Source organism: Streptomyces sp. NPDC052052, from assembly GCF_040680455.1.
GTDB lineage: Bacteria > Actinomycetota > Actinomycetes > Streptomycetales > Streptomycetaceae > Streptomyces.
The window spans coordinates 1-114603 of the sequence record NZ_JBFAWU010000004.1 but is presented as its reverse complement, the minus strand read 5'-3'; the positions used below and the strand labels follow the sequence as shown (position 1 = coordinate 114603).

General features: G+C 69.4%; 97 protein-coding genes, 3 pseudogenes and 1 riboswitch (1 of these 101 only partly in view). Of the genes and pseudogenes, 60 read left to right on the top strand and 40 right to left on the bottom strand.

Translation table 11 applies throughout. The features are described 5' to 3' along the window. Window positions 1–417: the 5' end (the start) of a helix-turn-helix transcriptional regulator gene (locus tag AB0L71_RS06375; protein WP_365239101.1), read on the bottom strand. The gene continues 456 nt to the left of window position 1, outside the view; the window shows 417 of its 873 coding nt (coding positions 1–417); the start codon lies at window positions 415–417; its stop codon lies beyond the left edge, outside the window. Between the two features lie 564 nt (window positions 418–981). Here AB0L71_RS06375 and AB0L71_RS06370 point away from each other — a divergent pair. The 3 genes from AB0L71_RS06370 (at window position 982) to AB0L71_RS06360 (ending at window position 3299) form a co-directional block, all read left to right on the top strand. Then, the gene (locus AB0L71_RS06370; protein WP_365238618.1) at window positions 982–2025 is read left to right on the top strand and encodes a MarR family transcriptional regulator; all 1044 of its coding nucleotides are present in this window, start codon (window positions 982–984) and stop codon (window positions 2023–2025) included. A 137-nt stretch (window positions 2026–2162) separates the two neighbouring features. Further along, window positions 2163–2576, top strand: a complete 414-nt coding sequence (locus AB0L71_RS06365) for a hypothetical protein (RefSeq protein WP_365238615.1) — start codon at window positions 2163–2165, stop codon at window positions 2574–2576. 261 nt (window positions 2577–2837) lie between these two features. Next, window positions 2838–3299: an ATP-binding protein gene (locus AB0L71_RS06360; protein ID WP_365238613.1), complete on the top strand. Its 462-nt coding sequence runs from the start codon at window positions 2838–2840 to the stop codon at window positions 3297–3299. Between the two features lie 65 nt (window positions 3300–3364). On the opposite strand, the gene AB0L71_RS06355 is transcribed toward AB0L71_RS06360, so the two are convergent. Both AB0L71_RS06355 and glyA read right to left on the bottom strand, forming a co-directional pair. Further along, window positions 3365–3742, bottom strand: a complete 378-nt coding sequence (locus tag AB0L71_RS06355; protein ID WP_365238611.1) for a hypothetical protein — start codon at window positions 3740–3742, stop codon at window positions 3365–3367. Between the two features lie 148 nt (window positions 3743–3890). Next, window positions 3891–5198, bottom strand: a complete 1308-nt coding sequence (gene glyA, locus AB0L71_RS06350; protein ID WP_365239098.1) for a serine hydroxymethyltransferase — start codon at window positions 5196–5198, stop codon at window positions 3891–3893. Window positions 5199–5570: 372 nt separating this feature from the next. On the opposite strand from glyA, the gene AB0L71_RS06345 reads away from it, so the two are divergent. Further along, on the top strand, window positions 5571–7520 hold the full coding sequence (locus AB0L71_RS06345) for a S53 family peptidase (RefSeq protein ID WP_365238608.1): 1950 nt from the start codon (window positions 5571–5573) through the stop codon (window positions 7518–7520). Between the two features lie 192 nt (window positions 7521–7712). Here the strand turns inward: AB0L71_RS06345 and AB0L71_RS06340 are convergent, their stop codons facing one another. Further along, a complete protein-coding gene (locus AB0L71_RS06340; protein ID WP_365238605.1) occupies window positions 7713–8780 on the bottom strand; it encodes a Ku protein in 1068 nt (355 codons plus the stop codon). Between the two features lie 72 nt (window positions 8781–8852). Between AB0L71_RS06340 and ligD the strand changes: the two genes are divergently transcribed. From ligD to AB0L71_RS06310, 6 genes are all read left to right on the top strand, one after another. Continuing rightward, window positions 8853–9749: a non-homologous end-joining DNA ligase gene (gene ligD / locus AB0L71_RS06335; protein WP_365238602.1), complete on the top strand. Its 897-nt coding sequence runs from the start codon at window positions 8853–8855 to the stop codon at window positions 9747–9749. A 172-nt stretch (window positions 9750–9921) separates the two neighbouring features. Continuing rightward, a complete protein-coding gene (locus AB0L71_RS06330) occupies window positions 9922–12099 on the top strand; it encodes a PBS lyase (RefSeq protein ID WP_365238599.1) in 2178 nt (725 codons plus the stop codon). Next, complete coding sequence (locus AB0L71_RS06325; protein ID WP_365238596.1) at window positions 12096–12431, top strand: zinc-ribbon domain-containing protein; 336 nt, start codon at window positions 12096–12098, stop codon at window positions 12429–12431. Before AB0L71_RS06330 ends, AB0L71_RS06325 begins: the two co-directional genes overlap by 4 nt. Window positions 12432–12622: 191 nt before the next feature. Further along, window positions 12623–14002: an FtsW/RodA/SpoVE family cell cycle protein gene (locus AB0L71_RS06320; protein ID WP_365238593.1), complete on the top strand. Its 1380-nt coding sequence runs from the start codon at window positions 12623–12625 to the stop codon at window positions 14000–14002. A 40-nt stretch (window positions 14003–14042) separates the two neighbouring features. After that, window positions 14043–15500 (top strand): penicillin-binding transpeptidase domain-containing protein, encoded by a 1458-nt coding sequence (locus AB0L71_RS06315; RefSeq protein ID WP_365238590.1) that lies wholly within the window; start codon window positions 14043–14045, stop codon window positions 15498–15500. 22 nt (window positions 15501–15522) lie between these two features. After that, entirely contained in the window at window positions 15523–16596 is a 1074-nt protein-coding gene (locus tag AB0L71_RS06310; RefSeq protein WP_365239095.1) for an amidase, read from the top strand. A 53-nt stretch (window positions 16597–16649) separates the two neighbouring features. Here the strand turns inward: AB0L71_RS06310 and AB0L71_RS06305 are convergent, their stop codons facing one another. Both AB0L71_RS06305 and AB0L71_RS06300 read right to left on the bottom strand, forming a co-directional pair. Next, window positions 16650–17546, bottom strand: a complete 897-nt coding sequence (locus tag AB0L71_RS06305) for an ADP-ribosylglycohydrolase family protein (RefSeq protein WP_365238587.1) — start codon at window positions 17544–17546, stop codon at window positions 16650–16652. 250 nt (window positions 17547–17796) lie between these two features. Next, entirely contained in the window at window positions 17797–18915 is a 1119-nt protein-coding gene (locus AB0L71_RS06300; RefSeq protein WP_365238583.1) for a ferritin-like domain-containing protein, read from the bottom strand. Window positions 18916–19095: 180 nt separating this feature from the next. On the opposite strand from AB0L71_RS06300, the gene AB0L71_RS06295 reads away from it, so the two are divergent. The 6 genes from AB0L71_RS06295 (at window position 19096) to AB0L71_RS06270 (ending at window position 25975) form a co-directional block, all read left to right on the top strand. Then, the gene (locus AB0L71_RS06295; protein WP_365238581.1) at window positions 19096–20031 is read left to right on the top strand and encodes a diiron oxygenase; all 936 of its coding nucleotides are present in this window, start codon (window positions 19096–19098) and stop codon (window positions 20029–20031) included. A gap of 55 nt (window positions 20032–20086) precedes the next feature. After that, a complete protein-coding gene (locus tag AB0L71_RS06290; protein ID WP_365238579.1) occupies window positions 20087–20842 on the top strand; it encodes a TetR/AcrR family transcriptional regulator in 756 nt (251 codons plus the stop codon). A 17-nt stretch (window positions 20843–20859) separates the two neighbouring features. Continuing rightward, window positions 20860–21126 carry a hypothetical protein gene (locus AB0L71_RS06285; RefSeq protein WP_365238576.1) on the top strand — a complete coding sequence of 89 codons (267 nt, stop codon included), beginning with the start codon at window positions 20860–20862 and terminating at the stop codon, window positions 21124–21126. A 119-nt stretch (window positions 21127–21245) separates the two neighbouring features. Continuing rightward, window positions 21246–21794 (top strand): 2'-5' RNA ligase family protein, encoded by a 549-nt coding sequence (locus AB0L71_RS06280; protein WP_365238572.1) that lies wholly within the window; start codon window positions 21246–21248, stop codon window positions 21792–21794. A 160-nt stretch (window positions 21795–21954) separates the two neighbouring features. Then, entirely contained in the window at window positions 21955–24582 is a 2628-nt protein-coding gene (locus tag AB0L71_RS06275) for a PQQ-binding-like beta-propeller repeat protein (protein WP_365238569.1), read from the top strand. Window positions 24583–24802: 220 nt separating this feature from the next. Continuing rightward, window positions 24803–25975, top strand: a complete 1173-nt coding sequence (locus AB0L71_RS06270; protein ID WP_365238566.1) for an NlpC/P60 family protein — start codon at window positions 24803–24805, stop codon at window positions 25973–25975. Window positions 25976–26588: 613 nt separating this feature from the next. Here AB0L71_RS06270 and AB0L71_RS06265 read toward each other — a convergent pair. Then, window positions 26589–27446 carry a hypothetical protein gene (locus AB0L71_RS06265; protein WP_365238564.1) on the bottom strand — a complete coding sequence of 286 codons (858 nt, stop codon included), beginning with the start codon at window positions 27444–27446 and terminating at the stop codon, window positions 26589–26591. Further along, window positions 27446–29011 (bottom strand): AAA family ATPase, encoded by a 1566-nt coding sequence (locus AB0L71_RS06260; protein ID WP_365238561.1) that lies wholly within the window; start codon window positions 29009–29011, stop codon window positions 27446–27448. The genes AB0L71_RS06265 and AB0L71_RS06260 overlap by 1 nt, the downstream gene beginning before the upstream one ends. Window positions 29012–29311: 300 nt before the next feature. Between AB0L71_RS06260 and AB0L71_RS06255 the strand changes: the two genes are divergently transcribed. The 4 genes from AB0L71_RS06255 to AB0L71_RS06240 all read left to right on the top strand — a co-directional run bounded on the left by AB0L71_RS06255 (window position 29312) and on the right by AB0L71_RS06240 (window position 32120). After that, window positions 29312–29875 carry a hypothetical protein gene (locus tag AB0L71_RS06255; protein WP_365238559.1) on the top strand — a complete coding sequence of 188 codons (564 nt, stop codon included), beginning with the start codon at window positions 29312–29314 and terminating at the stop codon, window positions 29873–29875. Window positions 29876–30282: 407 nt separating this feature from the next. Continuing rightward, window positions 30283–30639, top strand: a complete 357-nt coding sequence (locus tag AB0L71_RS06250; protein WP_365238556.1) for a nucleotide pyrophosphohydrolase — start codon at window positions 30283–30285, stop codon at window positions 30637–30639. Window positions 30640–30658: 19 nt separating this feature from the next. Further along, the gene (locus tag AB0L71_RS06245; protein ID WP_365238554.1) at window positions 30659–31639 is read left to right on the top strand and encodes a hypothetical protein; all 981 of its coding nucleotides are present in this window, start codon (window positions 30659–30661) and stop codon (window positions 31637–31639) included. A gap of 229 nt (window positions 31640–31868) precedes the next feature. Beyond that, on the top strand, window positions 31869–32120 hold the full coding sequence (locus AB0L71_RS06240) for a hypothetical protein (protein WP_365238551.1): 252 nt from the start codon (window positions 31869–31871) through the stop codon (window positions 32118–32120). A gap of 775 nt (window positions 32121–32895) precedes the next feature. Here the strand turns inward: AB0L71_RS06240 and AB0L71_RS06235 are convergent. From AB0L71_RS06235 to AB0L71_RS06215, 5 genes are read right to left on the bottom strand one after another with little or no spacing between them, the layout of a single operon-like run. Then, window positions 32896–34143 carry a styrene monooxygenase/indole monooxygenase family protein gene (locus AB0L71_RS06235; RefSeq protein ID WP_365238548.1) on the bottom strand — a complete coding sequence of 416 codons (1248 nt, stop codon included), beginning with the start codon at window positions 34141–34143 and terminating at the stop codon, window positions 32896–32898. Window positions 34144–34189: 46 nt separating this feature from the next. Then, the gene (locus AB0L71_RS06230; RefSeq protein ID WP_365238546.1) at window positions 34190–34840 is read right to left on the bottom strand and encodes an ATP/GTP-binding protein; all 651 of its coding nucleotides are present in this window, start codon (window positions 34838–34840) and stop codon (window positions 34190–34192) included. Continuing rightward, complete coding sequence (locus tag AB0L71_RS06225; protein WP_365238544.1) at window positions 34821–35234, bottom strand: DUF742 domain-containing protein; 414 nt, start codon at window positions 35232–35234, stop codon at window positions 34821–34823. Before AB0L71_RS06225 ends, AB0L71_RS06230 begins: the two co-directional genes overlap by 20 nt. After that, the gene (locus AB0L71_RS06220; protein WP_365238542.1) at window positions 35231–35710 is read right to left on the bottom strand and encodes a roadblock/LC7 domain-containing protein; all 480 of its coding nucleotides are present in this window, start codon (window positions 35708–35710) and stop codon (window positions 35231–35233) included. Before AB0L71_RS06220 ends, AB0L71_RS06225 begins: the two co-directional genes overlap by 4 nt. Continuing rightward, complete coding sequence (locus AB0L71_RS06215; protein WP_365239092.1) at window positions 35707–38619, bottom strand: nitrate- and nitrite sensing domain-containing protein; 2913 nt, start codon at window positions 38617–38619, stop codon at window positions 35707–35709. Before AB0L71_RS06215 ends, AB0L71_RS06220 begins: the two co-directional genes overlap by 4 nt. Before the next feature lie 364 nt (window positions 38620–38983). Between AB0L71_RS06215 and AB0L71_RS06210 the strand changes: the two genes are divergently transcribed. Further along, entirely contained in the window at window positions 38984–39769 is a 786-nt protein-coding gene (locus AB0L71_RS06210) for a hypothetical protein (RefSeq protein WP_365238540.1), read from the top strand. A gap of 242 nt (window positions 39770–40011) precedes the next feature. Here AB0L71_RS06210 and AB0L71_RS06205 read toward each other — a convergent pair whose 3' ends face one another. Then, complete coding sequence (locus AB0L71_RS06205; RefSeq protein WP_365239090.1) at window positions 40012–40494, bottom strand: MarR family transcriptional regulator; 483 nt, start codon at window positions 40492–40494, stop codon at window positions 40012–40014. A 243-nt stretch (window positions 40495–40737) separates the two neighbouring features. Here AB0L71_RS06205 and AB0L71_RS06200 point away from each other — a divergent pair, with 243 nt between their 5' ends. Next, on the top strand, window positions 40738–41574 hold the full coding sequence (locus AB0L71_RS06200; protein WP_365238537.1) for a lysozyme: 837 nt from the start codon (window positions 40738–40740) through the stop codon (window positions 41572–41574). A 228-nt stretch (window positions 41575–41802) separates the two neighbouring features. Further along, on the top strand, window positions 41803–42567 hold the full coding sequence (locus AB0L71_RS06195) for a polysaccharide deacetylase family protein (protein ID WP_365238535.1): 765 nt from the start codon (window positions 41803–41805) through the stop codon (window positions 42565–42567). A 129-nt stretch (window positions 42568–42696) separates the two neighbouring features. Here the strand turns inward: AB0L71_RS06195 and lon are convergent, their stop codons facing one another. Then, on the bottom strand, window positions 42697–45129 hold the full coding sequence (lon, locus tag AB0L71_RS06190) for an endopeptidase La (RefSeq protein ID WP_365238532.1): 2433 nt from the start codon (window positions 45127–45129) through the stop codon (window positions 42697–42699). 221 nt (window positions 45130–45350) lie between these two features. Between lon and AB0L71_RS06185 the strand changes: the two genes are divergently transcribed. The 6 genes from AB0L71_RS06185 to AB0L71_RS06160 all read left to right on the top strand — a co-directional run bounded on the left by AB0L71_RS06185 (window position 45351) and on the right by AB0L71_RS06160 (window position 53173). Then, window positions 45351–45845, top strand: coding sequence for a DUF6328 family protein (locus AB0L71_RS06185; RefSeq protein WP_365238530.1), 495 nt, complete (start codon window positions 45351–45353; stop codon window positions 45843–45845). Between the two features lie 164 nt (window positions 45846–46009). Further along, window positions 46010–46705 (top strand): spermidine synthase, encoded by a 696-nt coding sequence (locus tag AB0L71_RS06180; RefSeq protein WP_365238527.1) that lies wholly within the window; start codon window positions 46010–46012, stop codon window positions 46703–46705. Window positions 46706–46922: 217 nt separating this feature from the next. Then, the gene (locus AB0L71_RS06175; protein ID WP_365238525.1) at window positions 46923–47660 is read left to right on the top strand and encodes a response regulator transcription factor; all 738 of its coding nucleotides are present in this window, start codon (window positions 46923–46925) and stop codon (window positions 47658–47660) included. Beyond that, on the top strand, window positions 47657–48733 hold the full coding sequence (locus AB0L71_RS06170) for a HAMP domain-containing sensor histidine kinase (protein WP_365238522.1): 1077 nt from the start codon (window positions 47657–47659) through the stop codon (window positions 48731–48733). The genes AB0L71_RS06175 and AB0L71_RS06170 overlap by 4 nt, the downstream gene beginning before the upstream one ends. Before the next feature lie 257 nt (window positions 48734–48990). Then, the gene (locus AB0L71_RS06165) at window positions 48991–52800 is read left to right on the top strand and encodes a multifunctional oxoglutarate decarboxylase/oxoglutarate dehydrogenase thiamine pyrophosphate-binding subunit/dihydrolipoyllysine-residue succinyltransferase subunit (protein WP_365238519.1); all 3810 of its coding nucleotides are present in this window, start codon (window positions 48991–48993) and stop codon (window positions 52798–52800) included. Window positions 52801–52990: 190 nt separating this feature from the next. After that, window positions 52991–53173, top strand: a complete 183-nt coding sequence (locus AB0L71_RS06160) for a DUF6104 family protein (RefSeq protein ID WP_003961784.1) — start codon at window positions 52991–52993, stop codon at window positions 53171–53173. Between the two features lie 156 nt (window positions 53174–53329). Here the strand turns inward: AB0L71_RS06160 and AB0L71_RS06155 are convergent, their stop codons facing one another. Continuing rightward, on the bottom strand, window positions 53330–54169 hold the full coding sequence (locus AB0L71_RS06155; protein WP_365238515.1) for a hypothetical protein: 840 nt from the start codon (window positions 54167–54169) through the stop codon (window positions 53330–53332). A gap of 172 nt (window positions 54170–54341) precedes the next feature. Between AB0L71_RS06155 and AB0L71_RS06150 the strand changes: the two genes are divergently transcribed. Further along, on the top strand, window positions 54342–55199 hold the full coding sequence (locus AB0L71_RS06150) for a DUF4097 family beta strand repeat-containing protein (RefSeq protein ID WP_365238512.1): 858 nt from the start codon (window positions 54342–54344) through the stop codon (window positions 55197–55199). Between the two features lies 1 nt (window position 55200). Continuing rightward, window positions 55201–56220 carry a helix-turn-helix transcriptional regulator gene (locus AB0L71_RS06145; protein ID WP_365238509.1) on the top strand — a complete coding sequence of 340 codons (1020 nt, stop codon included), beginning with the start codon at window positions 55201–55203 and terminating at the stop codon, window positions 56218–56220. Between the two features lie 40 nt (window positions 56221–56260). Here the strand turns inward: AB0L71_RS06145 and AB0L71_RS06140 are convergent, their stop codons facing one another. After that, a complete protein-coding gene (locus AB0L71_RS06140) occupies window positions 56261–57226 on the bottom strand; it encodes a zinc-binding dehydrogenase (protein WP_365238507.1) in 966 nt (321 codons plus the stop codon). Between the two features lie 205 nt (window positions 57227–57431). Next, window positions 57432–58643 (bottom strand): NADP-dependent malic enzyme, encoded by a 1212-nt coding sequence (locus AB0L71_RS06135; protein WP_365238504.1) that lies wholly within the window; start codon window positions 58641–58643, stop codon window positions 57432–57434. Between the two features lie 538 nt (window positions 58644–59181). Between AB0L71_RS06135 and AB0L71_RS06130 the strand changes: the two genes are divergently transcribed. Genes AB0L71_RS06130 through AB0L71_RS06120 form a run of 3 tightly spaced genes read left to right on the top strand, consistent with a single transcriptional unit; the run spans window position 59182 to window position 61882 of the window. Then, entirely contained in the window at window positions 59182–60144 is a 963-nt protein-coding gene (locus AB0L71_RS06130) for an ABC transporter substrate-binding protein (RefSeq protein ID WP_365238501.1), read from the top strand. A gap of 29 nt (window positions 60145–60173) precedes the next feature. Next, a complete protein-coding gene (locus AB0L71_RS06125; protein WP_365238499.1) occupies window positions 60174–61124 on the top strand; it encodes an amino acid ABC transporter permease in 951 nt (316 codons plus the stop codon). Next, window positions 61121–61882, top strand: coding sequence for an amino acid ABC transporter ATP-binding protein (locus tag AB0L71_RS06120; protein WP_365238497.1), 762 nt, complete (start codon window positions 61121–61123; stop codon window positions 61880–61882). The genes AB0L71_RS06125 and AB0L71_RS06120 overlap by 4 nt, the downstream gene beginning before the upstream one ends. A 74-nt stretch (window positions 61883–61956) precedes the next feature. Here the strand turns inward: AB0L71_RS06120 and AB0L71_RS06115 are convergent, their stop codons facing one another. Then, a complete protein-coding gene (locus tag AB0L71_RS06115) occupies window positions 61957–62760 on the bottom strand; it encodes a class I SAM-dependent methyltransferase (protein ID WP_365239087.1) in 804 nt (267 codons plus the stop codon). A gap of 48 nt (window positions 62761–62808) precedes the next feature. Between AB0L71_RS06115 and AB0L71_RS06110 the strand changes: the two genes are divergently transcribed. Beyond that, the gene (locus AB0L71_RS06110; protein WP_365238495.1) at window positions 62809–63438 is read left to right on the top strand and encodes a CGNR zinc finger domain-containing protein; all 630 of its coding nucleotides are present in this window, start codon (window positions 62809–62811) and stop codon (window positions 63436–63438) included. On the opposite strand, the gene sodX is transcribed toward AB0L71_RS06110, so the two are convergent. Then, a complete protein-coding gene (gene sodX / locus AB0L71_RS06105; protein WP_365238493.1) occupies window positions 63342–63800 on the bottom strand; it encodes a nickel-type superoxide dismutase maturation protease in 459 nt (152 codons plus the stop codon). The two genes, AB0L71_RS06110 and sodX, sit on opposite strands and share 97 nt — an antisense overlap. A 180-nt stretch (window positions 63801–63980) precedes the next feature. Here sodX and sodN point away from each other — a divergent pair, with 180 nt between their 5' ends. Next, complete coding sequence (gene sodN / locus AB0L71_RS06100) at window positions 63981–64376, top strand: superoxide dismutase, Ni (protein WP_327369805.1); 396 nt, start codon at window positions 63981–63983, stop codon at window positions 64374–64376. A 7-nt stretch (window positions 64377–64383) separates the two neighbouring features. Here sodN and AB0L71_RS06095 read toward each other — a convergent pair. After that, window positions 64384–65124, bottom strand: a pseudogene (locus tag AB0L71_RS06095) (site-specific integrase); the annotation flags it as partial. Between AB0L71_RS06095 and AB0L71_RS06090 the strand changes: the two are divergent. The 3 genes and pseudogenes from AB0L71_RS06090 to AB0L71_RS06080 form a co-directional block, all read left to right on the top strand. Then, window positions 65123–66302 (top strand): annotated as a pseudogene (locus tag AB0L71_RS06090) (mobilization protein); the annotation flags it as partial. The pseudogenes AB0L71_RS06095 and AB0L71_RS06090 sit on opposite strands and share 2 nt — an antisense overlap. A 166-nt stretch (window positions 66303–66468) precedes the next feature. Beyond that, window positions 66469–67715, top strand: a protein-coding gene (locus AB0L71_RS06085) for an IS3 family transposase (RefSeq protein ID WP_365238491.1) whose coding sequence is annotated in 2 segments (ribosomal slippage) — window positions 66469–66802 and window positions 66802–67715 — 1248 coding nt in all. Because the reading frame shifts where the segments join, the coding sequence is not laid out codon by codon here. A 288-nt stretch (window positions 67716–68003) separates the two neighbouring features. After that, the gene (locus tag AB0L71_RS06080; protein ID WP_365238488.1) at window positions 68004–69590 is read left to right on the top strand and encodes an endonuclease NucS domain-containing protein; all 1587 of its coding nucleotides are present in this window, start codon (window positions 68004–68006) and stop codon (window positions 69588–69590) included. A 347-nt stretch (window positions 69591–69937) separates the two neighbouring features. On the opposite strand, the gene AB0L71_RS06075 is transcribed toward AB0L71_RS06080, so the two are convergent. The 4 genes from AB0L71_RS06075 to AB0L71_RS06060 all read right to left on the bottom strand — a co-directional run bounded on the left by AB0L71_RS06075 (window position 69938) and on the right by AB0L71_RS06060 (window position 72949). Next, window positions 69938–70483 (bottom strand): HAD domain-containing protein, encoded by a 546-nt coding sequence (locus AB0L71_RS06075; RefSeq protein WP_365238486.1) that lies wholly within the window; start codon window positions 70481–70483, stop codon window positions 69938–69940. Between the two features lie 34 nt (window positions 70484–70517). Further along, window positions 70518–71210, bottom strand: coding sequence for a class I SAM-dependent methyltransferase (locus AB0L71_RS06070; RefSeq protein ID WP_365238484.1), 693 nt, complete (start codon window positions 71208–71210; stop codon window positions 70518–70520). Window position 71211: 1 nt separating this feature from the next. Further along, a complete protein-coding gene (locus AB0L71_RS06065) occupies window positions 71212–72123 on the bottom strand; it encodes an aminoglycoside phosphotransferase family protein (protein ID WP_365238482.1) in 912 nt (303 codons plus the stop codon). Between the two features lie 76 nt (window positions 72124–72199). After that, complete coding sequence (locus tag AB0L71_RS06060) at window positions 72200–72949, bottom strand: hypothetical protein (RefSeq protein ID WP_365238479.1); 750 nt, start codon at window positions 72947–72949, stop codon at window positions 72200–72202. Between the two features lie 223 nt (window positions 72950–73172). Between AB0L71_RS06060 and AB0L71_RS06055 the strand changes: the two genes are divergently transcribed. The 3 genes from AB0L71_RS06055 (at window position 73173) to AB0L71_RS06045 (ending at window position 79780) form a co-directional block, all read left to right on the top strand. Then, window positions 73173–74528 (top strand): tetratricopeptide repeat protein, encoded by a 1356-nt coding sequence (locus tag AB0L71_RS06055; RefSeq protein WP_365238476.1) that lies wholly within the window; start codon window positions 73173–73175, stop codon window positions 74526–74528. A 1-nt stretch (window position 74529) separates the two neighbouring features. After that, complete coding sequence (locus tag AB0L71_RS06050) at window positions 74530–75060, top strand: NUDIX domain-containing protein (protein ID WP_365238473.1); 531 nt, start codon at window positions 74530–74532, stop codon at window positions 75058–75060. Between the two features lie 112 nt (window positions 75061–75172). Beyond that, on the top strand, window positions 75173–79780 hold the full coding sequence (locus tag AB0L71_RS06045) for a tetratricopeptide repeat protein (protein WP_365238470.1): 4608 nt from the start codon (window positions 75173–75175) through the stop codon (window positions 79778–79780). A gap of 501 nt (window positions 79781–80281) precedes the next feature. Here AB0L71_RS06045 and AB0L71_RS06040 read toward each other — a convergent pair. Beyond that, window positions 80282–80416, bottom strand: a pseudogene (locus AB0L71_RS06040) (IS5/IS1182 family transposase); the annotation flags it as partial. A gap of 141 nt (window positions 80417–80557) precedes the next feature. Between AB0L71_RS06040 and AB0L71_RS06035 the strand changes: the two are divergent. The 3 genes from AB0L71_RS06035 to AB0L71_RS06025 all read left to right on the top strand — a co-directional run bounded on the left by AB0L71_RS06035 (window position 80558) and on the right by AB0L71_RS06025 (window position 83539). Beyond that, entirely contained in the window at window positions 80558–81097 is a 540-nt protein-coding gene (locus AB0L71_RS06035; RefSeq protein ID WP_365238467.1) for a hypothetical protein, read from the top strand. A gap of 446 nt (window positions 81098–81543) precedes the next feature. Then, window positions 81544–82491: a hypothetical protein gene (locus AB0L71_RS06030; RefSeq protein WP_365238465.1), complete on the top strand. Its 948-nt coding sequence runs from the start codon at window positions 81544–81546 to the stop codon at window positions 82489–82491. Window positions 82492–83062: 571 nt separating this feature from the next. Then, entirely contained in the window at window positions 83063–83539 is a 477-nt protein-coding gene (locus AB0L71_RS06025) for a VOC family protein (protein ID WP_365238462.1), read from the top strand. 73 nt (window positions 83540–83612) lie between these two features. On the opposite strand, the gene AB0L71_RS06020 is transcribed toward AB0L71_RS06025, so the two are convergent. From AB0L71_RS06020 to AB0L71_RS05990, 7 genes are all read right to left on the bottom strand, one after another. Continuing rightward, window positions 83613–84539 (bottom strand): NAD(P)H-binding protein, encoded by a 927-nt coding sequence (locus AB0L71_RS06020; RefSeq protein WP_365238460.1) that lies wholly within the window; start codon window positions 84537–84539, stop codon window positions 83613–83615. Continuing rightward, window positions 84536–84895, bottom strand: a complete 360-nt coding sequence (locus AB0L71_RS06015; RefSeq protein WP_365238457.1) for a DUF952 domain-containing protein — start codon at window positions 84893–84895, stop codon at window positions 84536–84538. Before AB0L71_RS06015 ends, AB0L71_RS06020 begins: the two co-directional genes overlap by 4 nt. A 239-nt stretch (window positions 84896–85134) precedes the next feature. Continuing rightward, window positions 85135–85494, bottom strand: a complete 360-nt coding sequence (locus AB0L71_RS06010) for a GntR family transcriptional regulator (protein ID WP_365238454.1) — start codon at window positions 85492–85494, stop codon at window positions 85135–85137. Between the two features lie 2 nt (window positions 85495–85496). Continuing rightward, on the bottom strand, window positions 85497–86480 hold the full coding sequence (locus AB0L71_RS06005) for a DUF1648 domain-containing protein (protein ID WP_365238451.1): 984 nt from the start codon (window positions 86478–86480) through the stop codon (window positions 85497–85499). Window positions 86481–86584: 104 nt separating this feature from the next. Beyond that, entirely contained in the window at window positions 86585–87253 is a 669-nt protein-coding gene (locus tag AB0L71_RS06000) for a DUF6304 family protein (RefSeq protein WP_365238449.1), read from the bottom strand. A gap of 199 nt (window positions 87254–87452) precedes the next feature. Continuing rightward, window positions 87453–88448 carry a family 2 encapsulin nanocompartment cargo protein polyprenyl transferase gene (locus AB0L71_RS05995; RefSeq protein WP_365239084.1) on the bottom strand — a complete coding sequence of 332 codons (996 nt, stop codon included), beginning with the start codon at window positions 88446–88448 and terminating at the stop codon, window positions 87453–87455. A 186-nt stretch (window positions 88449–88634) separates the two neighbouring features. Then, a complete protein-coding gene (locus AB0L71_RS05990) occupies window positions 88635–90041 on the bottom strand; it encodes a family 2B encapsulin nanocompartment shell protein (RefSeq protein ID WP_365238446.1) in 1407 nt (468 codons plus the stop codon). A 178-nt stretch (window positions 90042–90219) separates the two neighbouring features. Here AB0L71_RS05990 and AB0L71_RS05985 point away from each other — a divergent pair, with 178 nt between their 5' ends. The 4 genes from AB0L71_RS05985 (at window position 90220) to AB0L71_RS05970 (ending at window position 93767) form a co-directional block, all read left to right on the top strand. Further along, window positions 90220–90687 carry an Rrf2 family transcriptional regulator gene (locus AB0L71_RS05985; protein ID WP_365238442.1) on the top strand — a complete coding sequence of 156 codons (468 nt, stop codon included), beginning with the start codon at window positions 90220–90222 and terminating at the stop codon, window positions 90685–90687. Between the two features lie 98 nt (window positions 90688–90785). Then, a complete protein-coding gene (locus AB0L71_RS05980; protein WP_365238440.1) occupies window positions 90786–91982 on the top strand; it encodes a globin domain-containing protein in 1197 nt (398 codons plus the stop codon). Window positions 91983–92120: 138 nt separating this feature from the next. Continuing rightward, entirely contained in the window at window positions 92121–92711 is a 591-nt protein-coding gene (locus tag AB0L71_RS05975) for an N-acetylmuramoyl-L-alanine amidase (RefSeq protein ID WP_365238437.1), read from the top strand. Between the two features lie 75 nt (window positions 92712–92786). Continuing rightward, entirely contained in the window at window positions 92787–93767 is a 981-nt protein-coding gene (locus tag AB0L71_RS05970; RefSeq protein WP_365238434.1) for a pyridoxal-phosphate dependent enzyme, read from the top strand. On the opposite strand, the gene AB0L71_RS05965 is transcribed toward AB0L71_RS05970, so the two are convergent. Beyond that, window positions 93740–95344: a Na+/H+ antiporter gene (locus AB0L71_RS05965; protein ID WP_365238431.1), complete on the bottom strand. Its 1605-nt coding sequence runs from the start codon at window positions 95342–95344 to the stop codon at window positions 93740–93742. The two genes, AB0L71_RS05970 and AB0L71_RS05965, sit on opposite strands and share 28 nt — an antisense overlap. A gap of 35 nt (window positions 95345–95379) precedes the next feature. On the opposite strand from AB0L71_RS05965, the gene AB0L71_RS05960 reads away from it, so the two are divergent. The 3 genes from AB0L71_RS05960 to AB0L71_RS05950 all read left to right on the top strand — a co-directional run bounded on the left by AB0L71_RS05960 (window position 95380) and on the right by AB0L71_RS05950 (window position 97228). Next, on the top strand, window positions 95380–95640 hold the full coding sequence (locus AB0L71_RS05960) for a UBP-type zinc finger domain-containing protein (RefSeq protein ID WP_365238428.1): 261 nt from the start codon (window positions 95380–95382) through the stop codon (window positions 95638–95640). Window positions 95641–95870: 230 nt separating this feature from the next. After that, entirely contained in the window at window positions 95871–96284 is a 414-nt protein-coding gene (locus tag AB0L71_RS05955; protein ID WP_073781878.1) for an anti-sigma regulatory factor, read from the top strand. 23 nt (window positions 96285–96307) lie between these two features. Continuing rightward, window positions 96308–97228, top strand: coding sequence for an RNA polymerase sigma factor SigF (locus tag AB0L71_RS05950; protein WP_365239081.1), 921 nt, complete (start codon window positions 96308–96310; stop codon window positions 97226–97228). Between the two features lie 138 nt (window positions 97229–97366). On the opposite strand, the gene AB0L71_RS05945 is transcribed toward AB0L71_RS05950, so the two are convergent. After that, on the bottom strand, window positions 97367–97744 hold the full coding sequence (locus AB0L71_RS05945) for a hypothetical protein (RefSeq protein ID WP_365239079.1): 378 nt from the start codon (window positions 97742–97744) through the stop codon (window positions 97367–97369). A 272-nt stretch (window positions 97745–98016) separates the two neighbouring features. On the opposite strand from AB0L71_RS05945, the gene AB0L71_RS05940 reads away from it, so the two are divergent. Continuing rightward, the gene (locus tag AB0L71_RS05940; RefSeq protein WP_365238424.1) at window positions 98017–98985 is read left to right on the top strand and encodes a diacylglycerol kinase family protein; all 969 of its coding nucleotides are present in this window, start codon (window positions 98017–98019) and stop codon (window positions 98983–98985) included. Between the two features lie 320 nt (window positions 98986–99305). Continuing rightward, window positions 99306–99563, top strand: a complete 258-nt coding sequence (locus AB0L71_RS05935; RefSeq protein ID WP_003953983.1) for a WhiB family transcriptional regulator — start codon at window positions 99306–99308, stop codon at window positions 99561–99563. Window positions 99564–99747: 184 nt separating this feature from the next. Here the strand turns inward: AB0L71_RS05935 and AB0L71_RS05930 are convergent, their stop codons facing one another. Beyond that, window positions 99748–101214 (bottom strand): PAS domain-containing sensor histidine kinase, encoded by a 1467-nt coding sequence (locus AB0L71_RS05930; RefSeq protein WP_365239076.1) that lies wholly within the window; start codon window positions 101212–101214, stop codon window positions 99748–99750. Window positions 101215–101817: 603 nt separating this feature from the next. Between AB0L71_RS05930 and nagB the strand changes: the two genes are divergently transcribed. Further along, window positions 101818–102603, top strand: coding sequence for a glucosamine-6-phosphate deaminase (nagB, locus tag AB0L71_RS05925; protein ID WP_365238421.1), 786 nt, complete (start codon window positions 101818–101820; stop codon window positions 102601–102603). A 99-nt stretch (window positions 102604–102702) separates the two neighbouring features. Here nagB and AB0L71_RS05920 read toward each other — a convergent pair whose 3' ends face one another. The 4 genes from AB0L71_RS05920 to AB0L71_RS05905 form a co-directional block, all read right to left on the bottom strand. Beyond that, window positions 102703–104238 carry a glycoside hydrolase family 3 protein gene (locus AB0L71_RS05920; RefSeq protein WP_365238418.1) on the bottom strand — a complete coding sequence of 512 codons (1536 nt, stop codon included), beginning with the start codon at window positions 104236–104238 and terminating at the stop codon, window positions 102703–102705. An 8-nt stretch (window positions 104239–104246) separates the two neighbouring features. Next, the gene (locus AB0L71_RS05915; RefSeq protein WP_365238415.1) at window positions 104247–105077 is read right to left on the bottom strand and encodes a carbohydrate ABC transporter permease; all 831 of its coding nucleotides are present in this window, start codon (window positions 105075–105077) and stop codon (window positions 104247–104249) included. Further along, on the bottom strand, window positions 105074–106060 hold the full coding sequence (locus tag AB0L71_RS05910) for a sugar ABC transporter permease (protein ID WP_365238412.1): 987 nt from the start codon (window positions 106058–106060) through the stop codon (window positions 105074–105076). Before AB0L71_RS05910 ends, AB0L71_RS05915 begins: the two co-directional genes overlap by 4 nt. 88 nt (window positions 106061–106148) lie before the next feature. Continuing rightward, the gene (locus AB0L71_RS05905) at window positions 106149–107411 is read right to left on the bottom strand and encodes an extracellular solute-binding protein (protein WP_365238409.1); all 1263 of its coding nucleotides are present in this window, start codon (window positions 107409–107411) and stop codon (window positions 106149–106151) included. 279 nt (window positions 107412–107690) lie between these two features. Here AB0L71_RS05905 and AB0L71_RS05900 point away from each other — a divergent pair, with 279 nt between their 5' ends. The 5 genes from AB0L71_RS05900 to AB0L71_RS05880 all read left to right on the top strand — a co-directional run bounded on the left by AB0L71_RS05900 (window position 107691) and on the right by AB0L71_RS05880 (window position 114472). Then, the gene (locus AB0L71_RS05900; protein WP_365238406.1) at window positions 107691–108455 is read left to right on the top strand and encodes a GntR family transcriptional regulator; all 765 of its coding nucleotides are present in this window, start codon (window positions 107691–107693) and stop codon (window positions 108453–108455) included. 262 nt (window positions 108456–108717) lie between these two features. Beyond that, window positions 108718–108972 carry a DUF3311 domain-containing protein gene (locus tag AB0L71_RS05895; protein WP_365238403.1) on the top strand — a complete coding sequence of 85 codons (255 nt, stop codon included), beginning with the start codon at window positions 108718–108720 and terminating at the stop codon, window positions 108970–108972. Next, window positions 108969–110606, top strand: a complete 1638-nt coding sequence (mctP, locus tag AB0L71_RS05890) for a monocarboxylate uptake permease MctP (RefSeq protein ID WP_365238400.1) — start codon at window positions 108969–108971, stop codon at window positions 110604–110606. Before AB0L71_RS05895 ends, mctP begins: the two co-directional genes overlap by 4 nt. 141 nt (window positions 110607–110747) lie before the next feature. Further along, window positions 110748–110888: riboswitch (cobalamin riboswitch) on the top strand. 138 nt (window positions 110889–111026) lie between these two features. Further along, on the top strand, window positions 111027–113453 hold the full coding sequence (locus AB0L71_RS05885) for a ribonucleoside-diphosphate reductase subunit alpha (protein WP_365238397.1): 2427 nt from the start codon (window positions 111027–111029) through the stop codon (window positions 113451–113453). Then, window positions 113453–114472: a ribonucleotide-diphosphate reductase subunit beta gene (locus tag AB0L71_RS05880; protein WP_365238395.1), complete on the top strand. Its 1020-nt coding sequence runs from the start codon at window positions 113453–113455 to the stop codon at window positions 114470–114472. The genes AB0L71_RS05885 and AB0L71_RS05880 overlap by 1 nt, the downstream gene beginning before the upstream one ends. The last annotated feature ends 131 nt before the right edge of the window (window positions 114473–114603 follow it).

Sequence of the window (114603 nt, the reverse complement as noted above, 5' to 3'; positions counted from 1 at the left end):
CGACACCGCTCGCGCGTACGCCTCTGTCTGCAACAGGCCGGGCACGACCCGGCATTCGTACGTGTACAGGCTGATCGCAGTGGCCTCCAGCCGGGCCCACTGCCGGAACCAACTCGCAAGCCCCACCTGCCGCGTGAGATGTGGAGCTGCTTTTCGTAGCGCGCCGGTGTTCCCGAGCGCCGCCTCCGCACGTTCCACGAAGTCGCGGTCCGGCATCCGGCGGCCCTGCTCGATCGAGGCGACCGTGTGCTTGGAAAAACGCACGTGTTCGCCGAACTCCTCACGCGAGAAGCCCGCGTGCTCCCGCAATGCCTGGACAAACGCACCAAACGTGCGCAGGCTGTCCGACACCCCGGGCTCGGGGCCGCCTCCCGCGCCCGTTCCTCCCGCCACCGTTTCCGCAGTGTCGTCGTCCATGTTCTCGTAGGCCACAGTCGGCCACCTTTCGCGCGCACCCACCCCGCCGTACCGCTTCTGACCTTGCCGCGCCGACCTACCCCGCGGCCGCGAAGACACCACCGAGCGTGTGCGTACGCTTCCATAGCGTACGCACGGCGGGGAGCTGGAAGCGCGCGGCGACCCGCCTTGACCGAGGGCGCCGAGCTTTACGGGAGCCTGGGCGGCGGCCCCGGAACTCGGGTCCCGAGTCTCGGGATTCGAGCCGCGCACACCACCCCATCACTCTTTCGGAGGACCGCGAGAGGCGTGCGAGCCGACGCTTGAGCTTCGGGATTCGAGGGTCGAGAGCCAAGGTCCGGGATTCGAGCGGTGCAGTTCAACTGGCAGGTAGGTAAGGGGGGTTGGGTAAACCCTGCCTCCCTCCCCACCCCCGTCACGGCCAGCAAGTATGACTATTCGTGAGCGAGTTGTGGCGGAGGGTCGCGGCTGCTTACGGTGCCCTCAACGAATCGACCCCGACGCAGTGTTCACAGCACCGGCCGGGGTCTCACCCAAGATCGACACCCAAAGAAAGACGATCTCGTGGCTATTCAGCAGCCTAGCTCCACGCTCCCCACCCCCGCAGCCCCCCGCTCGCCCCGCATGGCCCCCGCGGGCTACGGCAAGCAGTCCGTACCCAGCCAAAGCCATCCCAGCGTGGACGACTTCGCCTTCCTGCCGGAGCGTGAGCGGTACGTCGCCGGGTACATCGACCGCCTCCCCGACGGTGCCGCCATGGACATCAAGTCCCTCGCCCAAGACCTCCCCCTGTACGGCCAGATGGGCATCGGCACGGCCCTGCGCGCTCTCGCCGTCGCCGGACACCTGCGCCGCGTACGCCGCCACGTGCAGCGAGACGACCAGTGCCGTTGGGTGACGGTCACCTACTGGTCACGCACCGCCCACGACAACGAGTGGTGGGCCGCCCACCTCGCGAGCAGATCCGCCACGTCGGAGCATGCAACCGAACCCGCAACCGAGACGGGGCCCGAACCGTTCGTCCCTCGGCAACGCACCGCCGAGTCACCTCTGGAAGCGGGCATTGCAGCGCCCACCGGCCCGAACCCGCCGGTACCCCAGACGCCTAAACGCAGGCCGGTCGCAGCCGCCTCTCCGGCCGCTACGGCCCCCTCCCCCGCCTATCTCGCCCTGGCCGAACTCGGTCGCCGCGAACCCCGCCTGGCACTCTCCGCCGCCGACTGCACCACCCTGGAACCACTCGCCGCCGCCTGGCTCGCACGTGGCGTCAGCACCGACTACCTGACCTCGGCCCTCACCGCCGGACTTCCCGAGCAGGTCGCATCCCCCATCGGCCTGATGCGCCGCCGTCTCACCGACAAGATGCCGCCTCACCTGCCCACCGCACCTCCCCCCGGCCTGCCCGGCACCCCCGTACACCACCTCCTCGTCGAGTGCACCGAATGCGGCCGACCCGGCCCGGCCGAGGCACTCCCGGACGGCCTCTGCACCCCCTGCCACGCCACCCACCAGAAACCGGAATCACCCGACGCGGAGACGCCGGATCAAGGTGGCCGCGATGTCGCAGCCCTCGTCGCCAACCTCCGCAACCTGATGCACAGCCCCTGACCACGAAATACGCGACCGAAGACCTATCCCGTGAGTGATGGTTGAGACGGGTAGGGCGGCATGACCGGCCCGGAGCTCGCTACGGCGAAGGGGCGGTGGCAGCATGATGGCTCCCGTGATCTTGAGAGGCCATCCTCATGCCCACACCTGCCGAGTACCTCGCGCTGGCGCATGACGAGAGAGACAGATTCGTCCTGCAACGCCTCGCGCAATGTCCTTACCCTTTCGTCTGGCAAGCCCTGGCCGCCAACCCTCACACCCCGCCCGAAGCTCTCCAGGAACTGAGCGCGGCCCGAGACAGCGTCTGGAACGACAACAAGCTTCTTCGTCTGCTGGCAGAGCATCCCAGCGCGGATTCCGTTGTTCTTCGAGCGGTTCTCGATGCCGTTGCGGCAAAGCTCGAGGAGGGCAAGCGCCCCTATGCTGCCGTGCTCGCTCTCGCAGACCGGCCGGAACTTGAGGTGGACGAGGTGAGGAGGCTCGGAACCCTTCGTGGTGCCTCCGCTCGTCTACGCCACCTGCTTGACCTGCAGCTGAGCGCCCGTATGTGAGACCCTCCTGGCTGCGCCTCGGCGAGTTCCATCCGGTACCCGACCTCGGGCCGCCCGAGTCCCGGGCACAGAGCCGGTTGTCCGAGATGACCAGCCACATCAAGCGCGACATCGAGTCGGCGGTGCGCATCCGCCGGCCGTCGGCTGCCGAGGGCACCTCTCCCTTTGGCGCCGCCCACAGGCGCTGCGCGTGCGTACACCGATGGGGCGTACGCGAGTCCCTCCTGGCGAACGGCCCGGATATACCGCCCAATTGGGCGCATGACACCGCTCCCCATCCCCTCCGCCATCCGTCACGTTCCGGTCACCGCAGGTGTGTTCACCCAGCGCTTCAGCTCCACCCCGCGTGGCGCACGCCTCGCCCGTCGGCTCGTGGTGCACCAGCTCGACGCGTGGGGCGTGCCGTACGGCAGTGAGGCGTCCGACACCGCCGCCCTGCTCGTCGCGGAGCTCGCCGCCAACGCCGTCACGCACGGCCGTGTCGCCGGCCGGGACTTCGAGGTCGCCGCCGAGATCCTCGGCCGGACCCTGCGTATCGCGGTCTCCGACACCCGGGGCGAACTCCGGCCTCCCGCCCCGGGCGCGCCACGCCCGCCGATGCCGCCGTTGGCGGAGACCGGCCGGGGTCTGCTCCTGGTGGAGGCGCTCGCCGACCGGTGGGATGTCCTCGATCGCGTGCCCGTCGGCAAGACGGTCGTGGCCGAGCTGGACCTGCCGGGCTGACGGCCCAGGACGACGAGGACAAAGGGGGCCGTGTCCCTCCCCCGGCTAGCGCTCGCCCTCGCGGTCTACGAGTCCGTGTCCTCCGGCCCGCCCGAGCCGATCTGTTCCGCCCGCAGCGCCAGGTCCTGGAGCACGTCGGCGGAGGACACGTCCGTCTGGCCGGAGTCGTGCACCTGGGCCAGCATGGCGAAGGCGAGGGTGAACGCGCCGACCAACTGCTCCACCGCGCCGCCCACCTCCCGGCCGACGAGGACGGCGACCTCTTCGATCGTGGCGTCCTCGGGGATCGTGATGCGGGGCATCGTCTCGTTCAGGAGCGCGGTCACCACGCTCGAATCGGGCTGCACGTCGTCACGGTCGACGTTCTCTTCGAGGAGCCGGCGGATCTCGCCCGCCTCCGTGAGGATGCCCACGACCCGCTTCACCACTTCGCTCTGCTCCATCCCGTGAGCATAGGCGCGGTCCACCGCGACCCGCCCCCGATCGGTCCAGCGGGTCGGATGGCGGGCCCCGGCGACGCCCGGTCGTGGCGCCGTGCGACGGCCGGGGCGCCGAGATCCAGGAGGTCAGGAGACCTCCACCGGCCCCGCGTCAGGCCACCGGCAGCCCCGGTGCCGGGTACTGGTCCATCAGGTCCTTCACCTCCGCGCGCACCTTCGCGACGGCGGGCTCGTCGTCGGTGCGGGTCGCCTCGACCACACGGGTGATCCACTCCGCGACCGTGGCCATCTCCGAGGTCGGGATGCCCCGGGAGGTCAGAGCCGGAGTGCCGATGCGGATGCCGGAGGGGTCGAACGGCTTGCGGGGGTCGTAGGGGACGGTGTTGTAGTTGACGACGATTCCGGCCCGGTCCAAGGCCTTGGCCGCGACCTTGCCGGGGACGCCTCGGGAGGTCAGGTCGATCAGCAGGAGGTGGTTGTCCGTGCCGCCGGAGACCAGGTCGAAGCCGCGGGCCGCCAGTTCGTCGCCGAGGGCGCGGGCGTTGGCGACCACCTGGTGGGCGTAGGTGCTGAAGGCGGGGGTCGCGGCCTCCTTCAGGGCGACCGCGATCGATGCGGTCGTCTGGTTGTGGGGGCCGCCCTGGAGACCGGGGAAGACGGCGCGGTCGATGGCGCGTGCGTGTTCCGCCCTGCTCAGCAGCATCGCGCCGCGCGGGCCGCGCAGGGTCTTGTGGGTGGTGGTGGAGACGACGTCGGCGTACGGGGCGGGCGAGGGGTGTGCGCCTCCGGCGATCAGGCCGGCGATGTGGGCGACATCGGCGACCAGGACCGCGCCGACCTCCCGGGCGATCTCGGCGAACCCCGCGAAGTCGATCGTCCTGGGCACGGCCGTGCCGCCGCAGAAGATCAGCTTCGGCCGCTCGGCGAGGGCCAGGTCGCGTACCTCGTCCAGGTCGATACGGCCGGTGTCACGGCGTACGCCGTACTGCACTCCGCGGAACCATGTGCCGGTGGCGGAGACGCCCCAGCCGTGCGTGAGATGGCCGCCCATCGGCAGTGACATGCCCAGCACGGTGTCACCGGGCTTCAGGAACGCCAGGTACACGGCGAGGTTGGCGGGTGAGCCGGAGTACGGCTGCACATTGGCGTGGTCCATCCGGAAGAGCGCCCTGGCCCGTTCGACGGCAAGGGTCTCCACCTGGTCGATGTTCTGCTGGCCCTCGTAGTACCGCTTGCCGGGGTAGCCCTCGGAGTACTTGTTCTGCAACACCGTGCCCGACGCCTCCAGTACGGCGGCGGAGACGTAGTTCTCGCTGGGGATCAGACGCAGGGTGTCCGCCTGGAGCCGCTCCTCGGAGGCCACCAGCGCGGCGATCTCCGGGTCGACGGCTGTCAGCGCGTCATGACGGGTGTGCGGCGGTACGGATACGGTCACGGGATCCTCCCGGGTCGGTCGCATGGCTGCGGTGGACCCGGATGCCCAGGCGGACGGCTCTCCGGCGTTGACGCCCCGGACGGGCCCGGGGTGTGCCGCTCCCTCGTGGTCGATTCCACTGAGCACCCCGGTCGGGGTACGCGCCAGTCGCGACTCGGTCACTTTATCGGGTGCGGTGCCACGTCGCACCGCACCCGGCTCGGTGCGGTCCGGCGCCCCTCTGTCGGTGCGTTTTCGTCGATTCGCCGTGAACTGCCACACATTCGAAGCCATTTGGTCAACTCTTGGCGAATGCATGCCCCTTACATGAGGCGTTCCTCGCCAGAGTGGCGCATTACATGTGCACATCACTCCGCACATGCTCCACACGCGTAGACCCACATCGCAGGGGGTTGTATGAGAACCAGCCGCGCGAGGAATCGCGCCGCGCTGAGCATGGCAGCGACACTGCCGCTGCTCGCCGGTGCGCTCGCCCTCGGAATACCGGATGCCAGCGCGGACTCCGCGTCGGGCGGCCGGCACGCGCTGCAGGGCACCAAACCCGCCTGGGCGACCGACGCGGCCGACCGGGGTGCCACGGCCGACAGCGGCAAGGTCAGCATCCGGGTGCACCTGGCCGGCCGTGACGCGAAGGGGCTGGCCGCCTACGCCGCCGCCGTGTCCGACCCGCAGAGCGTCTCGTACGGGAAGTACCTCAGCGCCGAGCAGGCGCAGGCCCGGTTCGGAGCCACCCGGCAGCAGGTCGCCGAGGTCCGCCAGTGGCTGGAGTCGGCCGGGCTGACCGTCACCGGCACCAACCAGCACTACGTCTCGGCCACCGGCGATGTCGCCACCGCCGAGAAGGCGTTCGGCACCCAGCTGCGCAACTACCGCAAGGGCAACCGGACCTACCGCGCCCCGTCCTCCAACGCCTCCGTGCCCACCGGGCTGGGCGCTGCCGTGCTCGCCGTCTCCGGCCTGGACAACGCACCGCACAAGTCCAGCCACGACGACACGCTGCCGCCGCCGGACGAGGTGTTCCGCAACTCCGGTCCCTTCTCCTCGTACTACGGCTCGAACGTCGCGTCGACGCTGCCGAGCGCCTACGGGTCCACGGTGCCGTACGCCGTGAAGGGCTACACCGGCAAGCAGTTGCGCGCCGCCTACGGTGCGGGCGACTGGACCGGAAAGGGTGTCACCGTCGCCATCACCGACGCGTACGCCTCGCCGACCATCGCCGAGGACGCCTCGGAGTACGCCAGGCGCAACGGCGACGCGCCGTACCGGAAGGGCCAGCTCCGCCAGGTGCTGCCCGCGGACTACACCCAGACCGAGGAGTGCGGGGCCTCCGGCTGGTACGGCGAGGAGACCCTCGACGTCGAGGCCGTGCACGCGGTCGCGCCCGATGCCGACATCGTGTACGTGGGCGGGGCCTCCTGCTACGACGCCGATCTGCTGGACGCACTGAACAAGATCGTCGACCACCGGCTCGCGGACATCGTCTCCAACTCCTGGGGCGACATCGAGGCCAATGAGACCCCGGACGTCGCGGCCGCGTACGACCAGGTCTTCAAGATGGGCGCGGTCGAGGGCATCGGCTTCTACTTCTCCTCCGGCGACTCGGGCGACAACGTCGCGTCCACCGGTACGAAGCAGGTCGACGTCCCGTCCAACTCCGCCTGGGTCACCTCCGTCGGCGGCACCTCACTGGCCGTCGGCAAGAACGACACGTACCAGTGGGAGACCGGCTGGGGCACCCTGAAGGCCGGCCTCTCCGCCGACGGCAAGAGCTGGACCAACTTCCCGGGCGCGTACACCTCCGGTGCGGGCGGCGGTACCAGCTCGACCGTGAAGCAGCCGTCCTACCAGCGCGGCGTCGTCCCGGACTCGCTCGCGCAGGCGAACGGGAAGAAGCGGATGCGCACGGCTCCGGACATCGCGGCCGTCGCCGACCCGAACACCGGCTTCCTGGTCGGTCAGACCCAGACGCTGCCCGACGGTTCGCTCGGCTACGACGAGTACCGCATCGGCGGTACGTCCCTGGCCGCGCCGGTCATCGCCGGTGTCCAGGCGCTCGCGCAGCAGGCCCGGAACGGTGTGCCGATCGGCTTCGCCAACCCGGTGATCTACGACCGGTACGGGTCGAAGGCGTACCACGACGTCACGGACTACCCGCTGGGCCCGAACCAGGAGCTCGCGGTGGCCCGGGTCGACTTCGCCAACGGCTTCGACGCGTCGGACGGTCTGCTGACCTCGCTGCGCAGCCTCGGCAAGGACTCCTCGCTCAAGGCGGTCAAGGGCTACGACGACGTCACGGGTGTCGGTACTCCGGCCGCCGGTTACGTGAACTCGTACCGCAGGCGCTGACGTCACGGTCGCCCGAACGCCGACCGTCGGCCGACGGTAGGCGTACGGGCGACCCGCGTCGCCATGCGTGGCTGCGCATCGGCGGTCGTCTCCGGGCCTGCGCCCGGGGGCGGCCGCCGGTCGCGCGTGGGGCCGGTGGTGCCCGGTGCGGCCGGGCAGGGCGCGGCTCGGGCCGAGGAACTCGGGCGCGTGTCAGGCCGAGGCGCGCTTGCGGGGGGCCGCCTTCTTCGCCGCCGGCTTGGTGCCCGACTTCGCGGTGGTCTTCTTCTCCGCCGTCTTGGCCGATGCCTTCGACGTCGACCGTGCGGCGGTCTTCTTGGCGGGTGCCCTGCTCGGTGTCGACTTCTTCGCGGCCGTCTTCCCGCTGGACGCCGTGGCCTTCTTCTTCGCCCCGGTTCCGCCCGACTTCCTGCGGCCGGCGAGCGAGGTGACCTTGGCGGTGCGGGCGCCCGTCGGTTCCTCGGCGGTCTCCGGCTCCTCGCCGCGGGCCTCCTTCGCGGCCCGGACGCTGTTCTCCAGCGCCGCGATGAGGTCGATGACCTTGCCACCGCCCGGGGCGCCCTCCTCGGCGGGTTCCAGGGTGCGCCCCTCCGCCTTCGCCGCGATGAGCTGCTCGACCGCCTCGCGGTAGTCGTCGTGCAGTGAGTCCATGTCGACCTCGCCGAGTGTGGCCATCAGCGCGTCGGCCAGGTCGAGTTCGGCGTCGCGGACGGTGACCTCGGTCTCCGGAGCGGCGCCCTCGGGGCTGCGGATCTCGTCCGGCCAGAGCAGACCGTGCATGGCGATCACGTCGTCGACCACCCGCAGCATGCCGAGCCGTTCCCGGCCGCGCAGCGCGTATTTCGCCACGGCGACCTTCTGGCTCCGCTTCAGCGCCTCCCGCAGCAGGGTGTACGGCTTGGCGGCCGGGACCCCGTTGGCGGAGAGGTAGTACGCGGCGTCCATCTGGAGCGGGTCGATCGAGGTCGCCGGTACGAAGGCGACGATCTCGATCGTCTTGGCGGTGGGGATCGGGAGCGCGCCGAGTTCCTCGTCGGTGATCGGGATCATCGTGCCGTCGGCGTCCTCGTACGCCTTGCCGATCTCGCCGGCACCGACCTCCTGCTCGTCGATCTCGCAGACCTTGCGGTAGCGGATGCGGCCGCCGTCGGCGAGGTGGATCTGGCGGAAGGAGACCGAGTGGCTCTCCGTGGCGTTGACCAGTTTGATCGGGATGCTGACCAGCCCGAAGGAGATGGCGCCGTTCCAGATGGACCGCACTGTTCACTCCTTGCGTCCGGATAGGTACCTGAAGGTCCGTAAAGCGCGTGAAAAGCGTGTGATTCTTATCGTATGACGCCGATCACAGAGGTGGAGGGGCGGCGACTGGCGCTCAGCAATCTCGACAAGGTGCTGTATCCGGCCACCGGCACCACGAAGGGCGAGCTGCTCCACTACTACGCGGCCACCGCGGCCGGGCCCCTGCTGGCGCATCTGCGCGACCGGCCGGTGTCCTTCCTGCGCTATCCGGACGGGCCGGACGGGCAGCTCTTCTTCACCAAGAACCCGCCGCCGGGTACGCCGTCCTGGGTACGGACCACGGCCGTGCCCCACCAGGGCGGCAGCCCCGCCCGGCAGGTGGTCGTAGAGGATCTGGCCTCGTTGATGTGGGCGGCCAATCTGGTGGTGGAGTTCCACACGCCGCAGTGGCGGGCCGACGCCCCGGGGACCGCCGACCGGATGGTGTTCGACCTGGACCCCGGTGCGCCCGCGAGCGTGGTGGAGTGCTGCACGGTGGCCCTCTGGCTGCGGGAGCGGCTGGCGGCGGACGGGCTGTCCGCCTACGGGAAGACCTCCGGATCGAAGGGGCTGCACCTGCTCGTCCCGCTGGAGCCGACGCCGGCCGGCCGGGTGTCGGCGTACGCGAAGAAGCTGGCGGTCGAGGCGCAGCAGGACCTTCCGGACCTGGTCGTGCACCGGATGACGCGGGCGTTGCGGCCGGGGAAGGTGTTCGTCGACTTCAGCCAGAACGCGGCGGCGAAGACGACCGCCACCGCCTACACGGTGCGCGCCCGGCCCGAACCGGCGGTCTCGGCACCCGTCACCTGGGCGGAGATCGAGCAGTGCCGGGCGCCCGGAGAGCTGGTCTTCCCGATCGGTGACATGGGGGCGCGGCTGGAGCGGCACGGGGACCTGCTGGCACCGCTCATCGACCCTGACCGCGCCCGGGGCCTGCCGGCGGTGCGGTAGCGGGGCCACCGGGCGGGTCTCGGTCGGTGCGGCCGAAAGTCGCCCTGGCATATGACGGACGATCCCGTCATGGTCGCTGTGAATAGACCGCATGTGCAGGGCGGACCGTCGGAGGTGTGGTGCACACTCCTCGCAGACACTGCTGTGTGCAATCGCGTGGGGAGGCGATGGCATGTTCTCGGGTATCGACGAGGTCGACTGGGCCTCGATGGAGCACGCCTACGGGCCTGCCGATGACGTGCCGGAGATGCTGCGGGGTCTGGCGTCCGCGGATCCGGTGGAGCGTGAGGCGGCGCTGGACGGCCTGTACGGGGCCGTCCACCACCAGGGGGATGTGTACGCCTGCACCCTGGCCTGCATCCCCTTTCTCTTCGAACTGGTCGTGGATCCGGGTGTTCCGGACCGGGGCGGCATCGTCGAACTGCTGACCAGCATCGGTGGCATCGACCTGGACGGGGACGACGAGGACGAGTTCGACGAGGAGGAGCTGGCGGACGCGGCGAACTACGCGATGGCGGCGACCGCCGTCACCGCGGGCGCCGGGGTGTTCTGCGAGCTGATGGCCGACGAGGACCCGGGGGTGCGCCTCTCCGTCCCGCTGGCACTCGCCGCGCTGCACCGTCACCCGGTGCGGGTCCTCGCACTGCTGCGGGAGCGGCTGCCGGTGGAACCGTCCGAGGAGGTGCGGCTCGCCCTGGTCGAGGCCGCGGGACGGGTGGCGCTGCGGCACCGCGCGCTGGCCGGGCAGGTGGCCGGCTGGCTGACCCGGCTGGCCGGTGAGGGGTTCCCGCCGGGGTTGCGGCTCGCCGCGCTCGCCCAGCTGGCCCGGTCCGCGCCGGATGCGCTGCCGGGCGATGTCGTACGCGTGGTGACGGGGGTCCTGCGGCAGCTGCGCGCGGCGCCCGTACGCCGGGCCGGGGCAGTCCCCGCGGCCGGTGCGCAGACCGAGGCCGACGGCGTCGCGGCCGTCGAGGCGCGCAGGGAGGCGGCCGGCACCGGGGAACCGCCCGTCGAGGAGCGGAGTGCGCCCCTGACCCTGCTGGGGCAGATCCGGGCCCTGTCCGGCGAGGAGCCCGCGGCTCGCACCGCGCCGTGGACGGCGGACCTGCTGCGGACGCTGCACGTCGGACTCGACGACCGGGTCGCCGAGCGGACCGCGCTCCTGGCCCACCAGCTGCGCAGCCCCGATCACCAGGAGCGGATCGATGCGCTCCGGATGAGCAGCGGACTGATACGGGCCTGGCGCGGCTCCTACGAGGAACTGATCCGGCTGGTCGGTGAGCAGCTCGCCACCCCGGTGCCGCGGCTGGCCGAGGCCGCCGCACATGTGCTGGAGGAACTCTTCGGACTCGCCGCGCCCGCGGCCGACGCGCTGGCGGCGCGGGTGGCGGCGGACCCGGGGGCCTGGGTGCAGGACTGGCCGAGCGGGCCTCCGGAGCTCGGCAGCGCGGTGAAGGCGCTGGCCCGGCTGGGCGACGCCCGTGCGGTGCCCGCGCTGGCCGCCGCACTGGAGCGGCCCGAGGTGCCGCACGACGTGGGGTCCGCCATCGACCGTCTGGGGGCGGCGGCCGCTCCGCTGGCCGCGGTGCTGCGCCGCAGGCTCGGCGAGGTCCGCCTCGACGAGGGGGCGCACGACCGGGCGAGCCCGTTGCTCGCGGGAGTGACCGCGCTCCGGGCGGACGAGGCGCTGCCGGAGGTGCTGCGGGTGCTGCGCGGCGCCCCCGAGTTCCGCGGCGAGTGGCTGCGCACGGCGGCGCTGCGCGCACTCGGTTCGTTCGGGCCCGCCGCGCGCGGCGCCCTGCCGGAGCTGCGTACGTTACTGCGCCGCCCCGGGAGCACCTCGGCGACGGAGGTCGCCCTGGCCCTGTGGGCGATCGACGGGGACGCCGATGCCGTGCTGCCGGTGCTGATCGAGAACCTGCAGGCCGAGCACGCCCACGAGCGGCGCAGTGCGGTGAACGCGCTCGGCAGGCTCGGGACGCGGGCCGCGGTGACCGTGCCCCGGCTGCGCGCGCTGCTCGGACACGAGCAGGTGTGGCTGCGGGTGGACGCGGCGATCGCACTGTGGGAGGTGACCGGGCGGGCCGACGAGTCCGTGCCGGTGCTCCTGACGGCCTGGGAGCAGCACCGTCATGTCCGGGTCCGGGTTGCCGAATGCCTGGCGCGGATGGGTGTCGCTGGTGCAGGGTCGGACGCGGCAGCTGCGCTGCGTGCCGAACTCGCCTGCGTACGCCGTCACAACGTGATGGACGGCGGGTACGGCAACCACGACACCTACGAGGACGAGAGACTGCTGGCGCTCTGCCGGCAGGCGCTTCTGAGCGATACGGGGAAGGAACCCACCACATGATCATTTTCGGTTCGCGGGGATATCTGTACCAACTGGCCGTCCTCACCCTGGTCTGCGGCTGGTGCGGCAATCCGGCCGCGCACACGCTGCGCAAGCGGGTCACGAAGTTCACCCTGTTCTTCGTGCCGCTGTTCCCGTTCTCGACGAAGTACGCGACGCAGTGCACGTTCTGCGGCGGGGAGCAGCGGATCCCGAAGGAGCAGGCCGATCAGCTGCTGGCGCAGCATGCCGCCGCGCAGGGCGGCAACCCGTTCGGACCGGCACAGGGGCAGGGTCCGGGGCAGCCGGGATACGCGCAGGGCGGTCAGGGACAGAACCCGTACCAGCACTGAAACGGCCTCGCACGGCGCCGATCGAGGCAGCGCGCGGGGCCACCCCCGCGCGCCACCGGGTCCGCCCGCCGCCACTCCCGGGGCGGATCCGGATGAACCAGGTGAACCGGATGAACCGGATGAAGCCGTGGATGGACATACCCGCTATGACATAAGGGAAATACGCACCACCTCTTGCTACGTTGCGTGGCATGACCGCAACGACGGTGGACGCGCCCCCGCCCGCTCCACGCCGCCCCAGGCGGCGCGGAGTCGAGCTGCTGCTCCTCATCGGGGCCGTCCTCATCTCCGTCTACGGCTACGCCGCGGTCGGCCTGGCCAAGAACGGCGCGGTCCCCCCGGATGTGGCCGGTTACAGCGCGGGGCTGGGACTGCTCGCCCTCCTCGCCCACCTCGCGGTCCGCTTCCGTGCCCCGTACGCCGATCCGCTGTTGCTGCCCATCGCCCTGCTGCTCAACGGACTCGGCCTGGTGCTGATCTACCGGCTCGACCTGGAGACCCCGAAGGACCAGGCGGCCCCCACCCAGCTGATCTGGTCCACGCTGGGCGTGGCGTTCTTCATCGTGGTGGTCGTCCTGCTGCGCGACCACCGGGTGCTCCAGCGGTACGCCTATCTCTCGATGGCCGCCGCCCTGGTCCTGATGATCGTGCCGATCTTCTTCCCGGCGGTGAACGGTGCCAAGATCTGGATCCGGATCGGCGGATTCTCCTTCCAGCCCGGCGAGTTCGCGAAGATCCTGCTCGCCGTGTTCTTCGCCGCGTACCTGGCCGCGAACCGCCACGCCCTCGCCCACACCGGCCGACAGATCTGGAAGCTCCAGTTCCCCACCGGCCGGGTGCTCGGCCCGATCGTGGCGATCTGGCTGCTCAGCGTCTGTGTGCTGGTCCTGGAACGCGATCTGGGCACCTCACTGCTCTTCTTCGGCCTCTTCGTGATCATGCTGTACGTGGCGACCGGCCGGACCGGCTGGATCGCGGTGGGCCTGCTGCTCGCCGCCGTCGGCGCGTTCGTCGTCGGCTCCGTCGAACCGCATGTGCACAGCCGGGTCCAGGACTGGCTCGATCCGTTCGCGTCCATCGAGGCGGGACGGGGCCCCGGCCAACTCGCCCAGTCGCTGTTCGCGTTCGCCGCGGGCGGGATGCTCGGCACCGGCCTCGGCCTCGGTCACTCCATCCTGATCGGATTTGCCGCGAAGTCCGACTTCATTCTGGCCACCGCGGGCGAGGAGCTCGGGCTGACCGGACTGATTGCGGTCTTCCTGCTGTACGCGCTGCTGGTCGCCCGCGGCTACCGGGCCGGCCTCGCCCTGCGCGACCCCTTCGGGCGGCTGCTGTCGATCGGGCTCGCCTCGATCCTGGCGCTCCAGGTGTTCGTGATCGCGGGCGGGGTGACCGGGCTGATCCCCCTGACCGGGATGGCGATGCCGTTCCTCGCCCAGGGCGGCTCGTCCGTCGTCACCAACTGGATCATCGTGGCCCTGCTGATCCGGGTCAGCGACCAGGCCCGCCGACCGCAGCCCTCCCCGGTGGAGACCGGGGTCGTCGCACCGATCAGGGAGGACGAGCGGTGATCCCCCACTCGAACTCGCAGCGAGCCCGGGAGGCCAGGCCGTGATCCGTTACATCCGCCGGGCCGCCGGGCTCCTCCTGCTGCTGCTCGTGGCGTTGCTGGTGAACGCCGCCCGGATCCAGGTCTTCGATGCCGACAGCCTGGACAAGAACCCCGCCAACCGCCGTCTCACGATCGCGCGTTACAGCGAACCGCGCGGGAACATCCTGGTCGGCGGCGCGTCCGTCACCGGGTCCAGGGACACCGGCGAGCAGCTCGCCTACGAGCGCACGTACCGGGACGGCCCGCTGTACGCCCCGGTGACCGGTTACGCCTCGCAGACGTACGGCACCACCCTGATCGAGAACGCCGAGGACGGCATCCTCTCCGGCACCGACTCGATGCTCGCCCCGTTCCCGCTGTGGAACGAGATCACCCGGGGCCGGCAGCCCGGCGGCGACGTCGTCACGACGATCAGGGAATCGATGCAGCGTGCCGCCTACGAAGGGCTGGGCGGGCGGCGGGGCGCGGTCGCCGCCGTCGAGCCGTCGACCGGCCGGATCCTGGCCCTCGTCTCGACCCCTTCGTACGATCCCGGACAGCTCTCCGGCACGGGTCCTTCCGTCACCGGCACCTGGAAGCGACTGAATGCGGACCTGAGCCAGCCGATGCTCAACCGGGCGATCCGGCAGACCTATCCGCCGGGCTCCACCTTCAAGATCGTGACGGCTGCGGCGGCGCTCGATGCCGGAGTCGTCACCGATCCCGACGCCGGGACCGACACCCCGCTCCCCTATGTGCTGCCGGGTACGACGACCACACTCCCCAACGAGGCGGAGGGCTGCGAGAACGCCTCGCTCGCCGAGGCGATCCGAGTCTCCTGCAATACCGTGATGGCGCAGCTGGGGGTGCGGGTCGGGCTGAAGGGCATGGTGGACACGGCAGAGGGGTTCGGCTTCAACGACACCGGCCTGACGATCCCGTCGAGGGTGGCGAAGAGCAACTTCGACACCGAGATGTCCGACGACCAGCTGGCACTCTCCTCGATCGGCCAGTTCGACACGTCGGCGACACCGCTCCAGATGGCGATGGTGGCCTCGGCCGTGGCCAACGGCGGCGAGCTCATGCGCCCGTACCTGATCGACCGCACGACCACCGCGAAAGGGTCGCCCGTCCACCGCAACGGCCCGCACAGCTACCACCGCGTGATGAACCGTCAGACGGCCGATCGGCTACGGCGGATGATGGTCGACGTCGTGGACGTGGGCACCGGGTCCAACGCCGCGATCGACGGGGTGACGGTCGGCGGCAAGACCGGTACCGCACAGCACGGCGTCGACAACTCGGGCCGCCCGTATGCCTGGTTCATCGCCTGGGCGCAGGCACCGGATGCGGCGCAGCCCGCCGTCGCGGTCGCCGTGGTCGTCGAGGACGCCGCCGCGAACCGGGCGGACATCAGCGGCGGCGGCAGCGCGGCCCCGATCGCGCGTTCCGTGATGGAGGCGGCCCTGCAAGACTGACCCGGTGCGGGACACGTGCGGGGTGGGGCGGTCGCTGGAGCGGATCGGGCGGGAGGATCCGCTCCTGTGCGCGTTCATCGAGGTGTGGCCGGGGCGTGCGCTCGCCGACGAGCAGCAGGCCCGTCGGCTTCCGCTGGCCGGGATGCCGTTCGCCGTCAAGGGCCGTACCGGCATCCGGTCCTACGCGGCCCGGCGGCTGATCGCGGCCGGCGCCGTCCCGGTCGGCTCGACCGCGGTGCCCGGCCCCGGCACCGCGTGGCAGACCTGGGGACTGGGCGCCCATGGCCGTACCGTCAACCCCTGGCGCCCCGACCGTACCCCCGGCGGCTCCTCGGCAGGGACGGCGGTGGCGGTCGCGGCCGATCTGGTGGGAGTGGCGACCGGCAGCGACGGGGCGGGGTCGGTGCGGATTCCGGCGGCGTGGTGCGGCGTGTTCGGCCTGAAGACGACGAACGGCCGGTTGCCCTCCCCCGACCGGACCGGGCTCGCGTCGGCCGGGGTGCTGGCCCGTTCCGCGGCGGAGGCCCAGGCCTGTCTGCGCGCTGTCCTGGACGACGACGGACCGGCCGCGGGCCTTGCGGACCTGCCGATTCCGGCCTTCCTCAGCCTCGACCTGGGTTACGCGGAGGTCGACCCGGACGTCGCATCGGTCGTCCGCCGCGCGGTGCGGCGGCTCGTCGCGGCCGGGGCGGTGCGGCTGATGGACCGCGGATGCGAGCTCCTCGATCCGCGGGAGGCGTGGCAGGCGGTCCGGGGCGCACAGCCGTCGCCGCTCGCCACCGAGATCCGCCGCGAGAACGACCTCCGCCTCGACGCCCTGTTCGCCCGCGCCCCGCTGCTGCTCACCCCGACGACGCCCAACCGCCCACACGGCCACGACGGTCCGGGCGAACAGTACTCGACCGCGCTGACCTGGGCGTTCAATCTCAGCGGGCATCCCGCCGCGAGCGTGCCCGCCGGTTTCACCGCGGACGGCTGCCCGGTCGGGCTGCAGCTGGTCGCGGAGCGCGGGGCGGACGTCGCGCTGCTCGGAATGGCCCGCGTGGTGGAGAACGCGCTGCCTGCTCTGCGGCCCCGGAGCCCTTCCTGGCACTGACTGCGCAGGGCTGACCGGCAGCAGGGGCGACACCGCCGCGCGGGCCCGACGCCTCAGCTCAGCGGCTCCCTGCGCCGCAGCCACTGTGCGGGCACCCCGTCGACGCCGGTGGCCGCGCCGACGACGCCGCCGGTGATGGCGCAGGTCGTGTCGACGTCGCCGAAGCCCTCGGCCGTCGCCCAGAGCGCCGCTTCCAGGTCCGTCGAGTGCCGGGCCGCGGTCCACAGGGCGAACGGGACCGTGTCGTCGGCGCGAATGCGCTGTCCGTTGCCCAGCAGGTCGGCGGCCTTCCACGGTTCGGTGGTGAAGGGTACGTCCATGGCCCGGCGCAAGCCGTCGCGTACGAGACCCTCGGGGGTGCGGGCGACGACCTCGGCCAGGGTGAACTCGCCGCGCGCCGACAACGCGGCCGCAACCGCGACGGCCACCGCGCCCGCGATTCCCTCCGGGTGCGCGTGGGTGACGGCGGCCTGTAGCGAGGCCTGCTCGGCGGCGAGGCCGACGTCCTCGTGGAAGTACGCCCCGAGCGGTGCGACGCGCATCGCCGCACCGTTGCCGAGGCTGCCGCCCTCGAAGAGATCGGGTGCAAGCGTGCGCCAGTCCGTCGGTGAGGCCAGCAACGCGGGCAGCAGCATGTGCATGCCGTGGCCGTAGCCGCGGCCCGGGTCGGCATCGAAGGTCAGGGCGAAGCAGAGCGCGAGACGGTCCTGTTCGACCCGGCCGTGCTCATCGAGGACACGCATCAGGGCGCGGGCGAGTGCGGTGTCGTCGGTCCAGTGCCAGACCGGTTCCTCGGGGGTGCGACGTGCCTTGATCTCGTTGAACGCCTGTCGGGGCTCGCGGAAGAGCGGGAACCACCGCTCACCGAACGCATCCCCCAGGGACAGTCCTTCGAGACTGCGGCGGGCGGCTTCGGAGCCAGCGGTGAGCAACGGTGGCCGGTTCGTCATAGGGACAGTCCTACCGGAGCCGACGCATGGCATGCACCGGATTATGGCCGTCGTACGTGTCCCGCGCGTGGCACTGCCGAACGGTCCCGAACGGTGCTTCGCATCTCGCCGTGGCCCCGTGCCCCTTCCTCACCTACGCGACCACGATGCCCTCGACGCACCGACGCACCGACGCACCGACGCACCGGAGACGACGGCGGCGGGCCGGTGCTCCCCGGCACCGCCGCGGCGCCCTACGGCCGCTGCCGGCTCAGCCCCCGACCGGAGCCGATCCGCCCTGCGCGATCGCCTCTTCGACCTCCGCCACCCTGGCCTGTTCCTCCGCCGCGAACCGTTCCCGGTCCAACTGCTCGGCTATTTCCTCGTCCTGAGCCATCAACAGGTCCAGGTTGGAGTCGCCGAGCTCGAAGACACCCATGTCGACATAGGCCTTCTGGAGCCGCTCGCCCCACAGCCCGATGTCCTTGACGCACGGCACGATCCGGCTGAACAGCAGCTTGCGGAAGAGCTGCAGGAACTCTGAGTGCTCGGCGAGCGCCGCGGCCTCCTGCTTGCCGATGCCGAAGTTCTCCAGCACCTCCACACCGCTGAGCCGGTCCCGCATCAGATAGCAGCCCTCGATGACGAAGTCCTCGCGTTCGCGCCGTTCGGCATCGCTCAGCTGCTGGTAGTAGTCGCGCAGCGCCATCCGCCCGAAGGCGACGTGCCGGGCCTCGTCCTGCATGATGTAGGCGAGGATCTGCTTGGGCAGCGGCTTGGTCGTCGTGTCACGGAGCAGGCCGAACGCGGCCAGCGCGAGGCCTTCGATGAGCACCTGCATGCCGAGGTAGGGCATGTCCCAGCGGGAGTCGCGCAGGGTGTCGTCGAGCAGGCTCTGCAGGCTGGTGTTGACCGGGTAGAGCATCCCGACCTTCTCGTGCAGGAACCGGGCGTATATCTCCGCGTGCCGGGCCTCGTCCATGGTCTGGGTCGCGGAGTAGAACTTCGCGTCCAGGTCGGGAACGGACTCCACGATCCTGGCCGCGCAGACCATGGCGCCCTGCTCACCGTGGAGGAACTGGCTGAACTGCCAGGACGTGTAGTGCCGGCGCAGATCACCGCGGTCCTTCTCGGTCATCTTCGCCCAGTGCGGTGTTCCGTACAGAGGGAGGGCTTCGTCCGGGGTGCCGAGCGGGTCCGAGGGGTCGACCTCCAGCGACCAGTCGATGCGCTTGTTGCCGTCCCACTGCTTGTCCTTGCCCTTCTGATAGAGGGCGAGCAGGCGTTCGCGGCCGTCGTCGTACTCCCAGCTGAACCGGGCGGCGCCGGAGGCGGGCACCTGCCACAGCGGCGTTTCCGGGGCGGTGGTGTAGAGGTCGTGCGTCGACACGGACGTCTCCTTCTCGCCTGGCTTTCTCCGACAAGTCCCTTGGTCATTGCTTCCGTTGGAAGGTTCACACGTTGGTAGACACAGGGTCAACAAGTAGCACGGAGGGGATTGACGGCACTGCTGACGGATAGTCTCATAAGAGGTGACCGCCGGTAACCCATGTGTGAGGTGCCCCCAGCCATGACGCCAGTGACCGAACGTGACGTACAGCTGCTTCGCGACGCACTCGGCCCCCTCCGGGACCGCGAGCAGGTCGCCGAGCGGCTTCTCGCGTCCTCGGCCCGACACTCCTTCGATCCGGACCGGGAACTCGACTGGGAATCGGCGGCCGAGGACGGGAAGTGGTTCTGGCCGCCCGAGCTCGTCTCGCTCTACGACACCCCACTGTGGCGGACGATGTCCGAGGAGCAGCGGCTGGATCTGTCCCGGCACGAGGCGGCCTCGCTGGCCTCGCTGGGCATCTGGTTCGAGATCATCCTCATGCAGCTGCTCGTCCGGCACATCTACGACCGGCCGGTGACCAGCAACCATGTCCGCTACGCGCTCACCGAGATAGCCGACGAGTGCCGGCACTCGATGATGTTCGGCCGCTTCATCCAGTGGAGCGGGGCACCCGACTATCCCGTACCGCGCATCCATCACAACCTCGCACGCATCCTCAAGTCGACGTCCAGCACCCCGGGTTCGTTCGCCGCGACCCTGCTCGGCGAGGAGATCCTCGACTGGATGCAGCGGCTGACGTTCCCGGACGAGCGCGTCCAGCCCCTGGTGCGCGGCATGACCCGCATCCATGTCGTCGAGGAGGCGCGGCACGTCCGGTACGCCCGCGAGGAGCTCCGCCGCCAGATGGTGACCGCGCCGCGCTGGGAGCGCCAACTCACCCGGGTGGGCAGCGGCAACGCGGCCCGCATCTTCTCCCTCTGCTTCATCAACCCGCAGGTGTACGAGAACGTGGGGCTGGACCGTCGCGAGGCGGTCGCCCAGGTGAAGGCGAGCGGCCACCGGGCGGAGATCATGCAGTCCGGCGCGAAGCGGCTGACGGACTTCTTCGACGACATCGGGGTGCTGAACGGAGTCGGACGCAGGCTGTGGAAGAACTCCGGCCTGCTCGCCTGAGCCGATGCCCCGATGCCCCGTTGCCCCTACGGACGAAGCACCTAGGCTGCATGGCATGACTACTGCCACACCGTCGACCCGCGCGTACCGAAGGCTCAGCGTCGAGGAGCGTCGCAGCCAGCTCCTCGGCGTGGCGCTCACCCTGTTCGCACACCGGGCCCCCGACGAGGTCTCGCTCGACGAGGTGGCGGCTGTGGCAGGGGTCTCCCGCCCGCTCGTGTACCGCTACTTCCCGGGCGGGCGGCAGCAGCTGTACGAGGCGGCGCTGAGGTCCTCCGCCGAGAAACTGATCCTGTGCTTCAACGAGCCGCCCGCGGGGCCGCCCACCGAGCGGGTGCGGCGCGTGCTGGACCGCTATCTCACCTTCGTGGACGAGCACGACGCCGGGTTCAGCGCCCTGCTGCGCGGCGGAAGCGTGGTCGAGACCTCCCGTACGACCGCGATAGTCGACGAGGTCCGGCGGGCGGCGGCCGAACAGATCCTGCTGCACCTGGACCGGGACGCCACGGCGGCGCGGGACGGGCGCGGGACCCGGCTCGGAATGATGGTGCGCACCTGGATCGCGGCGGTCGAGGCGGCGTCCCTGATCTGGCTGGACGAGGGCAAGCAACCCGCCGCACAGGAGCTTCGGGACTGGCTGGTCGACCAGCTCATCGCGCTGCTGGCCGCGACGGCGGCGACGGATCCGAAGACCGCTGCGGCGGTGGCGGAACTGCTGCCGCTGGAGACCGCCACCGGTCCGGCCGGACGGCTGGCGCAACGACTGATTCCGGTGGTCGGCGGGGCGGCCCATCTGCTGTCCGAGGGCTGATCGGTCAGACTGAGGCGGTGAGAAGCGAGAACACCCCCTTCACCGGCGGCCCCCTGGACGGCCGGGTGCTGCCCGTCCTCGTCGGTCCGACCGGCCAGCCCCCCAAGTGGTACGAGGTCCCGGTACCGGCCGCGGACGGCAGGCCCCCCACCGTGTACGTGTACCGCCGGGACCCAGCCGGCCACTCCAAGCGGCTGGGAATTCCGCGCGGGTGGGTCTACACGTACGTGCCCGAGGGACGTGAGCGGCACAGCCCCAAGTGGCCCTGGTCGAAGCCGGGCTGACACCTGGGCCTCGGGCGCCGCGAGGTGGGCGCGGACGCGGCCTGTCAGGGGCACCCGTGCTGCTCCTCAGAAGTTCGTGGAGGTCGTGACCTCGAAGCGGAGATCGCTGAGGTGGCACCATGGCGCCCATGGCGGAGGACGGTGCGAGCGGGTATCGAGCGGGCGAGACAGCGCTGATCATCACGGTGCCCGAAGCCGAGCCGGTCGTGGGCGGATGGCGTGAGCGGTTCGACTCGTCCGTGGCCGTCGGGATTCCCGCGCACCTGACCGTGCTCTGCCCCTTCCTGGATCACGACCGCCTCAGCGATCAGGTTCTCGGCGAACTCAGCGAACTCTTCGGCTCCCACCGTGCCTTTGACGTCGGATTCCAGGGCTGCGGTCGCTTTCCCGGCGTGCTCTATCTCGCCCCGGTGCAGGAGGACCGGCTCCGGGCACTCACCTTGGCTGTGGCCGACCGATGGCCGGAGGCGCCGCCGTTTCGGGGCCGCTTCACCGACATCGTTCCTCACCTGACGGTGGCGTACGGCGAGGAATCGAGTGTGTTCGATGAGATCGAAGCGGACCTCTCGGGTCGGCTGCCGGTCACGGCGCGCGTCGGTTCCGTCCACTTGCTGGTGTACGACGGCACCGCGTGGCGCGAACGCGCAGAGTTCGCGCTGCGGGGCTGATGGGCCGGGGCCGGTCATACCGCTTCAGGTGGGGCGCCGTTGTGCCGGCTGCGCTTCACCGGCGTTCTGTACAGCGGGACTTCACCCTGCACCTGGCCAACCTCGGTGCCTACTAGGATCGACGTTCTGGTCCCGGGCATGGTCAGCAAGGGGGTGCGCCATGGAGGCGCTGCGTCAGGACGATCCACGCGTCGTCGGTCCGTACACCGTGCTTGCGCGGCTGCGCGAGACCGCGAGTGCCGTGCAGTACCTCGCACGCGACGCGGCCGCCGACGGGTCCGTAGTCGTCACCGCCGCCCGCCCCGAACTCGCCGAACTGCCCGCCTTCCGGCGCCGCTTCCAGGCGGAGGCCCGCACTGCGGACCGGCTGAGCGGCGGGTGGGTCCAGCCGCTGTTCGGCCTCCCGGACAGCTCGGACGAGGACTGGTCGTGGACGGCCGGGCCCTATGTGCCCGCGCTCACGCTCTCCGAGGCGATCGAGGTCGCGGGTCCGCTTCCCGAGCATGCGGTGCGGATACTGGGCGCGGGCATCGCCGAGACCCTGTCCCGGGTCCACGCCACCGGGTCCGTGCTCCAGGGCCTCGCCCCCGGGACGGTGCTGCTGGCCGAGGACGGGCCGCGGCTCATCGCGTTCGGTCCACTGGGCGCCGCGGCCACCGCCGAGGCCCGGCCCGGCGGGCAACTCGCCGTACGCCTCGGCTACCTCACCCCGGAACAGGTCGAGGGGGAGGAACCCGGACCGGCCTCCGATCTCTTCGTGCTGGGTCTGCTGCTGGCGTATGCGGCCACCGGTACGACGCCACTTGCCGACGGACCGGCCGCCGAAGGAGCCGACCGGATCGCCCGGACCGACCCCGAACTCGGCGCGGTTCCGGCGGAGTTGCGTGGTCTTATCGCCCGCTGCCTGGCAAAGGACCCGGCCGACCGGCCGAGCGCAGGGACCGTGGCGGCCGAGCTGGCCCTCGAAGGCGCCGCGGGACTGGCCAGGGGCGGCTGGCTGCCGGAGCCGCTGGCGGCAGCCGTACGACAACGGAGCGTCGAGGCACAGGCGTTGACCGTGTCCGGCCGCCCCATGGAGGCGTCGGCAGAGGCATCGGCCGACACGGAGGAGGCGGCCGACGAACGGCCCGACGGGCCCCAGGACGCGGTCCCCGGCGGGGAGCCGGCCGACTCTCCCGGCACCACCCCGCCGGGCGCACCCGATGGGCCCGGCCGTGAGCCCGTCCCCGCCGCGGACAACCGGACCGCGCAGCTCGGGGACATCGCGCGCCACGCCCCGAGGTCCGACCGGCCCACGACCCAGTTGGCCGTCCCACGCGAACTCACCCTGCCCGCCGCCGGGCTTCCCGCCGTTTCCACCGCCCTGCTCCCCACCGTGCCCGCCACCCGGCCCCCCGCGGCCCTCCCGCCGGTGCCGCCCGGTCCGCGGCCGGCCCCCACGACTCCCCCGCCCGCCCCCACCGGCCCCGCCACCGACCGACGCAGCCTCCTCATCGGGCTGGCCGCCGGGGCCGCCGGACTGGTGGTCGGCGGAGGCGGAGTGCTCGCGTTCGGATCCGGGGACGGGGGAACGACGGACGATCCCAAGCCCGCACCGAGCCGCAGCGGCCCCACCGTCGCGGGGCTGCCGCCGCAGCCGCGCTGGGTGTACACGCACCCGACAGCCGAACCGCCGCCGCTCACCGCCGCCGTGTGGAACGACCGGCTGCTGATACTGACCGGCGAGGACGGCGCGTCCGGCATCGATCTGCGTACCGGGCGCCGGACATGGCAGAGCGCGGACGCCGCCAAGGGGCGGGCCGCGCTGCCGGCCGGGAAGGATCTCTGTTTCGTCGCGGGTCCGTCCGAGTTCCTGTGGCTGTCGCCGAAGGACGGCAGGGCCGTTCACCGGGCGGCTCACGCGGACCAGTTCGCCGGGGCGCCGGGCCTCGCCGTGTCGGAGATCGTCGGCGCGTCCGGGCCGGTGATCTGGTTCACCGGATCCCACAAGGTCACGGTCAAGGCCCCGCCCCCGAAGAAGGGCAAGAAGCGCGGCAAGGACACCCAGGCCGTCAGGTCGTACCTCTTCGCCTACGACATCGTGCGGCGCAAGGAGCTGTGGCGGACGCCCGTACCCACTGGACGCGGCCCCGCCGCGCCGGTGTACCGGATGATCGCCCTCGGGCAGAACGACCTCGTGGTGCGCCAGACCCCGGCCACGCTCACCCCCGGCGACATCAAGGCCGCCAAGGGGAAAGCCGTCTTCCGGGGCTTCGACCAAAAGACCGGCAAGCAGCTGTGGGGCAGGTCGATCGGCACCGTGGGCCCGGACGGGGCCGCCGTGGGCGACGACCGGGGCCTGCTGTACGCGGCGGTGGGCGACGACCTCCAGGCGTTCGAACTCCCCACGGGAAAGCCGAAGTGGACGCTGTACGGCACCACCGGCACCCCGTACGGGACCTCCGTCGCCGACGGGCCGCTGCTGCACATCACCAACCGCGACCAGGAGGTGGGAGCGGTCGACCGGGACACCGGCCGGCTGCGCTGGCGGCGCTCGACGGAGGCACTCCCGACGAACGCGGCCCCCGCGGTGGCGCTCAGCCCGACCGGCAAAACCCTGCTGGCCGCGGACCGGACCCAGGTCACCGCGTTCACCGCGGAGGACGGACGCCGGCTGTGGAAGTTCCAGGACATCGGGGCCCAGGATCCGAAGGGGCCCACAGTCACCGACCCCTACAGGGTGATGACGTCCGGGAAGACCGCCGTCGTCCAGCGCGGCCGGATCTTCTACGCCTTCCCGGTCGCCTGAGCACTCTCCCCCGGCCCTGACGGATCCGCCGGCGGCCCGTCCGCCGGCTTCCGTGACTCCGCGCCCCCACGCACTCGCGCCCGCCCACCGTCGTCCGGGCGAACACCCCGGCCGCCACACCGTGCGGTTCTTGCATCCCCTGACACCGGGTGAACGTATTGAAACGTTGCGCTCACTCATGGGGCAGCGCCATGCCTGCCCCGTCAACGGAGGTGATGTCGTGTCAGGTGGAGCCCTTCGCGCGGTCTGCGCCGCGACCCTCAGCACGCTCGTCATGGCCTCGCCGGCAACCGCCGCGCCGCTGGATCCCGTCCCCGCCGCCCCCGCCCGGAAGCCGCTCGCCGGCCCCTCCGATATGAAGACGGGCATCACCGGACTGCAGACCGAGCTGCAGAAGCTGTACCAGCAGGCGGAGGAGGCCACCGAGACGTACAACGGCACCGCGGCCGAGCTGAAGAAGAGCAAGACACAGGCCACGAAGCTCGATGCCTCCCTCGCCGTCGCCCGGAGCGCACTGTCGAGAAGTCGCGACGCGGCCGGGCAACTGGCCCGTGAGCAGTACCAGGGACGGTCCGAGATCTCCGCGTACCTGCGGCTCCTGCTGGCCCGTGATCCCGAGCATTTCCTGGATCAGGAGCATGTGATCCGGCGTGCGGCGGCCGGGCGGGCAGCCACCACGAAGCGGCTCACCCACGACGCACGGCGTGCCGACACGCTGGCCACCGAGTCCCGCAGGGTGCTGCACCGGCAACGAGCCCTGGCCGCGCAGCAGAAGAAGCAGCGGGACACGGTGCGGTCACGGGTCAGGGCTGTCGAGGCCAGGCTGGCCGAACTCACCGCCCGCCAGCGCACCGAGCTGGCCCGGCTGGAACAGCAGCGCACGACGAAGGCCCAGAACGCCCTGGTCGCCTCCGGGGCGCTCTCCTCGACCGGATCTCCTTCCGAGGCGGGCGGCGAGGCGGTGAGGTACGCGGTCGGTCAGGTCGGCAAGCCGTATGTGTGGGGCGCGGAGGGTCCGGACTCGTTCGACTGCTCGGGACTCACCTCGCAGGCCTGGGCGAAAGCGGGCCGCGTCATCCCGCGGACCTCCCAGGAGCAGTGGCGGCAACTGCCGAAGGTGCCGCTGAAGGCGCTGCGCCCCGGCGACCTGGTGATCTACTTCCCGAAGGCCACGCATGTGGCGCTGTACATCGGCAACGGCCTGGTGGTGCAGGCGCCCCGGCCCGGCTCACAGGTGAAGGTCTCGCCCTTGGCGTCGAACCCGCTGCTGGGTGCGGTGCGGCCCGATCCGCAGAGCGCGTCGCTGTCGGGGTACCGCCCGCCGCGGCTCCCTCAGGGGGCGTCCGCGGGCTCGGACACGGGGTACGGCTCCTCGTCGGCGCCCGGCCGGTAGGCCGACGCACACACTGCTCTGCCTTGACGGCCGGACCGCGCCCGCTGCTACGAGCGCCTGGCTACCGTCATCGAAGAATTCTTCGACCACCCCGATGCCTTCATGGCGGGCTGGAGTATCCCGCCCATCTGCTGAGCCGTCAGCGAACGAAGACATGCCATGAACGACCGCCGACGGTTGTGGACACCCTGGACGATGGCTCGGTCCAACGCACAAGTCAGCGGCGCGTTCGGGCAGTTCGGAGAGGATACTGATCGCGTTCGGGACGAAGAGGTCGTCGACAGGTGCGTTCGGCCAACCTGTGGCCAGGAGGCCCGCATGGAGGCCCGTCCGGGCTCCTACGTCGAGGTCACGGGCTTGCAGGGACGCTTCACAGAATTACCCCGGACCGCAGGAGTGGTCTGGGGGTCGGCGCTGATGTAGTAGGAGGACTCCTCGTCGGCACGTTCCGTCCGGGACCGGGGTTCGAAGGCGCCGACGCTGCAGGATCTGGAGGAGACCCTGAGAACCACGACGATGCCGGCCACGGTCCGGCACCTGGAGACCGCCTCGGTGGACGGCGCCTGTGCGCGCGGCTGGTGCGACCCCGTAGCCGGGCCTCCCGCCCGCCCGGCTACGGGGTCGCGACGAAGGACCCCTCGCAGAAGGCGTCGTCGGCGGCCCATGAGCGGTAGGCCACGCCCTTCCAGTCGTTGAGGTCGTTGTGCAGGTGGCTTGCGGCAAGGTCTTCCAGGTGAATCCGGAGGCCGGCCGGGCCGGTGGATCGGAGCTGTCGGGTGAGGAAGTACCGCATGCCCCTGAGGGTCTGGTTTGCCTTGCTGCTGTAGCGCTTGCCCAGGCTCAGGAAGTCGAACTGGTACTGGACGCGGTCAGCGAATACCCGGTTCCAGTGAGAAGGCGCGGTGACGAAGTACTTGAGCCGTCCGTGGCTATCGGGGGTGACTGCTGCGTGCAGCCAGCGCGCTGTACCGGTGTGCTCGAAGTACGGGTGCAGAAGCACCTTGCCGGCCTCAGCCGAGGCCTGGCTGCTCTTGGTGTGATTGCAGATTCCGCAGACCGGTACGAGGTTCTGCGGAGCAACACACAGGGCGGGGTAGTCCGCTTTGGGCATGACGTGATCGAGCTCGCTGACGTCGCTGTGTTTGCACATCGGGCACAGTTCGTCCTCGGGAGCGGCCATGAGCGCGTCGTAGATCGTGCGGCCGGGGCCTTTGGTCATGCCGCTGACGTAGGCGATGGCCGTCACCCTGTTGTCGGCTATGCCCTCGATCTTGAAGTCCGCCGGGTTCAGGGTGTGGAGGGTGCGGGACTCGGCGGCGACACGGAAGGCGTCTGCCGCCGTCTGGGCGGCGCTGGCGGCCTCTCGGAGCTTGGTGCCGAGGTTCTCGTTGTCCTTGGTGTTGCGGGACAGGCTGGTGCAGGTCTCCCAGCTGTCCCTGGCACTGTGCGAGGGCGGGTCCAGGGTCCACATCAGTCGTCCTCGTGTTCCTTGTCCGCCAGCAGGATGCGGACCAGGCCCTTGGCCTCGTCACCGAGTTGCCGACCGAAGTGGTCGAGCGCCTCGTCGTAAGTGCCGAACTCCTCGACGGCCTTCTCGATCTCGGAGTAGAAGCCGGACTGCATTACCTCGAGACCGAAGATCTCGTGGGTGAGTACGCCCACGTTCTCGCCGTAGGTCTCGATCCGGGGACGTCGCGCACGGCTGTGGTCACCGTTGCGGCTGAGCTTGAGTACGCAGGAGCGGGGAACCTCCTGGAGAACGACGGGGGAATGAGTTGCGATCAGTGCGACGCCGTTGCGGTTGGTAAGCAGGTGCGACAGTGTCTGGATGAACGAGGCGAGCAGGGGCGGGTGCAGGTGGGATTCCGGCTCGTCGATGAGGACGAGGGACCGCTCCGCGACGTGTTCGACGAGCTTCGTGATGGTGAGCAGCACGATGGCGTGGCCCGAGCTCAGCTCGTCGAAGGCTTGGAGGAGGTCCTGTTCTCTCTCCTGCCTCTCCTCTCCGTGGTCCAGGACCAGCAGGTCGGCTGCGAGGTGGCGGATGGGGAGGTCGGCGATGTGAGGATCCCGGCCCAGCAGGCCGAGGCACTGGAACCACAGGACCGCCTGCAGGGATGCCAGCACTTCCCGGAGTGAGTCCACGAACTCTTGGGCCAGGTGCCCCTCGGCTTCGGCGTTGGGTGTGCGTCCGCCCTTGTTGAGGCCGATGTGCACGTGGCTGGCTGCAGTCTGTGCAGGGGCATCTGCGGAGTCGGCCAGCCGGTCGAACGCACTGAAGGTGACAGACACGACGTTGACGAAGCCGTGGTTGTCCGCGCCGATGTCCGAGGGAACGATGGCGACCGACCCGGCGGTGCCCGGCTGGTTCGGGTGTACGACGGCCTGCGCCAAACCGCGTAGCAGCCTCGTCTTGCCCACGCCGTTGCGCCCGACGAACACATGGATGTTGCTCGGCGGGTTGGAATGCGGGCGGACCCTGAACTCCAGCGGTTCCGTTCCGGGGGCCGGGGTGAAGTCGAACTGGTACGTCGTCAGGCGGGGGCCGCCCATCGCGATGCGGTGGAACTGGCCACGGACGGTCTGTTCCTCGACGCTGCGTAGCAGGGAGGCGGTGGTGACCAGGTGGAATCGGGCCGTGTCGAGTCGTTCTCCGGCCCATTCGGGGATGTGCTGGGGATTGGACGTGAACGCGAGGTCGTTCAGGAGGCCGTAGACGGTACTGGCGAAAAAATCCAGTTTCCTGACGTTCTCGTAGTACATGTCGTCCTGGCCAAGGGAAAACCAGCGCCCGTCGCCCACCTGCGCGAGAGACGCGAAGGTTCCGGCGGGCAGAGGGCTTGGCCCGGGTTCCTGGTCTGCGTGCGCGATCTTGACGCGGCCGATCTCTACCGGCATGGCGTCATCGTCGGGGCGGAACCAGAGGTCGTAAGTGGTGCGGTAGCCGAAGTCATCCCAGCTGTTAGGGACGAGGATGGCCGCGCGGGGGCCGTGGCCGGACGGAATGCGCCGGTCGGGTTGGACTACCACCTGCACGGGTTCTCCAGGCTGATTGGCGGCGGTGATCTGGTGATGCACCATAATCCATCGCCCATCGGCAAGTTATCTGTACCAGACCGCCCCACCGCCCTCTCAGCGCACCCTGCTGGACTGGCAGCTCACCCAAGCCGACTGGGCGATCTGCGACTTGGAGGCCGAGGAGACGGAAGCTAAGCGTCGGCAGGACGTCGCCGGCGGGAGAGGGCGTGGCAGATCCAGCCCTCCCGCGGCGTTCTCGGGGGCGCAGCGCTCGCCGGGATCGTCTGGCTTGGCTTCTTCAACTGGCGCCGGCTCAACATGACCGACGACTTCGCCGCCATCGCCTCGGGGATGCTGGCGGGTCTTTTGTTGCTATGCGTCATTGAGTTCTATGCCGTCGTCAAGAAGGGCGTGCAGCGGGTCGAGCTGGCCAAGACGCAGGCGACGAAACTTCGCGACGGCCCAAAGGAGCCGGGGCCCTGGGTCGGGATCGAGGAGTCAGGGCTTGGCCACGCCATCAGGAACCTTATGTGGACAGTGGCCGCGGGTGCCGCCCTATGCGCGCTGATGGCAGGCGACCTCGTTCTCGTGGCCCTGTGGGCCGCTGTCGACGGGCACGGGCCCGCCCGGTGGCTGGCCTGGGGGACCGTCGCCGCTATCAGCGCCGGGCTCGGCGGCATCCTCACGTACATCTTCTTCAAGATGTACGGCTCGTTCTGGACGATCTCCGGTTCCATTGCCGACATCGAACGCATCGAGGGCCAGATCCGCACAGGCGAGCGGTTTCGCGCCTGGCTGCGCGACCCCGAGCATGCGCCGCACCATCCGGCGTTCGACGTGATGAAGGCGATGATGGACCGCGATCCCGACGGTCCGTCCTGACGCCTCGCTCCGTGGGGCAGCGTCCTTGCTCTCGACAACGTCTAAGCCGATCCGCCTCGTCCCAAAAGCTACTGGGTTACTCGTCACGTGGTTCGCTGCTCGTCAACGACACCCCAACTCTTGGGTGTGGGGCGCCACATCCAGCAACCGAGGAAGTGCTGGGCGCGGACTGTAGATCTGCCGGATTACCGCTGCACATGACAACAGTGACAGCGCTAGATCAATACGTCCTGCCTCGCTGGAGCGCCTCCTCGATCAGATGCTCAGCACTTTCTTGCCCGACGGAGAACCGTCCCGTACAAGCGCCGGCACCCCTGCATGGCCAAAGCTATACCAGGTGGCACTGACGCCCAGGGCCCCCAAGGAGCCCTCCGTCACCTGTCGTTGGGGACTGGTACTCCTTGATCATGACGATCCGATCGCTGCAGCAGGCTCTGACGGACTTCGCCGCCGAGCGGGAGTGGGAACAGTTCCATATCCCCAAGAATTTGGTCATGGCCCTTGCCGGTGAGACCGGTGAACTGCTCGAGGTCTTTCAGTGGCTGACGCCGGAGGAGTCAGCCACGGTGATGAGTGATCCGCAGAGGGCGCCCCAAGTGCGGGAGGAGATCGCTGACGTCTTCGCCTACCTGCTGAGGACGGCTGACGTCCTCGGGATCGACCTAGAACAGGCGCTGCTTGAGAAGATTGAGGTCAACGGCCACAAGTATCCCGTCGACCGGGCACGCGGCCGGGCGGACAAGTACACACAACTGGGGGGTTGAACCAACGATGCGCATCGTCATGCAGCCGGCACGCCGGTCTGAGAAGGTCGTCAACAAGCACTACGAAGACACCATCGCCAGCCCTGTCGATATCGACGCCAATGCCCACCTCCTGGAGCCCGAGGTCGTCGAGCGGCTCAAGCAGCTGTTCCCCTCGGGGCAGGCGCAGATGTGGGGTGTCGTACCCGGGAAGAAGGACGTCAACGTCGCCCAGGTAAAGAAGATGAGCCCCGGTGACTGGGTGTTCTTCACCGGCGACAAGAAGCTCTACTTCGGCGGCACCATCGCCCTGATGTGGCGTAGCAGCGACCTGGCCGAAGAGCTGTGGCAGACAAACGGTGAGGGCCAGACCTGGGAGTACATGTACGCCCTGTCCGGCACCCGCGGCTTCGATATCCCCGTCGCCGAGATCCGCAGCCTGCTCGGCTGGAACCCGAACCGCAACATCATGGGCATCACCGTCTTGGGCGAGGAGGAGAGCGACATCCTCCAGACCTACCTCACCCTCGACCCCGCGCCGGCCGCCGTCCAGCGGAACGACGTCCAGCAGGACGAGGAGGCCGTCGCGGCCTACGACGGCGAGCTTGAGCGCAAGGCCACCCGTGCCCAGCGCGGAGAGCAGGCAGCTCTCAAGCGCCGCCTCCTCCCGGGCCTGACCGGAGAGTGTGCCCTGTGCGGCCGAGAGCTTCCCGGCACGTTCCTGATAGGGGCGCACATCAAGAAGAGGGCCATGTGCACAGACGACGAGAAGCGCGACCTGACCAACATCGCCATGCTCGCCTGCACCCTCGGCTGTGATGCCCTCTACGAGCACGGATACGTCACCGTCGCGGAAGGAGGCGGCATCCAGGTCAGCCCTCTCGCCGCAGTCATCCCAGAGATCGACACACACATCCAGGAACGGCTGACAGGCCGCACCGTCACCTGGTGGACTCCCCAGCGCGAGCGGTACTACCAGTGGCACCGCACGCACACCTTCAAGGAACTGCCCCCAGCCTGAGTCCAGGGTTTTACACGGTATGCGATGGAGATCGACGGGCAATCGGAACGTCCTCGACAAACAGCAGGTCAGGGGATTACGCGGGGCTTCAGCAGCATGCCCCCCGGAGCCGGGGGCATGCCAGCTCCCGTCCGCGGTGCGGTGTGCCACCCTGCCCGACGTCAGAAAGGGACCATGCGTCCACCCGGCCCGCGATTGTCGACTCCAGCCGGAGGGTAGCGGGCTCGACATGACCGACGACCAGAGGAAAGAGATTCGCGATCTCGTCCGTCACTTGGGCGACAGCATCCGCGACCCCTTCTACAGCCCCGCGCACGAAGCCGCCGAGAACGTCTGCTCGGGGGTCTACGAGGCGATCCCCGTCGATGTCCACGACCTCGTGCACGAGGCAGTCATGTCCGGGTACGCTGCCGCACTTGCTGACCTGGAGAAGGGCAAGTTGGACGACCGGGTGCGCGAGCGGTTCGGACTCCTCGACTGATCACCCGCGTCACCCTGCCGACTGGAACGCTGGTGGACTTTGCGCTGGGAGAATCTCGGGAGAAAACCTGGCGAGGGAAGTCTCCGGGCAGGCTTCGAGACCGATGTAGCCCAAGCCTCTGAACTGCTGCTAGGGCGATCAGGACAGGTCGAGCAGAAGCTCGACCTCATTCGGGACGAAGAGGTCGTGACGGCAGCCTCTGACGGCAACGTCTACAGCCGTGAGCCACCCCAGACTGTCGTCCGAGGTGCGCACTGCTCAGCGCCGTCGGCATGGCAGCAAGCAAGGGTTGCACCCGCCTGAACTCCTCAAGCGGGTGTCAGCCCTCAGCCCCAACTCGAACGAGCTGCGGGTCTACGGGCAGTCCAGCAGTCTCATCCGCAGCCGTTCGCGGCCGTTCAGCTCTCCTGCGAGCAACCCGGTGGCCCGGCCCACGGACGACCGTGAACCAGGACGAACGGAGCCGTGCAGAGTTGGAAAGCGTGCACCGCCATCGAGGGGTGCTCCGCTAGGCCGCGCCGTACTCGTGTGGGTGGCCATCCTGCCATTCCACCCATCGTGGATCGAGCCGATTGCCTAAGCCGCCGGCGGTACCGGCTTGCATCCGGCATGTTTGCTCTAGCCGTGCGACCGGCGCAGCCGGGGAGTGCCTGAGGGAGGCGAGAAGGAGCCGCCGCCGCTTGCTGGCTGAGCTCTCCCTCCGGGCCGTCTGTGGGCCGTCCGAGGACGGCCCACAACCACCACCGTTGACCAACGCCAACCGCTGCTTCGCAGGTCAGGCGACTGATGCGGCCACGGAGACCTGAGCCAGGTACGCGTTCGTCTTCTCCGGGTCGAAGAAGAAGTTCTCGAAGTCCGCCGGGTCGTCGAAGCCGTTGGCGAAGCGGTCGGCGACCGGCTGGAGCTGACCGGCGGCGCCGATCAGGTTCAGTACGTGCTCCGGCGGTACGCCGAGCATGGCGTTGGTCCACTTCACGGCATGCTGTGCGGTGTCCCAGTAACGGTCGAACGTGGCCTGCATCCAGTCCGCGTCGAACTCCCGGTCACCGTGCTCGATGATCGAGTCCAGGTAGCTGTTGGCGCACTTGGAGGCCGAGTTGGAACCCTGGCCGGTGATCGGGTCGTTGGCGACGACGACATCGGCCACCCCGAGCACCAGACCACCACCGGGCAGCCGCCCGATCGGGTTGCGCACGGTCGGGGCGTAGCGCCCGGCCAACGTGCCGTTGGCGTCGGTGAGTTCGACCTTGGTGGCGCGGGCGTACTCCCACGGCGTGAACCGCTCCATGAGCTCCAGCGTCTTGGCGAGGTGCTCGGAGGGGTCCTTGATGCCCTGGAACACGTCGAGCGGGCCGCCCGGGATGCCCTCCCAGAACAGGATGTCGGCGCGCCCGGAGATCGTCAGGGTCGGCATCACGAAGAGCTCGCCGACGCCGGGCACCAGGTTGCAGCGGACCGCGTCGAACTCGGGGTGTTCGGGGCGCGGGCCCATGCCGTGGACGTAGGAGACGGCCAGGGCGCGCTGCGGGGCGTCGAACGGCGAACGGGACGCGTCCCGGCCGAACATGGAGACCAGCTCGCCCTTGCCCGCGGAGACCAGCACCAGGTCGTAGGTGCGGGAGAAGTAGTCCAGGTCGGAAACGGCGGCGCCGTGGATGACCACCTGCCCGCCGCGCTGGGCGAAGGTCTCCATCCAACCGGCCATCTTGACCCGCTGGTCGACGGACTGGGCGTAGCCGTTCAGCTTTCCGACCCAGTCGACGGCGCGGGAGGAGTCGGGGGCGGCGACCGATACACCGAGGCCCTCGATGCGCGGGGCCTGGGACTCCCAGAAGTTGAGCTGGTAGTCGCGCTCGTACTGGAGCGCCGTGTCGAACATGCACTGCGTCGACATGACCCGGCCGGAGCGGATCTCGTCGGCGGTGCGGTTGGACATCAGGGTGACCTCGTACCCTCGGGACTGCAGTCCGAGGGCGAGCTGGAGACCGGACTGGCCGGCTCCGACTATCAGTATCTTCCGCATCGGGGCTCTCCGTTACGTGTGCGTGCGAGCTAGGGCGGTCACGGCGCTATGCCGGGGTGGCGTCGAGGGCGTGACCGACCAGGGTCAGCAGCGACTCGACGACGGTGATCCTCCGGCGCGCGTCCATGATCACCACAGGCACCTGCGGCGGCACCGACAGGGCCTCCCGGACGTCCTCGGCCTCGAACTCCGTCGTTCCCTCGAAGTGGTTGACGGCGACGATGTACGGCAGGCCGCAGCTCTCGAAGTAGTCGAGGGCCGGGAAACAGTCGGAGAGCCGCCGGGTGTCGGCGAGCACGACCGCACCGATCGCACCGCGTACGAGGTCGTCCCACATGAACCAGAAGCGCTGCTGGCCCGGGGTGCCGAACACGTACAGCACGAGGTCGTCGTCGAGCGTGAGCCGGCCGAAGTCCATGGCGACGGTCGTGGTGAGCTTGTCGGGCGTCGCGGAGAGGTCGTCGGTCTCCTCGCTGGCCCGGGTCATCATCGCTTCGGTCTTCAGCGGGGTGATCTCGGAGACCGATCCCACGAAGGTCGTCTTGCCCACACCGAAGCCGCCGGCGACCACGATCTTGGCGGCGGTGGGAGCCTTGGTGTGGTCCAACTGCCATGCCTGCAGCGATTCTTCGGCCTGGTCCCTGGGCCCCGGCTGGCGCGGGGCGAAGAGCGGCGCCTCAGAGACGACGGAGTCCATTGAGCACCCTTTCGAGCAGTGCGCGGTCGGGCTGTCCGGTGCCGTGACCGGTCCCGTACACGCGGATCCTTCCCTGGTCCGCCAGGTCGCTGAGCAGCACCCGGACCACACCGAGCGGCATCTTCAACAGGGCGGAGATCTCCGCGACCGTACGCATCCGGCGGCAGATCTCGACAATGGCCTGGAGCTCCGGCATGATCCGGGTGCCCAGGTTGCCGTTGGTCAGCTCGCGGCGTTCCTCGGGCGCTTCCAGCGCGGCCACGAAGGTCTCGACGAGCAGGACGTGCCCGAAGCGGGTGCGGCCGCCGGTGAGCGCGTACGGGCGGACCCGTGCGGGCCTTCGGTCCAGCCCGCGGACGGGCAGCCTGGGGGCGGGTTCAGCAGCGGGCTTCACTGGGCGCTCTCCATCGATTTGCGCAGTTCACTGCGGAGTTCGGGGGTGAGTACGTGTCCGGCCCGGCCGACGAACAGCGCCATGTGGTAGGCGATGACGCTCATGTCGCAGTCCGGGGTGGCGTGCACCCCGAGCAGCGAGCCGTCGCTGATGGACATGACGAAGACGCTGCCCTCGTCCATGGCGACCATGGTCTGTTTGACACCGCCGCCGTCCATCAGCTGGGCAGCGCCGAGGGTGAGGCTGCCGAGCCCGGAGACGATGGTCGCCAGGTCTGCGCTGGAGCCTCTGGGGCCGTCCTGCCCACTGGTACTCGGAGAGACCAGATGTCCGGGGTCGGAGGAGAGGAGCATCAGACCGTCGGAGGAGACGACGGTGACCGAGCGGACCCCTGGCACCTCCTCCACCAGATTGCTCAGCAACCAGTGAAGGTTCCGGGCCTCGGTACTCAGCCCGAATGTGCTGGGCGCAGTCAACTGCGTGCCTCCTCGACTGTGTCCCCCGTCTCATCTGTTCGGCTGTCGCTGTGGTCGGCCGGCCCGCCGTGTCCAGTGGCTGCGGCGTACGCGGCGGCACCGGTCGACGACGGGTCTGCCGTGAGTTCGGCGATCTCCGCCTCGACGTCCCGGCGACCGTCCCTCGCGCCCTGGTGGAAGCCGCCGAGCCGGAGGCGCAACGCCTCCTTGTCCAGGGTTCCCTTGCGCTCGGAGCCGGGCGCCGTGCCGGCCTTGACGACCTTGGGGGTGCGCTTGGGCAGCCCCTTGTCCGTGAGGCGCTCCGGCTGCTCCGGCTGCCGGGGGGACGGCACGGTGGCGTCGGGCGCGGGGTGCGGTTCCGGGTCGGGCGCGGGGACCGGGGCGGGCGCGGTGTACGGCTCCGGGTCGGGCGCGGGGCGCGGGGCCGGGTCGGGCACCGCGGACTCGTCGGGGGTGCGCTCGTGGCGGTCCGGGCCGATGGCGTACGGGTCGGGCGCCGTGCTCCCGGGGGCCTCCTCCGCGGGCTCCGGGACCACCGGCAGCCGCACCTGCATGGTGACTTCGGCCCGGGTCTCGGCGGCGGCCGGAACGGGTGCGCCGTCCGTCTCGCGCCCTGGCTCGGCGGCGGCCCCGGACTCGCGGATGGCCCGCTCGGCCGCGGCGATGAGCGGGTCGCCGGTCTGCCCGGGCGTACGTCCGGGCAGCGTGTTGGAGTTGGCCTCGGCGACCGACCCCGGCAGGTTGAGTGCGGGCGCGTTCCCGGCGACCTTCACCGGCGGCGGTGTGGCGGCCGACGGCGCCTTCGGCAGCAGCGTCTGGGGCAGCACGACGACTGCCGTGACGCCGGTGCCCTTGTGCTCGCGCAACTCGACCCGTACGCCGTGGCGGGCGGCGAGCAGGGCGGTGACCTGGAGGCCGAGCCCGGCCCCGTCCGCACTCTGCTCGCCGGCCTCGAAGAGGGCGGGATCGCCGAGCCTGGTGTTGAGTTCACCCATCCGCACGGTCGACATCCCGATGCCCTCGTCCTGGATGGAGAGCATCACCTCTCCCGTCTCCAGCAGCCATCCGGAGAGCTGTACGGAGGAGTCCGGCGGTGAGAAGGAGGTGGCGTTCTCCAGCAGCTCGGCGACGAGGTGACTGAGGTCGTCCGCGGCGAACCCGGCGATCTGGGCATGCGGCGGCAGGGACTGGATGGCCACCCGTTCGTACCGCTCGATCTCCGAGACGGCCGCGCGCAACACGTCGACCAGCGGGATCGGGCCGGCGTGGGCGTGCCCGTGTTCGGCGCCCGCGAGGACCAGCATGTTCTCGCTGTGGCGGCGCATGACCGTGGCCATGTGGTCGAGCTTGAAGAGAGTGGCCAGCCGCTCCGGCTCGTGCTCCCGCTCCTCCAGGCCTTCGATGACACCGAGCTGGCGCTCGACGAGACCGAGGTTGCGCAGCGAAAGGTTGACGAAGCTGTGGTGGACGGTGTTCTTCAGCCGTTCCAGCTGGGCGCTCAGGTCGGCTGTCAGGGACTGGAGTTCGGCGCGCTGGGCGGCGAGTTCCTCGCGCCCGGCGATCAGCTCGGTGTGCTCGGTCTGCAGGCTGTCGGAGCGGCCGTCGAACGCGAGGAGCAGTTCCTGGAGCCTGCCGTGCAGAGCGTTCATCGACCGGACGACCTGGGCGAACTCGTCGTTGCGGCCGGTGTAGCGGACCGGTTCGGCGGTGGCGGGTTCCGCGGCGAGGCGGGCGGCACCGATCCGCAGGACGGCGAGCGGCTGGGTGAGGGTGCGGGCCACGGCGGTGGCGACCGCGACGGCGAGCAGCAGGCAGCCACCGAGCAGTGCGACCCGCAGTTCGAGCGCGGTGACGTCGTCGTCGCGCAGTTGCTCCAGGCGCTGGACCTGCGCGGTGCCGAGAGCGGACTCGACGCTCCGCATCCGGTCGATCCGGGCGGAGAGTGCCGCCTCGACCTTCTTCCGGTCGGCCTGCTGGTCGGTCTCCGACAGTTCGGGGCGGTCCGCGAGGGAGGCGAGGTACTTCTCCGCGCGGTCGACCTCGGGACCGGTGACGGCGGACGACAGTCTGTCGCGGGCGCCGGCGTTCGCGGTCTGGTCGAAGTCGGCGAGCGAGGAGAGCTCGCGGACCCGGGCCTGCTGGGCGGCGGTGCTCAGCTCGTCACGGGTGCGTGCGTCCTTGCTGGTGGTCTCGCCCTGGGTCTGCACGGGCAGTCCGGTGAACGGGTCCGTCTGCGGGACCGTGACCTCGCGGGGCACCGAGAGCGCCGCGATCAGCAGCCCGCGGGTGGCGGACGCCTGCTCGGTGGCCCGGCCGAGGGCGACGGGGGCGCGGGTGGCCTCGGCGGCGCGCGGCGGGGTCCTGTCGGCGATGTCCTCGGCGACGGCCTGGAGTTTGGCGATGACCTCGGAGTACGCCTGATGGGCCGCCGACGCGGTGCCCTTGCCGCTGAGCGCTTCACGGCGCAGGGACGGGATGGTGGAGAGGTCACGGCGCAGTGCGACGGGGGCCGCGGCCCTGATCTCTTCCACACGCTGGTCGACGCGGGCGCTCCGGCTGCCGGGGTCGCCCTTGCCCTCCTTCGCGGTGCCGTCCTCGTCACGGCCGGCCGCGAGGGAGGCGGTGACCTCGTCGCGCTCGTCGGCGAGAGCGTGGGCGAGCGCGATGGCCTGCTGGTTCAGCTCGGCGAGGGTGACCAGCCGCTGGGACTCGTGCAGGTCGGAGGATGCGCCGAGGACCGCGGGTGCGCCCGCGGCGATGACGGTGACGCCGACGACCGCGACACCGGCGACCAGCCGACTGCGTACCCGCACGGCGCGGCGGGGGCTCTCGCTCTCGGCGGATGCCAGGGACGTCTCCCCGGAACCGCTGTGCTTGCTGCCCTTGCTCCGAGGCCGCTTCTTCTGCACCGGTGCTCGCATTCTTGACTCGTCCGCCCTGGAAGCAGAGGTGACGCACGGTCACATGTGCACGAGCGCCCGTCCCCTGGTACGGCTTCCGACCATTCCAGTGCTTGCAAGGGGAGGGCGCGCATCAATCACTCCGCCACCTGAACGAGTGAACATCACTCCCGAGTTGGTGAACAAGTCATCCTGAGGGCGTGTCCCGGGCGGTTGGAACGTCGGCTGGAACTTCCGCCCGGGCTTTGGCAGGATGCCCGCCCGCACCCCCTCTCGGAGCCTCCCCTTCCGCTCCAGCCACCTGTCTGACCTGCTGGTACAGGCCAATACAGGCCGGTGCAGGGCTCGTGAAAGCGTCGTGCAGACTGGCTGTATGCGCATCGATCTCGCCACCGTCGCCGGCCGCGCCGACCGGCCGAACGAGGACTGGGCCGCCACCGCTCTGCCCGCTTTTGGCCAGGGCGGGACGCTGGTCCTGCTCGATGGCGTGACGCCGCCGTCCGGAGATGACGGTTGTGTGCATTCGGTGCCCTGGTTCACCGCGCGGCTGGGCGGCTCACTGATCGAACTGTCCGGTTCTCGACGGGATCTGAGCCTCCAGGAGATCCTGGCGGCGTCCATCCGGCGCACCGCTGACGCGCACCGCTCCCTGTGTGACCTTTCTCACGTGCGCACACCTCAGGCGACGGTCGTCATGGCACGTTGGGGCGAGTGCGAGATCGAACACCTGGTGCTCTCCGATTCGGTCCTGCTGTTCGAGGGTCGCGACGGCACCGTGCGCCCGCTCCTCGACGACCGGCTGGCCCGGCTGCCGCCGGGCTCGCTGGCCAGTGAGGCGGTCGTCGATGCGCAGTTGCGGAACAAGGAGGGCGGCTTCTTCACCGCCGCCGCCGACCCCTCCGTGGCGGATCGCGCGGTCACCGGGCACACCCCGCGCGGCGAGGTGCGGGCGCTGGCCGCACTGACCGACGGGGCGGCCCGCTGGACCGAGATGTTCCACGCGGGCGACTGGGCGGACTGCTTCGGAGTGCTCGGCAAGGAGGGCGCCGAGGGGCTCATCGCGCGCGTCCGGGCACTGGAGGACGCGGACACGGAGCGCGTGCACCTGCGCCACAGCAAGACCCACGACGACGCGACGGCGATCCACGCCGCCCTGTGAGGTGCCCGGCGGCACCCGCCGGACGGGGAGTCGCGGCCGGACGGCAGGCGCCGGACCGGCGAGGACCCCAGTGCCGCAACAGGCAACGTTCGCCCCGTCGCGACGCCCGGCACGCCCTCTCGCCGCACCGGACGAAAGCCCAAGTACGTCCAGTACGAGGACTTCCGGCCGGCACGCCGAGAGCACGCACCGGACGCCGCTCCTTGACGGGCAAACATTGCCTGCCGCGGCACTAGCTGCTCTCAGCGCTCGGCGCGAGCGTTCAAGTGGTGCAGCAGCCGGGCCAGTTCGGCCACCTCGGCCCGGTCCCAATCGGCCAGTTTGCGCGCATAGCGGTCCCGGCGGGCGTCGCGGACGCTGCGGTAGCGGGCCAGGCCCTCGGTGGTGAGCTGGACGAGGGAAGCCCGGCCATCCACCGGATCGGGCTCGCGTACCACCAACCCGAGGCCCTCCAGGGCGCGCAGTTGACGGCTCATCGTCGCCTTGCCGACTCCGAAGTAGGCGGCGAGATCGGTGGCCCGCTGCGGTCCGGCCGACTCCAGACGGACGAGAAGTCCGTATGCGGCGGCCTCCAGTTCGGGGTGGACCTCGCGCGCCAGCTCGCCGGAGTTGGCCCGCGCCCTGCGCAGAAAGACGGCCAACTCCCGTTCCAGGGAAAGGAATGCGTGGTCCACACCACTTTCTCCGGTCGCGCCGGGTTCACTCCCGCTTTCACTCCCGTGCACGTCAACACCCCTCATGAGCTTTCCTGTCGCTGAAAATTTCTTTCACCACTGGTCATCGCCGCAGCTTGGCCAGTATTTCGCAGGCGTAGACCAACGGCGGCTGCCAGGCCCTCTTCCGCAGTGGGGTCTACGTGCGTAGCGTCATGCCTGGCATGTTCACACCATGACCTGCCAACAGGGGTACGCGCCCGGCGTTCCCCTGGCACCAGCACGTCCCCCCACCGAGGCCCCGGAGGCACTCACATGCCCGTGCTCAGATTCCGATCCGGAACGTCCCGCCGTTCGCGCTTCGCCGCGGCCGGAACCCTGCTCGCCGCCCTCTCCCTCCTCCTCACCCTGCCCGGCGCGGCAAGCGCCGACGACGCGGCCACGCCCGAGCGCGGCACCGCCACGATGGGCATGGGCGTCCTCGCCAACGAAGGCCAGAGCGGCACGCCGCGCGGCACCCGCGCCACCCAGACCGAAGGTGTCGACGTCGCCGGCTACCAGGGCAACGTCGCCTGGTCGACGCTCTGGAGCAGCGGCATCAAGTGGGCCTACGTCAAGGCCACCGAGGGCACCTACTACAAGAACACCTACTTCACGCAGCAGTACAACGGCTCGTACAACGTCGGGATGATCCGGGGCTCGTACCACTTCGCCACGCCGGACACCACGAGCGGCGCCACCCAGGCCACCTACTTCGCGAACAACGGCGGCGGCTGGTCCGGGGACGGCAAGACACTGCCCGGCGTGCTCGACATCGAGTGGAACCCGTACGGCGACTCCTGCTACGGCAAGACGGCATCGGGCATGGTGTCCTGGATCAAGGACTTCACCACCACCTACAAGTCGCTCACCGGACGCGACGCGGTCATCTACACCTCGACCAGCTGGTGGACGAGCTGCACCGGCAACAGCTCCGCCTTCGGCTCCACCAACCCTCTGTGGGTGGCCCGCTACGCCTCCGCGGTCGGCACTCTCCCGGCCGGCTGGAGCTACTACACCATGTGGCAGTACACCTCGTCCGGCGCCACGGTCGGTGACCACGACTACTTCAACGGCGCTCTCGACCGCGTGAAGGCCCTCGCCACCGGCTGAGCCGTCGGCGCATCCCTCCCCGTTCCCCCCACGCGCGACGCTCCACCCGGCAGAGCCCCCGACGGCCCACCCAGCCATCGGGGGCTCCGCCCTGTTCGCCGCTCCCGGCCGCCCTCCCCCGGGCCGGGAGCCACTATGAACTGGATGTATAGACGGTGTGTATAGTCCTGCTCCGCCGCACACCGCGCGCCCTGTTCAACCCTGTTCAGCCCTGGAGGAGTGACCGCGTTGTCCCTGAAGACGAAGTCGGCCGGCGCCGCGTTGGCCGGCGCCCTTGTGACCGTGCTCACCCTGGCGCTGAGTGGGTGCTCCCTGCAGACCACCGCCCCGGCCTCCGCCAGGGCCGACGCCGGCACGGACGCCAAGGGCTCCTTCGGCCCGGTGGACTGCCGCAAGGCGAAGTGCATAGCGCTGACCTTCGACGCCGGTCCGGGCAAGGACACCCCTCATCTGCTGGACGTCCTGAAGGAGAAGAAGGTGCACGCGACCTTCTTCCTGCTGGGCAGGAACCACGTCCTGAAGCACCCGGACACAGTGCGCAGGATCGCGGCCGAGGGGCACGAGGTGGCCAACCACACCTGGTCCCACGAGATCCTGACGGACAAGAAGCCGGACGAGATACGGTCCGAGCTGGAGCGGACCCAGGTCGCGATAGAAGAGATCACCGGCCAGAAGCCGCGGCTGATGCGCCCGCCGCAGGGCCGCACCGACGACACCGTCTCGGAGATCAGCAAGGAGCTCGGGCTGTCCCAGATCCTGTGGAGCGCCACCGCCAAGGACTACTCCACGAACGACTCGGCGCTGATCAGGAAGCGCATCTTGGACCAGGCGAGCCGGGACGGCGTCATCCTGCTGCACGACATCTACCCGGGCACCGTGCCCGCGGTACCGGGCATCATCGACGCACTCCAGAAGCAGGGCTACACCTTCGTCACGGTCCCGCAGCTGATGGCACCGGCCGAGCCGGTCCCCGGAACCATCTACCGCCCCTGACCCGCACGGCCGCGGCACACGGTGCGCGCCCCGGCCGGTACGCGTCGAACGGCCCACCCACCCGTCGCCGGGAGGCGGGCCGTCCGTACCGGTCGCGCACGTGGTGCCACGCCCGTCACACCGTGGCACCTACGCCGCGGCCGGGATCCTCTCCTCGGGCCTGGCCGCGGAGGCCGGGGCGAGGGCGATCTCCAGCACCTGGCGGACATCCGTCACCGGGTGGACCTCCAGTGTGTCCAGAACCTCGGCCGGAACGTCGTCCAGGTCGGCCTCGTTCCGCTTCGGGATCACCACGGTGGTGATCCCGGCCCGGTGGGCGGCCAGCAGCTTCTGCTTCAGGCCACCGATCGGGAGCACCCGCCCGGTCAGCGAGACCTCACCGGTCATCGCCACATCCGTACGGACCAGCCGCCCGGACAGCAGCGAGGCCAGCGCCGTCGTCATCGTGATGCCGGCGCTCGGGCCGTCCTTCGGGACCGCTCCCGCCGGGAAGTGGATGTGCACGCCGCGGTCCTTCAGATCCGCGACCGGCAGCTCCAGCTCCGCGCCGTGCGACCGCAGGAAACTCAGCGCGATCTGCGCGGACTCCTTCATGACGTCACCCAGTTGACCGGTGAGAGTCAGTCCGGACGCCCCGGTCTCCGGGTCGGCCAGTGACGCCTCCACGAACAGCACGTCCCCGCCGGCCCCGGTCACCGCGAGCCCGGTGGCCACACCCGGCACCGCGGTACGGCGCTCGGCCGGGTCCTGGGCGGACTCCGGGACGTGGTGCGGCCGTCCGATCAGACCGCGCAGATCCGCTTCGGTGACCGTGAACGGGAGCTCCCGGTCGCCCAGTTCGTACTGGGCCGCGACCTTGCGGAGCAGCCGGGCGATCGCTCGCTCCAGGTTGCGTACGCCCGCTTCCCGGGTGTACTCGCCGGCCAGCTTGCGCAACGCGGACTCGTCGAGCGCGACCTCGGCCTTCTCCAGACCGGCCCGCTCCAGCTGGCGCGGGAGCAGGTGATCGCGTGCGATGACGACCTTCTCGTCCTCGGTGTAGCCGTCGAGCCTGACCAGTTCCATCCGGTCGAGCAGGGCCTCCGGAATGGCTTCGAGCACATTGGCCGTCGCCAGGAAGACGACGTCGCTGAGGTCGAGTTCGACCTCCAGGTAGTGGTCGCGGAAGGTGTGGTTCTGCGCCGGGTCGAGGACTTCGAGAAGGGCGGCGGCAGGGTCGCCCCGGAAGTCGGAGCCGACCTTGTCGATCTCGTCGAGCAGGACGACCGGGTTCATCGAACCGGCCTCCTTGATGGCGCGGACGATGCGTCCGGGCAGCGCGCCGACGTAGGTGCGCCGGTGGCCGCGGATCTCCGCCTCGTCCCGCACACCGCCGAGCGCGACCCGGACGAACCTGCGCCCCATGGCGTGCGCGACGGACTCACCGAGCGAGGTCTTGCCCACGCCCGGAGGACCGACCAGCGCGAGCACGGCACCGCCGCGCCGCCCGCCGACGACACCGAGCCCCCGATCGGAACGCCGCTTGCGCACCGCCAGGTACTCGGTGATGCGTTCCTTCACGTCCTGCAGTCCGGCGTGCTCGGCGTCGAGCACCTCCTGGGCCCCGCGGATGTCGTACGCGTCCTCGGTCCGTTCGGTCCACGGCAGTTCGAGGACGGTGTCGAGCCAGGTTCTGATCCAGGAGCCCTCGGGGCTCTGGTCGGAGGCGCGCTCCAGCTTGTCGACCTCCTTGAGCGCGGCCTCGCGGACATGCTCGGGAAGGTCGGCGGCCTCGACGCGCGCCCGGTAGTCGTCGGACTCGTCCGCGCCGGAACCAGGGCCGCCGTTGAGATCGGCGAGCTCCTTGCGTACGGCTTCGAGCTGGCGCCGCAGCAGGAACTCGCGCTGCTGCTTGTCCACGCCTTCCTGCACGTCCTTCGCGATGGACTCGGCGACGTCCTGCTCGGCGAGGTGCTCGCCGAGCCACTGGATGGCGAGCTTCAGCCGGGCGACCGGGTCCGCGGTCTCCAGGAGCTGCACCTTCTGGGCGGTGGTGAGGAAGGGGGAGTAACCGGAGTTGTCGGCGAGCGCGGAGAGGTCGTCGATCTGCTGGACCCGGTCCACGACCTGCCAGGCGCCGCGCTTCTTCAGCCAGCTGGTGGCGAGTGCCTTGTACTCCTTGACCAGCTCGGCGGCGGCCCCGGGGAGCGGGTCGGGGACGACCGGGTCGACCCGGGTCCCCTCCACCCAGAGTGCGGCGCCCGGTCCACTGGTCCCGGCTCCGATCCGCACCCGGTCACGGCCGCGGATGAGCGCCCCCGGGTCCCCGTCCGAAAGCCGCCCGACCTGCTCGACGACGCCGAGGACACCGGTGCCGGTGTACGTCCCGTCGACCCGCGGCACCAGGAGCACCTCGGGCTTCCCGCCGCCCTCACGGGCCGCGGCCTGCGCGGCTTCCACGGCGGCGCGCACTTCGGCGTCGGACAGATCCAGAGGCACCACCATCCCGGGCAGCACGACTTCGTCGTCGAGCGGCAGCACAGGCAGGGCGAGCGGAGTGACCGCGTTGGACTCGATAGCCATGATCTCCCCTTCGGCAGTCAAGTTGAGTTGTACAGGCTCAATGCTCCTGAGCCAGCCATTGTTCCCCGACCACTGTTCGCTGTGAGCGATCGAGCGAACGCGGTCCGGCATCCGGTCGTCCGGTGAATCCCCGGCGGCCACCCTGCGAAGGTCGTGCCCCGTTCAGACGTGGCGCGGTGCGCCGCACCGCGCGACCGGACCGGCGGAGAACAATGGATCCCATGTCTCGTCTCTCGCCGCGTCGTGGTGGTCCGTCCCGGCTCCGCGGAGAGACGCCCGCGGAGCGGGCCGACCGCAACCTGGTCGAGCTGCTCCAGGAGCTGAGAGTCGTGCAGACCGGTGTGCAGATCGTCTTCGCCTTCCTCCTCGGCGTGGCCTTCACCAGCCGGTTTCCGCACCTCGACAGCTTCGAACGCGGGACGTACGTGGTGACCCTGCTGCTCACGGTGGTCTCCACGGCCGTGCTCGCGACTCCGGTCGCACTGCACCGTGGCCTGTTCCACCGAGGCGCCAAGATCCAGATCGTCGCGCTGTCCGCACAACTGGCCGAAATCGGTCTGGTCTTCCTCGCCCTTGCGCTCAACGGCGCCGTGCTCCTGCTCATGGATGTCGTCCTCGGCCGGACCGCCGCCGTCGCGATCACGGCCGCCACACTCGCCTTGTTCACCGGCCTGTGGTTCGTCCTCCCGAGGGCACTGCGCCGGCCGGGCACGTAGGGCGGCCGGCCGGACGCCCTGCCGCGACGGGGCCCTGTACGCATCCGCGCCGGACCCGTCGGAAGCCGACGCGACCGAGTGGATCCGGCTATTCATTGGCCCCACCGGGGGCCGAGCGGCCAGGATGGCGGAACCTCGTACGTCACTCACCGGAGGCCCGCACCATGCCCGACATCCATGGCCCCGACGCTCCCACCCCCGTCACGATCGATCGCCGCGAGGGCCCGTACGGCGAGGTCGCCCTGCGGGAGCGGGGCGACGACTTCGAGATCATCGCCAATGGCTGCTTCCTCATGGACACCTCCGACGGGCGTTCCGAACGGCTTCTGATCGACGCCGCACTGGCCGCACTCCCCGCCGACCGGCCCGCCCCGTCGGTGCTGATCGGAGGGCTCGGGGTGGGGTTCTCGCTCGTCCGGGCCGCCGCCGAGCCCCGGTGGGGACGGATCGTCGTCGTCGAGCGGGAACAGGCGATCGTGGACTGGCACCGGCAGGGCCCGCTGGCCAGGATCTCCGGCGCGGCCCTCGCCGACCCGCGGACCGCCGTCCTCACCACGGACCTGGTGACCCACCTGCGTACGGCTACGGACCGTTACGACGCCCTGTGCCTGGACATCGACAACGGGCCGGACTGGACCGTCACCGAGGACAACACGAGCCTGTACTCCCCCGCCGGTCTGGCGGACTGCCGTGAGCGGTTGACGCCGGGGGGCGTTCTCGCCGTGTGGTCCGCACAACCATCACCCGACTTCGAACAGGCTTTGCGCGGTGCCGGATTCGAAGGAGTCAGGACGGAAGAGATCCCCGTGGCCCGAGGTGTACCCGACGTGGTGCATCTCGCACTTCGGCCGAAACAATGACCTCCCCCGGGCCTCCTCGACCCCCGGATGCCCGGGGCAAGCGTCACAAGACCGACACTCCGCCACTCCGTTCCGCCCGAGCCGTTACACCCTGCGTAGCCGAGAACACTCCGCTGCCCTTACGCTGCTGACCGTCAACGGGGATCACTCACGAAATCCACGAGCGAAGACCGTCCGTACGGGCATGGGATCCGGACGAGCGGGCAGGGGCGGGGCGATGGAACAGACACACACCACCCACAACGGTGTCGCGGCCACGCCGGGAGCACAGCGCCGCGTACTGGTGGTCGAGGACGACCCCACGATCGTCGATGCCATCTCCGCCCGGCTGCGGGCGGAGGGCTTTCTGGTGCAGACCGCGCTCGACGGCCCCGCGGCCGTGGACGCGGCCGAGGCATGGCAGCCCGACCTGATGGTGCTCGACATCATGCTTCCGGGCTTCGACGGCCTGGAGGTCTGCCGACGCGTGCAGGCCCAGCGGCCGGTGCCGGTGCTGATGCTGACCGCCAGGGACGACGAGACCGACATGCTGGTCGGCCTGGGCGTCGGCGCCGACGACTACATGACCAAGCCGTTCTCGATGCGTGAGCTGGCTGCCCGGGTGCACGTCCTGCTGCGCCGGGTCGAGCGTGCGGCGTTGGCCGCGGTCACGCCGCGCAGCGGCATCCTGCGCCTCGGCGAGCTGGAGATCGATCACGCGCAGCGCCGGGTCCGGGTGCGCACCGATGACGTCCACCTCACGCCGACCGAGTTCGATCTGCTGGTCTGCCTGGCCAACACCCCGCGTGCGGTGCTCTCCCGGGAGCAGTTGCTGGCCGAGGTCTGGGACTGGGCGGACGCCTCCGGTACCCGTACGGTCGACAGCCACATCAAGGCGCTGCGCCGGAAGATCGGTGCCGAGCGGATCCGCACCGTGCACGGCGTCGGTTACGCGCTGGAGACCCCTGCGCCATGACCCGGCCCGGTTCCGGACTGCGGCCCTTCTCGGTCAAGGCCAAGCTGGGCACGCTCGTCGTGGTCTCGGTGTTCCTCACCACCGGGCTGCTGATGGTGGCCTTGCGGACCAGGACCGAGCTGCGGTTCATCACGGTGTTCTCGGTGATCGCCACCCTGCTCATCACCCAGTTCGTGGCGCATGGTCTGACGGCCCCGCTGGAAGAGATGACGACGGTGGCCCGGTCGATCTCGCACGGCGACTACACCCGGCGGGTGAGAGGCGCCGGCCGGCGGGACGAGCTCGGTGATCTGGCCCAGACGATCAACCGCATGGCGGACGACCTGGAGGCCGTGGACCACCACCGCAAGGAGCTGGTGGCCAATGTCTCGCACGAGCTGCGGACCCCCATCGCGGCGCTGAGAGCCGTGCTGGAGAACGTCGTGGACGGGGTGTCCTCGGCCGATCCGGAGACCATGCGTACGGCGCTCAAGCAGACCGAACGGCTCGCCGGACTGGTGGAGACGCTGCTGGATCTGTCCCGCCTGGACAACGGGGTGGTCACGCTGAAGGCCGGCCGGTTCGAGGTGTGGCCGTACCTGTCGGGCGTACTGAAGGAGGCGAACCTCGCCGCCTCGCACCGTCGGCTGTCCTCCGGCTCGGGGAATCACACCCGCAAGGACGTGCATCTCCATCTGGACGTGTCGCCGCCCGAGCTGACCGCGCACGCGGACGCGGAACGGCTGCACCAGGTGGTGGTGAACCTGATCGACAACGCCATCAAGCACAGTCCGCCGCACGGCCGGGTCACCGTGCTGGCCCGTCGCGGGGCCTGGCCGGGGTCTCTGGCGCTGGAGGTCCTGGACGAGGGACCGGGCATTCCGGAGTCCGAACGGCACCAGGTCTTCGAACGCTTCAACCGCGGCGCGGTCGCGTCGCCGCACGGCCCGGGCAGCGACGGCGGCACGGGCCTGGGCCTGGCGATCGCGCGCTGGGCGGTGGATCTGCACGGGGGAAGCATCGGTGTGGCCGAATCCGCTCGCGGTTGCCGCATCCAAGTCACTCTTCCAGGGATTCCACAGCCGCGAGGTTGACATAGAGTTCGAAGCGGAAGGGCGCGTTCTCGGTGTTCTGTTCACGGGATACGGTCCAAGGGGCCGTAGCCGCGGCCCTTCGTACCTGGAGTGAAGCGGAACCATGCTTGTTTCCCGCCATTTCCTGCACCGAAACCTGGCTTCGGATGTGACTTGCACGACGAAGACCGGCCCGGCCTGCATGGAACGGTCTCGGGGGCGTAGCCTTGATTCCCGCTGTCCATCACCTTGTGAAGCGGAAGAGGGCGGTTGCCGCCGTGTCGTCTCAGTCCCCCAGTAACTCGAGTACCTCGACTGAACAAGCCAGCCCGGGTTCGGACCCGGCTGCCGCGTTCGGCCCCAATGAGTGGCTCGTCGACGAGATCTACCAGCAGTACCTCCAGGACCCCAATTCGGTCGACCGTGCCTGGTGGGACTTCTTCGCCGACTACAAGCCGGGTACGTCCGGCACGGCGGACAAGCCCCTTCCCAGCGCCGTGACCGCCGGGGCCGCGGTGACCCCTGCCCCGCCCGCAGCGGCGCCGCAGGCCTCCGCGCCGGCCCCGGCCGCGAAGGCCGCCGCGCCCGCGGTTCCCGCGCCCGCCCAGGCCGCTCCGGCGAAGGCCGCACCGGCCCCCGCGAAGGCCGCACCGGCTCCGGCCGCGAAGGCCGCCGCCCCGGCCAAGCCCGCCGCGGCCGAGGCGACCGAGGCCCCGGCAGGCCCGGAGTACGTGACGCTGCGCGGCCCGTCCGCCGCCGTCGCGAAGAACATGAACGCCTCGCTGGAGCTGCCGACGGCCACGTCCGTGCGCGCCGTTCCGGTGAAGCTGCTCTTCGACAACCGCATCGTCATCAACAACCACCTCAAGCGCGCCCGGGGCGGGAAGATCTCCTTCACGCACCTCATCGGCTACGCGATGGTGCAGGCCCTCAAGGCCATGCCGGCGATGAACCACTCCTTCGCGGTGAAGGACGGCAAGCCGACCCTGGTCAAGCCGGAGCACGTGAACCTCGGTCTGGCCATCGACCTGGTGAAGCCGAGCGGCGACCGCCAGCTGGTCGTCGCGGCCATCAAGAAGGCCGAGACGCTCAACTTCTTCGAGTTCTGGCAGGCCTACGAGGACATCGTCCGCCGGGCCCGCAACGGCAAGCTCGGGATGGACGACTTCACCGGCGTCACCGCCTCGCTGACCAACCCCGGCGGCATCGGCACCGTGCACTCGGTGCCCCGCCTGATGCCCGGACAGGGCCTCATCATGGGCGTCGGCGCGATGGACTACCCGGCCGAGTTCCAGGGCACCTCCCAGGACACCCTGAACAAGCTGGGCATCTCCAAGATCATGACGCTGACCTCGACGTATGACCACCGGGTCATCCAGGGTGCCGCCTCCGGCGAGTTCCTGCGGATCGTCGCCCAGCTCCTGCTCGGCGAGAACGAGTTCTACGACGAGATCTTCAAGTCGCTGCGCATCCCGTACGAGCCGGTCCGCTGGCTCACGGACATCGACGCCTCGCACGACAACGACGTGACCAAGGCCGCGCGGGTCTTCGAGCTGATCCACTCCTACCGGGTCCGCGGCCACGTCATGGCCGACACCGACCCGCTGGAGTACCGCCAGCGCAAGCACCCCGACCTGGACATCACCGAGCACGGCCTCACCCTGTGGGACCTGGAGCGCGACTTCGCGGTCGGCGGTTTCGCCGGCAAGTCGATGATGAAGCTCCGCGACATCCTCGGCGTCCTGCGTGAGTCGTACTGCCGCACCACCGGCATCGAGTTCATGCACATCCAGGACCCGAAGCAGCGCAAGTGGATCCAGGACCGGGTGGAGCGCACCCGCACCCAGCAGCCCGAGCGCGAGGAGCAGCTGCGCATCCTGCGCCGGCTGAACGCCGCCGAGGCGTTCGAGACGTTCCTGCAGACCAAGTACGTCGGCCAGAAGCGGTTCTCGCTGGAGGGCGGCGAGTCCGTCATCCCGCTGCTCGACGCCGTCATCGACTCCGCCGCCGAGGCCCGCCTCGACGAGGTCGTCATCGGCATGGCCCACCGCGGCCGGCTGAACGTCCTGGCGAACATCGTCGGCAAGTCGTACGCACAGATCTTCCGCGAGTTCGAGGGCAACCTCGACCCCCGGTCGATGCACGGCTCCGGCGACGTGAAGTACCACCTCGGCGCCGAGGGCACCTTCACCGGGCTGGACGGCGAGCAGATCAAGGTCTCGCTGGCCGCCAACCCCTCGCACCTGGAGGCCGTCGACCCGGTCCTCGAGGGCATCGCCCGCGCCAAGCAGGACATCATCAACAAGGGCGGCACGGACTTCACCGTCCTGCCCGTCGCGCTCCACGGCGACGCGGCCTTCGCGGGCCAGGGCGTCGTCTCCGAGACGCTGAACATGTCGCAGCTGCGCGGCTACCGCACCGGCGGCACCGTCCACGTGGTGATCAACAACCAGGTCGGCTTCACCGCCGCCCCGGAGTCCTCGCGCTCCTCGATGTACGCCACCGACGTGGCGCGCATGATCGAGGCGCCGATCATCCACGTCAACGGTGACGACCCCGAGGCCGTCGTCCGGGTCGCGCGCCTGGCCTTCGAGTTCCGGCAGGCGTTCAACAAGGACGTCGTGATCGACCTCATCTGCTACCGCCGCCGCGGTCACAACGAGGGCGACAACCCGGAGTTCACCAACCCGCAGATGTACACCCTGATCGACAAGAAGCGCTCGGTGCGCAAGCTCTACACCGAGTCCCTCATCGGTCGCGGCGACATCACGCTGGAAGAGGCCGAGCAGGCGCTCCAGGACTTCCAGGGCCAGCTGGAGAAGGTCTTCGCGGAGGTCCGCGAGGCCACCTCGCTGCCGACCCCGGCGCAGGCCCCCGAGGTCCAGCCCGAGTTCCCGGTCGCCGTGAACACCGCGGTCTCCCAGGAGGTCGTGAAGGCCATCGCGGAGTCCCAGGTCAACATCCCCGAGCGGATCACCGTCCACCCCCGCCTGATGCCGCAGATGCAGCGTCGTGCGGCCTCGGTGGAGAGCGGCACGATCGACTGGGGCATGGGCGAGACCCTGGCCATCGGCTCGCTGCTGATGGAGGGCACTCCGGTCCGCCTCTCCGGCCAGGACAGCCGTCGCGGCACCTTCGGCCAGCGGCACGCGGTCCTCGTCGACCAGGTGACCGGCGAGGACTACACCCCGCTGCTGTACCTCTCCGACGACCAGGCCCGTTACAACGTCTACGACTCGCTCCTCAGCGAGTACGCGGCGATGGGCTTCGAGTACGGCTACTCGCTGGCCCGTCCGGAGTCGCTGGTCATCTGGGAGGCCCAGTTCGGTGACTTCGTCAACGGCGCGCAGACCGTCGTCGACGAGTTCATCTCCTCGGCCGAGCAGAAGTGGGGCCAGACCTCCGGCGTCACGCTGCTGCTGCCGCACGGCTACGAGGGCCAGGGCCCGGACCACTCGTCCGCCCGCCCGGAGCGCTTCCTCCAGCTGTGCGCGCAGAACAACATGACGGTCGCCATGCCGACCCTGCCGTCGAACTACTTCCACCTCCTGCGGTGGCAGGTGCACAACCCGCACCACAAGCCGCTGGTCGTCTTCACCCCGAAGTCGATGCTCCGTCTCAAGGCGGCCGCGTCGAAGGCGGAGGAGTTCACCACCGGCGGTTTCCGCCCGGTGATCGGCGACGACAAGGTGAACGCGAACGACGTCCGCAAGGTCGTCTTCTGCGCCGGCAAGGTCTACTACGACCTGGAGGCGGAGCGCGAGAAGCGCGGCGTCACGGACACCGCGATCATCCGTCTGGAGCGCCTGTACCCGCTGCCGGGTGCCGAGCTGCAGGCCGAGATCGCCAAGTACCCGAACGCCGAGAAGTACCTCTGGGCCCAGGAGGAGCCGGCCAACCAGGGTGCCTGGCCGTTCATCGCCCTGAACCTGATCGACCACCTGGACCTGGCCGTCGGCGCCGACGTGCCGCACGGTGAGCGCCTGCGCCGCATCTCGCGGCCGCACAGCTCGTCCCCGGCGGTCGGCTCGGCCAAGCGCCACCAGGCCGAGCAGGCTCAGCTGCTCGCCGAGGTCTTCGAGGCCTGATCGTCGGCTGTAGACAGACCGAAGGGCCCGGTTCCGCGAGAAGATCGCGGGGCCGGGCCCTTCGGCATGGGGTGGGTCCTCGCCGGTCCGGGGCGGTGACCGGACCAGAGGATCCGCGGCTCGCAGCGCACCGGGCCCCGGGCCCGCTCCCGCCCCTCTTACCGCTGTCACCAGGCATTAGGCTTGCCGCATGTATTTCACCGACCGCGGTATCGAGGAACTGGAGAAGCGCCGGGGCGAGGAAGAGGTCACTTTCGAGTGGCTCGCCGAGCAACTGCGCACGTTCGTCGACCTGAATCCCGATTTCGAGGTGCCGGTCGAGCGCCTCGCCACCTGGCTGGCCCGTCTCGACGACGAGGACGAGGACGAGTAGGCCTCTCGTTCGGATCGGGCCGGGCTCGCGCGCCCCGGACCGCACCTCACCGCGTCGTCGCCGGTCACCGGCGTTCCTTCCCCGAGCTCTCGGCTCCGCTCGAGCAGGGGAGACCCCATCCGACTTCCTCCTCCGCCTGGCGGTGCACGGCGCCGGTCACGCCGTTCCGGTGTCCCCGGCCCTGAACCGGTCGTACGCGAGGCCGAGCGAGCCGTGCGCCATCAGCAGCACCCCAGCGAAGGTCCAGCCGCCGCTGCGGTGGCTCATCCCCCAGAGAGTGAGCGGCAGCCCGGCCGCCACCTGGACGCCGCCCAGTGCGCGGGCCCTGGGGCCACGCATCCAGGGGCCGAGGCGGCTGCTCTCGACCGCGTCGAGTTCCACCCGCACCGCCTTGCGCCAGCCGGTCCAGGCGATCGGTTCCGCCTCGGGCCGGCCGTCGACCGCCGCGTAGATCCGGTCGCCCGGCGTGTCCGGCTCCAGGCCGGGCGGCAGCGCGAGTCCGATGCGGGCCAGGACGGCGAGCAACCCGCGCAGCCGGATCCGGGCATCGGCGTCCGGATCCGGCCGGGTCAGGTCTTCGAGCGCCTGGACATCCAGCACGGGGTCCAGGCCCAGCCGGTCGGCGAAGGTGTGCATGGCCTCGTTCTCGCCCAACGGTGTGCCGTCCGCGAGCCAGACATAGCCGACCGGACGGCGGAAACCCTGGGCGAGCGTATGGCCCGCCCGGTTGCCGTCCCACCAGAGCGCGAGGACGGGCCAGGTCGAACCGACCGCGAGCGCGGCGGCCCAACCGGTCACGACCTGGTCGACCCGCTCCGTTCCCGCACCCCCGCTCCCCTCGTCCCGCCAGGGCCTTCCCTCGGGCACGAGGACGGACCACCCGTCTCCGGCGGGGGCGAGCAGCATCCGCTCGCGCAGCAGATGGGCCACCGGCCGCACCGCCTCGGGTTCGGCGCGGCACAGCAGCAGCGCCCCGATGGGGGATGTCGCGTTCATGCCCCATACGGTAGGGCAGTTTGCCCTCGTATCACGGCTTTGATCGCCCCTTGGCGCGCGCGGTCTCCGCCCTCCCCCTGACTCCCCTTGACTTCCCGCATCCGCGATATATCGTGTTCCGCAAGAGACGCGATATGTTGCGTCGAGTCACGCTCTCCGGGAGGTCAGTTCCATGCCTGTATCGACGTGGTCCATCACCGAGCCCCAGAAGCTGGCCTTCGAGGCCCCGGTGACATCGCTCCGGGTGCGCATCGTCGGCGGCGCCGTCAACGTCGTCGGCACCGAGGAGCCGGCCGCCCGGCTGGAGATCTCCGCGATCGACGGGCCGCCGCTGATCGTGACCCAGGAGGAGGGCGTCCTCACGGTCACGTACGAGGACCTGCCGTGGAACGGCTTCCTCACGCTGGTGGGCGGCAAGAAGTGGCGCCGCAGCGCCGTCGTCTCGCTCGCCGTGCCGACGGACGCGGCGGTGGAGGTGGGTGTGGTGACTGCCGGAGCGGTCGTCTCCGGAATCCGCGGGCGTACGGAGGTGCGGAGCGTCAACGGCGACACCGCGCTGGTCGCACTCGCGGGTCCGGTCCGGGCGGAGACGGTCTCCGGCAGCGTGGAGGCCCAGTCGGTCACCGGGGCGCTGCGCTTCCACAGCGTCTCGGGCGATCTGACCGTCGTCGAGGGTGCCGGGGAGTCGGTACGGGGCGACTCGGTCAGCGGCGACATGACGTTGGACCTGGGCCCGGCCGGGAAGCCCACGGACATCCAGCTGGCCACGGTCTCCGGCGGGCTCGCCATCCGGCTGCCGCACCCGGCGGACGCGACGGTCGAGGCGAACACCACGAGCGGCACCGTCTCCAACGGCTTCGAGGATCTGCGGGTCAGTGGCCGGTGGGGCTCGAAGAAGATCACCGGCACACTCGGCACCGGCGCCGGGAAGCTGAAGGCGACGACCATCTCGGGCTCGATCGCCCTGCTGCGCCGCCCACCGGCCGAGGACGAACCCCGCGCCGCCGAGCCGACCGGAAAGATGCTCTGACATGCCTCCCGTATTCGCCCACGGCCGCCTCCGCCTCTATCTGCTGAAGCTGCTCGACGAGGCCCCTCGCCACGGCTACGAGGTGATCCGGCTGCTGGAGGAGCGCTTCCACGGGCTGTACGCGCCCTCGGCGGGCACGGTCTACCCGCGCCTCGCCAAGCTGGAGGCCGAGGGCCTCGTCACCCATGCCACCGAGGGGGGCCGCAAGGTCTACTCGATCACCGACGCGGGCCGCGCCGAACTGGCCGACCGCACGGGTGAACTGGCCGATCTGGAACTGGAGATCAGGGACTCGGTGTCCGAACTGGCCGCGGAGATCCGGGACGACGTACGCGGCGCGGCCGGCAAACTGCGCAGCGAGATGCGGGCCGCGGCGCACGAGACCAGGCACACCTCGTCCGGCGGCGCCGCCCGCAAGGGAGGCCGGAAGTCCCTCTTCGACGACCTCACCGACCTCGGCGACCTGGCGGACCTCGCCGACCTCGGCGACCTCGGCAACAAGGAGGCCTGGCAGTCCGCGAAGGAGGAGCTGCGCAAGGCCAGTCAGGAGTGGAAGGAGCAGGCCCGCCGCGCGAAGGACGAGTCCCGCCGCGCCCGCGAGGATGCCCAGCAGGCCCGCCGCCAGGCCAAGGAGACCCAGGACCGGGCGCGTGAGCAGATGCAGAATGCCGTCCGCCAGGTCCAGGAGCACTTCGCCCGGGGCGACTGGCCCAACGGTGTACGGGAGGGACTGGCCGAGATCACCGGCCAGTTGAGCAGCTTCGCCAGGACGGGCAGCCGGCCGCCGTACGTCAAGCCGGAGCCCGCCGAGGGCGACCCGGACTGGGGCAAGGGCGCCGCCGGGACCGGCGACCCGGCCCGCGATCTGGACCGCCTGCTCGACCGCTTCCGCGACGACATCCGCGACACGGCCCGGGACCATGGCGTCAGCCAGGAACAGCTGACGGAGGCCCGCCGCCATCTGTCCACCGCGGCGGCCCGCATCGGGGCGCTGCTGCGGAAGGACGAGGCGGGGAGCTGACGCGGGGCCGGGGCGGACGCCCAGGCCCCGCCCGCACCCCTCACGAGCAGGTGAGCACGATCTTCCCGAACTGGTCACCCGTGGCCAGTCGTTCGAAACCCTCGCGGGCCCGGTCCAGCGGCAGCACCTGGTCGATGACGGGCCGCACGCCGGTCGCCGCGCAGAACGCCAGCAGGTCCTCCAGCTCGTCCTTGGAGCCCATGGTCGAGCCGACGACCTTCAGTTCCAGGAAGAAGATCCGGGTCAGTTCGGCGTGGGAGGGCCGGTCGCCGCTGGTCGCGCCCGAGATGACGAGCGTGCCCCCGGGGCGCAGCGACTTCACCGAGTGGGACCAGGTGGCGGCGCCGACCGTCTCGATGACCGCGTCGACCCGCTCCGGCAGCCGCGCGCCCGGCTCGTACGCCTCGACCGCACCGAGTTCGACGGCCCGCCTGCGCTTGGCCTCGTCCCGGCTGGTGGCGTAGATCCGCAGTCCGGCCGCCCGGCCGAGCACGATCGCGGCGGTGGCGACGCCGCCGCCCGCGCCCTGGACGAGAACGGAGTCACCGGGGCGCACGCCGGCGTTGGTGAAGAGCATCCGGTACGCGGTGAGCCAGGCGGTCGGCAGGCAGGCGGCCTGTTCGAAAGTGAGTTCCGCGGGCTTGGGCAGCACGTTCCAGCTGGGGACGGTGACCTGCTCGGCGAAGGTGCCCTGGTAGCGCTCGGTGAGGATGGAGCGGGGTTCCTTCGGGCCGACTCCGTGCCCGGTCTGCCCGATGACGGAGTGAAGGACGACCTCGTTGCCGTCCTCGTCGATCCCGGCGGCGTCGCAGCCGAGAATCATCGGCAGCTTGTCCTCGGCGAGGCCGACGCCGCGCAGGGACCAGAGGTCGTGATGGTTGAGGGATGCGGCTCGGACGCGGATCGTGGTCCAGCCGGGACGTGCCTCGGGGGCTGGGCGTTCGCCCAGTTCCAGGCCGTCGAGAGGGCGGTCACGGTCGATGCGGGATGCGTAGGCGGCGAACATGGCCCCGACGATAGGCCGGGGCACGGGCCGCCGTAACCGGCTGCCGGTGTGACGCACACCGCGCAAGGGAGAACGGAACGGCCGGGCAACCGGCCGTCGGGGAACGGGAGTCCGGGGCGTGGGCGGGGCCCGTCACCGGTGCGCGGCCACCCACAGGCGCACCCCGCACCCGCCGCACACCGGGCCTTGGCCCCGCCCCCCGACCTCAGCGCCGGGCCACGCCCTCGGCCCGCGCCGCGGCGGCCACCGCGGCCGTCACCGCCGGTGCCACCCGCTCGTCGAACGGCGACGGGATCACGTAGTCGGCCGCGAGCTCCTCGCCCACGACGTCCGCCAGCGCGTTCGCCGCGGCGATCTTCATGCCCTCGGTGATCCGGGAGGCCCGGACCTGGAGCGCGCCCGCGAAGATGCCGGGGAAGGCCAGCACGTTGTTGATCTGGTTGGGGTAGTCCGAACGCCCGGTCGCCACGACGGCCGCGTACTTGTGCGCGATGTCCGGGTGGACCTCGGGGTTCGGATTGGCCATGGCGAAGACGAACGCACCGGGCGCCATCGAGGCGACGGCCGCCTCGGACACCGTGCCGCCGGAGACCCCGATGAACACGTCCGCGCCGGCCAGCGCGCTCTCCAGCGAACCGGAGATCCCGGCCCGGTTGGTGAGTTCGGCCAGCTCGCGCTTGACGTCCGTCAGATCCCCGCGGTCCCGGCTGACGATGCCCTTGCGGTCGGCCACGGCGACATCGCCGAGCCCCGCCTCCAGCAGGAACTTGGCGATGGCCACGCCGGCCGCACCCGCGCCGGAGATCACGGCCCGCAGTTCGCCGAGGCTGCGACCGGACAGCTTGGCGGCGTTGCGCAGGGCCGCGAGCGTCACGACGGCGGTGCCGTGCTGGTCGTCGTGGAAGACCGGGATGTCGAGCCGCTCCTGGAGCCTGCGTTCGATCTCGAAGCAGCGCGGGGCCGAGATGTCCTCCAGGTTCACGCCGCCGAAGGACGGTGCGAGGCGGACGACCGTCTCGACGATCTCGTCCGCATCGGTGGTCGCGAGCGCGATCGGGACCGCGTCGACGCCGCCGAACTGCTTGAACAGGATCGCCTTGCCCTCCATCACCGGGAGGGACGCCTCGGGGCCGATGTCACCGAGGCCGAGCACCGCGGTGCCGTCCGTCACGACGGCGACGACCTGGGACTTCCAGGTGTAGTCGTGGACCAGCTCGGGATTCTCGGCGATGGCGCTGCACACCTTGGCGACGCCGGGCGTGTACGCGAGGGACAGGTCGTCCTTGTCGCGGACGGGAACGGTGGCCTGGACGGCCATCTTGCCGCCGCGGTGGAGCGCGAAGGCCGGATCGAACGGCTCGTCCGCAGTGTTGTCATTGGTGCTGTCGCTGCGAGGATTGACAATCTCCGCTGCCATGGTGTTGACCCCTTAAGTCTTCAACGTTTGAGGGTGGCCACTCCTGGTTGAGGAGGGGTGGGCGGGCACCGCGTACGTTCCCTGCACCTGACGGTTGGCCCGTCCCGGCAGGGGGAAGTACGTACGCGCGGGCGCGCCGCACACGCGCCCTGAGCCCCGGATGAGGGGTGTAAAGGTCTTTCTTACCCGACGGACCTCGTGACCGACGAGTCCATACCCGCGCGGTGACGCGACTCATAGTCGAATATCTGGACAACTCGGCCAAGCGACGGAAAAGCGCCCACTCAGTAGGACGCACTGCAGATCGTGCGACGCGGAGCGGAAATCACCCCCGAACGGCCCAGTCCCCCGACGTACCACACCCCCTGAGGTTCTCTTGAGGTTCCCGGGGCTCCGTTACCCGATTTTGACATCCTCGGGCCCTCGTTTACGCAGGTCCGAATGGCAAGATGCCGTAATCGCACAGGGCGGCGACATCCAATGCCGTATGTCCGCACCCACCTCGCGCCATGCCCTCATCCGCCGGAGGAACCCGATCATGACCGCACGCACCACTCGCCGTACGGCCGCAAAGTCCCGGATTGCAGCAGTCGGCGCCCTCGCGGTCGCCGGCACCATGCTGCTGACTGCCTGCGGCGACCAGACCAAGAGCGGAAACAACGACTCCGACTCGACGAAGACCAAGGCCACCGAGTCCGCCGCTGCCGCACTGCTGCCGCAGTCGATCAAGGACAAGGGCGTCATCAGAGTGGGTTCGGACATCGCCTACCCGCCGGTCGAGTTCAAGGATGATTCCGGCAAGACGGTGGGTATCGACCCGGACCTCGGCGCCGCGCTCGGCAAGGAGCTCGGCGTGACGTTCCAGTTCGAGAACGGCACCTTCGACACGCTGATCACGGGTCTGCGCTCGAACCGCTACGACCTGGCCATGTCGGCGATGACCGACACGAAGGACCGTCAGAACGGCGTCGACTCCGAGACGAAGAAGAAGGTCGGCGAGGGTGTCGACTTCGTCGACTACTTCACCGCCGGTGTGTCGATCTACACCCGGAAGGGCGACGACCAGTCCATCAAGACCTGGGCGGACCTCTGCGGCAAGAAGATCGCCGTCCAGCGCGGCACCGTCTCGCACGACCTCGCCAAGGCCGAGTCGAAGAAGTGTACGGGCGGCAAGAAGATCGCCATCGAAACCTTCGACAACGACCTGGAGGCCCAGACCCGCCTGCGCAGCGGTGGCGCCGACGCCGGCTCCTCGGACTTCCCGGTGGCCGCGTACGCGGTGAAGACCTCGGGCGGCGGCAAGGACTTCGAGATCGTCGGTGAGCAGGTGGAAGCCGCCCCGTACGGCATCGCCATCGCCAAGGGCAACGACCAGCTGACCAAGGCCATCCAGGCAGCTCTGGACGCGGTCATCAAGGGCGGCGAGTACGACAAGATCATCGCCAAGTGGGGTGTCACGGATGGTGCAGTCACCAAGGCCGAGCTGAACGGCGGCTCCTGAGACGACGTCGGGGCTGAAAGGTTTCTCCCGTGACTGACATCGAGAAAACGGGACCGGTCGACCCGTCGGCCGCACCCCCCACCCCGCCGACCGGGCCGGAAGCGATCAGGGCCATTCCGGTCCGTCACTACGGCCGGTACGTCTCGGCCGTCATCGCCATCGGTGTACTCGCCGCGATCGTGTACGCCTTCAGCCAGGGCAGGATCAACTGGGGCGCGGTCCCGGACTACTTCTTCGACGACCGCATCATCACCGGTGTCGGCAAGACCCTGATGCTGACCGCGCTGTCGATGCTGATCGGCATCGTCGGCGGAATCCTGCTGGCCGTCATGCGGCTGTCGAGGAACCCGGTGACCTCGTCGATCGCCTGGTTCTACATCTGGTTCTTCCGCGGCACCCCGGTCCTGGTCCAGTTGTTCGTCTGGTTCAACCTGGGCCTGGTCTTCGAGTACATCAACCTCGGACCGCTCTACAAGGACTACTGGTCGTCCTTCATGACGCCGTTGCTGACGGCGTTGCTCGGCCTGGGTCTCAACGAGGCCGCCTACATGGCGGAGATCTGCCGGGCCGGCCTGCTCTCGGTCGACGAGGGCCAGACGGAGGCCTCGCACGCGCTCGGCATGAGCCATGGCAAGACCCTGCGCCGCGTGGTGATCCCACAGGCGATGCGGGTGATCGTGCCGCCGACGGGCAACGAGGTCATCAACATGCTCAAGACGACCTCGCTGGTGGCGGCCGTGCAGTTCTACGAACTGTTCAAGTACGCCCAGGACATCGGCCAGTCGTCCGGAGCCCCGGTCGAGATGTACTTCCTGGCCGCGGCCTGGTACTTGATCATGACGTCGGTGCTGAGCGTCGGCCAGTTCTACCTGGAGCGCTACTACGCGCGCGGGTCGAGTCGCACCCTGCCGCCCACCCCGCTGCAGAAGATCAGGGGCAACCTGCTGTCCCTGGGCCGCCCGAAGGGACGGATGGCATGACCGCCATGGTGAAGGCCGAGGGCGTCCACAAGTCCTTCGGTACCGCGCACATCCTCAAGGGCATCGACCTGGAGGTCGCCCCGCGTGAGGTCTTCTGCCTCATCGGTCCGTCCGGTTCCGGCAAGTCGACCTTCCTGCGGTGCATCAACCACCTGGAGCAGATCAACGCCGGCCGGCTGTACGTCGACGGCGAGCTGGTGGGCTACCGCCAGAAGGGCGACAAGCTCTACGAGCTCAAGGACAGCGAAGTCGCCCTGAAGCGCCGGGACATCGGCATGGTCTTCCAGCGCTTCAACCTCTTCCCGCACATGACGGCGATCGAGAACGTCATGGAGGCCCCGGTCCAGGTCAAGGGCGAGGCCAAGGCCGTGGCAAGGGCGCGTGCCGAGCGGCTGCTGGACCGGGTGGGCCTGGCCGACAAGGCGAAGAACTACCCCTCCCAGCTCTCCGGCGGTCAGCAGCAGCGGGTCGCCATCGCCCGCGCCCTGGCCATGGAGCCGAAGCTGATGCTCTTCGACGAGCCGACGTCGGCGCTCGACCCGGAGCTGGTGGGCGACGTGCTGGACGTCATGCGCGGTCTCGCGGAGGACGGCATGACGATGATCGTCGTGACCCATGAGATGGGCTTCGCCCGTGAGGTCGGCGATGCGCTGGTCTTCATGGACGACGGCGTGGTGGTCGAGTCCGGCCACCCGCGCGACGTACTCACCGCCCCGCAGCACGACCGGACGAAGTCGTTCCTGTCGAAGGTGCTCTGACAACGCGGTGCTCTGACAGCGCGGAGGGAGGGGGTACGGGCCGTGGCCCGTACCCCCTCCCTCCGTCTGCCGTCCTATTTCACCGCGAGCACCAGGGTGTCCGACGGAGAGGCCCAGACGGCCCGTGCCTCGGCGAACCCCACCTCGCACAGGGTGTCGGCGTGCCACTGCGCGGACGGCATGTCCCCGTCCGCGTGTTCGCCGTAGATCCGGAAGCGCTCGGCAGTCGGCCCGGCGAGGACCGGGTCCTTGGCGGCGAGGGCCCACCAGTCGGCCCAGTCGAGCGCCCCCGCGTCCCTGGCACGGTCCATGGCCGCGTGCCGGTGGGCACGTTCGGCCGCGTTGATCCTGGGGGTCCCGGTGTCGATCATGTGGTCGGCGTTCATGAACACCCCGCCGTCCCTGACGAGGCCACCGATCCGCCGGTAGAGCGCGGTGAGCGGCTCGGTGTGCAGCCAGTGCAGGGCGGTGGCGGTGAGGACGGCGTCGTACGAGTCGTACGGCAACTGCTCCGCCCAGTCGGGGTCCTTGAGGTCAGCGCTGACGAAGGTGACACGCTCGTCGCCGTCGAAGTGGCCACGCGCGATGGCGAGCAGCGCCGGGTCGAGGTCGATGCCCGTACTGGTGGCCTCGGGGAACCGCTTGAGCAGCCGGTCCGTAATACTTCCCGTACCGCACGCGAGATCGAGCACTCTCGGCCGGGGCCCCACCAGGGCCTCGACCATGTCCAGCATCACCCGGAACCGTTCCTCGCGGTCGGGCATGTACCACTCCTGCTGCCTGTCCCAGCTCTCCTGCCAAGCCGCCCAGTCGGTGCCTGTCGTCGTCTCCGCCACAAGAAACCTCCCATGTAATACCCTGAGAGCACAAAAGCCCATTACACCGCTTGCCAAACCGACCCTAGCCTGACGCTGTAAGGACTACAAGTGGAACTGGCCTATTACTCGGACTATGCCGTGCGCCTGGTCAACACCGAGGATCCGGCCCGCAACAAGGACTCCCTCACCTCCGTCGAGGCGGTCCGCGAACTGTTCGGCGTCAGCGGACAGGCCGCACGGCGGGCGACCGACGCGGACGTGACCCGATTCCGGTCCGTACGGGCACGGCTGCGCTCGGTCTTCGAGGCGGCCGACGGCGGTGACGAGACGCTCGCCGTCGACCTGCTCAACTCGCTCCTGCTGGAGTTCCCGGTCAGCCCGCAGATCTCCGGGCACGATCTCCGTGACCAGGACGGCAGACCCGACTGGCACATGCACCTCGCCGACCACCCGTCGAACGCCACGGCCGGATACGCGGCCATCGCCGCGATGGGCCTCGCCTTCCACCTCACCTCGTACGGCGTGGACCGGCTCGGCCTGTGCGAGGCGGCGCCGTGCCGCAATGCCTACCTCGACACCTCGACCAACCGCTCCCGGCGCTACTGCTCGGACCGCTGCGCGACCCGCGCCAACGTGGCCGCCTACCGCGCCCGCAAGCGCCTGGAGACGGAACGCGCCGCCGACACCGGCCGCAGCGCGGAGACCGCCCAGGTCACCACGGACCGCACCGACCGCTGATCCTTCTTCAGCGGCCGGTAGCGCGCCCGGACCCTGGCGAGCACGAACTCCTCGGGCACCGTCCCGTAGTCCGTGCTGTCTCCGCCCGCGTAGGGATTGTCCGCCAGCACCCACCAGCCACCCGGACGGCGCTCGGCGGCCCGCTTGACGATCAGCAGATCCTGCTGGAACGGATGGCGCAGAATCACCACGTCCCCGGGGCGCACCGGCGCCCCGTAGTGCACCAACAGCCAGTCCCCGTGATGAAGCGTGGGAACCATCGACGGCCCCGTCACCTCCACCACCTGGAAGGGCACACGCCGACCCAGCCCGCGCCCGGGCTGCTCCTGCGTCAGCTCAGGCAACTCCGGCACCTCCCGCATCTCTCCGGCACCTCCCCGGTCCGTCCAGTACACCGTCCCGCACAGCCTTCCGCACATTCGGCCACTGGGCTCATCCTCACCCCGGACTTTTGGCCTAAGCCCATGGGGGCACCGGGTGAAACCCGCCTCTCACGGAGTAATGTCCCACCTGAGAAGACGATCACGAGGAAGGACAGCTCAATGCTTTCCCGCCTGTTTGCCCCCAAGGTGAAGGTCAGCGCCCACTGCGACCTGCCCTGCGGCGTGTACGACCCGGCCCAGGCCCGCATCGAGGCGGAGTCCGTCAAGGCCGTCCAGGAGAAGTACCAGGCCAACGAGGACCCGCACTTCCGGGCCCGCGCAGTGGTCATCAAGGAGCAGCGCGCCGAGCTCGCCAAGCACCACGTCTCGGTGCTGTGGAGCGACTACTTCAAGCCCCCGCACTTCGAGAAGTACCCGGAGCTGCACCAGCTGGTCAACGACGCCCTGAAGGCGCTGTCGGCCGCGAAGGCCTCGACGGACCCGGCGACGGGCCAGAAGGCGCTGGACTACATCGCCGAGATCGACAAGATCTTCTGGGAGACCAAGAAGGCTTGATCTCTGGTTAGGCCGTCTGACCTGCGCTTTCGTGGGTCATGTCGCCTTCCTGTCCGCACCCGGTCCGTAGGCCGCCAAGAACGGCGTCCATGACGGAGCGGGTGCGGTCTTCTTCACCCGGCCACAGGTGCGCGTAGATCCGCAGCGTGATGACCGCGGACGCGTGACCGAGGACCAGCTGGACCTGCTTGACGCTCGCCCCGCCGCCAATGAGTGCGGAGGCATAGAAGTGCCGCAGGTCGTGGGTCACCATGTGTGGCAGCTGGATGGGCTTGCGGCTCTCACTCTCTGCCGCCTTGTTCTCCACCGCCTGGAGTTCCTTGCTGGCGCAGTTCCACTCGGTCTTCCATCGGCGGTAGTTGAGAGGCTCGCCCTCCTCCATCGTGAACAACCATTCCCTCGACGGGCGCGCGGCAAGATGCCCAAAAAGCGCGTCGACGACGACCTCGCCGACGGGGACCGTCCGCCGGGACTTGCCGGTCTTCGGCGGGCCGATCAGACCGGACTGCAGCCGCTGGCGTTCGACGCGGATCGTGCCGCTCTTGAAGTCGACGTCCGAGACCTTACGACCGAGCAACTCCCCTACGCGCAATCCTGACCCGGCCAGTACGACGATCGCGGCACGGATAGACGGCGGCATGGCGTCGTACATCGCCGCGACCTGCTCGACGGTGGGCGGTGCGATCTCCTCGCCGGTCACAGGCGGGAGGGCGATCCGCTTGCAAGGGCTCGCGGCTATCACCTTGTCCGGTGACCTCACCGCACCGCGCACCCCCACCGGCGCCGAACGCGCCAAGGCGGAGCGCCAGGGTCAGACGGTCACGGCACGGCACTGGCTGCGCGAGCAGGTGTACGCGGTCGCCGCCGCCGTACGAAACGAGGCCGACTACTTCACCGTGCTGCAGCCCCTCGGCATCAAGGTCAAGACACGCCTCGGCCCCGAGACCGGTGACGTGATCGGCTACAGCCTCGCCGCACCAGGCGACACCAACGCGGCCGGCTACCCCCGTCTGGTACGGCGGCTCGAAACTCGCCCCCGACCACTCCATCAACCGTCTACGCGAACGCCTAACCGACCAGGAGGTGGCCGACCGCCCCGGTATGTGGCGGACCCCGCCGAGCCACGGCGGCACACCACCACCGCAATACAGACGGCGCACTCCGTCCTCGACTCCGACGACGATGCCGCCCAGGGCTACCTGGCCGCCTTCGGCGATGCCCTGTACAACATCGCCAGCGCCACAACCAGCTCACACGGGGCGGAACTGCAGGCGGCGGCGGTGGCGTTCAACCGCGCCCGCCGCTCCGCCATCCGTGCCGACCACTAGGCCGCCACCGCCCTGCGCAAGGCCGTAAAGGAACTCGCCTACGCCTCCAGCGAGCCGGGCGGGCTCGCCATCGCCCTGCTCTTCGCCACCGTGCATCTGGCTAGCGCCGCCGCCAAGTGTCACCAGCAGCGCGGCCACGAACAGCAGGCTGCTGCGGCCGAAGAAGCCTTCCGCCACCTCCAGGCGGGCTACCAGCATGCCGCGGCACCCGTCTTTGCGGACTTGGCCCGCCGCGCACCGCGAGCCGCAACCGCCAGCCGCTATGAGAAGGACGTTCGTGTGGCCCTCGCCGCACAACGCCGACCGGATCCTCGCGGACCTCGCTTGGGCCGCCCTGACCCCATCCCTCGCCCACGCCGAGACCGCTGGCCACAATCCCCGACGTCTCCTGACCGAGGTGGGCGCCCAGCAGGACCTCGACAGCGCCGAGCACCCCGCCGAGGTCCTCAACTGGCGCATCACCGCTCAACCGAACCGGCGGACGCAAGCGGCGCGCAGGCGGAGTGCAGTCAGCGGCACGTCGTCCATGTCCGCCACGCCAATCCCACCGGCCACACCAGTGGGCACGAGGCCCGAGGAGCGCAATCGACACCGCTGAATCCGGCCAGATGCCCCCCGCCACGCATCGTGGCCGGGCACGGGGTCGAGTTCAATGGCAAAGCTTCATGCTGGTGTTGTCGAAGTCGGGAAACTGAGCCTCCCCCTGAGTGGTGGACACGCTGATACTGGATCTGCTTGATCCGGAGGAAGCGAGAAGACCGCCGATGGCGATGAAGGACTACTCGGACGAGTTCAAGGCCGATGCCGTGGCCCTGTACGAGTCCACACCCGGGGCGACCTACAAGAGCATCGCCACCGACCTGGGCATCAACAGGAACACTCTGCGGAACTGGGTGCTGCGGGACCGCGAACGCCGTGGCGTCGGCCCGGACGACGGCCGGGGCACCAGGACCGCGGTCCGCCCCACGCGGGAGACGGCGTCCGCGGACCCGGACGAACGGATCCGGCAGCTCGAGGCCAGGGTGGCCGAGCTCGAGGCGAACGAGCGCAAGCTGGCCACCGAGCGGGACATACTCCGCAAGGCGGCCAAGTATTTCGCCGGGGAGACGAACTGGTGATCAGCCGCTTCCAGTTCGTCGACGACCACCGGGACGCCTTCGAGGTGAAGCGGCTCTGCGAAGTCCTGGACCTGAACAGGTCCAGCTACTACAAGAGGCTCGCCGGCCGGGATGCCCGGCAGGCCCGGCAGCGGGCCGACCAGCGCCTGGCCGCGAGGATCCGCGAGGTCCACGCCGACTCCGGCGGCGCCTACGGCTCCCCGAGGGTGACCGCCGAGCTGAAGGAGGCCGGCCTGCACGTCAACGAAAAACGCGTCGCCCGCGTTATGCGCACGTTCGCCATCACCGGCATCCGCCTGCGCAGACGCGTCCGCACCACCCTCCCGGACCCGGCCGCCTTCCTTGTCCCGGACCTGTTCCGGCGGGACTTCACCGCCGCCGAGCCCGGCCGCAAATACATGGGCGACGTCACCTACCTGCCCCTCGCCGACGGCGAGTTCCTCTACCTCGCGACAGTGCTGGACTGCTTCAGCCGCAAGGTCGTCGGCTGGTCTATCGCCGACCACATGCGCACGGACCTGGTCGCCGACGCCCTGCGGATGGCGGCCCGCACCCGCGGCAGCCTGGAGGGTTCCGTCTTCCACTCCGACCACGGAGCCCAATACGGATCGAGGGCCTTCGCCGACCTCTGCGACCAGCTGGGAGTCACCCGGTCGATGGGTGCGGTCGGCTCCAGCGCGGACAACGCGGCTTGTGAAAGCTTCCACGCGTCCCTCAAACGCGAGACCCTCCAGGGCGCCCGCGACTACGGAGACCCCGTCACCTGCAGGAACCAGGTCTTCGCCTGGCTGACCCGCTACAACACCCGCCGTCGGCACTCCGCCAACGGCCACCTCAGCCCCAACGAATACGAACGCCGACACCACACCGCTAAGCTCACGCTCGCCGCGTGATCAACGAAGCGTGTCCACCATCACGGGGGAAGGCCCAACTTCTGTGCGGCCCGCACGGTGAGCGCCGCGGCCGTAGTCGCTCGGCGGCCCCCGCCGTCGTGATCTCCACTGCTCGGGCTGCGCGAGAGCTCACCGACGGGGCGGACCTTCCGGCAGACGCTTGTGGCCCGGACTCCGTTGGGCCGAGGTCGAGGGCGGGTCAGGATTGTCAGACCGATCATCTACTGTCAAACCCTGATCAGTTCTCAACTTACCTGCTGTACTGGCGACTTGCCGGAGGTGTACGACATGGATGTTCCGTACGAGGCACGACTGCGCGACATGCTGGCCGACCTCCTGCCGCTCATCGAGCCGAGCCTTCGGTTGATTGGCACGGAGTACCCGCTGCCCAATGCTCATGGAACACGCGGGCGTATAGACATCCTGGCCCGAGACGGCCACGGGTCGTGGGTGGTGATCGAATTGAAGCGGTCCGACTCGACCTCGGCCCGTGCCCTTCATGAGGTCACGAAGTACGCCGAGCTGTTGCAGCAGGAGTTGGGGCTCCGCAAGGACCGCATCCGCGCAGTGATCGTCTCCACTACTTGGCACGAACTGCGCGTCCCGGTAAGCAACATGGCGAGAGACTGGTCCCACGATCTCCGCGGGTACCAACTCACATTGGACGACAACGGCGTTCCTGTACGCGCGGACCGGGTGGAATTCCTCGAAGCGGCGGTACCTCCACGGGTTACCCCACATCATTTCATCTACTTCTATAACTCCCCGGAAGAGCGATCAAAAGGCTGGAACGAAATTCTGGCTACAGCCGCCGAGGCGGGAGCGCATGATCTCCTCGCGGCGAACTTCCGACGCGTCTCACAGAAAGACCTTGCGATCGCACCGTACGGCCTCTATTTCGCAATCGGGCGTCTGGACCCCGATGAAGCGCCAGCATGGCTCGATGGCAATGAGACGGATTCGTACGAGGAAACTGGGGGGTATCCCCTAGAATACTCGGCCCTTTGCCACATCACCAGGCATGTCTTCGCAGCTGGCTACGGTACGGCCCGCCCCGGCGTGCTCCGGCATCTGGCGGAGGACTCGCACTGGGAGATTGAGGGCTATCGGGCGGCAGGCGACTTCGAGAAGCGCACTTCGCTGGACGAGCGAGATCTTCTCCGCGACCTGAACGGTGACGAAGAGGGAATCGGCGAAGTCCTCTACACAGGCTCTGCGCGTACCACGGATCGTGGAAGATGGCCGGCTTTCCGGGAGGAGAGCAGGATGTGCTTTGCGGGGAACCCTGATTGGGAGAGGCTCGTGGGACGATGGCTGGACGACGTCTCGGCTGATGACGTGGAGCGCGATGTCATGCTCCACGTGTACAACCCCTGCGACCTGATTCGCTCTCTGGTACACGGGTGGCCTGACAAGCTCTCAAACCTTGTTCCGATGGCCTTTGGAACGGCACTTACCCAGGACGGCGTCAACCGCACGATCCATGGCTCGCTCTATTGGGACGGCATTCCGCACACCAATGTGACTGACCGGGTGAGGTTGGTGTATCGCGATGCTATGCACTGGCATGCCCACCGACTCATGGATGCAGCCTGGGTCACCGATCTTGATCTCCTTAACCTTCTCGGTCTCCGTTACGTACTCATCGAGCAGATCGGAGGAAATCCGTTGAAAATCTCAGAGGCACACGAACTCCGACTCCACTTCGTACAGGACGCAGACCTCTGCACACTACCGATCCCATGCGAGGGGGCGCAGCTGCGCGACGCTGGCTGGAACGGCGCCTACTCGCTCGATACATTCCTGGAAAAATACAGCGATCAGATCGACGCAATGATTTCGATATATCGATCCGGATCTCATTTCGAGCCCTGATGTTCCACAGCGATCAGCCAGCGGGTCACCTCACGCAATCACCAGAATCCGGAGGCCATGGGGCAATTCTCAGGGTAGTTGATAGATGCCAACGGAAGATCGTCCTCAACGGCGCGACTCCCCACTCTGGAGCGACGAAACCGCCGCTTCCACTCCGCCGCACGCGGCCATGCCTTCAGCCACCCTGCATGCACGCGGCGTTCCAGCCACCTCCGCCATCAGATGCGCCGATGAGAATCTCCATCACACTGCCATCTCGTTCAGAAACCGAACGGCGCCCAGGCGCAGGCGGCGCCCACAGCGCATCCTGATGCCCTCGCTGCTCCTGACAGCGGGGGCATCAGTCTTCAGGCGGCGCGGGCTCTGGGTGGCTGCGAGGCCCACGTCGTGACCTCGGTCAGGTGCTCGGGCTGCAGCCCGAGGTGTGGGTCGGGCTGAACAAGGAGGGTCGCCGGTCCGCGGGTGGTGCGCTCCGCCGCCCAGGCGTGGTCGAGGCTGGTGAAGTCGTCGTCGATCCAAACGGCGGGGGCGTCGCCGAGCCAGGGGGCGACGTGGTCGCGCTTCCACAGGTAGCCGTTGGGGTGGCTGGTGGTGATCTGGGGGTGCGGCAGGTCGACGTACGGCAGCGCCGGGAGGCCCAGGAGGGGCCCGATGAGGGTGGTGGCGTCCTGGCGCCAGCTGGTGCACCAGACCGGGGTGACCAAGCCGGTGCGGATGACGTCCATTAGCAGGCGGCCGTGGTCGGGGTTGAGCCAGATGGTGACAGGGTTGTCGGCGTTGCGGCCGGCGGGGACGACGTCGTGGCGGGCGTGCGTGGCTGGGGTCGAGCCGTGCTCGTCGGGGAAGGGTATGAGGACGCCGTCGATGTCGAGGAGCAGGTAGGGCGGGTGCATCGGTCCTCCAAGGGAAGCCGGGGCGAATGGCTGGTCAGAGCTTGCGGGCGCGGATCAGCAGGGTGGTGGGCCAGTGGCCCATGCGGGGGTCGTGGAACTCCTGGGCTGAGGTGAGCCAGAAGCCCGCCCGGGTGAGGTGCTTCTCCCAGCGGTCCGTGGAGAACTCCCAGCGGGCGACGGGGAGCCGGGTGCGGTCGGGGAGGGTGACGTAGCCGCGGCGGGGGCGGTCGTCGCCGGAGGGGCTGCGGCCGCCGCGCTGCGGGTGGGGGGTGGAGAAGGCGAGCACTCGTCCAGGCGTGAGGCGTTGGGCGATGGTCGGGAGCAGGAGCTCGGGGGCGATGAGCCCGATGGCCCCGAAGACGGAGTAGATCGCGTCGAACTGTTCGTCGGAGGCGTGCAGGTAGTGCAGGGCGTGGCCGGCGACGAAGGTGAGGTTGTTCAGCCGTCCGTAGTGGGAGCGGGCGCGGCGAACCTGCTGGCCGACCAGGTCGACCCCGGTGACGTGGGCGCCGTGGCGGGTGGCGAGGTGGGCGGCGTTGTGACCGGGCCCACAGCCGAGTTCCAGGAGTCGCTTGCTGCGCAGGTCGGGGCCGAGGACTTCGGCGCCGGGTCCTTGGCCGGGTCTCGTGGTCCATTCCATCCGGGCGGGTACGGAGAGGGGTTCGGCAAGTCCGGCGGCGGTGCGTTGGAGGGCGTGGGCGTGCCAGGGGGATGCCTGGGCGAGCACGTCAGATCTCCAGGAGGTGGAGGACGTCGGTGAGGTGGCGGCGGACGGCCTTGATGTAGGCGGGGTCGGTGGCCGGGTCGTTGATCCAGCGGATGGACTGTTCCATGAACCACTCGACGGCCCACATGCGGTGCCAGCCCAGGGCCCAGTTCTCGGCGGTGAGCCCGCCGCGCGGGGCGAGGACGTCGGGGGTGCCGCCGGCGGTGACGTACTGCTCCAGGAAGACGCGCAGGCGCACTGGGTGCGGGGGCTCGATGGTGCCGTGCCAGCTGGCGAGGTCGAGCAGCCCGGGACCGGTGAAGGCGCGAGCGAAGTCGAGCAGCCGCCAGCCGTGCTCCCCGATGTGAAGGCTGGTGGGGTGGAACTCGGAGTGCACCCAGCCGAACGGTTCCAGCGTCGCTCCGGCCGAGCGGGCCTCGGCGGCCCGGGCGATCCGGTCGAGCCCGTCCTCGACGTTGTCGGTGTCCTGCCACCGGTCGGCCTTGCGCAGCCGTTCGAGGTGCTCCAGCGCCCGGGCCGGGAGCGTGCGCAGTCGGTCTTGGTCGAGGACGGGCAAGGAAGGAGCCGTACGGGTGCCGTGCAGGACCACGGCCGCGGCGACGCCGTCGAGGTCGTCAGCCTCGCGGACGGACGGTCCGAGGTCCTCCATGAGCATGCCGAGCCAGCCGTCCAGGCCGGCGGAGGCGTGGACCTGGGGGACAGGGGCGCCGAGGGTGTGGGCAAGGCGGAGGGCCTGGTCCTCGCTGTCGAAGGGCTTCTTGGCGTACTTGAAGATGGCCGTGGCACCGTCGGGGAAGGCCACGCGCTCGACGCCGGACATGGACCACACGCGCACCTCCTCCCGTACAACGGTGGTCTGGCCGGTCGCGGTGAGCAGGTTGTCGAGGAGTTCGGCGCTGGGGTTCGTGGTCACGTGGGATCTCCGGAAAGATGGTGGCGTCCGGGGCGGGCGAGGGATGCCAGCCCGCCCCGGAGCCTGATCGGGTGGGTTACGCGGCGGGGTTCACGCGGTGGGCGTAGACCTGCTCGATCCAGCCCGCCTTGAACGAGGCGAGGTCGTCGCGGAAGTTCGCCATCGAGGCACCGTAGGGCGCGACCACGCCGCCGGACTGGTCCGGCACGGACTGGCAGCCGTGCACGAGTCGGCCGCCGAGCGCGGCGTGGGCCTTGATGGCCTCGATCCGGCGGTGCTCGTTGAACCAGCCGCCGTGGTAGACCTCGTCGAGCATCCCGCCCATCTCGTCATCCAGGTCGAAGACGACGGAGGTGGCGGCGGGGAAGAACCAGCACGGGCCGACGTTGGAGATGTGCCCGTCCAGCTCCACCTTGTTGAGCGCCATGAGCGTGGCCGCCTCGCGGAGCATCCGCAGGTGGTCGGCGGTGATCTGCGGCAGGCCAAGGCCAGCCAGGCGCTCGTCGCGGAAGAGGTACGCGTACAACTCATACGCGGTGGCCAGGACGCGGGCCGCGTCAGAGGTGGACTCGCCGTGGTTCTTGATGAAGTCGAGTGCGAGCTGCTCGACCGCGCTCTCGGTCGTTTCGTCCACATCGAGGAGCTGGGCCTTGACCAGCTCCCAGTCGGCAACGAGCCAGGTGTTGGACTCGAAGCGGAAGAAGTACTCGGCCTGGTCGATGGTGATGCGCCGGCCGTCAACCCGGATGCCGGGCAGGCGGTTCCAGCGCGGGTCGAAGGCGTCGGGCAGCTCAACCGTGATGGCCGTGGTGTCGATGGTGGTCACCGTGTCTCCGTCTCTGATTGGCCGGGTTCGGGCACAGGAATGCCCGAGCCCGGTGTGGGCGTACGGAACTTCGGGGTGCCGCCCGGACCAAGGGGGAGCCTGGATCACGGTCGCAACGTTCCGGGCGGCTGCTGATAAGTGAACCGGTGGTCACGCTCAGTGGGTACGGTAGAAGGCAGTTGAAGCGGTATACACGGTTTACAACTCCGGAGCGGAGGCGGTCGTGGCGGCGCCGAGAGACCCCAACTCCCGTCTGCGTGACGTCATCGCGGCGGTCGACTGCACCTACGAGGCCCTCGCCCGAGACGTGCGGCGCATCGCCGCCGAGAACGGGGAGATCCTCCAGACCAACAAGTCGGCCATCTCGCATTGGGTGAACGGCACCCGTGCCCCGTCGGGCCGGGTAGGTCAGTACCTGGCCGAGGCGTTGTCCCGCCGAACGGGACGTACGGTCACCCGTACCGATATCGACCTGCCCGTCGGTGATGCCGAGGAGCCGGCGGAATCCGACCCCGTCCTCGCCGTCACCGACCTGGGCCGCGCCGACGTCGAACGCCGCCGCTTCCTCGCCATCGCGGCCTTCACCACCGCCGGCGTCGCCATGCCGCTCGGCTACGACCACGAAGCCACCGCCCGCATGCTCCGTGCCCGCACCGGCACGTCCCTGGTCGGCGCGGATGACGTTGATGTCGTACGCCAGATCACCGCGGCCTTCAGCGCTGCCGACGAGCGCCTCGGCGGCGGGCACGGACTGACCACCGTCACGGCGTACCTCGCCGACACAGCCGCCCCCATGCTGCGAGGACGCTTCCCCAGCGAAGCCTTACGCCGGGCCGCTTTCGGTGCCGTCGCCGAACTCGCCTACCTCGCAGGATGGAAGCACCACGACCTCGGCCAGGAAGGCGCCGCCCAGCGCTACTACCAGGTCGGCTACAAGCTCGCCTGCGAAGCCGACCCCCACGGTCACGCCGCTTGGATGATGCGCGCCCTCGCCCACCAAGCCCTGAGCCTCAAGCAGCCCCACCACTGCGTCGACCTCGTCGAAGGCGCCCTGCGCACAGGTCTCGGCCACGTCGACGGCCAGACCGAGGCCCTCCTCCACATCACCCACGCCCGCGCCTACGCAGCCACCAACGAGAACCCGTCCGCCGCACACGCCCTGCTCGCCGCCGAGGACGCCCTCCTACGGGACGACCACCCCCAGCCCAGCTACTCCCGCGTGAGCGGCCCGGCCGCCGGCACCGTGGCCAGTCACACCGCCCGCACCCTGACTGACCTCGCCGACCACATCGGCACCGAACAGCAGCACCGGAACGCCCTCACCCGCTGGGATCCCGACAAGTACAAGCGCGTCCATGCCCTCACCCACGCCGACCTCGGCGACAGCCTCGCCGCCCAGGCCCGCGCCGACGAAGCCGTCGCCGCCTGGACCCAGGCCCTGGTCCTCATGGAGGGCATGACCTCCGACCGGACTCGTAAGGCGATCACCTCGATCCGCTCCACGCTCGCGGTCTACCAACGCCGTCGAGTCCCCGGCGCGGCCGATCTCGCGCGCCGAGCCCGCGAAGCCCTCGCCTAACATGCCCAACAACCGGCCCGACGAAGGGAACACCGTGGCCCAGCAGACCGACAACCTGCCGAAAGCCCTCAAGCCGGCACTCGAATCGATGACCCTGCTGGTCGCCGCCGTCATCGTCCACGACAAGTCCACCAACCGAGTTGTACTCCTCCAACGCAGCGAGAACGCCAAGTTCGCCCAGGGCATGTGGGACCTCCCCGTCGGCAAGAGCGAACCGGGCGAGCCCATCACGGAAACCGCAGTCCGCGAGCTCTACGAGGAGACCGGCCTCACGGTGAAGCCCGATTCCCTCAAGGTCGCGCACATCATCCACAGCGCCTGGGGCGTCGAGGCCCCCAACGGCTTCCTCACGGTCGTGTTCGCCGCCCACGAATGGACCGGCGAACCCGAGAACCGCGAACCGCGCAAGCACGCCCAAGTCCGCTGGGTCGACGCCGAAGCAGTACCCGAGAATTTCGTCGACACTACTTCAAGCGCCCTCCAGCAGTACCTCGCAGGCGGCCCAGAAGTATCCCTCAACGGCTGGCAGTAGAGGCGTCAACTGCGGCCCGGCCCGTGTTCAGGCGGACGTAGTCAGCGCGGACCTAACACCCGCCACGAGACGCAGCGTCTCACTGTCAGTGCCATGCCTCACTATGCTGGCCATGACTGACTACGCCCTCACGCCCCTTGGGCCGCACCGGTTCGAGGAGCTGTCCCAGGCTCTTGCCCTCAAGACGCTTGGGCCGACCGTGGAAATCTTCGGAGACGGCCCTGACGGTGGACGCGAAGCCTCGTTTCAGGGCCTAACTCGCTTTCCTACGCCCGATGCCCCCTGGAGGGGTTACGGGGTACTACAAGCCAAGTTCCGCAACCGCCCAGAAGGCACCGCCAAGGACGCCGAGTGGCTGATCGAACGGATCAACTCCGAGCTGCGCGCTTGGGCCGATCCCCACTCAAACCGCGTCCGGAAGGGGCGCCTGCCGGAGTACCTGCTCATCACGAGCAACGTAGTCCTCTCCTCGGTTCCGGGCAGCGGAGGCATCGATCGCGTCCGAACGGCGCTGCAGGAGCGTGTGCAAGAGCTGCAGCTCCCACTCAAGGGGTGGGAGATCTGGCACTACGACAAGATCTGCCGACTACTGGACAACAACGAGGACGTTCGGCATGCCAACGCAGATGCTGTGCTGTCAGGCGACGTCCTGGCACGCCTACACGAGCACATCCAGCAAATGGAAACCGGCCATCGTCTACCCGGTGTGCAGGCGGTTCCGGGTCTCCCGAGAGAGTTGCGCCCCCTTTTCGGGCGCGAGGCGGAGATCGACGAAGGGCGACGGCTGCTGGAGAGGCCAGACGGTGACCGCAGGCCAACGGTGGTGGTCACCGGCCCACCCGGGATCGGGAAGAGCGCCGTCGCACTGCGTCTCTCCCGGCTCGTCGCAGACATCTACATGGACGGGCAGTTCCACATCGATCTCGCCCTGGCTGCCGGGGAGGGGGAGCCCACCGATCTCGTGCTGGCGCTCCTGCGTACACTCCGCCCCGGAGAACCGCTTCCTGAAGGCCGTGCACAACAACTCGCTGTGCTCCGCGCGGCGCTATCCGGCAGCAAGGTCCTGCTGCTAATCGATGACGTGGTCTCCGAAGAGGCGCTGCTGGACGTCATCCAGATGGACGGGCCTTTCGCCTTGGTGTGCACCAGCCGGGCAAAGCTCAGCGGCCTGACCGGGCTGGTCCACCTGATCGAGCTCGGTCCATTGCCCGACCGCCACAGCGAAGAGCTGGTGAGGACAGTCGCTGGACCATCTCGACTGACCGACGAACAAGCTTCCTCGCTGACGCAAGCGTGTGCCGGACATCCTCTCGCGCTGCATGTCGCGGCCGCTCATCTAGCACGTCGCCCCAAAGTCAATGTCGACCGATTCCTCGACGACATCTCCAACCCTGATCGGGGTGTGAGAGCTCTGCGGGCCGGCCAGACCGCAGTGGAGCCCGTCCTGGAGCGTAGCTATGCCGCGCTCAGCCCGGAACAAGCAGAACTCTTCACCACTCTTGGGATCCTGCCGCACATGTCCGTCACCTCGGACGTGGTCACGGTGGCCACCACGTCCGAGGCTGAACTCGACGAGGTCCAGCTCGACACCGCAACTGAGCTGCTGGATTCACTGTTCGAGCTAAGCCTCATCGAGCAGGTTGACGAGGACCGGTACGTGTTTCACGAGATCCTGCACCGGTTCGCCCGTCTCAAATCAGCCTCGATCACAACCGAGCGTCGGGAGACCGTAATTCGGCAGTCCTGCCTCATGCTGGCTGCTCGGGCTCAATCCGCGACCGAGTCGATCGGCTTCGTAGACAAGGAAGCGAAGGTGCCCGCGCAGGGTAATGCTGGCGCCCTGCACCAGTTGAACGCAGATCGTCCAGGAGCTGTTTCCCTTATCGAGATGGCTCGGCACCACGAGATGTGGGGGCCACTTGTCCTTCTCGCTTCGAACCTCACTGCGGCGCTGTGGCACGGCAGCCACTGGAAAGACCTGGATCGCGTCTATCAGTCTGTCCTTGAAGCCGGCGCTCAGTCCGACAACCCTGAGTGGTCGGCATCGGCTCTGTACAACCTGGGCATGGTTGCTAGTCACCTTGGCGACACACAGCGCGCCGCCGACCTGTATCAGCGCAGCGCCGAGACCGCTTACAAGGCCGACCATCCGTACCAGATGCATATGGCGCAGCTCGCGCTGGGATCATTGCTCATCAACCTCGGACGGGCCCGCGATGCGATTCCGTATCTGCGCAACGGATTGCCATTCTGGCGGATCATCAAGGAAAACCAGGTGCTGGCCCATGCCCTGGGGAACCTGGGTCAGGCCCACCTGGCCATCGGTCAGCTGCGGCGAGCTGAGCAATACCTCCAGAACAGCACGAACTTGTCCCGTACCGACGATCGTGCAGACCTGTGGAATCGCGGAGCACTCGCGGCACTGCTGCGCAGGACGGGCCGGTTCTCTGAGGCTGCCCAGGAAGCATCCCTGGACATCGAGCGGGCACGAGCTGTCGGAAGCCGGGATTGGGAGGCAAAAGCGCTCATGGAGCTCGCCGAAACCCCCCTGGAAGAACGGCCGGACTCTGCACCCAGTCAACCCCTTGAGACCGCGCTGGCCATCTACCGGGACACCGGCGACGTTCAGGGACAGGTTCGGGCACTGTTTCGAATCGGCACTCAGGCTGCGAAGCAAGCAGATATCCACGAGGCAGCCCAGCACCTCCGTGAATGCGCCAATCTCGCTGCCGGGATCGGCGACTACGAACATGCAGCTCGGGCACTGGCCTACGTGGCTTCCTACCACGGCGGCGTCGGTCATCTCGATGAGGCGGAAACGTACTTTGCGGAGGCCCGGGGCATGGCCAACCACCTCGGGAACCCTGTCGTTGTCGCCCAGACTCTGCAGAAGAACGCAGAATATCTGTGGCACAGAGGCCGAATCGGTGAAGCGGTCACCTATCTGACAGAGGCGGTTCGACTACTGGAAGGGACCGAGGAGAAAAGCGGCTTGGCCCAGGCCAGGGCTGCGCTGGGAGAAGCCCTTCTCGTCGCGGGTCGATGGCAGGAGGGTGCTCAGGCCCTGGAGTCGGTGGTCTCCGTGATGTCAGACGATGCATCTCCCGCCACCAGAGCTCAGGCGTCCCGTGCGCTCGCCGTCCTCTACTCGCGCCGGGGCCTCCACAGGGAGGCCATGTCGACGATCACCAAGGCACTCGACCAGTGCGAGCGGGCTGGCGACAAGTCGGCCGTCCTCCACTGCAGGATGGCCCTGGCCAATGTGCACGCCCGGAACGAGGAGTGGAGCGAGGCACTCGATCAGTACGACAAAGCCACCGATCTTGCTATGGAGCAGAAGGACCTTCATGTGCTCCTCACCGCCCGCGGTATGGCCGCGGTGTGCCGACTGCACGGCGAGGAGAAGGAGCAGGCCGTCGCGGAGATCGCCAAGCTCCTTCCCGTCACCGAGCAGTTGGGGATGCAGTCACTCAAGGCGGCCCTGCACGTCAACGTCGGAGCACACCACGCATGCTCCCGAGATCACGAGAAGGCGGTCGCTGAATTCTGCAAGGCGTTGGGCCTCATCGAGCAGCTCAATGACAACACCCTGCGCGCCCCCTGTTTGCTGAATCTGGCTCGCTCCTACCGAGCGCTTGGCGAAAGTGAGCGATCCCGCGCGCATGCACGCAAAGCCTTCGCTGTCCATCACGAACTCGGCAGCTGGTCAGATGCCGGCGAGGCGCTCATCTTGCTCAGGGGGCTGCACTTGGACACAACATCGAACGACCCTAAAGAGCCAACGCTCGACGAGCTAGTTGACACCGAGCAGAAAGTCGACAACCGTGTCCTGGAGGCTATCGGCTCTCGTCTCCAGGCTGTCAGCAACGGATCTGTCGTGAAGGCCAATCACGAGGTCAGCCGTTCCACTGCCGCCATCGCCGTCGGAAGGAAGATCAACGTCTCGGATGCCGTACGACAGGCACTAGCCGGGATCAACATCAAACAGCTCACCGCCCACCTTGGGAACTCCCGGCAGACATGCGCGGCCTGCAATCTCTTGATCGACGAGACAGGAGAAGCCGAACTACTTCTGATGAACCACCCGGGGATGGACCACGTTATGATGCGGCTGGCACACCCCCACTGCGTAGCCTCCAAAGTGGTCCAACTACAGGGCAAGGCGCCGAAGGAACCGAAGGTCATCTTCGAAGTGGAATGCATCCTATTTGGCGGGGACCGCGCTGGGATCATCGCTGACTGCTACGGCGGTTGGGGCTCACATAGTGACGGACAATTCCAAGACCTCGTCCTCGCGAGCTACCGCAAGGACGGATTCACCGACCTTCAGACCCTGCTCCAGATGGAGGAAAGTAAGCCGCTGGACCTGCGTGACCTCCCTGGTGTCGAGGATGGCGTTCAGGCTCGGCTCGAAGACAACTACCTTGCGATCACCGGCCCGGATGGCCGGCTCCTGCACCGAATGCCGCTGAACTTCCTCCCCCGCTGGTACCGGAGAGCGGCCGAGGGATCGCTGATCGTTGTGGTGGGCAGGAACCTACAGGGGATGGCAGCCGATGATCCCTCCTACCTGGTGCGCGCCATGGCCTCGGGAAACGCGGTTGGCGGCGCCGTTCCACTCACCGTGGTTCGGCCCAGCAGGAACCGCCCCTGCCCATGCATGATGCGCACCGGACGCAAGTTCAAGCACTGTTGCGGGCACAGCACCGCCTCGAAGTAGTTGCTCGCTGAAGGGACACGCATAGGGGGGCCGTCTCCGGCTTCCGGAGGTCCGCGGAGCACGCTCCCGACGGACCTCCGCGGACCGGCCACTCGCGTGGCGACTTCAGGTGCCCAACGATCCGCAACCGAGCTCCAGCGGTCCGCAAACAGTCCGCAAGACACCCGCTCAAGACCGTCGCACCCCATCGCCACCAATCACCAAAAGGCCAGGTCAGCGCCCCACAGGAACGATCCTCACAGGTCACCGACCCGGCCCATTACTGGAAGACCAAGAAGGCCTGACCCTCGGTCACGCCGCTTGACCCGCGATTTCTTCGATCGCCCGGTCTTCCTTGTCCGCACCCGTTCCACAGGCCGCCGACCACGGCGCGCCTGTCGGAGCGGGTGCGGTTTTTTTGTCCCGGCCAGGCGGCGACGTGGATCGGCGGCGTGGTGACGGCGGACGCGTGCCGGAGGAGTGGCTGCACCAGTGTGACGCCTGCGCCGCCGCCCTCCAGGTGACGCGGAGCATGGCGTGGTGAACACCGTCGCCTCTGAGGAGGCAGTCGCGGGAGACCTTCCGGGTCCTCATGCGTGCGAAGGCGTGCTCGACGTGGACTCGAACCTGCTCGCGAGACTTGTTGTGGTCCTCTTCAAGGCCCGCTATACAGGACGGCTCGAATGCCGTGTTCAGATCCATCAGATCGTGATCACCACTCAGGCCGGCCCGATGCGAGGCGATCTCTGCCGCTACGTTTCTCGGGCAGGCGATGGTGAGCAAGACCGGGGGGAAACCGTGAACCGACCACTGCTGTTCCTCGACGTGGACGGGCCGCTCAACCCTTATGCGGCCAAGCCGGAGAAGCGTCCCGCCGGCTACACCACACTCAGAGTGCCCCTGGACCGGGACGGAGGCCTCTCGTCCCGACGGCGCCCCTTGCGGGTATGGCTCAACCCGGAGCACGGACGATTGTTGCTCCAGCTCGGTTTCGAGCTGTGCTGGGCCACCACATGGATGGGAGACGCCAACCGATGGATCGCACCGGTGCTCGGCCTCCCGGAACTTCCCTTCGTCGACTTCGGCGACGTCTTGCTCCAAGAACGCCCTGATGGAGTCCACTGGAAGACAGGTCCGCTGGTGGACTACGCCAACGGCCGTCCTTTCGCCTGGGTGGACGACGAGCAGAGCGAGCTGGATCAGACGTACGTCACCGCCCACCATCGCGGGTTCGGGCTTCTGCACCACGTCAACCCGCGGGTCGGACTACGGGAGAACGACTTCCACACGCTCGCCGACTTCGCCCGGTCCCTGAACACTTCACGAACCACCGGCTGAGTGCATCGCCGGCTCTTCACGCGGCAATGCAGTGGGAGTCACGATCACTCCGGGACAGCCCTTTGCGTGGTGGTCCCCTTGCTGTGACACCCCCCAGCGCCTTGTGCTGACCGGTCCGTTGTCCGACCTGTTGCCTATGCTTCGCCGCATGCTGAACGAACTCCGCGGCGCGGCGCTCAACCTGCTCAAACCGCTGGTCGAACGAGAGATGTATCCGCTGCTGGCCCAATGAGCCAGCGCTGTCTACTTCGCCCTGGTGCACCGGCCGACGAAAGGGTCACTGCAGGTCAGCAGAGAACCGATGACCAGCCCCAAGCACTTGAGCCCGCGCTCGAATCCATGCTTCTGCCGGTCGCCGCAGTCATCGGCAACGACAGAGCCGGCGGCGACGCCATACGGGGTGCAGGGGCGCCGTCCTTCGTCCGGTCAGCAAGGAGAACCAGCCCGTGAACATCGAGATTCGCCCCGTCTTACGCGACACCGCCGCCCGGCTCGGCGTCGGCGTCCCCTTCGCGCTGAAGGTTCTGGCCGGCCGATTGGCCGAAGACCCGGACATGGGTCGGCCCTCAGGGCTGCCCGGCATTCTCACCGCGACGATCGACGGCGACCTGTTCGAGGACTGCCCTGCCCTGTCCGTCGGCTACATCCGCGAGCCTGACCGAATCGAGATCCGGTACGTGGCCCCGATTGCGTCCTCGAAGCCCGCTGCTCCCGTTCAGGACGAGGACCGAAGTCAGGAACAGGGACGACCGGTCGACCCTGCCACCGAGGCGGTCACCGTACGGGAAGTCGCCGACGCCTGGCATCGCATCACCCGCTGGCTCCAGCACAATGCCCCCGACTCCTACGCTGCCCTCCACGCCGGCGCCGCCCCCGCCGAGATCGCGGCCCTGGAAGGCGAGTTCGGCGTTCGGATACCCATGGGCTTGCGCGTCCTGTGGCTGCTGACCGCGGGCGACGAGGGGGTAAAGGGCCGGGGGTGCCTGCCCGGCAACCGGGCCCTCATGACTCTGGACGCCGCTGCAGCGACCTACCGACTGGGGATGAGATCGCAGGCCCACGAGGACAGCCTCAACGCCAACCGCCCCGAGCATGAGCGGATCACCCTGTGGAAGCCGACCTGGATTCCCGTGGTCGCCCTCCGCCCTGCTGACACCACCTCGGGCCTGTACCTGGACAGCGAGACCGGCTACCTGGGCCGCTGGTCCCGCTTCAACGAACCGCCTGACGACGAACTCGACACACTGGTCACCTACCTGGAAGAGGTCGCCGACATGCTCGACGCCCCGGCCCTGGCCACCCGGGACAGGCCCGGTCTGATCGGTGGGACGCTGGTGTGGCTCAGCGGCATCGACCCCGCGCGGGAAGACCTATGGCAGCCCTTGGCCACTTGATCCCCGCACGAGCGAGGAGACCCGGCCGGCCTGTACGACGACGTTCGCCCTGCGCTCGCATGGCTACGGACTGACAAATCCAGTCTGTCGCGGACCGTTGGGCGCCGCCCGGTGGGAGAGCGCAGAGAAGGTCAGGGCCCTGCGGGCTCCTTGCATCGGGCCGCACTGTCCAACTACCCGATGGCATAGGGATGTTCAGTCAGCAATCAAGCACGTCGGCCCTCGGCGACGATGGTGAGGCCGCTGAAGACGCTGAAGACGCTGCGGCGGGAGAGCGTACGCGACATCCGTAACCCGCGTGTCCCAAGTGGTAGTTGGGTGCCGAGGGGCCGTACGATCCGAATGCCTTGCCCGCGTGACCTGGTGCGTTCCCTGGCTCCCTCAGCCTCGCCTGTGGGACCGCGCGTTGCCATTTCCGGTGCCCGGACGGTTCGGGGCAACGCGCCTGGCCCTTCCCGCCACCGCACGGCTTCGACACCGCCCTGTGCGTCCGATGGGTTTCCGGGGCGGGATCAGTCGGTATAGGTGGACATGCGCACACGACGGGGCATGCGCACACGAAAGGAATCAGATGACCGAGGGCTTCACCACGTGCCTGTGGTTCGACGGGCAGGCCGAGGAGGCGGCGGAGTACTACCTCTCCGTCTTCAGGAACTCCCGCCTCGGCAGGATCGGCCGCTACACCGAAGCGGGCCCGGGGCCCGCGGGGTCGGCCATGACGGTCGAGTTCGAGATCAACGGCCAGAAATTCGTCGGGCTGAACGGCGGACCGCAGTTCACCTTCAACGAGTCCATCTCGTTCCAGATCCACTGCTCGGACCAGGACGAGGTGGACTACTACTGGAACAGCCTGACCGACGGGGGCGAAGAGGGGCCCTGCGGCTGGCTGAAGGACAGGTACGGCGTCTCCTGGCAGGTCGTGCCCGAGGCGCTGATCGATCTGGTCGGTGACCCGGACGCGGAGAAGGCTGCCCGCGCCACCGCGGCGATGATGACGATGAAGAAGCTGGACATCGCCACGCTGCGCGCGGCGTACGACGGGGGCTGACCGGATCGGGATGGCCGGAGGCAAGTCCGATCCGCCCGGCCATCCCGGCATCCCGGCATCGCCCCGTCGGGGGTCAGGTGGCTCGCAGCAGATGCCGGTAGCTGTCCGGATGCTCCCTCAGGTAGGTGGCCAGGTCCATCGCAAGGTGCCCGGTGAGGTGCGGCACGGCGTCCGAGACCGTGGACATCTCACCTGCGGCGATGGCCTCGTACGAGGTCACCCAGCCGGTCACCTCCCAGTCCTCGGCGCCGTACTGCGCCCGTGAGGCGTAGGCCTCCTCTCGGGTCTCCGGCACGTAGGTGACGGGGCGGCCGGCGGCCCGGCCGATCGCTTCGGCCGCTTCGGCGAGCGTGAACGCCTCGGGGCCTGTCAGGTCGTACGTGACCCCGTCGTGGCGGGTGTCGACGCCTCCGGCGTCGGCCAGCAGCACGGCGACAGCGGCGTCCGCGATGTCCTCGTGCGCCACCGCCGCGACCCGGCCGTCGCCGGCCGGCCCGCGCAGGACCCCGTCGGGGCTGGTCATCGCCGGGAGACCGGCGAGGTACAGGCTGTCGCGCAGGAAGGTGTAGCGGACCTCGGCGACCCGGATGTGCGCCTCGGTGTGCCAGTGGTCCCGGGCGAAGGTGAAGGTGGCTTCCGGCGCGGCGCCGAGGAACGACACGTACACGATGCGTTCGACGCCGGCGGCGACCGCCGCGTCCACGGCCGTGGTGTGCTCGCGCACCCGGTCGGGGCCCTCGTGCGCCGAGACGAGGAACAGGGTGTGCGCACCGGCGAGGGCGCGGCGCATGGCCTCCCCGTCGCCGTAGGGGGCGGGCGGGGCGGCCACGGCGCCCGGCAGCTCCGGCAGCCGGGACGGATCGCGGCCCAGGAGTCGCACGGGCACGCCGGCGCGCGCCAGGCGCTGTGCGACCCGCCCGCCGACGGCGCCGGTGGCACCGGTGACAGCGATGAGGGGAGCGGTCGGGGGCGGGGGGTCGGTGCGGGGTGAGGGGTTCATGCGGGGTCGCCCTCCTTACGGGGCCAGGGGCGCACCTCGACGACCGCGTCCACCGGAATGGGTCCGTAGACGTGCGGGAACTCCTCGCCGTCCGGCGGGACGGGCTCGTAGCGCACGGGTACCGGGAGCCGGTCGGGGTCGATGACGAGTACCACCAGGTCCTGGCCACCGGCTCCGGCCCGGCTTCCGGTGCCGTACAGCATCTCGGCCACACCGGTGAGCTGGTGCGGCAGCGAGCAGTGGATGAAGCCCACTTCGTGCAGGGTGCGGCCGCGGGTGGACATCTCGTACGTCCCGATTGCGCGGGCCGCCTCCCACAGGGGGCCTTCGGTGAGGTGCAGCAGCAGTTCGGCCATGGGCCCAAGTTAGCCGCGGTGGCACGCGCTGCGGGCCATCGGCGTGGCCGCCGCTCCGGCCTCGGACGAAACGGCCGTCGGGTGCCACCGAGAGCCCACACACCGCCATGGGAACCCGCGTTCGGGAACGTTGCGACGCGGCCAGGGCCGTGCGGCCTCTCCTCGGCGGCCCTGGCGCCCGGGACCGTGCGGTCTCTCCTCGGCGGGCCCGCGGCTCCGCCGGTCCAGGGCCTGTCGGCCTACGGCGTGTGCAGTGCGGTACGGACCAGGGCCAGCAGTTCGGCCTCCGTCATCCCCAGCTCCCGGGCGGTGGCGACCACCTCGCGCACCCGCTCCTGCAGCCGGGCCCGCTGCGGGGACGCCCCACCGGTGACGACCGCGCCCCGCCCTCTGCGGAGCTCGATCAGCCCCTCGTCGCGGAGCTGTTGGTAGCCGCGCAACACCGTATGGACATTGACCCCGAGGGACTCGGCGAGCACCCGGGCGGCGGGCAGCCGCTCGCCCGGTGCGACCGTTGCCTCGGCGACCGCACGGCGCACCGACGCGGCGATCTGGTCGCCGAGCGGCACGGTGGAGTTCGGGTCGACCCGGAAGAGCATGGTCAGCGCCCCGCCCGTCGCCGGTCGACCAGGGCGTTGAGCAGCGCGGCCCCGGTCGCCGAGTCATCGACGGTGACCGCGAACACCCGGCCGCCGACCAGGGTCGCCACGATGCCCTCACCGGAACGGATCACGAGACCGCTCCGTCGGGGGCCGATGCGGTAACCCCAGCCGCCGTACTCCGCAAGGGGGTTGATGTCGCGGCTGGTCGCGGCCTCGATCCGGTCCAGCGGCACGGTCAGGCGCGGCCAGGGCAGCAGCCCCGAGACGGTGATGCCGCGCCGGTCCACCACCACGCAGAGCCGGGCGAAGACGGCCAGCAGCGCACCACAGACCAGAAGCGGAATCGCGACCTCCCAGTTCGAGAGGAACAGCAGCACCACCCCACCGGCCACGAGCCCGAGCGCAAGCAGCGACAGCCACCGGCTCCCGGTGCTGCGCGCCCATCCGGCGACCTCTCCGTCGGCGAGCGCGATCCGCACGCGGTCCTCGGCCGGTCCGGCCGCCTCGGGCCGCTCCGGCACCGGGGTGAGCACGGCCAGCAGCATCCCCAGTCCTCCGGCGAGCACGGCGACCCCCAGGGCCGCGGCGAGCTGCCACACCGGCAACGACACGCCCTGCGCCTCCCCCCGGGCGTTCTCCCCGGCATCCACGTTGGCGATCAGCACGGCGGCCATGACCCAGCCGAGGAATCCGGCGAAGGCGTAACCACCGGCGACCAGTCGGCGGTGGGCCTGGCCGTGGTACATCCCCCGCATCGCCGTGAGGACCCACAGGGCACCGGTGCCGGCGAACAGCAGGACGACGACCACGGCATACCAGGCCTGCCCCAGATACTGGTCCGACCGGCCCCCGATCTCGAAGTGGGAGGCCAGTCGAGCGGGGAGCCGGTCACGGAGGACGGCGAGCAGCACCAGGTCGGCGACGAGTGCGAGCAGGAACGGGAGGGCGACGACCGTCGCTCTCCCCAGGTTCTTACGCATCATGAAAACCTCCCTTGTTCGCATGCTAGTAGAACAATGAAGCGAAGGGAAACCCCGTACCGGCAAGGTGGCGGTACGGGGCGGGATGAGCGGTCGGGCAGTGGGCCTCAGGCCAGTTCCAGCGGGAACGCCCCGCGATGACCGGTACCGGCGCCCCGGTCCGGACGGGGTTCGTACTCGCGGCAGCTCCAGATCTCCTGGACGAAACCGGTCCGCCGGTCCCACAGCTCCCGGACGTCTCCCTCACCGGCCGCTCCGCGGTAGGCGTCCTTGGCGCCGCGGAAGCAGGCAAGGCCGCCGGAGAGACCACGCTCGGGCGCCGGGAAGTAGTCCGAGAAGGCGCACGCTATGCAGGTCTGGAGACGTACGCCGGACGGCAGGGCACGCTGGATCGTGGCGAGGGCGGACGCGAAGTCGCTCTCGGCACGGTGGGATCCGTAGGCCGCCCCGCCGAACTGCAGCTCCAGGTAGAGGTACGGATCGGGGCGGCGCAGCGACAACAGGCAGTTGAGCACGGCTTGGTGGACGACCCCGTCCCAGAGGACCGGGAGCGGCAGGTCCCACTCCAGAACACAGTCGCCCAACACCCCGTCCACCAGGGCGAAAAGGTCACCGGCCGGCGGTGTGCCGGCCACCGGGGCGAGGCCGGCGAAGCTTTCGCCCTCGAAGTCGATGCCCCTGATACGGAGGCGGAGTTGCTGCCCGTCGGTGGTGAGGATGACGGCGTCGGAACCAAGCCGGTCCCGGTACCACCCTGCCCATGACTCGTCTGTCATGGGCAGGGACTGTAGCCCGTGCCCATGACAGACTCCCGGTCGCCCTCCTCTTCACCGCGCCGGACGCGCGACCTGGGCGCTTTGCTCCTTTCTCCTGCTCAGTAGTCCTCCCGCGCCGCCCCTCCTCCGCCTCCCCTGCTTCCCCCTTCCCGGCGGCCCCTACCTCCCCGTTTCGCGTGCTGGTCCCTTCCTCCCGTGGTCAGTGGGTCCGGCGGGTGACGAACTCCGCGAGGGTCAGGAGGTCGCCCGCCGGGGCCAGGTCCGGGACCGCCCGGGACAGGTGGTGGACCGCACGGGCCATCCGGTCCGCCGCGCAGACCTGCGCCCAGTCGCGGCCGCCGGCCCGTTCGACCGCACCGGCTGCACGGCTCACCTCACCGGGCGTGGTCATGGATCCCCGGTAGAGCGCGGCGAGTTCGTCGGCTGCGGGCGTGCCGGAGGTCAGGGCGGCGACCACGGGCAGCGACTTCTTGTGGGCGGCGAGATCCGCCCCGACCGGCTTCCCGGTCTGCGTCGGATCTCCCCAGATACCGATCAGGTCGTCGATGAGCTGGAAGGCTAGGCCCGCCTCGCGGCCGAACCCGTCCATCGCGCCGACCGCCTCCTCCCCCGCGCCCGCGTACAGGGCACCGAGCGCGCAGGAGCAGCCGAGCAGAGCGCCCGTCTTGGCGGTGGCCATGGTGAGGCACTCGTCCAGTGAGACCTCGTCCGGGCCCCGGTCCTCGAAGGCGCAGTCGGCCTGCTGGCCCGCGCACAGTTCGATGACACAGGCCGAGAGCCGTGCCGAGGCGGATGCCGGGACCGGGCCGGTGTCCTCGGCGAGCACCTGGTGGGCGAGGGCGAGCAGGGCGTCTCCGGCTATGACCGCGTCCGGGACACCGAAGACCGCCCAGGCCGTGGGCCGGTGCCGACGGGTCCGGTCCTCGTCGATGACGTCGTCGTGCAGCAGGGTGAAATTGTGGACCAGCTCCACGGCGACGGCCGCCCGGACCGCGCGTCGCGGATCGCCGCCCAGCGCCCGGGCGGCGGCGAGGACGAGGGCCGGCCTGATCGCCTTGCCCGCCCGCCCCGATGACGGGGCGCCGTCGGCCGTCTGCCAGCCGAAGTGGTACATCGCGACGCGGCGGATCGATCCCGGCAGGGAGTCGATGGCCGTGTGCAGTGAGGGATCGACCAGGGCGCGGGTCTGTTCCAGAAGGGCCGTGGCGTCGTGGCCCTGGGTGGCGAGGGCGGCCGGATCGTCGTCGGCCGGGACCCGGGGTGCGGGTGGTTGGGGTACGTGCTGAGTCTTCACTGGGGCGTCCTCCCGAGGCCGCGCCGGGCACGGTTGCCCGGCGCGGGGTCGACGGGGGCCCGGGCACTGCGCCCGGGCCCCGATGGGCTACCGCCAGCGGCTGACCTCGACGTTTTCCAGGACGCCGAGGGCGTCCGGTACGAGGATGGCCGCCGAGTAATAGGCCGTCACCAGGTACGAGATGATCGCCTGCTCGTCGATGCCCATGAAGCGGACCGACAGACTGGGCTCGATCTCGTCCGGGATGCCGCTCTGCTGGAGTCCGATGACGCCCTGGTCGGTCTCACCCGTCCTCATGCAGATGATCGACGTGGTCCGGGCGTCGGTGACCGGAATCTTGTTGCACGGGAAGATGGGGACGCCCCGCCAGGCCGGCACATGGTGTCCGCCCACGTCGACGCTCTCCGGTACCAGCCCGCGCCTGTTGCATTCGCGGCCGAATGCGGCGATGGCCCGCGGGTGGGCGAGGAAGAGCTTGGAGCCGCGGCGGCGCGAGAGCAGTTCGTCCATGTCGTCCGGGCTGGGCACGCCGTCGTGCGGCTGGAGGCGCTGCCCGTAGTCGCAGTTGTTGAGCAGACCGAACTCGCGGTTGTTGATCAGCTCGTGCTCCTGGCGCTCCCGCAGCGCCTCGACCGTGAGCCGCAACTGCTGCTCGGTCTGGTTCATCGGCTGGTTGTAGAGGTCGGCGACCCGGCTGTGGACCTTCAGCACGGTCTGGGCGACACTCAGTTCGTACTCGCGCGGCGCCGCCTCGTAGTCCACGTAGGTGTGCGGGACGACGGCTTCGCCGACATGGCCCGCGGAGAGATCGATCTCCGCCTCGCCGTACTTGTTGGTGCGCTGCTGCGGGATGCTGAGCAGTCCGGCGAGATGGGTGCGGAGCGAATCCGCGCGTTCCGCGAGGTTCAGCAGATCGGCCCGCCTCAGCGTCAGCACCGTGCAGGCGGTGACGGCCCGGGCCGTGTACTCCCAGACGGCATCGCCGTCGACCAGGGCGTGGTCGCCGAAGTAGGACCCGTCGGCGTGGACCCCGAGCACCGCCTCGTCCCCGTACGGGCCGGTGCCGATCTTCTCGACCCTGCCGTGTGCCAGCAGGAAGACCCGGTCCGCCGCGTCCCCCGCGGTGGCCAGCACCTGACCGGCCGCGATGTCGCGTTGCTCACACCGCCGGGCCAGCTCGCCCAGCGCCTCCTCGTCCTCGAACTCCCGCAGGGCCGGCAGCTCTCCGAGCTCCGCGGGAACGACCGCGACCCGGTCACCGGTCTGCACGAAGGTCACCCGGCCGTCACCGACCGCGTAGCTCAGCCTGCGGTTCACCCGGTAGGTGCCGCCCTGCACCTGCACCCATGGCAGCATCTTGAGCAACCACCGTGAGGTGATCTCCTGCATCTGCGGAGCGGACTTGGTGGTCGTCGCGAGGTTCCGCGCCGCCGCCGTGCCCAGACTCTGCTGCGGCGGCACCGGCGCGTTCTGAACCTCTTCACCAACGGACATCTGACGTCCTCTCGATCATCGGCTGACCTGCGAGAAGAAGCCTTTCAGCGAGGGGACGCGGCACGCCATTACACAAAAGAGTGTGACTATTCGGGCTTTGGGCTGGGCACGACGCTCAGCGATACCCCTGCAGCCCTTTAACTTGCATCTTCTATGCAAGTTATCTACCGTGACCGCCATGCGGCTGACGAAATTCACCGACGTGGCGCTGCGCGTACTGATGCGCCTCGCCGTCGTGGAGAACGAGGATCCGCCGACCACCCGGGAGGTGGCGGCAACCATGCAGGTGCCGTACACCCACGCCGCGAAGGTGGTCGCCAAGCTCCAGCACCTCGGCCTCGTCGAGGCACGCCGGGGCCGCGGGGGCGGACTCAGCCTCACCGGAGCAGGCCGGTCCGCCTCGATCGGCGGACTCGTCCGGCAGCTGGAGGGCCCGGGTGACGTCGTCGACTGCGAAGGCTCCACTCCCTGCCCCCTGCGCTCGGCCTGCCGGCTGCGCGGCGCCCTGCGCCAGGCGGAGGAGGCGTTCTACGCCTCGCTCGACCCGCTCACCATCACCGAACTCGTCGCCTCCCCCACCAAGCCCCTGCTGATCGGCATCAGCACCAGCCGACCAGGGACCGGGCCGGGGCCGGACGGCCGCTGAACCACCCCGCACCACCCCGCACCACGGGCACGACCGCCCGGTTCCACCCTGCTCACAAATACGAATCTCAGATACCAATTCACGTAGGAGGAGTACCGATGCTCTCCGAGACGTCGACCGCCACTGTCCGTGCCACCCTCCCCGCCGTGGGAGCGGCCATCGGAGACATCGCCGACCTCTTCTACCGGAAGCTCTTCGACGCCCACCCCGAGTTGCTGCGCGACCTCTTCAACCGCGGCAACCAGGCGTCCGGCACCCAGCGCCAGGCCCTCGCCGGCTCCATCGCCGCCTTCGCGACCCACCTGGTCGAACACCCCGACACCCGCCCCGACGTGATGCTCAGCCGCATCGCACACAAGCACGCCTCGCTGGGTGTCACCGCCGAGCAGTACGACGTCGTCCACACCCACCTGTTCTCCGCCATCGCCGAGGTGCTCGGCGACGCGGTCACCCCGGAGGTCGCCGCCGCCTGGGACGAGGTCTACTGGCTGATGGCGAACGCCCTCATCGCGATCGAGAAGCGGCTGTACGCGCAGCAGGGCGTCGTCGCCGGCGACGTGTGGCGCGAGTGGGAGGTGACCGGCCGGATCGAGGAGACCGCGGACGTCGCCACCTTCCAGCTCCGCCCGGCCGACGGCGCGCCCGCCCCCGCCTTCCGCCCCGGCCAGTACGTCTCCGTACAGGTCGAACTCCCCGACGGGGCCCACCAGATACGCCAGTACAGCCTCACCAGCGCCCCCGACTCGCCGCTGCGCTCGATCACCGTCAAGCGGGTGCACGGCGGGGACTCCCCGGACGGTGAGGTCTCCCGTCACCTGCACGCCCACGTCGGCGTCGGCGACCGGCTGAGGGTCTCCGCCCCGTACGGCGACCTCGTGCTCGACGCCGTCGACGCCCCGCTGCTGCTCGCCTCCGCGGGAATCGGCTGCACCCCGATGCTCTCGATGCTGGAACACCTCGCGTCGACCGGACACCGCGCCCCGGTCACCGTCGTGCACGGCGACCGCTCCCCCGCCGACCACGCACTGCGCACCGACCACACCCGGCTCGCCGGCGTACTCCCCGACGCCACCGCCCACTTCTGGTACGAGAACCCGGAGCCCGGCCACCCGGCCGATCGCACCGGCCTGGTCGACCTGAGCGGCTTCACCACCGCCCCCGGCACGCACGCCTACCTCTGCGGACCGCTGCCCTTCATGCGCGCCGTCCGCACCCAGTTGCTGGCCAAGGGTGTCCGGGCAGCCGACATCCACTACGAGGTGTTCGGCCCCGACATGTGGCTCGCCCAGGGCTGAACCCGCCCCGGCGCTCGCGGACTTGACCGAATCGGCTCGCACACGGTCCGAACAACCGCTCCCGAGGTGGCCCGGAGACCGACATTCCGGTAAAAGCGCAACAAGGCCCGGTCCGCCCACGCGCAAAAGGAGTCGGCCATGTCACCGCCCATGTCCGCGAGCGCCTTCCTGAAAGCCCTGACGCACGAGGGTCTCACCGTCGTCCAGGTCGGCGACTGGCGTACCCACAACCGCAACCACAAGGGCCCCTGGGGCCCGGTCAACGGCGTGATGATCCATCACTCCGTCACCAGGGGCACCGCCTCCACCGTCCGCGTCTGCCGCGACGGCTATCCGGAGCTTCCCGGCCCGCTGTGCCACGGCGTGATCGCCAAGGACGGCCGGGTCCACCTGGTCGGCTACGGCCGGGCCAACCACGCCGGGCTCGGCGACGACGACGTCCTGCGCGCCGTCATCGCCGAGCGGCGCCTCCCGCCCGACCACGAGGCCAACACCGACGGGAACCGGCACTTCTACGGCTTCGAGTGCGAGAACCTGGGTGACGGCGAGGACCCCTGGCCCGCCGTCCAGCTCGAAGCCGTCGAGAAGGCCGCCGCCGCGGTCTGCCGTCACCACGGCTGGACCTCCCGTTCGGTGATCGGCCACAAGGAGTGGCAGCCGGGCAAGGTCGACCCCCGCGGCTTCACGATGGACTCCCTGCGGAGCCGGATCCACGGCCGCCTGAAGTGACCCGCACCCGCCCGGTCCGGGGCGCGTCTCGGGGGCCGTGCCGGCTCGACCGCAGGTCGTGGCCACAATGACAGGATGAGCCAGCCCGTGGACCCCGCCCTCGTACTCCGGCCCCGACCGCCGTCGCCGCTGCAGGAAGTCCACGACGACCGCTTCACCCGCCGGGGCATCCGGCTGCTGCTCAAGCGGGACGACCTGATCCACACCACCGTTCCCTGGGACACCGACGTACTCGGACCGGTGGAGCTGTACCCCTCCGGCAACAAGTGGCGCAAGCTCTCGCCCAACCTGGAGGCCGCCGCCGGACGCACCGTGCTGACCTTCGGCGGCGCGTACTCCAACCATCTGCGGGCCACCGCCGCCGCCGGGCGACTGCTCGGCCTGAGCACCGTCGGCATCGTCCGCGGTGACGAACTGGCCGACCGCCCTCTGAACCCCTCGCTGGCCCGGTGCGCCGCCGACGGGATGACCCTGCGTTTCGTGGACCGTGCGACCTACCGCGCGAAGGCCGATCCAGCGGTCCTCGCGGGGCTGCTGAGCGGCTTCGGGGACTGCTTCGTCGTCCCGGAGGGCGGCAGCAACGCCCGGGCCGTACGGGGCTGTGTGGAGCTGGGGCGCGAGCTGCGCGGCCGGACCGATGTGGCCGCGGTCGCCTGCGGCACCGGCGGCACCCTCGCCGGACTGGCCGCCGGCCTCGCCCCGGGGCAGCGCGCCCTCGGCGTCCCGGTGCTGCGCGGGGGTTTCCTGGGCGACGCGGTACGGGATCTGCAACGGGAGGCGTTCGGCGGGCCGGCCGGGTCATGGGCCCTGGACGAGCGTTTCCACTTCGGCGGCTACGCCCGGACCACCCCGCAGTTGCACGCCTTCGCGGACGACTTCGAGCAGCGGCACGGGCTGCCCGTCGAACGGCTCTACGTGGCCAAGCTGCTGTACGCGCTCACCGAGCTCGCCGAAGAGGGCGCTTTCCCGGCCGGAACCGCTGTCGCGGCCGTCGTCACGGGCCGGCCCGAGAGCCTGCCGACCGCCGCTCACGACGTGTCCGACTCCTCGCGGTAGGCCGCCGCCTCCTCCAGGTCCAGGCGCCTGAGCAGCGTCCTGAGCATCTCGTCGTCGATCCGTCGCTCGTCACGCAGCCGCACGAAGACCTCGCGCTCGGCTCCGATCATCTCCCTGGCCAGGCGACGGTACGTGTCGTCCGCCGATTCCCCGGTCACGGGGTCGGGCGTCCCCAGCCGCTCCCACACGGAGTTGCGGCGGCGCTCCAGGACCCCGCGCAGCCGGTCGGTGAGCGGTTCGGGCAGGGCGTTGCGGGGGTCGGCGAGCAACTCCCGCAGGCGCGCCTCGGCAGCCGCGGACGCCTCGCTCTGCGCCTGCGCCTCGACCAGTGTCTGCCCCGTGACGTCGCGCCCCGAGAGCTTCAGGAAACGGACCAGCGGCGGCAGGCTGAGCCCTTGGACGACGAGGGTGCCGATGACCGTGGTGAAGGTCAGGAACAGCACCAGGTTGCGGGCCGGGAACGCCGTCCCGTCGGTCATGACCATCGGGACGGAGAAGGCGATGGCGAGCGAGACGACCCCGCGCATCCCCGCCCAGGAGACGATCAGCAGCCCTCGCCAGTTGGTCCCGGGCTCGCGTTCCCTGATCCGTCTGGACAGCCATCGGGGCACGTACGCCGCCGGGTAGACCCAGAGGAAGCGGACCACGACGACGGCGAGGAACACGGCCACCGCGTACCACAGGGCGTCCGCCACGGCGTAGGTGCCGAGCCCCTTCAGCACGAAGGGAAGTTGCAGGCCGATCAGTGCGAAGACCGCGGACTCCAGGATGAACGCGACCATCTTCCAGACGGCCGCCTCCTGGAGGCGGGTCGCGAAGTCGACCTGCCAGGAGCGGTGACCGAGGTAGAGCGCGACGACGACCACGGCGATCACTCCGGAGGCGTGCACGCGTTCGGCCGCCGCGTACGCCACGAACGGGATCAGCAGCGACAGGGTGTTCTGCAGCAGGGCTTCCTTCAGGTGCGTGCGGAGCCAGTGCAACGGCACCATCAGGGCCAGACCGACCGCGACACCGCCGACCGAGGCGAGAAGGAAGTCGGCGATCCCGGCGCCCCAGCTGATGCCCTCGCCGAGGGCCGCGGCGAGGGCCACCTTGTACGCGGTGATCGCGGTGGCGTCGTTCACCAGGGACTCGCCCTGGAGGATCGTGGTGACCCGGCCGGGCAGCCCGACCCGGCGGGCGATCGCCGCCGCCGTGACGGCGTCCGGCGGGGCCACGACCGCGCCCAGCACCAGCGCCGTGGTGAGCGGCAGGTCGGGCACGAGGCGGTACGCGAGCCAGCCGACCGCCACGGTCGCGAACAGCACGTACCCCACGGAGAGCAGCGCGACCGGCCGGAGATTGGCCCGCAGGTCCAGGTACGAGCTGTCGACGGCCGCGGTGTGGAGCAACGGCGGCAGCACCAGCGGCAGCACGATGTGCGCGTCCAGGGTGTACGTCGGCACCCCGGGCAGATACGAGGCGACCAGCCCCGCCGCGACCAGCAGCAGGGGCGCCGGCACCGGGGTGCGGCGGGCGGCCCCCGCCACCGCGGCACTGGCCGCCACCAGGGCCACCAGCTGCAATGCGTCCATCTCACGGTCCTCGCATCCGTCGTAGCCTGACCATCATGAGTGCATGCCCGCACGTGTCCGAACTGCCGCGCCCCGAACCGGCCCCGCTCAGCGACACCTGTCTCGGGTGCCTGGAGGCGGGCACCCACCCGGTGCATCTGCGGCTCTGTCTGTTCTGCGGCCATGTCGGCTGCTGCGATTCGTCACCGCTGAAACACGCCACCGCGCACTTCGCGGAGACCGGTCATCCGGTGATGCGGAGCTTCGAACCGGGCGAGGACTGGCGCTGGTGCTACGAGGACGGTTCGCTCGTCTGACATGGGGTACGTCAAACCGGCGCCGGTTGTTCGCAATTGATCGCCGCACACCCCTACCCACGGTGTGTACCCATGGGCTTACCATGAGTGACAGCCATGAGCTTGGGATTCGGCGACACGGCATCATGGATCGCGATAGCGTCGCCGGACCAGAACCGAAGACGTACCGCATGGCTCCGGGGCACCCTTCCCGGAACCTCGGAAGAATTTGTGCCACCTTGGAGGTGAGGGTGTCCCAGATCGCAGGCGAGCCCGGGAATCAGGACTTCGTAGAGGTCCGGCTGCCCGCAGCGGGTGCCTACCTGTCGGTGCTGCGCACGGCCACGGCCGGTCTCGCAGCACGCTTGGACTTCACCCTCGACGAGATCGAGGACCTTCGCATCGCGGTCGACGAGGCCTGCGCGATCCTGCTTCAGCAGGCCGTGCCGGGCTCCGTCCTCAGCTGCGTGTTCCGGCTCATCGAGGACTCCCTCGAGGTGACGGTGTCGGCCCCGACGACGGACGGCCGGGCACCGGAACGCGACACCTTCGCCTGGACGGTGCTCTCCGCACTCGCCGGAAAGGTCGACTCCTCGGTCGCCGACGACCGTACGGTCAGCATCAGCCTCTACAAACAGCGCGGCGCGGGACCCGGGCCGGCGTGAGCAACGGGAACGGGGACGGTCCTGTGCGGGACGAGACGATCCGACCAGGGGTGGTGCGCGCAGCAGGCATCCCGGAACAGCAGGCCCTGCCCCATCCGGAGGACGGGGCGGACGGGCCTGCGGGCCGCACGGCCTCGGTGGAGCAGGCGGAGCAGGCAGGCCAGATGAGCGAGCACAGGCACCACGATCCACAGGACCGCAGCGGGGCGCGGGCGCTGTTCATCGAGCTGCGCGGGCTTCCCGACGGGTCGCCCGAGAAGGCGGAGCTGCGCAATCAGCTGGTGCGGATGCATCTGCCTCTCGTGGAGCATCTGGCGCGCCGGTTCCGCAATCGCGGCGAGCCGCTGGACGATCTCACCCAGGTCGCCACGATCGGCCTGATCAAGTCGGTGGACCGGTTCGACCCGGACCGCGGCGTCGAGTTCTCCACCTATGCGACCCCCACGGTCGTCGGCGAGATCAAGCGCCACTTCCGGGACAAGGGGTGGGCGGTCCGGGTTCCGCGCCGGCTCCAGGAGCTGCGGCTCTCGCTCACCACGGCCACCGCCGAGCTCTCCCAGCTGCACGGCCGCTCGCCGACGGTGCACGAGCTGGCGGAGCGGTTGGGCATCTCCGAGGAAGAGGTCCTGGAGGGGCTGGAATCGGCCAATGCGTACAGCACGCTCTCGCTGGACGTACCGGACACGGACGACGAGTCCCCGGCGGTTGCGGACACGCTGGGTTCCGAGGACGAGGCGCTGGAGGGCGTCGAGTACCGGGAGTCGCTCAAGCCACTGCTGGAGGACCTGCCGCCCCGCGAGAAGCGGATCCTGCTGCTGCGCTTCTTCGGCAACATGACCCAGTCGCAGATCGCACAGGAGGTCGGCATCTCGCAGATGCACGTCTCGCGCCTGCTGGCCCGCACCCTGGCGCAGCTGCGCGAGCGGCTGCTCGTCGAGGAGTAGCGCGAAGGGCCGGCGCCGGTCACCTGTGCAGCACGACAAGGCCGCGCGCCCCTGACACGGGGCGACCGGCGGCGCCACGCCCCGTCAGTCGTTCGGCATTGCCGCAGGACCGTCCCGTCCGGGCTTCCGGTCCGGGGCTCAGGCGTCCGGTGTGCTGCCCGGCCGACGGATTCCGAGCGCCTCGATCGTGGCCGGCCTGACCAGCTGGTAGAGGGCCGTGAGGACGACCGCGGCGAGGACGATCCCGGTAGGGATCAGTACGCCGTGGGACCTCAGCAGGGTCCAGACCACCGGGAGCGCGATGATCTGCGTGATGAGCGCGGGGCCGCGGCTCCAGCTGCGACGCTTCAACAGCCCGCGGGCGGCGAACAGCGGGATCAGGGCGAGCGCGATCAGCGTGAGGCCCCCCGTCTCCGCCTGCTGCGGGCTCTCGGGGCGCCCGAGCAGTCCCATCACCAGCATGTAGATCCCGCCCGCGGCGAGCGCCGCCCCTTCGAGAGCGGTGAGTCCGGCCACGAGCGTGATCCTGCTCGGCTTCGCCGGTTCGAGCACGGGCGAGGGCGACGAGGAGGGCGTGTTCTGCTGAGTACTCACCCTTGCAGGTTGACATCCCGACGCCGCGAAAGCGAAGCCGGGGTCGGGACGGCGGGAAAACTGCGGGGAGACCGCGTGGAACGGCTGGGAAACCCACGACACCGACAACGCTGCCGCACCCACACCGTCACCGAACGTGAAGGTGAGGGGGCAGGACTTCAGAGGGATACCAATCGGTAGGTACTCTGGCCGTCATGCGCGCACTCCTCGTGGTCAATCCTGCTGCTACCACCACCAGTGCGCGGACGCGTGACGTGCTCATCCACGCGCTGGCCAGCGAGATGAAGATAGAGGCCGTGACCACCGAGTACCGGGGCCACGCCCGGGACCTGGGGCGGCGGGCCGCGGAGTCCTCGGAATTCGACCTGGTGGTCGCGCTGGGCGGGGACGGCACGGTCAACGAAGTCGTCAACGGACTGCTCCACCACGGCCCCGACCCGGACAGCCTGCCGAGCCTCGCGGTGGTCCCCGGCGGTTCCACCAATGTCTTCGCCCGCGCCCTGGGTCTGCCCAACGATGCCGTGGAGGCCACCGGCGCGATCCTGGACGCCCTCGCCAACCGCACCGAACGCACGGTCGGCCTCGGGCTGGCGGCCGGCACCCCGGGCACCGAGGACGAGTCGGTCCCGAAGCGCTGGTTCACTTTCTGCGCCGGGCTCGGATTCGACGCGGGCGTGGTCGGCCGAGTCGAACAGAAGCGCGAACTCGGTAAACGTTCGACGCATGCGTTGTACGTGCGTCAGGTGGTCCGGCAGTTCCTGGAGGAACCGCACCGACGGCACGGGATGATCACCCTGGAGACCCCTGGACAGGAACCGGTCACCGATCTCGCACTGACCATAATCTCCAACACGGCCCCCTGGACCTACCTGGGGAATCGCCCCATGTACGCATCCCCGAAGGCATCGTTCGACACCGGCCTGGACGTGCTCGGACTGAAACGGCTCTCCACCCCGGCGGTCGCCCGCTACGGCACTCAGCTGCTCACTTCGAGCCCGGAAAAAGGCCCCTCCGGCAAGCACGCCGTTTCACTGCATGACCTCACGGACTTCACCTTGCATTCAAAGGTGCCACTGCCCTTCCAGATGGACGGCGACCACCTGGGAGTGCGTACAAGTGTGACGTTCACAGGCGTACGCCGTGCACTGCGTGTGATTGTGTGAGTGGAAGAACCGAAACTCCTTCAACTCGAACGTTTGGGCTGGGCTCCACCCCATAGAAGTACGGCTGTGACCTAGCCGACACCGAGGAATCAAAAAAAAGTTTCCAGAAGGGGTTGTATCCGCCGCTGAGGTTTGCGAGTCTCTACATGGCGATCGGGACGGCCCGCAACAACAGCCTCCACTGAGAGCCTGAACCCCTCCTCACACCACAGGACCACAACCAGTTCATCTGGGAGTCGGGCCTTCACCTGCGGGGGGATTCGTGAAAGCGTTCACATTCACAAGCAACAGTTATGTAATACCAAGGAGAGGTAGCAGCCATGGACTGGCGTCACAACGCCGTTTGTCGTGAGGAAGACCCCGAGCTGTTCTTCCCCATCGGCAACACCGGTCCTGCGCTGCTGCAGATCGAGGAAGCCAAGGCCGTCTGCCGTCGCTGCCCCGTCATGGAGCAGTGCCTGCAGTGGGCGCTCGAGTCCGGCCAGGACTCCGGCGTCTGGGGTGGCCTCAGCGAGGACGAGCGCCGCGCCATGAAGCGCCGCGCCGCCCGTAACCGGGCGCGTAACGCCAGCGCCTGACCGACGCCACTGCTAGAGCCTCAGCCCGGCGGCGCGTACAGAGCGTACGCACGAACCCGCCCCACGAGTCGCAGCGCGCAGTACCCCCCGAAGCGCATTGCATGAACAGTGGGCCCGGACCGTGATCAACGGTCCGGGCCCACTGCTTTTTGTCCGGACCGCCTGCCCCGGCCGGCCGCCGATGCTACTTCTCGGAACGCACCGGAATGTCGAGGATGACCTGGGTGCCGCGGCCGGCAGCCGGGACCATGCCGAAGGTTCCGTTCAACTCGCCTTCCACCAGCGTCCGCACGATCTGCAGGCCCAGGTTGCCGGCGCTCTGCGGGTCGAAACCCTCGGGCAGTCCGCAGCCGTCGTCCTGAACCGTGATCAGCAGGCGCCTCTCGGCGGACGAACCGCCGCACACGGCCGAGACCTCCACCGTGCCGGACTCCGCGAGACCGAAGGCGTGTTCCAGGGCGTTCTGCAGGACCTCGGTGAGCACCATCGCCAACGGCGTGGCCACTTCGGCCTCGAGGATGCCGAAGCGCCCGGTCCGGCGGCAGGTGACCCTGCCCGTCGAGATCTCGGCGACCATCGCGATGACCCGGTCGGCGATCTCGTCGAAGTCCACCCGCTCGTCCAGGTTCTGGGACAGCGTCTCATGGACGATGGCGATCGAACCGACGCGCCGTACCGCCTCGTTGAGCGCCTCGCGCCCCTGCGGGGAGTCCATCCTGCGGGCCTGGAGCCGCAACAGGGCAGCAACGGTCTGGAGGTTGTTCTTCACCCGGTGGTGGATCTCCCGGATGGTGGCGTCCTTGGTTATCAATTCCCGCTCGCGGCGCCGCAGTTCGGTGACGTCCCGGAGAAGGACCAGGGAGCCGATCCGAACTCCCTTGGGTTTGAGCGGGATCGCCCTGAGCTGGATCACTCCGCCCGCGCCCTCGACCTCGAACTCACGGGGCGCGTACCCGCTGGCCAGTTTGACCAGGGCCTCGTCGACCGGGCCGCGGGAGGGCGCGAGTTCGGCGGTGATCCCGCCGAGGTGCTGACCGACCAGGTCGGAGGCGAGGCCGAGACGGTGGTACGCGGAGAGTCCGTTGGGGCTGGCGTACTGGACGACTCCGTCGGCGTCGAGCCTGACCAGTCCGTCGCCGACGCGCGGCGACGCGTCCATGTCGACCTGCTGGTCGGGGAACGGGAAGGCTCCGGCGGCGATCATCTGGGCCAGGTCGGAGGCCGACTGGAGATAGGTGAGTTCCAGCCGGGACGGGGTGCGCACGGTCAGGAGGTTGGTGTTCCTGGCGATGACGCCGAGGACCCGGCCCTCGCGACGCACCGGGATCGACTCCACCCGTACCGGCACCTCCTCGCGCCACTCCGGGTCGCCCTCGCGCACGATCCGGCCCTCGTCCAGCGCCGCGTCCAGCAGCGGACGTCGGCCGCGCGGGACCATGTGGCCGACCATGTCGTCCTGGTAGGAGGTGGGACCGGTGTTGGGCCGCATCTGGGCCACGGACACGTAGCGGGTGCCGTCACGGGTGGGCACCCAGAGCACGAGGTCGGCGAAGGACAGGTCGGAGAGCAGCTGCCACTCCGAGACCAGCAGATGCAGCCATTCCAGATCGGTTTCACCGAGGTCTGTGTGCTGGCGGACGAGGTCGTTCATGGAGGGCACGTCTGCGAGGGTACCCGCGGATGGAGCATGGATCCGAACCGAACGGGGCGGTCGTACGTGCTGGAGGAGGGGGCCCGAGAATTGCGGTGCTCCAACGGATGGACACGGACGAATGGTCTAGTCCACAATGCTCACGAAAAGAGCTTCCACTCTCCCCGCACAGGAGAGTGGATCGAGGTGGCCGCGCTCTCTGCCCTGACCGCGCAGGCAACCTCTCCCGGCCGGGGGCACCGCACACCGTCGGCCGACAACTCCGGGCTGCGGTGCCCGGGCGGGCTGAGGGTCCCGCCCCGGCGCCGCGGCCCGCGGGTGTTCTAGGGGGCCTCCTCGTTACCCGTACCCCGCCCCGCAGCCCGGCGACCGAGCCGACTTCCCCCGCATGAACACATACTGGACATGTCAGGCGCCTCCCGGAGGCGCCCGACGCAGCCGGAGCCCCGTCCGGCCGACCCACCGCAGGACGCCGTACATCCGCCACCGGATGGCATCCGGAGCAGGTACGGCCACCGGTGTCCCCGTTGCCGGATTCTGCTAAATTTGGAACCCGAGTGGTCTATACCACGTGATTCGACTCTTCAGATCGGCAGGCCCCGCGTGGAAGTTGTCATCGTCCCGGACGCCAAGGCAGGCGGCGAACTCATCGCGGACGCCATCAGCGCCCTGCTGAGCCGCAAGCCCGACGCCCTTCTCGGCGTTGCGACCGGCTCTACCCCGCTGCCCATCTACCAGGCGCTGGCGGCCAAGGTCCGCTCCGGCGCCGTGGACGCCTCGCGCGCCCGCATCTGCCAGCTCGACGAGTACGTCGGGCTGCCGGCGGGCCACCCCGAGTCCTACCGCTCCGTGGTGCTGCGCGAGGTCGTCGAACCGCTCGGCCTGTCCGAGGCGTCCTTCATGGGCCCCGACGGCTCCGCCGAGGACATCCCGGCCGCCTGCCGGGCGTACGACCAGGCGCTCGCCGAGGCCGGCGGGGTGGATCTGCAGCTCCTCGGTATCGGCACCGACGGGCACATAGGCTTCAACGAGCCGTGCTCCTCGCTCGCGTCCCGCACCCGGATCAAGACACTCACCGAACAGACCCGGATCGACAACGCGCGCTTCTTCGACAACGACATCACGCAGGTGCCCCACCACGTCATCACCCAGGGCATCGGCACCATCCTGGAGGCCCGCCACCCGATCCTGCTCGCCACCGGCGAGGGCAAGGCGGACGCCGTGGCGCAGACGGTGGAGGGGCCGGTCGCCTCGGTCGTACCGGCCTCGGCTCTGCAGTTGCACCCGCACGCGACCGTGGTGGTGGACGAGGCCGCGGCGTCGAAGCTGAAGCTGGCCGACTACTTCCGGGCCACCTTCGCGGCGAAGCCGAGCTGGCAGGGGCTGTAGTCGTCCCGGACACGGAGAGAGGGCCAGGAACATCCGCGGTGGGTGTTCCTGGCCCTCTCGTATGCCGTGGACGCGGCCGGGTGCGGACCGCGCCCGTCCTCAGAGCCCCGGGCCGTCCGTGCCCCTGGCGATGATCTCCGCGGCCGCCAGACCGCAGACGCGGGCCGCTCCGTGAGTGGCGATGTGCAGACCTCCTGAGGGAGCCGCCTGCGGGACGCCCATCTCGACCACGACCGTGTCCGGGCGCTGTGCCACCAGGCCGTCGATGGCCTCGGCCATCCAGGCGTGCCGGTGCACATCGCGGACGACCACGATGATCCGCCGCTCCCCCGCAGCCCTCAGCACCGCGTCCACGGGTGCCTCGGTCTCGCCGCTGTACGTACCGGTCCCGGTGCCCGGTACCAGCCGGCCCAGCTCGGCCGCGACACCCCACGGGGTCTCGTCGCCGACCGCGATGTTCGACTGGGACGTGAACGCGGCGACGTAGCCGGCCTCGGTCAGCGGCCCGGCGGAGCCGGTCACCTTCACCGCACGGCGGGCGGCGACCAGACCGATGTCGGCCCGGGTGCCGGGTGCGGTCCCCTCCTGCACTGCCGCACCCGGGTCCGAACCGGCCCCCGTGGTCCCTCGCGTCCAGGACGCGAGGGCACGTACCCGGGCGGCCGCGTCCGCGAGCCGCTCCTCGGCGAGTTCACCGCTGCGTACCGCCGAGACCAGGGCGTCGCGCAGCCGCTGCACGGTGCCGTCGTCCTGCAGTCCGCCACCGACGCAGAGGGCGTCGGCCCCCGCGGCGATCGCGAGTACGGAGCCCCGCTCGATGCCGTACGTCGCGGCGATGGCCTGCATCTCCACGGCGTCCGTGACGATCAGCCCGTCGTACCCCAGCTCCTCGCGCAGCAGACCGGTGAGGATCTGCGGGCTCACCGTCGCGGGGCGGTCGGGGTCGAGCGCGGGCAGCAGGATGTGCGCGCTCATCACGCACCGGGAACCCGCGGCGACGGCGGCCCTGAAGGGCACCAGTTCACGGGCGTGCAGCGTCTCCAGGTCCACGTCGATGCGCGGCATCGCGAGGTGCGAGTCGACTGCCGTGTCGCCGTGACCGGGGAAGTGCTTGGTGCAGGCGGCGACTCCGGCGGCCTGGAGGCCCTCGACGTACGCGGCGGTGTGCCGGGCCACGAGCTGGGGGTCGGCGCCGAAGGACCGCACCCCGATGACCGGGTTGCCCGGGTTGGAGTTGACGTCGGCGGACGGCGCCCAGTTGAGGTTGACGCCGCACGCGGCGAGCCGGCGGCCCAGTTCCCGGGCGACCGCACGGGTCAGCGCCACGTCGTCGACGTGGCCGAGGGCGAGGTTGCCGGGGAAGGAGGAGCCGGTGCGCACCTCCAGGCGGGTGACGTCGCCCCCCTCCTCGTCGATCGCGACGAGGAGGTCGTCGCGCCCGGCCCTGAGCTGGGCGGTGAGCGCGGCGACCTGCTCCGGCGACTGGATGTTGCGGCCGAACAGGGCGACGGAGGTGAGGCCTTCGTCGATCCGGCGCAGCACCCAGTCCGGCGCGGTGGTGCCGGTGAACCCGGGCTGCAGGACGGCGAGGGCGTCGCGGGTGACGGTGTCCGTGGTGGATATCAGCGTGGACATGGACGGTGTTATCCCTTCACGGCGCCGTCGGTGAGGCCGCTGACGGCCTTGCGCTGGAGGTAGATGAAGAGGACCAGGATCGGGATGGCGAAGAGGGAGGAGGCGGCCATGGTCGCGCCCCAGTCGTCGCCGAAGGCGGTCTGGAACTGGGAGAGCCACAGCGGAAGGGTCTGCGACTCGATGTCCTTGTTGAGGATGAGGACCAGCGGGAATTCGTTCCAGGCGGTGATGAATCCGAAGAGCGAAGTCGCCATCAGGCCGGGGCCGAGCAGCGGCAGGATCACCTTCATGAAGGCCTGCGGCCGGGTGCAGCCGTCGACCATGGCCGACTCCTCCAGTTCCTTGGGCACCGCGGCGACGTAACCGCGCAGCGTCAGGATGGTGAAGGGCAGGACCATCATCATGTAGAAGGCGGTCAGCGGGACCAGGCTGTTCAGCATGTCCGTGTCGCGGACCAGCATGTAGACCGCGATGACCATGACCTCCCAGGGCGCCATCTGCGCGACCATGAAGGTCACCAGGATGCCCCGCCGGCCCTTGAAGCGCATGCGGGCCATCGCGAAGGACGCCAGCAGGGCGATCACCAGCGAGGCGAGCACGGAGATCAGGGTCACGGTGAAGGAGTTGGCGACCAGGGTCCAGAAGTGGTCGGCCCCGACGGCCTTCTTGAAGTGCTCGAAGGTGATGTCGGTGGGGAACCACACCGGGGTGTCGGTGATGATGTCGCCGGTCGGCTTGAAGGCCGTGCTGAACATCCAGTAGACGGGGAAGGCGAAGGCCACGAAGAGGACGACAGCCGTCGCGTTGGGCCAGAACCGGCCGAACAGTGAGCGCTTCACAGCTCCTCCTCCTCTTGCTTCAGAACCATGCGCAGGTAGTAGCCGGTCAGGACCAGCAGGACGATGATCGTCAGGAACGAGATGGCGGCACCCATGCCGAAGTGCTGGTTGCCGACGCCTTCGACGAAGGCGTAGACGGGCAGGGTCTCGGTGAGCCGGTCCGGGCCGCCGCCGTTGATCGCGAAGAGCTGGGCGAAGGACTTGAAGACCCAGATGACTTCGAGGAACGTCGTGGCCAGCAGGAACGGCTTGAGGAACGGGAACGTCACCGAGGTGAAGCTCTTCCAGGTTCCGGCGCCGTCGAGCGAGGCGGCCTCGTACAGCTCCTTGGGGATCGTCGTGGAGGCCGCGTACAGGTTGATCGCCACGAACGGGATGGACTGCCAGACGATCAGCAGGGTGACCAGGGAGAAGGTGGAGAACTGGCTGCTCGTCCAGTTGTAGTCGGCCATCGAGTGCCAGCCGAGGCTGTCGAGCACGTAGTTGACGACCCCGAAGCGCTGGGCGAACAGCCACTGGTACACCGTGGTCGCGGCGATGACCGGCATGGCCCAGGCGAGGACGAGGCCCAGCATGAGCAGCAGGCGCATCTTCTTGCCGAGACGGGCGAGCAGCAGGCCGACCAGGGTCCCGAGCAACATGATCAGGACGACGTTGGCGGCGGTGAAGAAGACCGACCGTTCGACGACCTTCCAGAAGTCCGAACTGCCGAGGACGTCCTTGTAGTTGTCGACACCGTTCCACTCGGTCAGGTGCTGGATCAGCTGGCGCGGGTTGAGGTTCTGGAACGACAGCATGCCGTTCTTGACCAGCGGGTAGCCCAGCAGCAGCGCCGTGGCGAGCAGTGCGGGCAGGAGGAGCAGGTACGGGGCCGATCCTCCGCCCTGCTTCTTGCGCGACGCGGCCGGTCCGCCCGGAGGCGCTTCGTCCTTGCGGACACCGGCTGCCGGGACCGAGTCCACTTGTTCGGTCTGCACTGACATGCTCGCCATCTCTTCTTGGGTCCTACCTTCAGGACACGCGGGCGCGCCGGGGGACGGGTGGTCGGTACCCCTCCCCCGGCGCGTGCGATCAGCTCTTCTGCGAGAGACGCTTGTTGATCTCGGCCTCGACCGCCTTGGCGGCTTCCTCGGGGCTCTTGCCGTTCAGAACCGCGGTCATGTAGCTCTTGATCGGGTTCGGGTTGTTCTCGACAGCGGCCCACTCGGGGATGAGCGGGGTGGTGCCACCGACGGCGGCGGCCGGGGCCGCGGCCTCGGCTGCGCCGTTGCCGGCCAGGTTGGAGTTGAGCGACTCCTTGTTCGGGATGACGCCGTTCTCCTTGGCCAGCTGGCCCTCGAACTGGTCGGACAGGGCGAGCTTCAGGAACTCCTTGGCGAGCTCCTGCTTCTTGCTGCCCGCGGCGACCGCGAAGTTCGAGCCACCGAGGAAGACACCCTCGGGCTTCTCGGCGGTCTCACCCGGGATGGTGAAGTAGCCGATGTCGCTCTCGATGTCCTTGTTGGCGGCGATGGCCGTGCCGGCCTCCCAGCCCATGCCGATGAAGGCACCGACGTTGCCCTTGGCGAAGACCTCGGCCTGCTGCGGGGTGGCCTCGTCCTTGTCCTTGGGGGCCTTGGAGTAGGACTGGTACTTCTTGTAGAGGTTCATCGCCTCGGCGACCTTGGGGTCGGAGAGGTTGGAGACGTACGTGTCGCCTTCCTTCTTCACCAGGTCGGCACCCTGGCCGATGGTCAGGCCGTCGAAGAAGTACCAGTTCTGGCCGGGCAGGTAGATCGGCTCGGCCTTGCCCTTCTTCTTGATCGCGTCGAGGTCCTTGAAGAACTCGTCACGGGTCTTCGGGGTGTCCGTGATGCCGGCGTCGGCCCAGACCTTCTTGTTGTAGATGACGACACGGTTGGCGAAGTACCACGGGGCCGCGTACTGCTTGCCGTCGAAGACCGAGGACTGGTTGAGGGACTCGACCCAGTCGCCGCCGATCTCCGTCTTGAGGTCGCTGAGGTCCGCGAGGCCACCGGTGGCCGCGTACGCGGGGGTCTGGGTGTTGCCGACCTCGATGACGTCCGGCGGGGTCGACTCGGAGAGAGCGGTGGTGATCTTCTGCTGGATGCCGTCCCACTTCTGGGTCTCGAACTTCAGCTTGGCGCCGGTCTTCTTCTCGAAGGCCGCGGTGAGGTCCTTGGTCCAGCCGGGAGGCGTGGAGCCGTCCATCGCCCAGACCGTGAGGGTCTCGCCCTTGCCACTGTCGCTGCTGTTGTCGTCGTCGGACCCGCATGCCGCGAGGCCGAACATCATGCCCGCGACGCCGATCGCCGCGATGAGCTTGCGCTTCACGCCAAACCCTCCTCAGGGATACTGCAACCCCGCCCACCGCGAAGACATTCGACGAGTACTGCTGGGGCTGGACCTGATCTTTAATGGTGTAGACCAGTACCGGGAGCTTGGCCTAGACCTTTAGGGGTGTCAAGGGTGTATAAGAAGTGCTCTCGCGTCCGTTATAGGACCGACACCTAAGGGCGGGCGACGAGCCGTGTCCCGACCGTGCCACCATGTGAGCCGCGACAGACGGAGGAGCCGGTGACGGCAGCAACGCAGCAGTCGGGAAGGCGGGCCATGAGCTCCGACGGGGGCAGTACGGAGAACGAGACGGGCGCGGCCACGAGGACGGCGCGCGTCCCGAAGTACTACCGGCTGAAGCGCCATCTGCTCGACATGACGGACACGCTGCCGCCGGGCACCCCGGTGCCTCCTGAGCGGACCCTGGCGGCCGAGTTCGACACCTCGCGCACGACCGTGCGCCAGGCGCTCCAGGAACTGGTCGTCGAGGGCCGGCTGGAGCGCATCCAGGGCAAGGGCACCTTCGTCGCCAAGCCGAAGGTCTCGCAGGCCCTGCAACTCACCTCGTACACCGAGGACATGCGCGCCCAGGGACTGGAACCGACATCCCAGCTGCTGGACATCGGTTACGTCACCGCGGACGACAGCCTGGCCGGCCTGCTCGACATCACCGCCGGCGGGCGAGTGCTCCGGATCGAGCGGCTGCGACTCGCCAGCGGAGAACCGATGGCCATCGAGACCACGCACCTTTCGGCCAAACGCTTTCCCGCGCTGCGCCGGTCGCTGGTGAAGTACACCTCGCTGTACACGGCCCTGGCCGAGGTGTACGACGTCCGGCTGGCCGAGGCCGAGGAGACCATCGAGACCTCGCTCGCCACCCCGCGGGAGGCCGCCCTGCTCGGCACCGACGTGGGTCTGCCGATGCTGATGCTGTCCCGGCACTCGCTCGACGGGCGGGGCGAGCCGGTGGAGTGGGTGCGGTCGGTCTACCGGGGCGACCGGTACAAGTTCGTGGCACGGCTGAAGCGGCCGATGGACTGAGCCGCGGCGCGGCGGCCGTTCGGTTCCGCCGCCGCACCACCGTCACGGCCCTCGCGGGATGCGTCGCCCCGCGGGGGCCGCTCGCATGTCCCGCCCCCGCGCGGACCTGTGTGCGGAGAGCCCGCGTTGTTCCGAACATCCGGCCCCGGTCCGGGTGACTGTTGCCGGACCGCAATGCACACGGGGGTGACGGTGACCGGAAACCTCCCCTAGATTTCCTGCGCACCACACCAGGTGATCAACGAGGGGACGGAGTCGCCGCATGCCCGCAGACCCAGAAGGAAAACCACCCGTCGTCACACCCGTACGGGTCGTCATCGCCCTCTGTCTCATCGCGCCGTTCGTGGCGATGCTCTGGGTGAGTTCGTACGCGAAGGTGGACCCCACCTTCATCGGCATCCCGTTCTTCTACTGGTACCAGATGCTCTGGGTACTGATCTCCACCGCGCTCACGATGATCGCGTACATGCTGTGGCAGCGTGACCAGCGCGCCCGCAAGGGGGGTGCGTCGGCATGAAGGACGGTGTGAACGGCGTCGCGCTCGGCGTCTTCATCTTCTTCTTCCTGGCCGTCACGGTCATGGGCTTCCTGGCGGCGCGCTGGCGCAAGGCCGACAACGAACACAGCCTCGACGAATGGGGCCTGGGCGGAAGGTCGTTCGGAACCTGGGTCACCTGGTTCCTGCTCGGCGGCGACCTGTACACCGCGTACACCTTCGTCGCCGTTCCGGCAGCGATCTACGCGGCGGGCGCGGCCGGCTTCTTCGCGGTGCCCTACACGATCCTCGTGTACCCGCTGATCTTCACCTTCCTGCCGCGCCTGTGGTCGGTCTCGCACAAGCACGGGTACGTGACCACCTCGGACTTCGTCCGCGGGCGCTTCGGCTCGAAGGGCCTCTCCCTGGCGGTCGCCCTCACCGGCATCCTCGCCACGATGCCGTACATCGCCCTCCAACTCGTCGGCATCCAGGCAGTGCTGGACGTGATGGGTGTCGGCGGCGGCGACAACACCCACTGGTTCGTCAAGGACCTGCCGCTGCTGATCGCGTTCGCGGTGCTCGCCGCGTACACCTACTCGTCCGGTCTGCGGGCGCCCGCGCTGATCGCGTTCGTCAAGGACGGGCTGATCTACCTGGTCATCGCGGTGGCGATCATCTACATCCCGATCAAGCTCGGCGGCTTCGACGACATCTTCGCCAAGGCGGGCGACGCGTTCTCCCAGACCAACCCCGCGACCGGCAAACCGCGCGGCGCGCTCGCACCGGGCGAGGCCGGCCAATGGGGTTATGCCACCCTGGCGTTGGGCTCGGCCCTGGCGCTGTTCATGTATCCGCACTCGATCACGGCGACGCTCTCCAGCCGCAGTCGCGACGTGATCCGGCGCAACACCACGATCCTGCCTCTGTATTCGCTGATGCTGGGACTGCTGGCTCTGCTCGGCTTCATGGCGATCGCCGCCGGAATCAAGGTGGACAACGGGCAGCTGGCGATCCCTCAGCTGTTCGAGAACATGTTCCCTGACTGGTTCGCGGGCGTCGCGTTCGCCGCGATCGGCATCGGGGCGCTGGTGCCCGCCGCGATCATGTCGATCGCCGCGGCGAACCTCTTCACCCGCAACATCTACAAGGACTTCCTGAAGCCGGACGCGACGCCGGAGCAGGAGACCAAGGTCTCCAAGCTGGTGTCGCTGCTGGTGAAGGTCGGCGCGCTCGCCTTCGTCCTCACCATGGACAAGACGGTCGCGATCAACTTCCAGCTGCTCGGCGGGATCTGGATCCTCCAGACGATGCCGGCCCTGGTCGGCGGCCTGTTCACCCGCTGGTTCCACCGCTGGGCGCTGCTCGCCGGCTGGGCGGTCGGCATGGTGTACGGGACGGTGGCCGCGTACGGGGTCGCCAGCCCGACCCAGGCGCACTTCGGCGGGTCGTCCAAGGAGATCCCGGGCATCGGTGAGATCGGTTACATCGGCCTGACGGCGTTCGTGCTGAACGTGCTGGTGACGGTGGTGCTCACCTTCGTCCTGAACGCCGTGAAGGCCCCCGCCGGGACCGACGAGACCTCCCCGTCCGACTACACGGCCGACGCGGGCGACCCGGGCGTCCAGGTGGAGCTCCCGCCGGCCACGGCAGGGGCGCCGGGCGGCGGCCACTGACCGACGTTCGGACGGCCCGCCGCACCCGCCCCACCGGGGGCGCGGCGGGCCGTCCATCGTGCCGGGAGGAGCCGCACGGCCCGCTCGGCCGTCACTCTTACGACACACGCGACACAACATCTGGGGGTTACTCCATCCAGCGGACCCCACATGTATGCTCGTGCTCGCTGTCGCCGCAGGGAAATCCGGTGTGAATCCGGAACTGTCCCGCAACGGTATACCTGGTGCGCTTCTGCGTACCCTCAGGGAGTCCGAGGACCTGCCGACGGCGCATCCGGCTCGACCGAACCGGATGCCAGACGTCCGGGCCTCGCGGATGGGCCGGTGGACGCCGTGACGGAGTGCTGCCCCGACCCGGGCCGCCGCCCGCGCGGCCCTCCGTTCCCCGCCGGTCCCGAGCCGAGCGAGGGAGAGCACCACGTGACCATCGCGCCAGCCGACCCGGCTTCAGCCGCCGTGTCCGCAGTGCACGGGTCGGAAGCGGCCGAGTCCGAGGGGACCGCACACGACGGACCGGGGGCCGCGCTGCTCCGGGCCCTTTCGGACCTCACCGCCGATCTGCCCGACACCGACCCCGGTCGGGTCGCCGCCGCCGCGCTGCGCGGCCGCAACGCCCGGTCGGACGAGGCCGAGCTGCGCTCGCTGGCCACGGAGGCCGCCGCGGGGCTGATCTCCGAGGACCCCGCCTACTCCCGGCTCGCCGCCCGGCTGCTGACCCTCACCATCGCGGACGAGGCGGCCGGCCAGGGCGCGGTCTCCTTCTCCGCCTCCGTGGCCGTCGGGCACCGTGAGGGCCTGATCGCGGACCGTACCGCCGAGTTCGTCGCCCGGCACGCCGCCGCGCTGGACGCGCTGGTGGAGGGTGCGCTCGCCGACGGTGCCGACGACCGGTTCGGCTACTTCGGGCTGCGGACCCTGCACAGCCGCTATCTGCTGCGTCACCCGCACACCCGCCAGGTCATCGAGACGCCGCAGCACTTCATGCTGCGGGTCGCCTCCGGGCTCGCCGAGGACGACTCGGAGCGCGCCCTGGACGAGGTCGCGGCGCTGTACGGGCTGATGAGCCGGCTCGACTACCTGCCGTCCTCGCCGACCCTGTTCAACTCCGGTACCCGGCACCCGCAGATGTCCTCCTGCTATCTGCTGGACTCCCCGCTCGACGAGCTCGACTCGATCTACGACCGATACCACCAGGTGGCGCGGCTCTCCAAGCACGCGGGCGGCATCGGCCTCTCGTACTCCCGCATCCGGGCCCGTGGTTCGCTGATCCGCGGTACCAACGGTCATTCCAACGGCATCGTGCCGTTCCTGAAGACGCTCGACGCCTCCGTCGCCGCCGTCAACCAGGGCGGCCGCCGCAAGGGAGCCGCGGCCGTCTACCTGGAGACCTGGCACGCCGACATCGAGGAGTTCCTCGAACTGCGCGACAACACCGGTGAGGACCAGCGGCGTACGCACAACCTCAACCTGGCGCACTGGATCCCGGACGAGTTCATGCGCCGGGTCGCCGCGGACGGCGACTGGTCGCTGTTCTCCCCCGTCGACGTACCCGAGCTGACCGACCTGTGGGGCGAGGAGTTCGACGCCGCGTACCGGGCCGCCGAGGCCAAGGGGCTGGCCCGCAAGTCGCTGCCGGCCCGGGAGTTGTACGGCCGGATGATGCGTACCCTCGCGCAGACCGGTCAGGGCTGGATGACGTTCAAGGACGCCTCCAACCGGACCGCGAACCAGACGGCCGAGCCGGGCCGGGTCGTCCACTCGTCGAACCTGTGCACCGAGATCCTCGAAGTCACCGACGACGGTGAGACGGCCGTCTGCAACCTGGGTTCGGTCAACCTCGGCGCGTTCGTCGCCGACGGCGGCATCGACTGGGAACGGCTGGACGCCACCGTCCACACCGCCGTGACCTTCCTCGACCGGGTGGTCGACATCAACTTCTACCCGACCGAGCAGGCCGGCCGCTCCAACGCCACCTGGCGCCCCGTCGGCCTGGGCCTGATGGGCCTGCAGGACGTCTTCTTCCGGCTGCGGCTGCCGTTCGACTCCCCCGAGGCCCGCGCCCTCTCCACCAGGATCTCCGAGCGCATCATGCTCGCCGCCTACGAGGCGTCCTGTGAACTCGCCGAGCGGTCCGGTCCGTTGCCCGCCTGGTCGCGCACGCGTGCCGCCCGCGGTGTGCTGCACCCCGACCACTACGACACCGAGCTGAACTGGCCGGAGCGCTGGGACGCGCTGCGCGCCCGGATCGCGAAGTCCGGGATGCGCAACTCGCTGCTGCTCGCCATCGCGCCGACGGCGACGATCGCCTCGATCGCGGGTGTGTACGAGTGCATCGAGCCGCAGGTCTCCAACCTCTTCAAGCGCGAGACGCTCAGCGGTGAGTTCCTCCAGGTCAACGCATATCTGGTGGAGGAGCTCAAGCAGCTCGGCGTGTGGGACGCCCGGACCCGTGAGGCGCTGCGCGAGGCGAGCGGTTCCGTGCAGGGCTTCGCCTGGATCCCTCAGGAGGTGCGGACGCTGTACCGCACGGCCTGGGAGATCCCGCAGCGCGGCCTGATCGACATGGCGGCGGCCCGCACGCCGTTCCTCGACCAGAGCCAGTCGCTGAACCTGTTCATGGAGACACCGACGATCGGCAAGCTCTCCTCCATGTACGCGTACGCCTGGAAGCAGGGCCTGAAGACGACGTACTACCTGCGTTCGCGCCCGGCGACGCGGATCGCCCGCGCGGCATCCGGCCGGACCGCGGCCGCAGCCCCCGTTCCCGCACAGCAGGCCCAGTCCCCCGACGCGGACGCGATCGCCTGCTCCCTCGAAAACCCCGAATCCTGCGAGGCCTGCCAGTAATGAGCTCGACCCACTCCGAGAAGAACCTGCTCGACCCGGGTTTCGCGCTGACCCTGCGGCCCATGCGCTACCCGGACTTCTACGAGCGCTACCGGGACGCGATCAAGAACACCTGGACGGTGGAGGAGGTCGACCTCCACTCGGACGTCGCCGACCTCGCCAAACTCTCCCCCGGCGAGCAGCACTTGATCGGCCGACTCGTCGCCTTCTTCGCGACGGGCGACTCGATCGTCTCCAACAACCTCGTGCTGACGCTGTACAAGCACATCAACTCCCCCGAGGCGCGGCTGTATCTGTCGCGGCAGCTCTTCGAGGAGGCCGTGCACGTCCAGTTCTATCTGACGCTGCTCGACACCTATCTGCCCGATCCGGACGACCGTGCGGCCGCGTTCGACGCGGTGGAGGAGATCCCGTCCATCCGCGAGAAGGCACAGTTCTGCTTCAAGTGGATGGACTCGGTCGAGAAGATCGAGCGTCTGGAGACGAAGGCCGACCGGCGTCGCTTCCTGCTGAACCTGATCTGTTTCGCGGCGTGCATCGAGGGGCTGTTCTTCTACGGCGCGTTCGCGTACGTCTACTGGTTCCGCTCGCGGGGTCTGCTGCACGGTCTCGCCACGGGCACCAACTGGGTGTTCCGTGACGAGACGATGCACATGAACTTCGCCTTCGAGGTCGTGGACACCGTCCGCAAGGAGGAGCCGGACCTCTTCGACGACGAGCTGCAGCAGCAGGTCACCAACATGCTGAAGGAGGCCGTCGAGGCGGAGCTGCAGTTCGGCCGCGATCTGTGCGGCGACGGGTTGCCGGGCATGAACACCGAGTCCATGCGCCAGTACCTGGAGTGCGTGGCCGACCAGCGGCTCACCCGGCTGGGCTTCCCGGCGGTCTACGGTTCCGAGAACCCGTTCTCGTTCATGGAGTTGCAGGGCGTGCAGGAGTTGACGAACTTCTTCGAGCGCCGCCCGTCCGCCTACCAGGTGGCGGTGGAGGGCTCGGTCGCCTTCGACGACGACTTCTGATCCGGTCCGATCTCCGTGCAGGGGCGCCGCACAGCCCTCACCGCCTTCGCCGCCTGGCAGGTACTGACCCCACTGATTCTCGGCATCATCATGCTGCTGGGCTACGGCGTCCACGCGCTGCGGAAGCGTCC

What these genes read in the sequence shown, in the direction of transcription:
- AB0L71_RS06365 (WP_365238615.1), top strand. Translation starts at nt 2,163, where the DNA reads ATGCCCACACCTGCCGAGTACCTCGCGCTGGCGCATGACGAGAGAGAC.
- AB0L71_RS06360 (WP_365238613.1), top strand. Translation starts at nt 2,838, where the DNA reads ATGACACCGCTCCCCATCCCCTCCGCCATCCGTCACGTTCCGGTCACC.
- AB0L71_RS06355 (WP_365238611.1), bottom strand. Translation starts at nt 3,742, where the DNA reads ATGGAGCAGAGCGAAGTGGTGAAGCGGGTCGTGGGCATCCTCACGGAG.
- glyA (WP_365239098.1), bottom strand. Translation starts at nt 5,198, where the DNA reads ATGCGACCGACCCGGGAGGATCCCGTGACCGTATCCGTACCGCCGCAC.
- AB0L71_RS06345 (WP_365238608.1), top strand. Translation starts at nt 5,571, where the DNA reads ATGAGAACCAGCCGCGCGAGGAATCGCGCCGCGCTGAGCATGGCAGCG.
- ligD (WP_365238602.1), top strand. Translation starts at nt 8,853, where the DNA reads ATGACGCCGATCACAGAGGTGGAGGGGCGGCGACTGGCGCTCAGCAAT.
- AB0L71_RS06330 (WP_365238599.1), top strand. Translation starts at nt 9,922, where the DNA reads ATGTTCTCGGGTATCGACGAGGTCGACTGGGCCTCGATGGAGCACGCC.
- AB0L71_RS06325 (WP_365238596.1), top strand. Translation starts at nt 12,096, where the DNA reads ATGATCATTTTCGGTTCGCGGGGATATCTGTACCAACTGGCCGTCCTC.
- AB0L71_RS06320 (WP_365238593.1), top strand. Translation starts at nt 12,623, where the DNA reads ATGACCGCAACGACGGTGGACGCGCCCCCGCCCGCTCCACGCCGCCCC.
- AB0L71_RS06305 (WP_365238587.1), bottom strand. Translation starts at nt 17,546, where the DNA reads ATGACGAACCGGCCACCGTTGCTCACCGCTGGCTCCGAAGCCGCCCGC.
- AB0L71_RS06295 (WP_365238581.1), top strand. Translation starts at nt 19,096, where the DNA reads ATGACGCCAGTGACCGAACGTGACGTACAGCTGCTTCGCGACGCACTC.
- AB0L71_RS06290 (WP_365238579.1), top strand. Translation starts at nt 20,087, where the DNA reads ATGACTACTGCCACACCGTCGACCCGCGCGTACCGAAGGCTCAGCGTC.
- AB0L71_RS06280 (WP_365238572.1), top strand. Translation starts at nt 21,246, where the DNA reads ATGGCGCCCATGGCGGAGGACGGTGCGAGCGGGTATCGAGCGGGCGAG.
- AB0L71_RS06275 (WP_365238569.1), top strand. Translation starts at nt 21,955, where the DNA reads ATGGAGGCGCTGCGTCAGGACGATCCACGCGTCGTCGGTCCGTACACC.
- AB0L71_RS06265 (WP_365238564.1), bottom strand. Translation starts at nt 27,446, where the DNA reads ATGTGGACCCTGGACCCGCCCTCGCACAGTGCCAGGGACAGCTGGGAG.
- AB0L71_RS06255 (WP_365238559.1), top strand. Translation starts at nt 29,312, where the DNA reads ATGACCGACGACTTCGCCGCCATCGCCTCGGGGATGCTGGCGGGTCTT.
- AB0L71_RS06250 (WP_365238556.1), top strand. Translation starts at nt 30,283, where the DNA reads ATGACGATCCGATCGCTGCAGCAGGCTCTGACGGACTTCGCCGCCGAG.
- AB0L71_RS06245 (WP_365238554.1), top strand. Translation starts at nt 30,659, where the DNA reads ATGCAGCCGGCACGCCGGTCTGAGAAGGTCGTCAACAAGCACTACGAA.
- AB0L71_RS06240 (WP_365238551.1), top strand. Translation starts at nt 31,869, where the DNA reads ATGACCGACGACCAGAGGAAAGAGATTCGCGATCTCGTCCGTCACTTG.
- AB0L71_RS06235 (WP_365238548.1), bottom strand. Translation starts at nt 34,143, where the DNA reads ATGCGGAAGATACTGATAGTCGGAGCCGGCCAGTCCGGTCTCCAGCTC.
- AB0L71_RS06230 (WP_365238546.1), bottom strand. Translation starts at nt 34,840, where the DNA reads ATGGACTCCGTCGTCTCTGAGGCGCCGCTCTTCGCCCCGCGCCAGCCG.
- AB0L71_RS06210 (WP_365238540.1), top strand. Translation starts at nt 38,984, where the DNA reads ATGCGCATCGATCTCGCCACCGTCGCCGGCCGCGCCGACCGGCCGAAC.
- AB0L71_RS06200 (WP_365238537.1), top strand. Translation starts at nt 40,738, where the DNA reads ATGCCCGTGCTCAGATTCCGATCCGGAACGTCCCGCCGTTCGCGCTTC.
- lon (WP_365238532.1), bottom strand. Translation starts at nt 45,129, where the DNA reads ATGGCTATCGAGTCCAACGCGGTCACTCCGCTCGCCCTGCCTGTGCTG.
- AB0L71_RS06185 (WP_365238530.1), top strand. Translation starts at nt 45,351, where the DNA reads ATGTCTCGTCTCTCGCCGCGTCGTGGTGGTCCGTCCCGGCTCCGCGGA.
- AB0L71_RS06180 (WP_365238527.1), top strand. Translation starts at nt 46,010, where the DNA reads ATGCCCGACATCCATGGCCCCGACGCTCCCACCCCCGTCACGATCGAT.
- AB0L71_RS06175 (WP_365238525.1), top strand. Translation starts at nt 46,923, where the DNA reads ATGGAACAGACACACACCACCCACAACGGTGTCGCGGCCACGCCGGGA.
- AB0L71_RS06170 (WP_365238522.1), top strand. Translation starts at nt 47,657, where the DNA reads ATGACCCGGCCCGGTTCCGGACTGCGGCCCTTCTCGGTCAAGGCCAAG.
- AB0L71_RS06160 (WP_003961784.1), top strand. Translation starts at nt 52,991, where the DNA reads ATGTATTTCACCGACCGCGGTATCGAGGAACTGGAGAAGCGCCGGGGC.
- AB0L71_RS06155 (WP_365238515.1), bottom strand. Translation starts at nt 54,169, where the DNA reads ATGAACGCGACATCCCCCATCGGGGCGCTGCTGCTGTGCCGCGCCGAA.
- AB0L71_RS06150 (WP_365238512.1), top strand. Translation starts at nt 54,342, where the DNA reads ATGCCTGTATCGACGTGGTCCATCACCGAGCCCCAGAAGCTGGCCTTC.
- AB0L71_RS06145 (WP_365238509.1), top strand. Translation starts at nt 55,201, where the DNA reads ATGCCTCCCGTATTCGCCCACGGCCGCCTCCGCCTCTATCTGCTGAAG.
- AB0L71_RS06140 (WP_365238507.1), bottom strand. Translation starts at nt 57,226, where the DNA reads ATGTTCGCCGCCTACGCATCCCGCATCGACCGTGACCGCCCTCTCGAC.
- AB0L71_RS06135 (WP_365238504.1), bottom strand. Translation starts at nt 58,643, where the DNA reads ATGGCAGCGGAGATTGTCAATCCTCGCAGCGACAGCACCAATGACAAC.
- AB0L71_RS06130 (WP_365238501.1), top strand. Translation starts at nt 59,182, where the DNA reads ATGACCGCACGCACCACTCGCCGTACGGCCGCAAAGTCCCGGATTGCA.
- AB0L71_RS06120 (WP_365238497.1), top strand. Translation starts at nt 61,121, where the DNA reads ATGACCGCCATGGTGAAGGCCGAGGGCGTCCACAAGTCCTTCGGTACC.
- AB0L71_RS06115 (WP_365239087.1), bottom strand. Translation starts at nt 62,760, where the DNA reads ATGGGCTTTTGTGCTCTCAGGGTATTACATGGGAGGTTTCTTGTGGCG.
- sodX (WP_365238493.1), bottom strand. Translation starts at nt 63,800, where the DNA reads ATGCGGGAGGTGCCGGAGTTGCCTGAGCTGACGCAGGAGCAGCCCGGG.
- sodN (WP_327369805.1), top strand. Translation starts at nt 63,981, where the DNA reads ATGCTTTCCCGCCTGTTTGCCCCCAAGGTGAAGGTCAGCGCCCACTGC.
- AB0L71_RS06080 (WP_365238488.1), top strand. Translation starts at nt 68,004, where the DNA reads ATGGATGTTCCGTACGAGGCACGACTGCGCGACATGCTGGCCGACCTC.
- AB0L71_RS06075 (WP_365238486.1), bottom strand. Translation starts at nt 70,483, where the DNA reads ATGCACCCGCCCTACCTGCTCCTCGACATCGACGGCGTCCTCATACCC.
- AB0L71_RS06050 (WP_365238473.1), top strand. Translation starts at nt 74,530, where the DNA reads ATGCCCAACAACCGGCCCGACGAAGGGAACACCGTGGCCCAGCAGACC.
- AB0L71_RS06045 (WP_365238470.1), top strand. Translation starts at nt 75,173, where the DNA reads ATGACTGACTACGCCCTCACGCCCCTTGGGCCGCACCGGTTCGAGGAG.
- AB0L71_RS06025 (WP_365238462.1), top strand. Translation starts at nt 83,063, where the DNA reads ATGACCGAGGGCTTCACCACGTGCCTGTGGTTCGACGGGCAGGCCGAG.
- AB0L71_RS06020 (WP_365238460.1), bottom strand. Translation starts at nt 84,539, where the DNA reads ATGAACCCCTCACCCCGCACCGACCCCCCGCCCCCGACCGCTCCCCTC.
- AB0L71_RS06015 (WP_365238457.1), bottom strand. Translation starts at nt 84,895, where the DNA reads ATGGCCGAACTGCTGCTGCACCTCACCGAAGGCCCCCTGTGGGAGGCG.
- AB0L71_RS06010 (WP_365238454.1), bottom strand. Translation starts at nt 85,494, where the DNA reads ATGCTCTTCCGGGTCGACCCGAACTCCACCGTGCCGCTCGGCGACCAG.
- AB0L71_RS06005 (WP_365238451.1), bottom strand. Translation starts at nt 86,480, where the DNA reads ATGATGCGTAAGAACCTGGGGAGAGCGACGGTCGTCGCCCTCCCGTTC.
- AB0L71_RS06000 (WP_365238449.1), bottom strand. Translation starts at nt 87,253, where the DNA reads ATGACAGACGAGTCATGGGCAGGGTGGTACCGGGACCGGCTTGGTTCC.
- AB0L71_RS05990 (WP_365238446.1), bottom strand. Translation starts at nt 90,041, where the DNA reads ATGTCCGTTGGTGAAGAGGTTCAGAACGCGCCGGTGCCGCCGCAGCAG.
- AB0L71_RS05985 (WP_365238442.1), top strand. Translation starts at nt 90,220, where the DNA reads ATGCGGCTGACGAAATTCACCGACGTGGCGCTGCGCGTACTGATGCGC.
- AB0L71_RS05980 (WP_365238440.1), top strand. Translation starts at nt 90,786, where the DNA reads ATGCTCTCCGAGACGTCGACCGCCACTGTCCGTGCCACCCTCCCCGCC.
- AB0L71_RS05975 (WP_365238437.1), top strand. Translation starts at nt 92,121, where the DNA reads ATGTCACCGCCCATGTCCGCGAGCGCCTTCCTGAAAGCCCTGACGCAC.
- AB0L71_RS05970 (WP_365238434.1), top strand. Translation starts at nt 92,787, where the DNA reads ATGAGCCAGCCCGTGGACCCCGCCCTCGTACTCCGGCCCCGACCGCCG.
- AB0L71_RS05965 (WP_365238431.1), bottom strand. Translation starts at nt 95,344, where the DNA reads ATGGACGCATTGCAGCTGGTGGCCCTGGTGGCGGCCAGTGCCGCGGTG.
- AB0L71_RS05960 (WP_365238428.1), top strand. Translation starts at nt 95,380, where the DNA reads ATGAGTGCATGCCCGCACGTGTCCGAACTGCCGCGCCCCGAACCGGCC.
- AB0L71_RS05940 (WP_365238424.1), top strand. Translation starts at nt 98,017, where the DNA reads ATGCGCGCACTCCTCGTGGTCAATCCTGCTGCTACCACCACCAGTGCG.
- AB0L71_RS05935 (WP_003953983.1), top strand. Translation starts at nt 99,306, where the DNA reads ATGGACTGGCGTCACAACGCCGTTTGTCGTGAGGAAGACCCCGAGCTG.
- AB0L71_RS05930 (WP_365239076.1), bottom strand. Translation starts at nt 101,214, where the DNA reads ATGAACGACCTCGTCCGCCAGCACACAGACCTCGGTGAAACCGATCTG.
- AB0L71_RS05920 (WP_365238418.1), bottom strand. Translation starts at nt 104,238, where the DNA reads ATGTCCACGCTGATATCCACCACGGACACCGTCACCCGCGACGCCCTC.
- AB0L71_RS05910 (WP_365238412.1), bottom strand. Translation starts at nt 106,060, where the DNA reads ATGTCAGTGCAGACCGAACAAGTGGACTCGGTCCCGGCAGCCGGTGTC.
- AB0L71_RS05900 (WP_365238406.1), top strand. Translation starts at nt 107,691, where the DNA reads ATGAGCTCCGACGGGGGCAGTACGGAGAACGAGACGGGCGCGGCCACG.
- AB0L71_RS05895 (WP_365238403.1), top strand. Translation starts at nt 108,718, where the DNA reads ATGCCCGCAGACCCAGAAGGAAAACCACCCGTCGTCACACCCGTACGG.
- mctP (WP_365238400.1), top strand. Translation starts at nt 108,969, where the DNA reads ATGAAGGACGGTGTGAACGGCGTCGCGCTCGGCGTCTTCATCTTCTTC.
- AB0L71_RS05880 (WP_365238395.1), top strand. Translation starts at nt 113,453, where the DNA reads ATGAGCTCGACCCACTCCGAGAAGAACCTGCTCGACCCGGGTTTCGCG.